We start from the raw sequence: 93,789 nt of genomic DNA, 5'->3' as shown, positions 1-93,789 counted from the left end.
TCCTGCGCTCTCTTGCCTGGAACTGAGCAATTTTGGACTGAAACGGGTGGGCGACAATGAATGTCAACACGACCTAGCCTCTGGGCAGTTTGAGGGCCTTCGCCCGGCCGCCCACGTTCAGCACCAGCTGGTCCCCTCCGATCGCGGCAACAGTGCCGCCTGCGACCTTGTCGCCGATGCCTACACGGGCGATCCGGCCATTGCGCGTGCGGACCAGCGCACCGGGCGCGGCCTCGCTGCCGAAAATGCCGATCAGGGCTGTACGGTCCAGACGGGCCGCCGAGGTGGCCAGGTCGGCCACATTGCGGGGGGTGGGTTGTTGCGGTTCCGTGTCGCTCATTTAACGCCTCTTCGCGCCTTGCGCGTGTTGCCGATTCGTAGGTGAACGGTCAGCTAACAAGGCTGCAGGACAAGGAGAAGGGGGCGCGGTCCGATCAGCCAAGCCCTGCCGAGCGCTGCGCGGGCTTCAGCCGACGGTGCGGGTGAGACGGCGCGACAGATGGTAGCAGAAGGTCATTTGCGCCAGATGGGCGATGGCCTGTTCGGGCAGCGGGCCCTCCAGATCCAGGGCAATCCGCCGCCGCCCGTCGTTTTCCCCGACATCGGGGTAGATGTCGCGCATCCTGGCGGCCAGATCTGTCTTGCAATCGACAAAGAGCATCAGCTGCTGCGGCTGGCCTGCCGACCAGCCCATGCGCAGGGTGCTGCCGGTGCGGGGCGCGCGGGGCCGCCATGCGGGCTGGCCCCATTTCAGGCTTTCGTCCAGCGGCCCGATTTCCGCCTGCTCCGCCGTGTCATGAAACAGGTTCCGGCAGGCCCAAAGCGCGTCGCGCGCGGGTTCCGACCAGGAGGTCATCAGATGCAAAAGCGGGGCAGGGGCGTGGTCCATCCCGCCATCATGGCAGGACCTCATGACAGAAAACGGCAGCAGGTTACTCTGCCGCCGTCTTCATCTTGAAACCTTCCTTGACCTTGTCCGCCGGGGTCACCGGGTATTCCCCCGAAAAACAGGCATCGCAATACTGCGGGCATTTGGCATTGCGCCCCTCCGCCTCGCCCACGGCCCGGTACAGACCGTCTAGCGAGATGAAGCGCAGGGAATCCACCGCCAGATGTTCGCACATTTCGTCTTCGGACATGGTCGCGGCCAGCAGTTTTTCACGCTGCGGCGTGTCGACGCCATAGAAACAGGGCCAGGCCGTGGGCGGGCTGGCGATGCGGAAATGCACCTCGGCAGCGCCGGCATCCAGGATCATTTCCTTGATCTTGCGGCTGGTGGTGCCGCGCACCACGCTGTCATCCACCAGGATCACGCGCTTGCCCTTGATCAGGGCGCGGTTCACGTTCAGCTTCAGACGCACACCCATGTTGCGGATCTGCTCTGTCGGTTCGATGAAGGTGCGGCCCATGTACTGGTTGCGGATGATCCCCATGGCATAGGGAATGCCGGATTCGAGGCTGTAGCCGATGGCGGCGGGTGTGCCACTGTCGGGCACCGGGCAGACCAGATCGGCCTCCACCGGGCTTTCCTTGGCCAGTTCGCGGCCAATCGCCTCGCGGGTTTCATAGACGCTGCGGCCGCCCAGGATGCTGTCGGGGCGGCTGAAATAGACATGTTCGAAGATGCAGAAGCGGGAGGGCTGGCGGCGGAAGGGGAAATGGCTTTCCACGCCATTGGCGGTGATCACGACCATCTCGCCGGGCTCGATCTCGCGCACGAAATCCGCGCCGATGATGTCCAGCGCACAGGTTTCCGAGCTGAGCGCCCAGCCGTCGCCGACGCGGCCCAGCACCAGCGGGCGCACCCCCAGCGGGTCGCGCACGCCGATCAGCTTGGTCCGGGTCATGGCCACGATGGAAAACGCACCTTCGACCCGGCGCAGGGCGTCTTCCATCCGTTCGGGGATGTTGCGCTGCAGGGACCGCGCCATCAGATGGATGATGCATTCGCTGTCAGAGGAGGACTGAAAGATCGAGCCGCGCTCGATCAGCTCGCGGCGCAGGGCATTGGCATTGGTGATGTTGCCGTTGTGGGCGATCGCCGCCCCGCCCATGGCAAATTCGCCAAAGAAGGGCTGCACGTCGCGAATCGCGGTCTGCCCTTTCGATCCGGTGGTCGAATAACGCACATGGCCGATGGCCAGTTCGCCCGGCAGGGTTTCCATCACGGCCTGGCTGGTGAAATTGTCGCGCACATAACCAAACCGCCGCGCCGATTGAAATCCGGCTTCCGGCTGGTAGGAGACGATACCGCCTGCTTCCTGGCCGCGGTGTTGCAGGGCATGCAGCCCCAGAGCAACGAAATTGGAGGCGTCAGCCACGCCGACCACGCCGAAGATGCCGCATTCCTCCTTCAGTTTGTCTTCGTCATCGCCATCGCGAAGGTACGACGTGTCGAAAGGATGGGCAGGTGGCATGATTTTGGTGGTGGGATTGGTCACGGGGGGCAGCTCCGAATCCGGGTGGATGTGCCGCCTATGTAGGGCTCTTGGGGCGCAGTGTCACCCCGCAGCCCGCAGTAGCATGCGGTTTGTTTCGATCATGTGACGTGGATCGGATATATTTGGCGGCAAAGCGGTTCAGGCTCAGGCCCCATTGGGCCTTGATGATGAACATCACACGAAAACGACCTGATCGTCAGGTTTGTGACCCAGGTGCATCATTTTGGCGATATGGCTGTCCGGGTGATGAACGTTAGAAGGCTTTGGCCTTCACGTCATAAGCTGACCGAAAATTGGAAACCGGATCTACACGCAGATCGCAGCGAAGGACCGGAAAGAGTCCAAAGAGACTTAACCACACAGGGCAGCGCCTGACCGCGGGTGGGCAGCGGAACGTCCGTGGGTGCCACTTTATTTCTAATCTTTGGCGTGGGGATGATGAACCGCAATACGGTGAGAAAGCGCCCGCCCATGGGGCGGTCGGGCGCTGCCCGGCGGTGCTGCGCACCTTGACTCCGGGCTTTGGTTGCCAATGATTAACGGCAGCAAAGTCCGCATAGCGGCCCTTGCCCCACACCGCGCCCAACGCACCGTTTGGGGCAGAAATGCTAGGTTCAGGCCCCATTGTGCCAAAGCTGCGCGACGTTCCACACTAGACCGGCTGCTGTTGCGGCGATGGATGCGGGGGCAGTTGCGGGGGGATCGCCTGCGCCCCCATGGCCGCGATCCGCCCCGACAGGGTGAACCGGATTGTCGCACCGCCCGTCGTGGGGGAATTGCCAGCGGTGATCGTGCCGCCACGGACCCGGATCATGCGCCTGACCCCGAACAGCCCATAGCCGCTGTCGACCCGGAAACCGCCACCGTTCATCAGTTCCAGCGCGGCCGCGCTGAACCCCTTGCCATTGTCCTCCAGCGTCACGGCGATCTTGTCGTCGGGCAATTGCTCGACCGTGAGATCCATCAGCATCTGCAATCTGCCCGCATGTTTCACCGCATTCTCGATCAGATTGCGCAGGGCGATCTGCATCACCGTCTTGTCGGTCAGCAGCATAGCGGGGGTGACATTGACGCGGTGCCGCTCTTCGGGATCCAGAATATCGCAGATCAGCCGGGTCAGTTCGGTGAGGTCGAAAAGCGTTTCGGCCTCCTGCGCCTCGATCAGATGGGTGTGCATCAGGATGTCATCGATCAGCTTCATGGTCTTGTCGGCAATGCCGTCCATCATGTTGATCATGTCCAGCTTGCCGTCGCCATGGTCGACGAAACCGTCCTTGAGCACCTCGGCCAGCATGGTCACATTGCGCATCGGGGCGCGCAGATCATGGGCTGCCATTGCCACGAATTGTTCCATTTCGGATGCGGCGGTGTGAAAGGATAGCCTTGCCTCCCGCGCACGGCATTCCTCCGTGATGTCAAGTGAAGTGCCGTAAAGCCTGAAAACCCGGCCTTCCGCATCCGTTTCCGGCGAGAGCGTGGTGCGCACCTGGCGGACCGCCCCGGCCAGCGGCAATTGCAATTCGTAGGTCAGGGGTTTGCCGCTGCGGGCAACCTGGCAATGGCGCGACAATGCGCTGCGCCCGTATGCGGTGTCATAGACTTCTGCGGCCGTGCGCCCCAGGTAATCCGAAAGCGGCCGGTCGCTGATCGCACGGGCGCAGGCGTTGAAGGCGCAATAGACAGGCAGCCCGCCTGCTGCCACCTCCAGCACAAAGACGGGGGTGGCGATATGATCCAGATAGGTGAATTGCTCCGCATCGGACATGTGGCTGCTCCCTTACGGGGGCAACCTACAGTTACTTGGATAACAGAATGTTAAGTCCCGGCAGGGATCAGGCGCCGCAGCTGCCGACCAGTTCCTCGTAGCGCGTGGTGATCCAGCCCAGCGCATCCTCGGGGTTCTGTTGTTCGATCTGCCCTGTGAACCGCGCGAAAACGGTGGCCGACCGGCTTTCATCGACCATGGTGAACTGCTGGTCCGGGATGACCGTCTGATAGACGAAAAAGGCAATTGCCACCAGGATGATGCCCCGCGCGACCCCAAAGACAAAGCCAAGCCCCTGGTCCAGGCCGCCCAGGACCGAGCGCTGCACCAGCGAGGAAAACAGCGGCGTGAACAGCGAAACCACGATCAGCGCCACGGCAAAGACGATGGCAAAGGCCCCGATGATGGACAATTCGCAGCTGTCGGCCAGGAATTCGCCCACCACAGGCAGTTCGCGCACCAGCGGTTCGACCTGCGCGGCAAAGAGATAGGCCAGCACGGCGGCGGCAATCCAGCCGACGATCGCCATCAGCTCGCGCACCAGCCCGCGGCCATAGGCCAGAAGCGCGGAAAGCACGATGACCAGCGCGACCACGCCATCAATAATGGTAAACCCGTCCATCTGCTGCCTGCCTTCGTTCCAGGGCGCTAGCCAGCGCCGAAAATTTCACCGACAAAACCGGTCAGATCGCTCAGTTGATTGATCGTGATGCCCGTTGTCCCCACCGCCTTGCCCCCTGCGGGCGCGATTGCGGAGGTAAAACCAAGTTTTTGCGCTTCTTTCAACCTGTTTTCAGTCTGGCTGGCGGGCCGCAGCGCACCAGAGAGGCTTATTTCGCCGAAAACCACGGTTTCTGCAGGCAGGGCGACGTCTTCGCGCGCACTCAGCAGGGCGGCGGCAACCGCCAGATCGGCGGCAGGCTCGGTCACTTTCATGCCGCCCGCGACGTTCAGATAGACGTCAAGCCCGGCAAAGGGGATGCCGCAGCGCGCCTCAAGCACGGCGAGAATCATCGCCAGCCGCCCCGAATCCCAGCCCACCACCGTGCGGCGGGCCTGGCTGTGGGGCGAGGGGGCGACCAGCGCCTGGAACTCGACCAGCACGGGCCGCGTGCCTTCGATGCCCGCAAAGACGACCGATCCGGCAGAAGGTTCGCCGCGTTCGGACAGGAACAGGGCAGAGGGGTTGGTGACCTCGGCCAGCCCCTGGCCGGTCATTTCGAACACACCGATCTCATCCGCGGGCCCAAAGCGGTTCTTTACGCTACGCAGGATGCGGAACTGATGGCCGCGTTCGCCCTCGAAATAAAGCACCGTGTCGACCATATGTTCGACCACGCGCGGCCCCGCGATCTGGCCATCCTTGGTGACATGGCCCACCAGGATGACGGAGGTGCCGGTCCGCTTGGCAAAAGCCGTCAGCTCATGCGAGGCGGCGCGCACCTGGCTGACCGACCCGGGGGCGCTTTCGACGTTGTCGGCCCACATGGTCTGAATGGAATCGATGATCGCCAGCTGCGGGCGTTCCTGATCCAGCGTGGTCAGGATGTCGCGCAGGTTGGTCTCTGCCGCCAGTTTCACCGGGGCATCCGACAGCCCCAGCCGCTGGGCGCGCATGCGGACCTGTGCGCTGGCCTCTTCACCGCTTATGTAGATGGTTTTCAGCCCGTTGCGCGCGAATTGCGCCGCCGCCTGTAACAGCAGCGTCGATTTGCCGATGCCCGGATCGCCACCCACCAGAATGGCCGAGGCTGCGACCAGACCGCCCCCCAGTACCCGGTCAAGCTCGGCGATCATGCTCTCACTGCGGGGCGGCGGGGCCTCTTCGGTGCTCAGATCGGTCAGCGTCATCGCGGACCCGCGCCGCGCACCCAGCGATTTGCTGGGCGGGCCTGCGGAAATGCCGCGGTCCTCCTGAATGGTATTCCAGTCGCCGCAGCCATCGCAGCGCCCCGACCATTTGTTGTAGGTCGCGCCGCAGGCCGTGCAGGAGAAGGTCTTGCTTGGTTTTGCCATGCAGCCTTGTGCCCGTGGCCGGAAGAGAGGTCAAAGGAAAACGGGCTGCTCTGCGGTCCGGCCGGACATTGTCGAAACGCCCGTGGATGACATGCGCCTGCCCGGGTCTCGGCGCAGCCTTTGGCGTCTGGGCAGCGATTTTTTTGAAAAAATCGGTCCGGAGTTTTTGAAAACTCCGGCACGTGGCCACGGTCGGACACGGGGGAAGATCCGTTTTCTTTGAAGAAAACGGTCCGGACTTTTTGAAAAGTCCGCTTGCGTTTCGTCGCGTGACGGCGGGCACCCGATCCTAGGCGTTGAAGTTCAGCCGCAGGCCCGGTTCGGGCCAGCGCGCGTGGTAAAGGCAGCCGGTGCCTGACGCCGTGATCCATGCGTCGCACATGTCAGGCCCGCCAAAGCAGATATTGGTGACATAGGGATCACCCGGTCCGGCAACATAGCGCACCGGCCCGCCGTCCACCGGCACGATGCTGATGCCCCCGCGCATCAGGGTGGCGACACATATCGCCCCGTTTGCCTGCACCGCAAGACTGTCCAGCAACTGGTAATCGGGCAGGGTGGTGAGCAACCTGCCCGGCATGGTGTAGGGATGCGGCGCGATCTTGCCGGGTGCCAGCAGATCATAGCTCCAGACCCGTCCGGTGCGGGTTTCGGCCACATGCACGGTCTTGTCATCCGGCGAGAGCCCAATGCCGTTGGGCGTGATCATCGGTGCATGGACCCGCGTGATCCGGCTGCCATCCGGCATGGCGTAGTAAAAGGCCCCGTGATGCACATATTCGGGCGTGGTTTTGCCCAGATCGGTGAAATAGAAGCCACCCTCCCTGTCAAAGACGATGTCATTGGGGCCGCGCAGGGGCTGGCCGTCGCAGGCGTCATACAGCGTCTCGAACGCGCCGGTCGCCGGGTCGACCCGCTGGATCGAGCCGCTGACATAGGCATCCGGCGTGCCGATGGGGCGGGTGATCTCATCACCCTCGGTCCAGATGAAACCGCCATTGTTGCAGACATAGATCATCCCGTCCGGCGCCACCGCCGCACCATTGGGGCCACCACCCAGTTCGGCAATGACCACCTTGCGCCCATCCGGCAGAACACGGGTCAGGCGCTGACCGCGTATCTCCACCAGGATAATTGATCCGTCATCCATGGCGATCGGCCCTTCGGGAAAGTCGAGCCCCTCGCAAACCCTGGTCAGCTTCACATCCATCTCATCCTCCCGTTGGCTCGGCCCAGAACAGCATGCGGGTCCTGCCAGCGCAATGGACATGGGCGGACTTCTGTGGCTGTCTTGGCCCGAACATCGCATGAGGGAGGAAACCATGGGGACACTGACAGGAAAGACCGCCTGGGTCACAGGTGCCGGTGGCGGCATCGGGGAGGCGGCGGCCAGGGCTTTGGCGGCCAGCGGTGCCCATGTCGTGCTCTCCGGGCGGCGGCAGGCAGAGCTTGACCGCGTCGCGGCGGCGATCACCCAGGCGGGCGGCGCGGCGGAGGCGCAGAGCCTGGACGTGGTTGACGCCGATGCAACGCAAAAGATCTGCGATGATGTGATGGCCCGGCGCGGGCGGATCGACATCTTCATGGCCAATGCAGGCATCAACGTGCCCAACCGCGCGGTGAACGCCATCACCGCTGCCGATTTCGCCAGGGTGGTGGACATCAACCTGAACGGCGTCATGAACGGTGTCCTCGCCGTCCTGCCGCAGATGCGCGCCCGGGGGGCGGGCACGCTGATCCTGACCTCCTCCTGGGCGGGTCGGCACCCGTCGCGCCTGACGGGGCCTGCCTATACCGCGTCAAAACACGCGGTTGTGGCGCTGAGCCATTCGATCAACCAGGACGAGGGCGTGAACGGCATCCGCTGCACCGCCCTGATGCCCGGCGAGGTGGCGACACCGATCATGCAGCAACGCCCCAAACCGCCGTCAGAGGAAGACATGGCCCGGATGCTTCAGGCCGGGGACATTGGCGCGATGGTCCGCTACATCGCCGAAGCCCCGCCCCATGTCTGCATCAACGAGGTGCTGATCAGCCCCACTTGGAACCGCAGCTTTACCGGCGTTGCGGAAATGGGCGGGATGAAGCTGTAACGGCGCGCTGCCGCGGAACCGAACTCGCAGGCTCCCGCCCGGCCTGCGCCTCATATTGCGCCGCGCCCTTTCGGGCCGGTGCCGCACCGCGCTCAAAGGCCCAATCTTCAAAGTCAGCTCAATGAACCGTCGCGCAGCCCTTCCACGACGAAGGGCTGCGCGACGCGTTTCAGCCCGCGGTGAGCGCGGCGATGATCTGATCCGCCGCCGCTGCCGCCTTGGCGCGCATTTCTTCGTCATTCGCATCCTGGATCGGATGCGGCACCAGCACGTAACGCGCGTCATTCATGCCCAATGCGCGGCGCTGCGATTCTGCGGCCTGTCCGAATTCGCTCGATGCGACGGCGACTGCCGGGATTCCCTGGATTTCAAACCAGACGTTGTCGTGCATACTGCACGTCGTACAGGAACCTCAGTCGGCCAGAGCCTCGATCAGAAAGTCGCATTCGTCGCGGATCTCATGGCGCAGCGCATCGGGGCAGGGTTTGGCAAAGGTGGGCTTGGTATAGCGCCGCGTGGCGATGCCAGGGGCCTTTTCCGCCAGCAGACCTTCGAGCGCATCCAGAAACACGTTGCCGCGCGGCTTGCTGATGTCCAGCAGGCCGATCACCCCCGACAGGCTGTCCGGACGTTCCGCCACCTGCCGCTCTACCGGGGTGCGTTCGTCCGTGGGGTCGAGAATTGTCGTCATAGGCGTTCTCCTCTGTCCGTAGCCTAACCCAGATCAATCTTTCTGGAAACCGAGATGGAGCCGACCTCCCCCGTGGCCCAGCCGTGGAACGCGGAAGAGAATTTGCCCGCATCCGACCCGGCCACCACGATATGGATGTACTCTTTACCGGCAAATTTCGGGGCCGGACGGTCGAGCATCTCCGGCGTCATCCCGGCGGCGGCAGCGGGCAGGATCCCGGCACCGGAGCGGTCATCGGCCAGCATGTCCCGCAGGGGCCGCGACGTGACCTGTTGTATCCGGTCGCGCAGGCAGCCCTTGTCCCATGGGCCGTCCCGCATCAGCGTGTCGATATGTTCCGGGCAGATCACCAGCAGCGCATCGATGGGCAGATTGTGCATCTTGGGCAGGAATACCCCTTCCAGCCCCATGCCCAGCGACCCCGCGATCTGCTCCGGGCTGCGCGAGGTCTGGTCCACGATATGAACCGGCCCGCCGGTCATGGCAAAGACGGTCACCACCGAATCCTCCCGGTCGAACCCACGTTCCACATGCAGCGGCTCCCAGGGCGCGCGTTCTTCCCATTCCGCGAAACACATGGTGAATTTCATCGGATTGCCCAGGGTGGAGCGTTCGACGCCACCGGTCGAGGCACCCCCGACATTGCGCACCACCAGCCGCAGCGCGCGCCCGATGGTGGCATTGGCGCGGTTGCCCGCCCCCAGCGCGCCCAGCTTCATGTTCATGCCGATCTTTTCCCGGATCGGGCCGTTGACGACCATCACCGGGGCCGCACCCATCGTGGTCGCGGTGACACCGTGGATGTTGAAGGCATCGGTGCAGACCGCCTCGACCCCCGCGATGACCACGGGCAGATACTCCGGTTTGCACCCGGCCATCACCGCGTTGATCGCGATCTTCTCCACCGTGGCCTCGCCCATGTTGGGCGGCACGATGGCCACCACCTCCTGCGCGTCGCGGTGGGTGCCTGCCAGCATCCGCATCACCCTTTCGGGCGTGGGCGGCACCAGCGGCAACCCGTCAGAGAACCCCTGGTCGAACATGAACTCCGCCACATCATCGCCGCTGGCGATCTCGATGCGCCGCGCACGGATCGGGCTGCCCTCCGCCTCGGCGCGCAGCTTGTCGAACATTTCGGGGTCCAGGTGTTTGGAACCGCATCCGGGCCGCCAGGCGGGCAGGCCCTGCCAGTCGACCTGAGCGACCGGCGTGCCGGTCCGTGCTGCCAGTTCGGCGCCCAGCGCCTCCCAGTCGCTGCGCACGAACCCTTCGAAACGGGTCGTGCTGCTGCCCCCGGCATCGCAAAGGAATACCGAAGGGACGCTTTCGATGTCCCAGGCAAAGGCCGTCTTGCAGGCGCGGTCATCCAGGACCGGCATGCTCAGCCCATGGCGCCGGGCGAAAACCGTGCTGTCATCGCCCGACTGCGACACCAGCAGGACATCCAGAGCCGACCCATGGGCGCGGTAAAAGGCCTCCAGCACCGGGCCTGCCGTATTGCAGGTCTCGCAGTCTTCCTTGACGAAACAGACAAGGGCGCGGCGCCCGGTCGGAAAGCTGTGGCTATCCCCTGCCAGATCCGCCAGCGAAAAGCCGGGTGGTGAAAACTCTGCTGTCTCGTTCGGCATCCCGGCCCCTCCCTCTGGTCGGGGCTCAATGTGGCCTATCCTGCGGCGATGTCCAGTGGCGGAGGTGGATGGGAATCGAACCCACCACACGCCGTTGCGACGCGTCCATGGTTTTGAAGACCAGGGAAGCCACCAGACTCCTGTCACCTCCGTATGGCCCTGACCCTGAGCGCCAGTTTCATTGTTCCCCAAATATACCACGGGGGTCCGGGGGTGTGAAACCCCCGGTGCGCCATCCCCTCAATCCGCGCCGGGGCCGAGGTCGCGCAACCGGGCAAGATCTTCCGCCATCCCGCGCCGGTCATCCGCGCGGATGGTGACGCCAAGGGTATCGAAATGCTCCAGCAGGGGCACGATGACACGCCGGGTTGTCGCAAGTGCCGCGCGGGCTTCGCCGGTGGTGAAGGAGGCAGGCGGCGGGAAGGCCGTGCGCAGGGCCATTGCCGCCGCGCGCAGGGTCTCGCCGTGCAACACCACGGTCTGTTTCAGTGCCACATTGGGCAGGGCGGCCAGCTCATCGCGCGCGACCAGCAGATCCAGCAGATCCTGATCCTCCGATCCGCTCAGAACCTGCGACAAGGCGGGCGGCGTCAGCCCGCCACTGCGGAAGGCCTGCCCGATCCCGGCCAGCCGGTCCAGCTGCGCAGGCGTCAGCGCTGCCATCGGATCGTGCTGCGCCAGGGCCAGGCCGCGATCCGACTGGCGGCAGGTGCCATCACCGATCAGCCCCTGCCGGACATGGCGCAGCAGGTCAGGCGCGCGGGTGCGGGGGCTGAGCGCTGACAGCGGCACTGCCGGTCTTGCCGGATGGCGGGCGTGATGCGCGGCAATGGCGTCCAGCATCGCCCTGCGGCAATCGGCGATGGCATCGGCTGAGGTGATCCTGCCCGGGGCAAACGCAACCACCCCGGGGCCAAGCGCCGCGCGCAGGCTTGTGGCATCTTTCCGCGCGAGCCTTGCCACCTCCTGCAGGTCCGCGGCACCACCATGGGCGGCAATCAGGGCAAGGGCGAGTTCCGTCACATCACCCGCCAGGGCGGCGCGGAGCACCTGCTGACGCGCCCCGTCTCCGGCCCGCGCCTGGGCCGCCTGCGGGTCGAGCACAACCGCGCCCCCCAGGGTCAGGGGCGGGGACAGGCGGCGCAGGATGGCATGTTGCCCGGCACGGGCCATGACCGGATGCCGGAACCGCAACTGGGCAAAGCCCTGCGCGCCCGCCGCCAGCCGGCCCACACCAAAAAGCCGGATCTGCGCCACGGCATGGGCGGTGCCGACATGCATCCGCACCTCCTGCATATGTTTCAGCCCTGCCGCTTCCAGCAGCGTCAGCTGCACATCCATACAGGTCGATGCAGGACCCGCCGCCGCATCACAGAGGACCGCACCGCGCGGCACATCCTCAACCGCAACCCCGCGCAGGTTTGCCGCCGTGCGCCCACCCGCCGTGACTTCCTCCTGCGCCTGGTCCCGGCTGTGCAGCCCCCGGATGGTCACCGGCAGGGCACCCGGTTGCAGCAGCAACGCCGCCCCGGGCGTCGATGCGCCGCCCAGCAGCGTTCCCGTGACGACGGTGCCGCGGCCGGGCAGGGAAAAGGCCCGGTCAACCGGCAGATAGGGATCGGTCGGCAGGGGCCCGATGGGCACCCGCCGCGCCAGGGCTTCGATCGCCCCCTGCAGCGCCTCCACCCCGATGCCGGTCACCGAGGAACAGGGGAGCATCGGCGCCCCGGCAAAGGCGGTCCCGGCAAGCCCGTTGCGGATGGCGTCCAGCCTCGCGTCCAATGTGCCGGGGGGCAGCAGATCGCATTTGGTCACCGCGATGACGGCATCTGCAAGGCCAAGCAGGCCCGCAATCTCAAGGTGTTCGCGGGTCTGGGCCGCGATGCCATCGACGGCGGAAATCACCACCAGGGCGGCCCGCGCGCCCGCTGCCGCCGAAATCATCGCCTGCACGAAATCGCTGTGGCCCGGCGCATCGACAAAATCGACCGTGCCGCTGGCATAGGTGCGATGGGCATAGCCTGCCACGATGGACAGGCCGCGGGCTTTCTCCTCGGCCAGCCGGTCGGTGTCGATCCCGGTCAGCCGCTGCACCAGAGCGGTCTTGCCATGGTCCACATGGCCGATCACCACAAGGCACAGGGCCGCCATCAGCGCAGGATCGCGGCAAAGGCATCCGCGATCAGGGGCAGTTCATCGTCCTCAACGCTGCGCAGGTCCAGCAAAAGCCGGTCCTGCGCGATCCGTCCGATCACCGGCGGCCTGCCCCGGCGCAGCGCAGCACTCAGCGCCGCTGCGGTGAAACCTTCCAGACGCAGGGACAGGGCCACGCTGGGCAGGTCCTGCTCGGGCAGCGTGCCGCCGCCGACGCGGGCCGAGGTGGCCTCTGTCCCGATATCGGTGACCCCAGCGGCGGCCAGCCTTTCCGCCAGGGCGGCGGCACGGGCGGCGACCGTCTCCTGCGGCGCCGACAGCATCCGCAGCACCGGCACCTCCTGCAATGGATCATGCGGCGCGCGGTAAAGGCGCAGGGTCGCCTCAAGTGCGGCAAGCGACAGTTTGTCGATGCGCAGCGCGCGCATCAGCGGATGCGCCTTCAGCTCTGCCACGATGTCCTGCCGCCCGGCAATGATACCGGCCTGCGGCCCCCCCAGCAGCTTGTCGCCCGAGAACATGACCAGATCGACACCGGCCTTCAGCACATCGGCCACCACCGGCTCGTCGCTCAGCCCGAAGGGGGTGAGGTCAACCAGCACGCCGCTGCCAAGGTCTTCCATCAGGATCACCCGGCGCTCCCTGGCCAGTCGGGCAAGCGCCTGCCTGTCGGGTGCTGCGGTAAAGCCCACGATCCTGAAATTGCTGGTATGGCTCTTGAGCAGCACGGCGGTATTGTCGTCGATGGCATTGGCGTAATCCGCCACCCGCGTCTTGTTGGTCGTGCCGACCTCGCGCAGCTGCGCACCGCTTTGCGCGATCACGTCGGGCAGTCGGAAGGACCCGCCGATCTCGATCAGCTCCCCGCGCGAGGCCACCACATTGCGCCCGCCTGCGGTGGCCATCAGGCTCAGCAGGACGGCAGCGGCGCAATTGTTGACCACCACGGCGGCCTCTGCGCCGGTCAGCTCCCGGATCAGCCGCTCCACATGGGCATGGCGCGAGCCGCGCTTGCCGGTTTCGAGGTCGAGTTCAAGGTTGCTCGCATCCGCTCCGGCCGCCGCCAGCGCCGCAATGGCCTGTGGTGCCAGCCGGGCGCGTCCCAGGTTGGTGTGGATGATGATCCCGGTCGCATTGATCACCGGGCGCAGCGATGGCGCGCGCGCTGCCGCGATCCGCTGCGCCACCGAGGCGGCAAAATCGGCCCCGGCAAAATCGGGCAGGGCGGCGGGCGGATCCGTGCTCAGCAGGGCAGCCCGCAGATCGGCAATGACGCTACGTAACGCGGCGCGCGTTTCGGCACGGCTGAAGCCCTGCGACAGCGCAGCAATGCTCGGCTGCGACAGCAGTGCCTCGATCTGGGGCAGGTCTTTCAGGTTTGCGGTCATATCGGGCCCTTCAAAACTGGTGACATGCCCTGCATAGGCCAGGGGCGGCGGCGGGTCGAGGTGCGACAGAAACAGGCGTCCGCCGGGCCCCGTGATGTGCTCCGGACGCTGCGATGTGGTGTTGACTCCCGAAAGCCATGCTTCATATCTTGTTCCGTATGGCGGAATTGAATTTCGCACGAGGGAGAGACAAGACCAAATCAAGTTCAGAACGCTTTCTGCTGTGGGGGCGTTACGACATTCCGGGGAGGAATCTATGTACTACATCAAGACGACGATCGCGGCGCTGGGCCTGACGGCCACCATGGCGACCGCGCAGGATTTTGATCTGCCCAAGCAAATGAGCTGGACGGCCTATGACACCGGTTCGGCCGGTTACAACCAGGCCGTTGCCATCGGGGCAGCGCTTCAGGATGCGGCGGGGGTGAACCTGCGCGTGTTGCCGGGCAAGAACGACGTGTCGCGGACAGAGCCGCTGCGGCAGGGCCGGGTGGAATTCTCTGCCACCGGCGTTGGCGGCAGCTTCATGGCGCAGGAGGGCGTGTTTGACTTCGGTGCGGAGAACTGGGGCCCGCAGCCCATTCGCGTGCTGATGGCCAACAACGGCGGCGCGATCAACCTCGCTGTCGGCGTGGCAAACGACCTTGGCATCAAGGAATTTTCCGACCTCAAGGGCAAGCGCGTGGCCTATATCGTCGGCGCGCCCGCGCTGAACGTGAACACCGAAGCCTATCTCGCCTATGGCGGTCTGACATGGGATGACGTGGAGCGGGTCGATTTCGGCGGTTTCGGCGCCAGCTGGACCGGGCTGATCGAAAACCAGGTCGATGCGGCCTTCGCCTCCACCAACTCCGGCAAGGCCTATGAGGCCGAAGCGGGGCCGCGCGGGCTGTTCTGGCCGCCGATTGACCCCGACAATGCCGAAGGTCTGGCCCGGATGACCGCCATCGCGCCCTTCTTTACGCCGAACAAGGCCATGGTCGGGGCCACCATCGATGGCACCGACGGCTATCAGGGGGCGGGCTATGCCTATCCGGTTCTGACCGCGATCGAGGCCACCGATGCGGATCTCGTTTACAACATGACCAAGGCGATGGTCGAACTCTTCCCGCAGTATGACGGCAAGGCACCGGGCATCGGCGGCTGGGCCATGGACAAGCAGGACATGGAGTGGGTGGTTCCCTACCACGAGGGTGCAATCCGCTATTACACCGAAGCGGGTGTCTGGACCGATGCGGCACAGGCGCATAACGACAAGCTGATTGCCCGTCAGGCCGCCCTGGCAAAAGCCTGGGAAGAAACCAAGGCCGCCAACCCCTCTGACTGGGAAGCAGCCTGGGCCGAAGCCCGCCGCAAGGCGCTGGCAGATGGCGGTTTCGAAGTCGTCTTCTGATCCTCGCGACATGTAACTGAACCGGCCGGCGTTTTCGCCGGCCGGTTTGCCCTGCGCACTCCCCCAATTCGTGAGCCAGCCGATGACCGAGCAGAACAAGAACACCGCCACAAAAGCGGTCGAAGAAGTCGCAATCGACGGGGAGACCCCGGCAGAGCGCATCACCGGGCCCGCCCGCTGGGTCGTCATCACCGGCACGCTTTTGTCGCTGGTGCTGGTGGTCAACCAGCTGTTCAACACGCAGCTTTTCGGGCTGGTGCTGATCGAGGGGCGCTATCTGTATCTTTTGGGCGGGATTTTCCTGGCCCTGACATTCCTGATTTTCCAGATGCGCGGTGGCAAGGGCGGCAGGCCCTCCCTGCTGGACTGGGCGTTTTTCGCGGCTTCGCTTGCCTCTACCTGGTATCTGACCCAGACCGCACAGGCGAACCTGTCGCAGGGCTGGGAATATGCCGCCCCCGAGACGGCGCAATATGTCTCGGTTGTCTTCTTCTTTCTGATCCTTGAGGCGACGCGCCGCGCGGGCGGGTTGATCCTGTTCCTGATCGTGACGCTCTTTGCCTTTTACCCCACCTTTGCCGGGCATGTGCCGGACCCGTTCTCGGGTTTCCAGAGCACCTTCATGCAGACCGTGCCCTATCACATCTATTCCGCCGAAAGCTCTTTCGGCATTCCGATGAAGGCCTTCGGCGGCGTCGTCATCGGCTTCATCCTGTTCGGGGCGGTGCTGCAACGCACCGGCGGCGGGCAGTTCTTCAACGATCTGGCGCTTGGGCTGGTCGGCGGCTACCGGGGCGGTGCCGCCAAGGTCTCGATCTTTGCCAGCGGTTTCATGGGGTCCATGTCGGGCTCTGTCATCTCGAACGTGCTGACCACGGGTGCCGTGTCGATCCCGGCGATGCGCAAGACCGGCTTTTCCGCCAAGACCGCCGCCGCGACAGAGGCCTGCGCCTCCACCGGCGGGGTGCTGATGCCGCCGATCATGGGGGCCACGGCCTTTGTCATGGCGTCCTTCCTGTCGCGCCCCTATGTGGAGATCGCGCTGGCCGCCGCCATTCCCAGCATCCTGTATTACTGGAGCCTTTTTGCCCAGATCGACGCCTATTCGGCCCGGCGCGGTCTGCGTGGCCTGCCCAAGCCGGATCTGCCGCGGCTCAAGGAAGTGATGATCGAGGGCTGGCCCTATATCTTTGTCTTCGCGCTGCTGCTCTACATGATGATCGGGCTGCGCAAGGAATCCTCCGCGCCCTTTTATGCCACTGTCCTGTTGCTGATCGTGAACCAGTTCCGCGCCCGCTTCCGCCTGAACGGGCAGCGGCTGGGCAATATGATCGTGGGCGTCGGCATGGGGCTGGCAGAGCTGACCGCCATCCTGCTGGGTGTCGGCCTGATTGTCGGCTCCTTCTCGGCCACCGGGCTGGCCGGCACGCTGGTCAATGAACTGGTCTTCCTGGCCGGGGACAACACGCTTGTCCTGCTGCTGATGGGGGCGCTGACCGCCTTTATCTTCGGCATGGGGATGACGGTGACCGCCTGCTACATCTTTCTGGCCGTGGTGCTGGCCCCCGCGCTTGAGGCGGGCGGGCTGAACCAGCTCGCGGTGCACCTGTTCATCCTCTACTGGGGCATGGTCAGCTATATCACGCCGCCCGTGGCGCTGGGCGCCTTCGCGGCCTCCACCATGGCCGGGTCCAACCCCATCGCCACTGGATTCGAGGCGATGCGCCTGGGTGGGGTGATCTATATCGCGCCCTTCTTCTTTGTGCTGAACCCTGCGCTGATCGGCCAGGCCCCGGCATGGGAGGTCACGGTCGCACTGAGCTGTGCGCTGATCGGCGTGGCGATGATTGCCTCGGCACTCCAGGGCTACATCAGCCTGATCGGCCCGTTGCGCGGCAAGTTCGAACTGCCGCTGCGGGTCCTGCTGTTCTTTGGCGGTGTCCTGATTGCTGCACCGCACACCGAACTGCTGGACTGGGGCTACAGCCTGTCGTTCATCGTCGGTGCCGCGCTTTGTGCTCTGCCGATCCTGCTGGCATGGCGCGCAAGACAGACCGAACCAACAACAGCCTGACCGTCATGATACCCATCAACCCACCTGTTGGCGACACGCCCCCCACCGAAACCATCGTCGCGCGTGTCCGCGCCAATGCCGCCGCCCATCCCGACCGGATGGCGCTGGTCTGTGGCGATGAGAAACTGACCTGGGGCGCCTTTGATACCGGGATCAACCGGGTGGCCAATCTGCTGCTGGGGCGGGGGCTGCAAAAGGGGGACAACGTGGCGATCCTGTCGCCCAATTCGATCCCCTATGCCACGCTTTTCATGGGTATCCTGCGGGCGGGCGGATGCGTCACGCCGCTCTCCTCCATGGCCTCGCCCGAGGCGCTGCAGAAAATGATCGCGGATTGCGGTGCGAAGGCGATCTTTGTCGCGGAGGCCTACCGCGGCCTGCTGGACGGGTTTCTGGGCGACATGGAACTTCACCGCTTCGCGCTGGATTTCGCGGCGGCGGGCTATGATGGCTATGAGGCCGCACTGGCGGGGGCCGGGACCTCTGATCCGATGGTGCCCATCGACATGAAGGACCCCTTCAACCTGATCTATTCCTCGGGCACCACCGGCACCCCCAAGGGCATCGTGCACGACCACCTGATGCGCGCCGCCCAGATGGACCGGGTCACGCCCAACGGCTATGACGCGGAGGCCCGCACGCTGCTGTCCACGCCGCTATATTCCAACACCACAATCGTGGCCTTTGTCCCGACCCTGTTCGGCGGATCGACCGTGTACCTGATGCCGAAATTCGATGCGCGCCGCTATCTGGAAATCGTGCAGCGCGAACAGATCACCCATACCATGCTGGTGCCTGTGCAATACAAACGCATCATGGATGTGCCCGATTTCGACAGTTTCGATCTGTCCTCCATGCGGATGAAATTCTCGACCTCCGCACCGCTGCGCGCGGATGTCAAACGCGATGTGCTGGCGCGCTTTCCCGGCAAGCTGATCGAATACTACGGGCTGACCGAAGGCGGCGGCGTCACCGTTCTGGTCGCGGATGAGCACCCCGACAAGCTGCATACCGTGGGCAAAGCCGCGCCGGGCAATGAAATCCGACTGATCGACGTGCAGGGGAACGAGGTGCCGCCGGGGCAGGTCGGCGAAATCTGCGGACGTGGCCCCACCATGATGGCAGGATATTTTGGCCGCGACGACCTGACGGCGGATTACATCTGGCGTGACGCCGCAGGCCATGTGTACTTTCGTTCCGGCGATATGGGCCATCTGGACGAAGACGGCTTTCTCACCCTGTCGGATCGCAAGAAGGACATGATCATTTCGGGCGGGCTGAACATCTATGCCAATGATCTGGAGCTGGTGCTGCTGGATGACCCGGATGTGACCGATGCCGCCGTGATCGGCGTGCCGTCCGAGGCCTGGGGAGAAACCCCGCTGGGCCTTGTGGTGCGGCGCGAGGGGGCATCGCGCGGGGCCGAAGAGATCTTGACGCGGGCCAATGCCAAACTGGGCAAAAGCCAGCGCCTGTCGGCGGTCGAGCTGCGCGATGCCTTGCCGCGCAGCACCATCGGGAAAATACTGAAGAAGGACTTGCGGGCCCCCTATTGGGCTGCAGAAAAGGAAAACACGTGAAAGACGATCACATGAACGGCGCCGAGAGCCTGGTGCACAGCCTGCTGGCCAACGGGGTGGAGGTCTGTTTCACCAATCCCGGCACCTCCGAGATGCATTTTGTCGCGGCATTGGACCATATTCCGGGCATGCGTTCCATTCTGGCCCTGCAGGAGGCCGTCGCCACCGGGGCCGCTGACGGCTATTACCGCATGGCGCGCAAACCCGCCTCGACGCTGCTGCACCTGGGGCCGGGGCTGGCCAACGGGGTCTCCAACCTGCACAACGCGAAAAAGGCCGGTTCCGGCGTGGTGAACATCGTTGGCGAACATGCCTCCGGCCATATTGCGCTGGATGCGCCGCTGACCGCCGATATCGAAGGCATCGCGCGCCCGGTTTCGCATTGGGTGCGCACATCGGGTTCTGCCGCGGCCGTGGGCCGGGATGCCGCAGAAGCGGTGCAGGCCGCCATGACAGCACCAGGACAGATCGCGACCCTGATCCTGCCCAGCGACACCGCCTGGGATGCAGGCGGCAGCCCGGCGGCGGCGCTGGAGGCCCCCGCACCGGCGCCCTTTGACGAAACCATGCTGGCGCAGGCCTCTGCCGCATTGGACGGGCCGGAAACCCTGCTGCTGCTGGGCGGCACGGCGCTGACCGAAGAGAACCTTGAAACCGCAGGGCGGATCGCCGCGAAAACCGGCTGCATGCTGTTGTCGGAATGGTCCAACGCGCGGCTGGAACGCGGGGCAGGGCGGGTGGCCATTGGCCGCGTGCCATATCCCATCGACATGGCGCTGAAGGTGCTGGAGCCCTTCAAGCGGATCGTCCTGATCGGGGCGCGCGCACCCATCGGCTTTTTCGCCTATCCCGGCAAGCCCGCGATCCTGACCCGCGAGGGGGCCGAGATCGTGACTTTGGCCGACGCAGGCGCGGATCTGGGCGCGGCGCTGAGTAGCCTCTGCACGGCACTGGCGGCGTCCGACACGCCCCCCGCCCATGTGGCCCGGCATGATCTGCCCGATGCGCCCAGCGGCACCATTGATCTGGAGAAGCTGGCGGCCTGCATCGCCCGTGCGATTCCGCAGGATGGCATCGTGGTGGACGAATCCGTGACAACGGGCCGGGCGTTTTCCCCCGCGACCATGGGGACGGCGCGCCATACCTGGCTGAACAACTGCGGCGGCTCCATCGGCTATTGCCTGCCCGCCGCCATCGGCGCGGCGATTGCCTGTCCGGACCGCCGGGTGATGGCGCTGACCGGGGACGGCTCGGCGATGTACACGGTGCAGGCGCTCTGGACCATGGCGCGGGAAAACCTGGACATCACGACGCTGGTCTTTGCCAACCGCAGCTACAAGATCCTGCGGGGCGAGCTGACCAATGTGGGCGTCGGCAACCCCGGGCCCCGTGCTATCGACATGCTCAGCCTCGACCGCCCGGCGCTGGATTGGGTGCAGATGTCGCACTCCATGGGGGTGGATGCCGTCCGGGTGACCACATGTGAAGACCTGGAAGCCGCCTTGCAAGACGGGCGGACCCGCAAGGGCCCCAGCCTGATCGAAGTGGTGCTCTGACCGGGATTTCCGCCCTCAACGGGCCGCGTGTGACCTGAGGTGCAGGCCGGGGAGCGCCCGACCTGGAGGGCGTTCTGGACCAATGTGCGGTCCAGAGCCTAAACACTCAATCCGGTCGTGATTTCCGGTCGTGATTTGGCAGAGGGCACAAAATCGCCCTCCCGTCACGCCAAAGGCGTGCCGATTCCACACGGCGCAGCTTGCGCGAGAATGGCGGAAACGAAATGCGCACCATTTTCCACTGCCCCCGGATGGCTTGCGATCCGGTTCGCACCCGGCCCCGCCCCCGTCAAACCGCAGCTTTGCCTTCGGCAATACGGCGGGTGCGAAACTCTGACCTCGCAAGATGCTGCGAAGTATCAAAAAGTGAAAATGCCTCGCCAAAGGGAAGGCCGCCCTCGGGGTCGGGCGCGAACCTGCCGTTGAGCGCTGTATTCAATGAACCGAACTTTGAGTCCGGGTGACTACAGCGTTTCGGGATGAACTTGAAACATCCAACATCACTTTTCGCGTTCGAGTGCAGGGAGAGACAGCGAACAAGTGATTCAGGTATATCCCGAAGCGCTATCGGGGTCAGGCGGCCAGACCAACGCAATGCCATGGGCCGCCGCCAGATCGGCCTCGCCCTGCGACACCGGCCGGTAAGAGACAAATTCGCTGCCCGAACAGGCGGGCAGCCCCAGGGCGGCAATCAGCGGCGCGTCATACTGGCCGGAGAGCAGCAGAATGCCCTCGCGGGCCAGATGATCCCGGGTGCCCCTGCCATTGTCCGACCGGATGCGCCGCATGAAATCCTGTTGCTGGGCCACCGCCTCGACCACGTCGCGGGTGATCGGCGCGCGCTGCACCGCGCGAAACAGATTGGCCATGCGCTGATTGCCCGACGTCCCTGCAAAGATGCCTTCGATCACATCGGCGGGAACCCTGCGCCAGAAGTTCGGCGGATAGGGATGATCCAGCAGCATCCAGAAGATATTGGCGAACCCCGGCGCCGATACGCTTTTCTTGGAATCCTTGTTCTGGCCCAGGGTCAGATATTCCGGACGTGCCACGATCAGACCGAGGTAGCAGCGCGCGCGAAGCTCATCGGCGGCCACAAGGATGCAGGGATGGCCGATGGCTTCGGTCGGGATCATCCAGTTGCTGCCCATCGTGTTCTTGATGTCCACGTCATGCCCGAGAATGACAGTGTCCAGCCTGCCTTTGGGCAGTGACAGCATCGCGCGCAGCTCAATCTCGACCCGCGTGCCGATATAGGTCTTTTCGGTCTTTTCCAGCTCATCGTAAGAGCGCCGCCCCGTCTTGGGGGTCATGATCACATCATCGACGCATTGGCGCAGCATGGCCGAGAACCCGGCGGCCAGCGCCCCGGCCCCGCCCGCGCGTTTCGTGATCTCATCCGCGATTGCGCTCAGCAGGTCGTAATCGCGGTGACCCGCAAGAACGATGCTTTCTGGGATGGTCTTTTTCAAAGGCCCGCCGCTCTGACTTTCGGTTGTGTCTCAGCACGCTGTCACAGGCGGGCGGCTGTGGAAAGCCTAGCCGTTGACCACGCGCAGCACGCGCTTGCGCAGCACTTTTGCGATCTGACCCGATACCGCCTGCGCAACCGGCGGCGGAAAGGCATTGCCGACCTGGCGATAGGCATTGGTCTTGGCCCCGGTAAAGTGCCAGTCGTCCGGGAAACCCTGAATCCGCGCCACCATCGGGACCGTCAGGCGCGGCATCCCCGTGAAAAAGCGATCGGGTGCCTCGGGCGCAATGGTCCGCCCCTCGACGCCCAAAGTGGCCCAGGCCGCCCGCGCGCGTGTCGGGCCAAGGTCCGGGCCGCCATGTTTCTTGGAACCGCCCACGATGGTCGGCGCAATTTCATCGGCCTTTGCAGCCCATTCCGCCGCACCCGGCCAGCCCCGCGCCGCCATCAGGTCTTGCAATGTTTCCCCGACCGACGGCGGGTTGTGCACATTCGCTTCCGGCCAATCGAAGTATTCCGCACGGTCCTTTGCAATTGCCACAATCACCACACGCGGCCGCAGCTGCGGAACGCCATAGTCCGAGGCGTTCAGCAGCCGCCAGTCCGTCTGATACCCCAGCTTGTCCAGCTGTGTTTTCAGCCGCTCCCGATAGTCATGGAAAACCGCGCCCAGGAAACCGCGCACGTTTTCGATCATCACCGCGCGGGGGCGGGCGGCGTCAATAATGTCGATGGCATCGTTGAACAGGTTACGCTCGTCCTTTTCGCCAAGCTGTTTCCCGGCGATGGAGAATGGCGGGCAGGGCAGGCCGCCTGCCAGAAGGTCCACACCCTTGTAGGCCTCGGCACCCTCCTTGAAAAGACGCATGTCTTCTTCAAGCACGTTCCAGCCGGGCCGGTTGTGGCGCAGCGTGTTGCAGCAATGACTGTCGATCTCGACCAATGCGGTATGGGCAAATCCGGCCTTCTCAAGCCCGAGGGCCTGACCGCCGGCACCAGCGCAAAGTTCTACGGATGTCAGCACTGCTGTCGGCCCTCTTCATCGTGATGGAAACGATCTGTCATCCCCGCGTCCACGTCAATAGTTCTGTATTCGTTCCTACTCGATAGCCGCGGTCCGGGCAACCTTCAAAAGCCATCCCATGCAGGACTTTTATCCGGGGGGCGAGGGTAAGTCCAAACCGCCGGACTCTCGCTATGAACGAAGGACGAGCGGGGGGCAGGTCAAAGGCTTTGGGCCATCTTCATGGACGGCCCGGAACGGACCTTCGGCAGTACATTCTGAGTTGGGCCGGGCTCTCCGAAAGCGGACTTTGAACATTTAACGGAGTAGTTTCAAAGGCAGGAAGCAGAAAGGCTCAGACCTTCGCTTACTCCACCCCCCAACGCCTTAGCATCCAATACCACTGTTCCGGGTTTGCCATGATCCGCGCAGATAGACTGTCGTTGAACGCGCGGGTCATGGTTACGCTGTCGGAGTGGGGGATCGGAGCTTCGAAGTCCACCTGAAATGCGTTGCCGTCGTCAACGCGCGTACCATAGGCGGGAATCATGGGCAGATCATATTTCAGCGCAAGCTGAGCGGCGGCCAAGGATGTCAGCGCATCAATCCCAAGAAACGGTATTCGTACACCTTCGGCATATTTTTCATCCAACAAGATGGAGATAATGCCTCCATCTCTCAGGTGTCGAACAAGCCCCCCGGTTCCCACACGGCCGGTTGCCAGGATCGGTCTTCCCCCCGCTTCGATACCGGCAAGAATCCGTCGCGCATAATGACGGTTCTTGTGCGGCCGATACACAGCCCCGCTTTCGAGCCCATGCATCCTGATCACAGCGCGAACAGCTTCCCACTGCCCGAAATGGCCGGAAACAATGATTGCTCCCTTGCCTGCCGCGTTCGCCGCTTTCAGAGCATCAAGGCCCGGGCCTGAGCTCCTGAATTTGTGGTGTTGGGTCTGAAATTCGGCATCGTGATAGATCTCAAAGAGTGTCCGCCCCATCTGGCGGCCCATACGCTGGCCTAGCTTGGCGCGATCACTGCGCTTCATATCGGAAAAAACCCGTCTGGCTTCGCGGTCAAACCGGTGTCTTGCGGGCGGAAACCAACGCATTACCGTTCCACATGCTGTCCCCAATGCGCGAGACTGCAAATCAAAGGCGCGCCATCGATTAATGGTCAGCGCCGACCACAAAGGGAAGTATCTGGCGTGATGCAAAACTGATTTCAGGGATGTTGACAGCATGGCTCAGTATCAACGGGTTCAGCGTCAATGCCAATCGAAAAGGCTGGCACAGGTTGTCCCGGTCGCTATCTCGGCAACGATGGCGGTGTCGCGCCGCACCCTGCCGGAGTTGACTGCTGATCGGGTAAGGGCATGCACCAAAGCACCTTTGTCCGCCTTACAGCCGAGATTGAACGTTTCGAGGCCGCGTCGGATGCGGCCTTCGTCGGATACTTCCAGACGCGCTTTGACCTTCTGAGCAATTGATCGACAGCGCCATGAACCCGTCAAAGGTGGTTCTGGGGTGGATTGAACTGTAGTTCGCTCCAGAAAGCCGTTTAATTACAAGATTTTATTGGAATTAAATGGTGCCCCCACACGGACTCGAACCGCGGACCTACTGATTACAAATCAGTTGCTCTACCAGCTGAGCTATAGGGGCCGTCGCCTGAGGCGATGACGCGTTGAAGGGGATGTCCGTTCAAGCGTGGGCGTTCTTTAGTGGATCGCGATTGCGGATGCAAGCGGGTCCGTGAGGCTCGGTGAAAAATCTTTTGCCCCGCGGTGCCGTTGTGATCGACCGGTCGGGCGGGCAGGCCGGGCGGCAGGTGATCCGGCCGGTTTTCACCGGGCCGGACGGGGCGCGCATTTGCAGTTTTACACAGATGCCGCAACGGGATAAGGAAGGGCGAAATCAGGAAAGTGCGAAGCAAATACCATGCAGTTGATCTTGCATACTGGCGCCCATTACACCGAACAGGACCGGCTGATCAAATCCATGCTGCGCAATGCCGCCCAGTTCCGGGAACGTGGAATCATGATCCCCGGTCCGGGGACCTACCGCAAGCTGGTGCGCGATACGCTGAACGCGATGCACCGGGCGCCGGCCGGGCCCGATGCGCGCGCGGTGCTCCTGGATGTCATCCTTGATGATGACCCCGCCGACCGGGTGATCCTCTCCGATCCCAATTTCTTTCGCACCGCAGGCACGGCGGTGCGGCAGGGAAGGCTCTATCCCGACGCGGCAGCGCGGATGCGCAACATGTCCGAGATTTTCCCCGACGATGAGGTGGAGATCTTTCTGGCGATCCGCAATCCGGCGGCGCTGTTGCCGGTGCTGCATTCCGTTGCCCTGGAGAAATCCGATACCGCCTTCTGGGGCGGGCGCGGGCCGCTGGATGTCAAATGGTCCGAAACCCTGTTGGCGATCCGTCAGGCCGCACCTGATATCCCGATCACCGTCTGGTGCAACGAGGACATGCCGCTGATCTGGTCCCAGATCATCCGCGAGATGGCGGGTGTCGAACATCACGAGAAGATTGCAGGCGGTTTCGACCTGTTGGCGGCGATCATGAGCAAGGAAGGCATGCAGCGCTTCCGGGCCTATATCGACAGCCACCCCGGCATGTCCGAGATGCAGAAACGCCGGGTGATTTCGGCCTTCCTCGACAAGTTCGCGCTGGAGGAGGAGATCGAGGAAGAGCTCGACATGCCCGGCTGGACCGATGAGCTGGTCGAACAGATGACGGATATCTATGACGAGGATCTGCTGACCATCCAGCGCATTCCCGGTGTGACTGTCGTCGCGCCCTGAGGTCGTTCCGGCTCAGGCGGGGTGCATATCCGCCGCCAGTTCCGTGATCACGTCAAACGCCATCTCCACATCTTCGGCTGTTGCGGTAAAGGCGCCGGCCTGGAAGCGGATCACCAGCGCGCCGTCGATCCGGGTCTGTGTCAGATAGATCCGCCCGTCGTCGTTGATCCTGTTCACCAGGTCCTGGGTCAGCGCGTCCAGGTCCCCGGCACCGGGGGGCGCATAGCGGAAGGTAAAGAGCGACAGCATCGGCTGGGTCACGATCTCGAAACCCGGCACCCCGCCCAGCCGCTGTGCCAGCGCCACGGTCCAGTCCACGTGGTTGCGGATCATCTGGCGCAGCCCGTCCAGCCCATGCGCCCGGATCAGGAACCACAGCTTCAGCGCGCGGAACCGGCGGCCCAGCGGTACGGACCATTCGGAATAGTTGATGATCCCGTCTGCGCCATGGGTTTTCAGATACTCCGGCTGGATCGCCAGCGTTTTCACCAGCGTCGCAGGGTCCCGCAGGAAATGGGTGGTGCAGTCGAATTGCGCGCCAAGCCATTTGTGCGGGTTCAGCACCACCGAATCCGCGCGTTCCACCCCCGCCCAGAGGTTCTGGAATTCTGGGCAGATCATGGCGGAGCCCGCCCAGGCCGCGTCCACATGGGTGTAAAGCCCCTCGGCCTCGGCCAGATCCATCACGCGGGCGATGTCATCTGTCGCCCCCGCACTGGTGCCGCCGACACAGGCGATGATCCCGGCAGGCAGCATCCCCGCCGCCCGGTCCGCCGCGATAGCGGCGCGCAGGGCAGCCACATCCATCGCGCGGGTGGGGCCGCCTGTGGGGATGCGCACAAGATTTGCCTCGCCGATGCCGCTGATCCAGATCGCCCGGTCGATGGAGGTATGCACCTCGGCCGAGCAATAGATGCGCAGGGTGGGCTGACCGCTCAGCCCTTCGGCATTTCCCGCCCAGTCCAGCGCGCGTTCCCGCATGCTGAGCACCGCACAAAGCGTCGCGGTGCTGGCGCTGTCCTGGATCACGCCCGAGAATCCTTCGGGCAGGCCGATGGCCTGGCGCATCCAGTCGCAGACGCGGGTCTCCAGTTCCGTCGCCGCCGGCGAGGTCTGCCAGAGCATGCATTGCGCCGCGATGGCGCTGACATAATATTCCGCCAGGACCGATATGGGGGCCGCATTGGCCGGGAAATAGGCAAAGAAACGGGGGTGCTGCCAATGGGTCATCCCCGGCAGGATGGTCTGTTCCAGATCGGCAAGGATGTCATCGACGGGCTGTGCCGCATCCGGCGGGCAGAGCGGCAATTGCGCCAGCACATCGCCCGGCTTGCTGCGCGCCCTGACAGGCCGCGCGCGCAGGTCGCGGTGATAATCCGATGCCCAGTGCGCGGCATCCGCGCCGCGCTTTCGAAACTCTTCCCAGTTCACAGCCGCTCTCCCCGTTTAACTTATCATGTTAAGTAAGCGCGGCATCGGCACAGGTCAACAGGCTTGATGTCAGCCCTCTGTCAGGCGGTAGGCGGCGGTCAGCCCGGCCAGTGCCATGCGGGCCGCTTCCGCGACGGTTGCGGGAGCGCCCTGTGCCTCCAGCGCCGCCACATAAAGGCGGGTCTGTTCCGGCGCGCCGATCAGGGCCAGGTTCTGACCCAGCCAATAGGGGCGCGCCGCCGCCAGTTCCGCCCCGATCAGCAGACCGTTCAACTGTGCAAGCGCCGCGCCCTCTGCCGCAGAATCCGACAGATGCCCGGAGCGGATCGCCAGCAGACGGGCGGCCAGACGTTCGGGTCGGCTCAGGCTGTCCGACACCGCCGCGCCAAAATCGGCCATGTCGATGGTGGCTTGGGCCAGGGCAGGGCGCAGGGTCGAATGTTGCCGAAGCAGCGTGACCAGCTCGCCGCTCATGAAACTTTGAAAGCTGACCACTTCGCCCGCGCTGACCTCGGCCCAGATGCTGTGTGGCCCGGTCAGGCAGATCACCCCGTCCCAGCCGGGGTTGAGCGCCAGGAACCCGGCGATGCGGGTTTCCCCGCCCTGCATGACATCGGCGGGGGACTTCTGCCGCAATCCAGGCACCGGGTAGAGCGGCGATGCGGCGTCACTGGCGCGTGGCAGGCTTTCGCCCAGTGGCGTACAGGGCACCGCCCGCAGCGCGGCCGCACTGCCTTCAAGGGGGCCGCAGATCACCACCGGCGTCTTGCTGCCGAGCTGCCAACCCGCGGTCAGGTCCTGCAGGGCAGGGCGCAGCCCGTCAGCTGTCAGGTCACGCGCGTTTGATCCGGCCTGCTGCACCTGCGCCACCGCGCGGCCGCCCTGCATCGCCCAGGCCCACAGCCCATGCGCGCCTGCATCCACTGCAACCCAATCGGGATTTATCTGTTTGTCAGTCATGGCGCGACATTGGCCCAATCGGGCGGCAAGGGCCATCCTCAATCCGACGGAAAGGCGGGTCCGGGGGCAGGGAATGCATTTTACTTCAACCTTAAAATATTTTTGCTTGAAGTAAAAAATAAAACCGCATAGCCTTGCGGCAACTGCTTTGAAGAGGGGATGTGACCATGCGTGCAATTTGTCTGGGCGGCGGTCCCGCCGGGCTGTATTTCGCCATTTCGACCAAGTTGCGGAACCCGGATGCGGATGTGACCGTGCTGGAGCGCAACAAGCCTGACGATACATTCGGCTGGGGCGTGGTGCTGTCGGATGAGACATTGGCCAACCTCGAAGCCAATGATCCCGTCTCGGCCCGCGAAATCCGCAGCCACTTTGCCTATTGGGATGACATGGCGCTGGTCTACAAGGGTCAGAAGACGGTCAGCTCCGGCCATGGGTTCTGCGGCATCGGGCGCAAGCAATTGCTGATCATCCTGCAGGCGCGGGCCCGCGAACTGGGTGTGAACCTGCAATTCGAAACCGAAGTCGAAAGCGCATCGGCCTATATGGACGATTATGACCTTGTGGTCGCCTGCGACGGGCTGAATTCCAAGACCCGGCTGGAATTCCAGGACACTTTCCAGCCCGACATCGATGTGCGCAAATGCCAGTTCCTCTGGCTTGGCACCCATCAGAAATTCGACGATGCCTTCACCTTCATCTTCGAGAAGACCGACAAGGGCTGGCTTTGGGTGCATGCCTATCAGTTCGACAAGGACACGGCGACCTTCATCGTCGAATGTTCGCAGCAGACATTCGACAACTACGGCTTTGGCGACAAGACGCAAGCCGAGACCATCGCGATCTGCGAAGACGTGTTCAAGGACCATCTGGCTGGCCACAGCCTGATGACCAATGCCAAACACATCCGGGGGTCCGCCTGGATCAGGTTCCCCCGCGTGTTGTGTGAAACCTGGCACCACAAGAACGTCGTTCTGCTGGGGGATGCCGCCGCGACGGCGCATTTCTCCATCGGCTCGGGGACCAAGCTGGCGCTGGAATCCGCGATCTCGCTGGCGGAGCATGTACACGAGGAACGCGACATCGCGAAAGCATTCGAGAAATATGAAGACGCGCGCAGACTTGAGGTGCTGCGCCTGCAATCGGCGGCGCGCAACTCGCTCGAATGGTTCGAAGATGTCGAACGCTACCTCGATCTGGACCCGGTACAGCTGAACTATTCGATGCTGACCCGCAGCCAGCGGATCAGCCACGAGAACCTGCGCGCGCGTGATTCCAAGTGGCTGGAAGGCGCGGAAAAGTGGTTCATGGAGCAGGCGGGCGCGGGCAGCAATGGCCCGGTGCGCGCGCCGATGTTCGCACCCTTCCGCCTGCGCAAGATGGATCTTGCCAACCGCATCGTTGTCTCGCCCATGGCGCAATACAAGGCGGTCGATGGCTGCCCCACCGACTGGCACCTGATCCATTACGGTGAACGGGCCAAGGGCGGCGCCGGGCTGGTCTATACCGAGATGACCTGCGTCTCGCCCGAGGGGCGGATCACGCCCGGCTGTCCCGGCCTCTATGCCCCCGAACACGAGGCAGCGTGGAAACGCCTCACCGATTTCGTCCACGCAGAGACGGGTGCAAAGATCTGCAGCCAGATCGGCCATTCCGGGCGCAAGGGCTCCACCCGGATCGGCTGGGAAGGCATGGACATGCCGTTGAAAGAGGGCAACTGGCCGCTGATTTCGGCCTCCGCCATCCCATGGTCGGATGGCAACGCCACGCCGCAGGCGGCGACCCGCGAAGACATGGACAGGGTGCGCGATGAATTTGTCGCTGCCACCGAAATGGCGGAGCGCGCGGGCTTTGACATGATCGAACTGCATGCTGCGCACGGCTATTTCATCTCCTCCTTCATCTCGCCGCTCAGCAATGTCCGCACGGACGCATACGGCGGCAGCCTGGAGAACCGCATGCGCTACCCGCTGGAGGTTTTTGCCGCCATGCGCGCGGTCTGGCCCGAAGACAAGCCGATGTCGGTGCGCATCTCTGCCAATGACTGGGCTGGCGATGACGGGGTGACCCCGAAAGAAGCGGTTGAAATCGCAAAGATGTTCGAGGCGGCAGGCGCTGACATCATCGACGTTTCCGCTGGTCAGACCTCGGTGAACCACCCGGCAAGCTATGGCCGCATGTTCCAGACGCCCTTCTCTGACCGCATCCGCAATGAGGCCGGGATCAGGACGATGGCCGTCGGCAACATCTATGAGGCCGATCATGTCAATTCGATCCTGATGGCGGGGCGCGCCGATCTTGTCTGTCTGGCGCGGCCGCATCTGTCGGACCCCTATTGGACGCTGCATGCCGGGGCCGAGATTGGCGACCGCCACGCGAAATGGCCGCTGCCCTATGAAGCGGGCCGCGATCAGACCTGGCGGCTGGCCGACCGCGCGGCGGAAGTGGAACAGGTATGACAGGCCATGTGATCGTCACAGGGGGCGGCACCGGCGTGGGGGCGGCGATTGCCCATGCGGTGGCGCAGACCGGTGTGGCCGTCACCATCATGGGCCGCCGCGAAGCGCCGCTGAAAGCGCAGGGGCTGCCCTATCAGCTTTGCGATGTGACCGATCCGGAAGCGGTGGCCGCAGCCTTTGCCGCCGCGCGTGACGCACAGGGGCCGGTCACCGGGGTGATCGCAAATGCAGGTGCCGCCCATTCGGCACCCTTTCACAAGATTACCGCGCAGGACATGGCCGAGATGATGGCGGTCAATGTAACGGGCGTCTTCAACGTCTGGCAGGCGGCGCTGACCGGGATGAAGGAGGCGGGCAAGGGGCGGCTGATCGTCGTCGCCTCCACCGCCGGGCTCAAGGGCTATCCCTATGTCGCGGGCTATGTCGCGGCGAAACACGGCGTCGTCGGCCTGACCCGCGCGCTGGCGCTGGAGCTGGCCCGCACCGGCATCACCGTAAACGCCATCTGCCCGGGCTTCATCGACACGCCGCTGCTGGCCCGCAGCGTCGACAACATCGTGCAGGCCACCGGCAAGAGCGAAGATGAGGCGCGCGCCATCCTGGCAAAGGCCAGCCCGCAAAACCGCTTTGTCGAAACCTCCGAGGTCGCTGCCGCAGCGCTCTACCTGCTGTCTGACGGTGCTGCCGCCGTGAACGGCCACACGCTGTCCCTCTCGGGGGGCGAGATATGAGCGCCGCCAAGGACCGCTTGCGCCTCTGGCTGCGCCTGCTCAAGGTGGTGCGGGGCATGGAACAGGAAGTGCGCGAGAAACTGCGCCGCGAACACAATACGACGCTGCCGCGTTTTGACGTGATGTCAGCCCTGTCGCGCCACCCCGAAGGGCTGAAGATGAGCCAGCTGAGCGGGGTGCTGCGGGTGTCCAACGGCAATGTGACCGGCATCGCGGACCGGTTGAGCGACGAAGGTCTGGTCGAGCGGACCCCGGTGCCGGGCGACCGCCGCGCCATCATCCTGCGCCTGACAACGGCCGGTCAAAAGGAATTTGCCCGGCAGGCGCGGGCGCATGAGGAATGGATCGACAAGATGCTGGCCGGCGTCAGCCCCGCCGATGCCCGCGAGATGGCCGAACGGCTGCAAGCCTTTGCGACCGCTGCCGAATCTGAAGAAAAGGAGACTGCAAATGCGCAGTGACGTGAAGCATTTCATCTGTGACATCAAGGACGGGATCGCAACAGTGCGGCTGGACCGGCCGGACCGCAAGAACCCGCTGACCTTCGACAGCTATGCCGAGCTGCGCGACTGGTTCCGCGATCTGGTCTATGCCGATGACGTGGACGTGGTGATCTTTGGCTCCAACGGCGGCAACTTCAGCTCCGGCGGGGATGTGCATGATATCATTGGTCCTTTGACCAGGATGAACATGAAGGATCTGCTGCGGTTTACCCGGATGACCGGCGATCTGGTCAAGGCCATCGTGAACTGCGGCAAACCGGTGATCGCTGCCGTCGACGGCATCTGCGTCGGTGCCGGCGCGATCATCGCCATGGCCTCCGACCTGCGGCTGGCGACGCCCGAGGCAAAGACCGCGTTTCTTTTCACCCGCGTCGGGCTGGCGGGCTGCGACATGGGGGCCTGCGCAATCCTGCCGCGCATCATCGGCCAGACCCGGGCGGCTGAGCTGCTTTATACCGGGCGGTCGATGTCGGCGGAGGAAGGCGAGCGCTGGGGCTTTTTCAACCGTTTGACCGAAGCGGAGGTGCTGGAGGCCGATGCGCTGAAGCTGGCCCAACAGATCCAGGCGGGGCCGAACTTTGCCCATATGATGACCAAGACCATGCTGGCGCAGGAATGGTCCATGTCCATCGAACAGGCGATCGAGGCCGAGGCACAGGCCCAGGCGATCTGCATGCAGACCGGCGACTTCGAGCGCGCCTACAAGGCCTTTGTGGCCAAGGAACGCCCGGTCTTCGAAGGGAACTGAGTGGTGTGATCTGGCGCCCTTCGGGGCGCTGCCCCGGACCCCGGGATATTTTTGACCAAAAAGAGAAACAGGTGATGTGCAATGTCTGACCGCAGTTTTCTGACCTGGCCGTTCTTCGAAGACCGGCATCGCGAATTGGCGGAGGCGCTGGACCAATGGGCCGGCAAGGCGCTGGGCGAGGTGGATCACAGCGACACCGATGCGGCCTGCCGCGATCTGGTGGCGCGGCTGGGGGCGGGCGGCTGGCTGCGCCATTCCGGTGCCGAGGGCGCGGAGGTGCTGGACGTGCGCAGCCTCTGCCTGATCCGCGAGACGCTGGCGCGCCACGATGGTCTGGCCGATTTCGCCTTTGCCATGCAGGGGTTGGGCACCGGGGCAATCTCGCTGTTCGGCACGCCCGAGCAGCAGGCGACCTGGTTGCCAAAGACACGGGCCGGAGAGGCGATTTCCGCCTTTGCACTGACCGAGCCGCAGTCGGGCTCTGACGTGGCCAGCTCGACCATGACCGCCGAAACCGATGGCAACGGTTTTGTGCTGAACGGGCGCAAGACCTGGATCTCCAACGGCGGAATCGCCGATGTCTATACGGTTTTTGCCCGCACCGGCGAGGCGCCGGGGGCGCGGGGGCTGTCGGCCTTTGTCGTGCCCGCCGACACGCCCGGCCTGAAGGTGGAGGAGCGGCTGGAAACCATCGCGCCGCACCCGCTGGCAACCCTGCATTTCGACAATGTGAAAATCCCCGGCTCCGCCCTGATCGGGGAACGCGGCAAGGGGTTCGGCATTGCCATGTCGGTGCTGGATGTCTTCCGTTCCACCGTGGCGGCCGCGGCCCTTGGCTTTGCCCGCCGGGCGCTGGACGAGGCGATTGCCCGGGTGACGACCCGCAAGGTGCAGGGGGCGCCGCTGGCCGATCTGCAGATGGTGCAGGGCCATATTGCCGACATGGCGGTGGACGTGGACGCAAGTGCCTTGTTGATCTACCGCGCGGCATGGACCAAGGATTCCGGTGCGCCGCGCGTGACCCGCGAGGCCGCGATGGCCAAGCTCTTTGCCACCGACCACGCGCAACAGGTGATCGACAAGGCCGTGCAACTGCATGGGGGCGACGGTGTGCGGCACGGCCAGATGGTCGAAAGCCTCTATCGCGAGATCCGCGCGTTGCGCATTTATGAAGGGGCGTCCGATGTGCAACGCGTCGTGATCGCCCGCCAGACATTGGGAGGATACTGACATGCTTGGCGTTTCGGCTCATACAGATACATTCACCCGTGACAACCTGCCGGCCCAGGGCGACTGGCCCGATTTTCTGCTCGATGGGTTTCCCTATCCCGAGAAGTTGAACGCCGGATCGGAACTCACTGATCTTATGGTGGAAAAGGGCTTTGGAGACCACACCGCCCTGATCGGGAACGGGCGGCGGCGCACCTATAAGGAACTGACCGACTGGACCAACAAGCTGGCCCGCGCACTGGTTGAAGACCTTGGCGTAAAGCCCGGAAATCGCGTGCTTATCCGTTCTGCCAACAATCCGGCAATGGTGGCCTGCTGGCTGGCGGCGACCAAGGCGGGCGCGGTGGTGGTCAACACCATGCCGATGCTGCGCGCCCGCGAACTGGCGGCCATCGTGGACAAGGCAGAGATCAGCCATGCGCTTTGCGATACCCGGCTGATGGACGAGATGACGACCTGTGCCAAGACCTCGGATTTCCTGACCACCGTCGTGGGCTTCGACGGCACCTCCAATCATGATGCGGAACTGGACCGGCTGGCGCTGGAAAAGCCGGTGAAATTCGATGCGGTGCAGACCTCGGCGGATGACGTGGCGCTGCTGGGCTTCACATCCGGCACCACCGGCAGCCCCAAGGCCACGATGCATTTTCACCGCGACCTGATGATCATCGCGGATGGCTATGCCCGCGAGGTGCTGGGGGTCACGCCGGAAGATGTCTTTGTCGGCTCGCCGCCGCTGGCCTTCACCTTCGGCCTGGGCGGCCTGGCGGTATTCCCGCTGCGCTTTGGCGCGGCCGCGACACTGCTGGAGACGGCAAGCCCGCCGAATATGATTGAAATCATTGAGAAATTCAAGGCAACTGTCTGTTTCACCGCGCCCACGGCCTATCGCGCCATGTTGCAGGCGATGGAAGAGGGCGCCGACCTCAGCTCGCTCCGCGCGGCGGTCAGCGCAGGTGAAACCCTGCCAGCGCCCGTCTATCACGACTGGAAGGAAAAGACCGGCAAGCCGATGCTCGACGGGATCGGCGCGACGGAGATGTTGCATATCTTCATTTCCAACCGCTTCGACGATCACCGGGCCGCCTGTACCGGCAAACCGGTGACAGGCTATGAGGCCAAGGTGATCGACGAGGCAGGCGCGGAAGTGCCGCGCGGCGAAGTGGGGCGGCTGGCCGTGCGGGGGCCGACCGGCTGCCGCTACCTGTCCGACGACCGGCAGCGGGTCTATGTGAAAGACGGCTGGAACATCACCGGCGACAGTTTCACCATGGATGAGGACGGCTATCTGCATTTCGCGGCACGCAACGATGACATGATCATCTCTGCCGGGTACAACATCGCCGGGCCGGAGGTGGAGGCGGCCCTGCTGAGCCACCCGATGGTCAGCGAATGTGCGGTCGTCGCCGCCCCGGATGAGGCGCGCGGCTCCATCGTGCAGGCGCATGTGGTCCTGGTGGATGGTGCGCCGAAAGATAGCAGCACAATCAAACTGTTGCAGGATCATGTTAAGGCAGAGATTGCGCCCTATAAATACCCCCGCGACGTCCGTTTCGTGGATGCGCTGCCCAAGACGGCAACCGGGAAGATCCAGCGTTTTGCACTGCGGGAGAAAACATGAGCGATTTCGACAGCGCCTCCGAAGGGGCAAAGATGGATTTCGCCAGGGACATGTCCTATGGCGATTACCTGGGCCTGGATGCCATCCTGACGGCCCAGCATCCGCAAAGCACGGCCCATGACGAGATGTTGTTCATCGTGCAGCACCAGACCTCGGAGCTGTGGATGCGGCTGGCGATCCACGAATTGCAGGCGGCGCGGGCGTCGATGCAGCAAGGCAGGCTGCAACCGGCCTTCAAGATGCTGACCCGCGTGGCACGGATATTCGAGCAGTTGAATTCGGCCTGGGACGTGCTGCGCACCATGACCCCCAGCGAATACACGGCTTTCCGGCCAAGCCTCGGAAATTCCAGCGGATTCCAGTCACATCAATACCGGTTGATCGAATATCTGCTGGGCAACCGCATCGGCGCGCTGATGAAGCTGCACCAGCACAAGGCGGATGCCTATGAGGCGCTGAAATCGGAACTGGCCCAGCCCAGCCTCTATCAGGTTGCGATTGAGACGCTCTGCGCGCGGCTGGAAGTGCCGTCATTGGCAGGTGCGCCGGGCGAGGGTGACTGGCAGGCCGACCAGGCGTTGCAGGACCTGTGGCAAAAAATCTATGAAGACCCGGAAACCCATTGGGAACTCTATGAACTTGCCGAAAAGCTGGTCGATCTTGAGGATTACTTCCGCCGCTGGCGGTTCAACCATGTCACCACGGTGGAACGCATCATCGGCTTCAAGCGCGGCACCGGCGGCACCAGCGGCGTGGCCTATCTGCGCAAGATGCTGGAAGTGGAGCTGTTTCCCGAATTGTGGCACGTGAGAGGAGCGCTGTAAGTGGCTGATGTATTGAGAAAAGAACGGTTCATCCTGCCCGAGGGCGTGATCTATCTGGATGGCAATTCGCTCGGGCCGATGCCTGTGGATGTTCCGGCACGGGTCTCCGGGGTGATGAACGTTGAATGGGCGCAGATGCTGATCCGCGGCTGGAACAAGGCCGGGTGGATGGCGATGCCCTCCGACGTGGGCAATGCGGTGGGCCGGTTGGTCGGCGCGCCGGAAGGTTCCGTGGTGATGGGCGACACCCTGTCGATCAAGGTCTATCAGGCGCTGGCCTCGGCGGTGAAGATGCGCCCGGATCGCCGCGTGATCCTCAGCGATACCGGCAACTTCCCCAGTGACCTCTATATTGCCGAAGGGCTGGTGGGCCTGCTGGAACAGGGCTACGCGCTGAAAACGGTCGAGCCGGAGGCGGTGGCAGCGGCGATCGACGATACCATTGCCGTGGTGATGCTGACGGAGGTCGATTACCGCACCGGCCGCAAGCACGAGATGAAGCCGATGACCGAGCTTGCCCATGCGGCGGGGGCGGTCATGGTCTGGGATCTGGCGCATTCGGCAGGGGCCTTGCCGGTGGATCTGGCGGGCTCAAACTGCGAATTCGCGGTGGGCTGCACCTACAAGTACCTCAATGGCGGGCCGGGCGCGCCCGGGTTCATCTATGTGCGCCCCGATCTTGCGGATGCGGCAGAGCCGGCCCTCAGCGGCTGGCTGGGTCACCGCGCACCCTTTGACTTCGATCTCAACTACACGCCCGGCCGGGGCATTGAACGGATGCGCGTCGGCACGCCGCCGATCCTGCAGATGGCCGCGCTGCAAGAGGCGATGAAAGTCTGGGAGGGCGTGGACATGCAGGACGTGCGCGCAGCCTCCATCGCCTTGCAGGAGCAGTTCATCGAAGAGGTGGAGCGTGATGTGCCGCAGCTGACACTGGCCAGCCCGCGCGATTCCGCGCAGCGCGGCAGCCAGGTGTCCTTCCGCTTCGAACAGGGCTATGCCGCGATGCAGGCGCTGATCGACCGGGGCGTGATCGGCGATTTCCGCGCGCCGGATATCATGCGTTTCGGCTTTACGCCGCTTTATCTGGATGCAGGCGATGTGAGTGCTGCGGTTGCGGTGATCCGGGACGTCATGGCGAACAAGTTGTGGGACGATGAAGCCTACAAGGTGCGCAACCGCGTCACCTGATCCGCAGCCCTGCGGAGAAAGCTGCAGTCGATCACTGGCACCCGGGCCGGGGGACGGCCCGTCATGTCGCAGAGATGCTTCCGGCATGAAGCGCGGCGGCCTGCGGCCCTGATTCCGCGCGAAGATCTGCTGTGGCACAGACCGCATATCAAACCCGGCTATATCCCTCACTTGCCCTCAATCGTCAGCAGGCTGGAGAACTGGACGCGGGACCAGGCCAGACTGAGCTTATGGCTTTTGAGCGCAGATGCGGGCAGCGTCAGCTGATCCTGTCGCGCCATTTCGGACAGCTCGCGGTTCAGCCTGCGCAACTCCGTCATCATATGGCGGGCCGTATCGTCCGATATCCGGCGTGACTGGGTCAGAAAGGCGGCGGCCTCGGTATCCGGTGCCAGAAAAACCTGACGGACAAAATCGAGGTTGATCTTCATCAGGGCACGATGCAACGGCCCGTCGCGCCTGAACTGGATCGGATGCTCCAATAACAGGCGGATGCGTCCGGTTGCCTGCACTTCAGCAAGTCCAAGTCGTTCAAGTTGCTGCCCCATCCTGAGCGTATCGCCCGGCTCCAGCTTGAACTGGCGCGCGATTTCTTCGACGGGCATGCCATCGTGCAGCAGAATGAAGAAGTTGAACAGCGAGGGATCACCGGCCAGTTGCGCCTCGATACGGTCCCCGAGCATGACTGGCGTGACCGTTGTACGTCTGGCTTGTGCCACCACGTCTTCCAGCGACAGCCCCAGCGCATCGCAGATTTCGACGATCCTGCTTAGCTTGTCGTCGCGTGCGGCAAAGACGCGTTTGATCGTCGGCTCGGAGGTTTCGAGCCTGCGGGCAAGCTCCGCGTAGGTGATCTTGCGCGCCCGCAACACTGTCTTGAGTGTTTCGAAAATTCTCGCTTGCACGGCGGCCTCTGATGCTGCTTTCGACTTTCTGGTATCGAAAATTGATACCCAGAAGTTAAATATTCTCCATTTCGATCATTATCAGTAACTCAACTTAGGTCAAATGAGGATTTGGATATGATCAAGAAAACGATGTTGGCAGGGCTGGCTCTGGTCCTGAACACAGGTGCCGTACTGGCGGAAGAAAACTGGACTGCGGGTGGTTTCGACATGCCGGAATCGGCCCTGTTCGATAGGGCGCGAAACCGGATCATTCTCAGCACCATCATCGGCAATCCGGGCGTTGCCGATGGGCAGGGCAGCCTTGTGCTTCTGTCACCGGAGGGTGACGTGATCGACGCCAATTGGGCGGAGGGGCTGGACGCACCGAAAGGAATGGCGATCGTAGGTGACATGTTGCTGGTCGCCGATCTAACCCGACTGCATGAAATCGACCTTGCCACGGGAGAAATCCGCCGGTCCATTGCCATGCCGGAGGCCGTCTTTCTCAATGACGTCACTTCCGATGGAGAGGTCGCCTTTGTGAGCGATCTGATGACGGACAGCCTGTGGCGCTACGCCGATGGGGCGTTCACGCTCTGGCTCAGCGACCCGCAGCTTGCCTACCCCAACGGCGTTTTCCTTGATGAAGGACGGCTGCTTGTCGGGTCATGGGGCGCCGGCCTGCGCGACGATTTCACAACCGAAACGCCCGGGTCGCTGCTGTCCGTCTCATTGGACACAAGGGAGATCAGCGTCGTCGCGCCGGGCATCGGCAATATCGACGGCATCACCCGGATCGACGACGCAATCCTCGTGAGCGATTGGGTGACGGGCGGGCTGTTCGAGATCGGCCGTGACGGTGTGGCAGCGCAGACGGCCCAATTTGCACCGGGGCTTGCCGATATTTCATCTGACGGAAGCACGCTGTACCTGCCGATGATGCTTGATGGCACGTTGATTTCTCAGGACTATCCCTGATCGGGGTTACTGGCCCCCAGGGCACAGAGGCAAAAACCCAGGATCGGGAAAACCTGTTGTGAACGCTGCGTAACGTCAAGCCGCGCGGAACGATGGGTTGCTGGTCTGGCCGGCCCCCGATCTGACACAAAGCCGGTTGCGCAAGGCACCCAACAGAAAGGGGCCCCGCAAGCAGGGCCCCTTCGTCAATGCCAGCGATTTCAGACCGCGATCTTGCCGCCGCCCTTTTTGGTGACCACCACCACAGAGGGGCGCGGTGGCATGGCCGGGTCGAAGTCCGGCCAGCGGGTTGCCGGGTCTTCGAAGGTCGAGTCGCGCTCAAAACCCGCGAGGTCCTTGGTCCCGTCGGTGCCGGGGTGCTGCACGGCCAGGAACAGCGTCTCGCCATTGTCGGTGAAGTAGGGGCCGCACATCTCGCCGCCGACGGGGCAGCGGAAGAACAGCTTTGACGTGCCGCGCGCCTCGCCTTCGGTCTCCAGCGCATAAAGCCCGTCCGACTTGCCCGTCTTGCCCCAGTTCGACCCCTGATCGGTAGAGATCCACAGCCGCCCGTCCGCGTCGATGACGCAGTTGTCGGGAGATCCGAACCAGCCGTTTTCCGAGGTTTCGGGGTTCCACTGTGCGCCCACCTCGGCAATTGCCGGATCGCCGCATTTCACCAGGATCGACCATGTGCCGCGGGTGGCCGAATGGTTGCCGCCGTCTTCCTTGATCTCGATGATGTGGCCAAAGTTGTTCTCGGGGCGCGGGTTGGCGGCATTGGCCTCCTCGCGGCGCGAGTTGTTGGTCAGCATGATATAGGCGGTGCCGTCGCCGCGCGGCTGCGCGTCTTCGGGGCGGTCCATCGGGGTGGCACCGACCAGATCGGCAGCGATGCGCGTGTCGATCATCACATCGCCCTGGTCGTTGAAGCCGTTTTCAGCCGTCAGCGGCCCTTCGCCATGCACCAGCGGCAGCCATGTGACCGTATCGTCCTCGTCAAAGCGCGCGACATAAAGCGTGCCTTCTTCCAGCAGCTTGGTATTGGCGGCGCGGTCGTCCGACACGGTGCCGTCAGAGACATATTTGTACTGATAATCAAAGCGGTTGTCGTCGCCCATGTAGATCACCAGCTTGCCATCCGAAGCGACAGTGGTTTCCGCGCCCTCGTGGCGGAACCGGCCCAATGCGGTGTGTTTGACCGGGGTGGAGGTCGGGTCCATCGGGTCCACTTCGACCACCCAGCCGAACTTGTTCGGCATGTTGGGCTCACGGTCGACGTTCCAGCGGTCGTGGGTCTTGCCCCAGGCATACCAGGCCCCCGGCACGCCGTAGCGCTTGTAAGAGACCGCCTCGGGGTTGGCGCTGTCGATCACCGGTTTGCCCTCGGCATCGACATTGTCGGTCCAGAAATAGCCGTGGAAGTTCTCTTCGGCCATCAGCCAGGTGCCCCAGGGGGTCAGGCCGCCCGCGCAATTGTTGATGGTGCCGATCACCCTGGTGCCGGTGGGGTCGTCATTGGTCATCAGCCGCGCGTGGCCCGCGGCGGGGCCGCTCAGGGTCATTTCGGTGTCCAGCGGGGTGATGCGGCGGTTCATCTTGCCGTCGCGCACCACAGACCATTGGCCGTCTTCACCTTGCGTGATCTCGACAACGGAGCCGCCGTGGGCGGCCATCTCGATGTCGATCAGCTCGGGCGTCATGCCAGAGAAACCGTCCCGGTCCTGGCGGCCCAGACCGGGGAACATGACTTCTTCATTGGTGTATTCGTGGTTGACGCAAAGCAGCCCGCGCGTGCCTTCGTCGTTCAGCGGGACAAAGCCCACATAGTCGTTGTTGTAGCCGAACTGCTTGAGCTGAGCCGCCGCCGTCTGGTTCATCACGTCGAATTCCGGCGCGTCGGCCATGATCGGATCGCCCCAGCGCAGCAGGATCTGCGCGTCATAGCCTTCGGCCACATGGTGGGTCTCGTCATTGCCCGCCGTCACCTCGTCAAAGACATAGCGGCTGCCGGCATCTGCCGCCTGCGCCTGTTTCGGCGCGATCAGCGCCGAGGTGCCGAACAGCGCCGTCGTGGCCGAGACACCCAGCATCCCGCGCAGCATGTCGCGGCGCCCGTAGCGGGCGTTGATCACATCGCCGATGGTCCGGCCCAGGTTGGGGTTTGTCGGGATGTCATCGAAGGCTTCAAAGGCTTCGGCCTTGTTGCCGATGCTGGGGTCGTTGACGATGTCGCTGCGCTTCATTGCGGGAATCCTATGGCTGTGTTTCGCTGCGCCGTCTTTGACGTCGAAGTGTTGTCGTTTCATGACAAAACTGACCTAAAATCCCGGCGATGTCCCGTGTCTTTGGTCATTCTCCGCAGGCAGCGGCGCCGGGCCTTGCGACAAGGGGGGCAAGCGGGCAAGCTGGCACCGGTCGCCCATCAGGGGCGACAATACAGGGAACGGTCGAAAATGATAACGCGTCGCGAGGTCTTGGGGCGGATGATTGCCGCCGGTGCCGGGCTTGGGCTGTCGGCGCGGCAGGGGATGGCACAGGACCGCTATGATCAGGCGGCGCTGCTGGATTTCTACCCCCTAGGCGACATCACCCTGCTGCATTTCAGCGATCTGCGTGGCATGGTCCTGCCGCATCATCTGCGCCCTGCAGCGGTGCGTTATGGCCCTGACCGGGTGCCGAACCTGACGGGCGAGGCGCTGCGCATCCGCTACGGGATCGGCGGGCGCACCCCGATGGATGCCGCGATGACCGCCGAAGGCTTTGACGCGCTGGGTGCCATCTATGGGCCGATGGGCGGGCTGGCGCATTTGGCCGCTGTCATCGGCGCGGTCCGCAGCGCGCGGCCCGGTGCCATCCTGCTGGACGGGGGCGGCAGCGGTACGGATCTGGCGGGGCCTCTGCTCAAACCGGATGCACAAAGTTTTGACCGCGCGGTGCCGCAGCCACCCCCCGGCGCGCTGGCCGCCAATGCGGAAGGTCAGCCGGATCACGCGGTTTTCACGCGGGGCGGGGCGCAGGTTGCCGTGATCGGCCTGGCCGATCCGCACCGTCCGGAGACCGGATTTTCGCTGGAGGGGCTGCAACAGGCCGTCGCCTTGCGCCGTGCCGCCGGGGCGGCTGTTGTCATCCTGCTGTCGCAGATGGGGTTCGAAGCGGACCGCGCCCTTGCCTCGGGGCTGGAAGGGGTCGATCTGATCTTTTCGGGGCGCTCGGGCCATGCGCTGCCAGAGCCGGAGGTGCTGGGCGGCACGCATATCGTCGCTTCCGGGGCACAGGGCCAGTTCGTGACCCGCGTCGATATCGCGGTGAAGGACGGGCAGATGGCTGATCTGCGCCATGGCCTGATCCCGGTTTTCAGCGAGTTGATCAGGCCGGATGCCACGGCCCTGCAGGCCCTGGGCACGGAGGCGGATGCAGCGGTCGGCAGCGCCGCCGACATGCTGCACCATCGCGACAGTTTCAGCGGCACCTGGGAGGCGCTGATCGGGGATGCGATGGTGGCAGAGACGGGGGCCGACCTGGCGCTGGTGCCGCCCCTGCGCGCGGCAGAGACGATATTGCCTGGCCAGCCGATCCTGACGCGGCATCTGGCGCAGGTGGCGCAGGGGCGGCATCTGGTCAAGCGCCGCCTGACCGGAGCGGCCGTTGCGGTGCTGCTGGAAGCGGCGGCCCATGCGGCCTTTGCCGAAGACCCCTTTGCCCGGCAGGACAGCCGGATGTGGCGGGCGGCGGGCCTGTCCTTTGCCATCGCGCCGGGGGCCCCCGAGGGCGCGCGCATTTCCGATCTGACCCTGCTTGCGGGCGGGCGCGCGCTGGACCCGGCGGAGGAGATCACGGTCGCCTTGCTGCAAGCGGGGGGCGGCACCGCGCTGGAACCGGCGCTGGTGCGCTACATCACCCGGCGCGGGCAGGTCACGGCCACCCCGGCACCGGTTGTCGTAAAGGGGTGAACCCTGCATCTGCCGCCGCCATGTCGGCATTTCGCTGGTCCGGCGGGGCGGGCTGCCGGAACGGGCATTTCGCGGCTTTTAATCAATTGCGTCAGTCAGATCGCCCAAGCGGCGGACCAAGGCGGACCGGCCCCCCTTGAACCCCCTCTGCGCCGCGACTAATCTCTGGGTAAGAGTTTGCGGGTATGGTCCAGCGAACGATAACGACAGGCAGAGACGATGAACGATCCATATGATACCTACATGAACACGCTGGTCCCCATGGTGGTCGAGCAGACCAGCCGGGGCGAACGCGCCTATGACATCTTCTCGCGCCTGCTGAAGGAGCGGATCATCTTTGTGAACGGTCCGATTCACAGCGGCATGAGCCACCTTGTCGTGGCACAGCTGCTGCACCTTGAGGCGGAAAATCCGTCCAAGGAAATCAGCATGTATATCAACTCCCCCGGGGGGGAGGTGACGGCGGGTCTGTCGATCTACGATACAATGCAATACATCAAGCCCAAGGTCTCGACCCTGATCTGCGGCATGGCGGCCTCCATGGGGTCGGTGATTGCGATCGGCGGCGAAAAGGGGCTGCGGTTCTCGCTGCCCAATGGCGAAGTGATGATCCACCAGCCCTCCGGCGGTTCGCAGGGCAAGGCAGAAGACATCCTGATTTCCGCGCGCCACATCGAACGCACCCGTGAACGGATGTACGAACTTTATGTCAAACACTCCGGCCAGACGTTGAAGGCCGTCCAGAAGGCGCTGGACCGCGACCTGTGGATGACCCCGGAAGAGGCCAAGGAATGGGGCCATATCGACGAGATCGTGGAAAGCCGCGGCAAGGCGGATGATCCCGACGCGCAGAAGAAAAAATAACACAGGTCCACACGCCCTCGCGACTGTGACGATTTTGCGATTGTGGCTGGGGGGGGCGTGGCCTAGGGTTGACCATACGAGTGGCGCGCATGCGCGTCGATTGAGCGAAAAAGCAGACCTGAAAGGGCTGACATGGCGAATAATTCCGGCGGTGACAGCAAGAACACCCTCTATTGCAGCTTTTGCGGTAAAAGCCAGCACGAGGTGCGCAAGCTGATTGCAGGCCCCACTGTGTTCATTTGTGATGAATGCGTCGAGCTTTGCATGGACATCATCCGTGAAGAGACCAAGGCGAGCGGGCTGAAGGCGACGGACGGTGTGCCGACGCCCAAGGACATCTGCGACGTGCTGGACGATTACGTGATTGGCCAGCAGAACGCGAAAAAGGTGCTCTCGGTTGCGGTTCACAACCACTACAAACGTCTGAATCACGCCCAGAAGGGCGGTGACATCGAGCTGGCGAAATCCAACATCCTGCTGATCGGCCCCACCGGCTGCGGCAAGACGCTGCTGGCGCAGACGCTGGCGCGGATTCTGGATGTGCCTTTCACCATGGCGGATGCAACCACCCTGACCGAAGCCGGTTACGTGGGCGAGGATGTGGAGAACATCATCCTCAAGCTGCTTCAGTCCTCTGAATACAACGTGGAACGGGCGCAGCGCGGCATCGTCTATATCGACGAGGTCGACAAGATCACCCGCAAGTCGGAAAACCCCTCGATCACCCGCGACGTCTCGGGCGAGGGGGTGCAGCAGGCGCTGCTGAAGCTGATGGAAGGCACCGTGGCCTCGGTGCCGCCGCAGGGCGGGCGCAAGCATCCGCAGCAGGAATTCCTGCAGGTGGACACGACCAACATCCTGTTCATCTGCGGCGGCGCCTTCGCCGGACTTGACCGGATCATCGCGGCACGGGGCAAGGGCTCTGCCATGGGCTTTGGCGCCGACGTGCGCGACAAGGATGCGCGCGGCATTGGCGAGATCTTTACCGATCTGGAGCCTGAGGACCTGCTGAAATTCGGCCTGATCCCGGAATTTGTCGGCCGTCTGCCGGTTCTGGCAACGCTTGAGGACCTGGATGAGGACGCGCTTGTCACCATCCTGACCCAGCCCAAGAACGCGCTGGTCAAGCAATACCAGCGCCTGTTCGAACTGGAAGACACCGCGCTGACCTTTACCGACGATGCGCTGAAAGCGATTGCCAAACGCGCCATCGAACGCAAGACCGGCGCGCGGGGCCTGCGCTCCATCCTGGAGGACATCCTGCTGGACACGATGTTCGAACTGCCGGGGCTGGATTCAGTGAATGAGGTTGTGGTCAACGAAGAGGCGGTGATGTCCGACGCCGCGCCGCTCATGATCCACAGCGACGCCGAGAAGGAATCGGCCACCGCCGGGTGATCCGTGAGGCGGAGCACCAGAATGCGATTTGACGTGAAACAGGGCGTGCCGGGTGGCGCGCCCTTTTTCATGCCATGAAACGAAGGCAACCCCGATGACAGCGCGGCTGACGCCATCCGGCTGATCGACAACAGGAGCAATGACAGAATGCAGCGTATTTTCTCAGGCGGCGCTTTTGAGCCGAAGATCGGCTATTGCCGCGCCGTGGTCGCGGGCGGCTTTGTGCATGTGGCCGGCACCGTGGGGCAGGGCGATGATGTGGTGGAACAATGCCGGTCCGCGCTTGACATCATCGGGCAGGCGCTGACCGAGGCCGGCGTGGGTTTTGCCGATGTGGTGCGGGTCACTTACATGTTGCCGGACCGGGCAGAGTTCGAACCCTGCTGGCCGCTGTTGCAGGCCACCTTCGGGGCGCATCCGCCCGCGGCAACGATGATCGAATGCGGGTTGATCGACCCGAAGTACCGGATCGAGATCGAGGTGACGGCGCTGGCCAGAGCCTGAGTTGTGTCTCAAGGTAGACGCGATTGCCCCGGGTCCTTTTTCGCCGCTCACCTCCTTCCCGCCCAACAGTTCCTGTTGGGCTGCGCCGTTCCGCCCCCACGGGGCGGCGCGAAGCGCGGCAGGGTATCGGCGTTTCAGGTTTAAGGCGGGGCGCTTTAGAGGTTCAGGCAACTTCCTCGAACTGGCCGCCAAGGCGTTCCTGCACCTCTTTCGGGTCCAGGGGCGCCCATGTGCCTGATTTGGAAGAGATAAACCCGCCCTCGGCCAGTGCCGACTGCAGGGCGGGCATGTCCAGCTCGCCCATCCAGAGCCGCGGTTTGGCGGCACCCAGGGGTTTCCACGACCGGGCCAACTGGACGATTGTCAGCGGGGTGATCCCGGCGAAGGACATCAGATGCTGCTCAAGGTTGCGCGTGGCACCGGAGGGGCGGCGCACGACAATCGCCACCTGCGCCGACGGATCAGCCACCATTGCCAGCAGATGCAGCGCCGATCCTTCGGCGGCAATGATCTGGCGGGCCGCCTTGTAGGTGGCGATCTGGCTGCGCAGATCGTGCTTTTCGGGGTGATAGATCACATAGCCCTCGGCGGACAGCTTCGCCTCCAGCTCGGTTTCGCCCACCAGATTGCCCCGGCCCGAGGGCAGGCCGCTGCGGCTGATATAGAGCTTTTCCGGCCCTTCGGCGGGCACGTCGCGGCCAAACCGCGCGGCGATCGCGTCGCGGAACGGCTGGGTGCCGGTGATCATGGTGCCAAGGCCAAAGCCCTGACCCGGCACGATCAGCCGCTCGACCCGCGTGGGCGCGGTCAGGCTGACCACCGGGAGGTCACTGCCCATCAGTTCAACGAAATCCTTCTGGAACGGCTGGACTTCCTCGCCGGACTTGGGCCGCTTGGGGACAAAGAGGATGCCGTCGATATCGGAGCCCAGGGTTTCCAGGGCCCAAAGCCGCGCGGTGCTTTCCACCAGGAAATGACCGAAATGCGCCCAAAGCACGCCACCCCAAAGCCAGGTGCCCTCGCGCAGGGGCAAATCGCCTTGCGGCATCGGCGGTGCCACCGTCAACGCGCGCCCGTTGCGCCACAGCGCCCCGGCGCCGTGATAGCTGCCGTTGCTTTCCAGCACCCCGACGGGCTGGACAAAGCCGCTGTCGGCGGGTGGCACGACAATGGCCCCTTCAAGGGTTTGCTGATCGCAGGACCATCCCATGTCCGGCACCGGCGGGCGCAGGCTGGCGTCGAATGTGCAGGTCCAGACCTGGCGCGTGCAATGTTCCGGCACCTTGGCAAAACCGGCGCGTTCCAGGATGGATTTGCATTCGCGCATCCCTTCCTTGCCATAGGCCGCGGGGTGGAATTCAAGAACGATGGCGCGGATGCCCTCAAGCGAGGCATGGCGCAGGAAATCCAGCTCTCCGCCTTCGATGTCCATCAGCAGGACCGTCGGGGCAAAGTCGCGGCGCACCTCGTCATAGCGCGCGGTCGGCACCTCGACCCGCGTTGTGGCGCGTTTGTCCGTGTCGATGAGCGAGGAACCAAGGTAGGAATTGCGGATGTGAAAGGCCACGGTTTCCGGCGGATTGGGTGCGCTGATCAGCACCTCGTTGCGAACCTCGATCCGGTCCTGCAGGTCGTTCAGCCGGTAGAGCGTGTTGATATGCTGGATCAGCCCGGGATTTGCCTCAAAGGACAGAACCTTTTCCGGCTTGCCGTTCCTTGCGGCAATCGCGCCGACCAGCCCGATGCCCGCACCCATTTCCAGAACCCGGTCGCCGGGTCGGATGACCTCAAGCGCGCCGGCAATCTCCTGGCCCTCATAGCGCGCCGCATTGATCCGCTCGGCCCGTTCCAGGGTCATCATCGGGCTGTCGGGCACCTTGACGCCGTGACATTCAGCGACATGCTTGCGGGTCTTGCTCTTGGTGGCCATGGGTGTCTCCGTTTTCGAAACAATAAGGAGCATCGCCTGACAGGCCAATACGCGATGCAGGAGGGGCCACATGTCGCGCAGGAGGGAGTCTTTGCTGCAACACCCGCTGGACCCTGCGGCAGCGATGGTGCATAACAGCCCCAACAAGAGCGGAGAGTTTCATGGGCATTCTCAACACGATATTCCGGGCGCTGACATGGTGGGACGGGCAGACGCTGAACACCCAGCTCTTCACCTGGCGCAAGGGCACCCGCGTGGGTGAGGATGACCAGGGCAACATCTATTACCGCAATGCCGACGATTCCAAGCGCTGGGTGATCTACAACGGCGACATGGAAGCCTCCCGCGTCAGCCCCGACTGGCACGGTTGGCTGCACCGCACCTGGGACGAGCCGCCCAGCGACAAGCCGCTGGTGCACAAGGCCTGGGAAAAACCCCATGTGGAGAACCTGACCGGCACCGCGCTGGCCTATGCGCCTGCGGGCTCGATCCGGCAGGCACATCCAAAGGACCGGTCCGACTACGAGGCCTGGAGCCCGGAGTGATCCCGGCACCTCCGAAAGCGGTCAACATGATCAGATGTCTCGTTCTTGGTGCATGTCTTGCCCTGCCTGCCGCCGCGCAGGACGTGACCAGCGCCTCCGGCGCCGTGCTGCGTGCATTGGACAAGACCTCTGGCCACACCAGCGACATAGAGCTGCGCGCGGGCCAGTCGGCACGGCTGGGAAATCTTGATATCGTGTTGAACGAATGCCGCTATCCGGCGGGCAACCCATCCGGCGACGCCTTTGCAGAGCTTGAAATTTCGGAAACCGGCAAGACCGGCACGGTGTTTTCCGGCTGGATGATCGCATCCTCCCCGGCGCTGTCAGCGCTGGAGCATCGGCGCTATGACGTCTGGGTCATGCGCTGCACCACCTCCTGAAGCGGCAGAACCGGCGGTGCTGCAAAATCCGCATGGGCTGCCAGCGCCTTCTCCAGTCTCAGGTGATATTGCGCCCGCGTGATCTCTACCGCGCCGAGCGAGGCGAGATGATCGGTCAGGAACTGCGCGTCGAACAGTGAAAACCCCGCATCGCGCAGCCGCACCACCGTTGCCGCAAGGGCCATTTTCGACGCATTGGTGCGGCGTGAGAACATGCTTTCGCCAAAGAACGCGGCCCCCAGGGTCACGCCGTAGACCCCGCCAACCAGCGTGCCCGCTTCGCGGATTTCAAGCGAATGCGCATTGCCCCTGGCGTGCAGCGCACTGTAAAGGCTTGATATTTCGGCGTTGATCCAGGTGTCGGTGCGGTCGGCACATGCGGCAACCACACCGGCAAAATCCTGATTGACGGTCACGTCAAAACCCGTCCGCCGCATCGCCTTGGCCAGGGACCGCGAAAGGTGGAACCCGTCCAGCGGGAGTATGCCCCGCCGCCGCGGATCGACCCAGAAAATCTCCGGGTCGTCGCGGTGTTCGGCCATCGGGAAAATGCCGATCCCGTAGCCGCGCAGCACCAGTTCCGGCGTCAGTTCCGTCATCGGCGTCAGCCGTCGCCGAGATTGGTTTCCAGCCAGTGTTCGAGCCAGTGAATGTTGTAGTTGCCGGTCTGAATGTCCTCTTCACCCAGCAGCGCGTGGAACAGCGGCACGGTTGTGTCCACGCCATCCACGATCAGCTCGCCCAGGGCGCGGCCCAGCCGTGCCAGCGCTTCGGGCCGGTCGCGGCCATGTACGATCAGCTTGCCGATCAGGCTGTCGTAATAGGGCGGGATCGAATAGCCGTCATAAAGTGCGGAATCCATCCGCACCCCCAGGCCACCCGGCGCATGATACTGGGTGATCCGGCCCGGACAGGGACGGAAATTGGGCAATTTCTCCGCATTGATGCGGACTTCGATCGCGTGGCCGTTGATCTTCAGGTCTTCCTGCTGGAACGACATGGGCAGGCCGCTGGCCACCCGGATCTGCTCGCGTACCAGATCAACCCCGAAGATGCCTTCGGTCACCGGATGTTCGACCTGAAGGCGGGTGTTCATCTCGATGAAGTAGAATTCCCCGTTCTCGTAAAGGAATTCGATGGTGCCCGCGCCGATATAATTGATATCGGCCATGGCATCGGCGCAGGTCTTGCCGATGCGCGCGCGTTCCTCCGCGCTGATGGCGGGGCCGGGGGCTTCCTCGAATACCTTCTGGTGGCGGCGCTGCAGCGAACAATCGCGTTCGCCCAGATGCACCGCGCGCCCCTTGCCGTCGCCAAAGACCTGAATCTCGATATGGCGCGGGGTGGTGAGGTATTTCTCGATATAGACTTCGTCGTTGCCGAAGTTGGATTTGCCTTCCGCACGGGCGGTCTGAAAGGCGCGTTCCATCTCGGCGGCAGAACCTGCCACCTTCATGCCCTTGCCGCCACCGCCTGCGGTGGCCTTGATGATGACGGGGTATCCGATTTCCTCGCCCAGGCGCCTGGCCTCTTCCAGTGTCGCCACGCCGCCTTCAGAGCCCGGCACACAGGGAACGCCCAGCTTGCGCATGGTTTCCTTGGCGGTGATCTTGTCGCCCATGATGCGGATATGTTCGGCAGTGGGGCCGATGAAGGTCAGCCCGTGATCCTCGATCACCTGCACGAATCCCGCGTTTTCCGACAGGAAGCCATAGCCGGGGTGGATCGCCTCTGCCCCGGTGATCTCGCAGGCGGCGATGATCGAGGGGATCGACAGATAGGATTGCGCAGAGGAGGGCGGGCCGATGCAGACGGATTCGTCGGCCATCCGCACATGCATGGCGTCGCTGTCGGCGGTCGAATGCACCGCGACGGACTGGATGCCCATTTCGCGCGCGGCACGGATCACGCGCAGCGCGATTTCACCCCGGTTTGCGACAAGAATTTTATTAAACATTGTCAGTGCCTTATTCGATAATCACCAGGGGCGCACCGAATTCGACGGCATCGCCGTCACCCACCAGGATGCGCTTGACGGTTCCGGAGCGCGGGGCGGGGATGTGGTTCATGGTTTTCATCGCCTCGACGATCAGCAGGGTTTCACCCTCTGACACGGATTTGCCGACCGTGACAAAGGCGGGCGCACCCGGTTCCGCCTGCATATAGACGGTGCCGACCATGGGCGACACGACCGCGCCGGGGTGGCTTGCCGGATCGTCCTCTGCCCCGGATGCGGATGCTGCTGCGGGGGCATTCATCGGTGCGGGCGCGGGCGATGCCATCGGGGGCGGGGCTGCCTGAATTTGCTGGGGCGCCATGATCTGCTGCGGCGGTTTGCGGCTGACGCGCACATTCAGGCTGTCGTCCTCGGCATAGTCTCGCTTGACCTGAAGCTCCGTCAGGTCATTTTCGTTCAGCAGTTCCGCCAATGCCCGGATAAAGGCGACATCTGCGTCATGGGTGTTTTTGGTCATATATTCCTCGACGTTTCCCTCTTGTCCGGCGCTGCGCGGGCCGTGACGTTTTGCCCGGTTATAAGACATGGGTCCCGGCATTGAAAGCCGCCAGTTGTGGCGGGCGGCGACTGTCGGCATGTCGCAGGCAGCAAGTGATGACGAACCTGGCACATTGGCTGATCCGGGCGGCAGCTTGCGTACCGGATGCCTCTGACCGCGCCCCCCGGGATCGCCGGACGATCCGGGGACGAAGTCAATGTCGTGTCAGGAAGCGGGTTCCAGGACCCCGCAGGCCAGCCTTGCTCCGGTATTGCCGCCGGGTTGGGTGAAATGGTCATCCCCTTCGGCATGGATCATCACGCTGGCGCCATCTGAATCGAGCAAGCCGCCAGGTGTCTCTTCCAGCGAAACCGCGCTGGTGATCGCCTGCATCTCGCCGGTGCCATCCGCGCCGACATAGAGGTTCGGCAGATCGCCGGCATGTGGCCCGTCGGGGTGCAGCAGGCCGTGCGCGTTGTCGGCGTCTCCGATATGCGGCCCGGCAGATTTGAACTCGGTTGCGGGGTCGCAGTCACCAACCTGGTGCAGATGCACACCTTTCGGCCCCGGCGCTGCGCCTTCGACCTTCAGGTGGATCAGGATGCCATTGGTGCCGGGGGTCACCGTGGCGGTGCCCAGAACGGTGCCGTCCAATGTCTTGATGTCGGCGCTGGCCACAGGTTCGGGGGCGCTGGCATGGCTGTCGGCCAGGGCGACACCGGCGATGAGCGACAAAGTGGAGGCGAGGGCGGGGAGGGTGTGTTTCATGAATTTGCTCCTTGCGATTGCTCGGGCCTGTTGGACCGTCTGAGGTCCAACGCATCAAGGCTCCATAGGGTTCATCGCAGGGGCAATTTCTCACCGGCGCTGGCATGGCAGCTGTCGCAGAAATACCGAGCCAAACCGGTCCTTAACGGCAGTGCGGCGGCCTGCGGCCCCGGTTCCGCGCGGGGGAATGGCCTGAAACCGAACTTTCGCTACAAGGCGCAAGCCGCATCACAGGCACCCCGCCCGGCCTGCGCCTCATGTCACAATGGGCGTGAAAGCCGGTGTGGCCGGACGCCCGACCACAGCACCCGGCGGGCGATCAGATCGCGAGGTATTCGGCGCGCAATTGTTCGTTTTCCAGCACTTCCTGCGCCGTGCCGTCAAAGACGATTCCCCCGGTATCGAGGATCACCGCACGGTCGGCCAGTTTCAGCGCGCGGATCGCGTTCTGCTCCACAAGGATCGTGGTGATGCCCTGCTCCTTGATGATGGCCAGTGTCTTTTCGATCTCGTCCACGATGACGGGGGCCAGCCCCTCATAGGGTTCATCCAGCAGCAAGACCTTGATGTCGCGGGCCAGGGCGCGGGCGATGGCCAGCATCTGCTGCTCGCCTCCCGACAGGGTGGTGCCTTCCTGATTCTTGCGTTCGCCCAGACGCGGGAACAGCTCGTAAAGCCGGTCCAGCGACCAGCCGATGGGCGGTGCGATCTGCGCCAGCTTCAGGTTTTCCTCAACCGTCAGGCCGGGAATGATACGGCGGTCCTCGGGCACCAGACCCAGCCCCCATTGCGAGGCCTCATGCGCCTTCATCTTGTGCAGGGGCTTGTGGTCGAGCCATATTTCCCCTTTGCGCACCTCGGGGGAGGCCAGCCGCGCGATGGCGCGCAGGGTCGATGTCTTGCCCGCGCCGTTGCGGCCCAGCAGCGCCAGGATTTCGCCCTCGTGCACGTTAAAGCTGATGCCCTGCACGATGTAGCTTTCGCCGTAATAGGCCTCAAGATCCCAGACCGACAGAAAGGCGGGGGCGGTGGCGGCGTGGTTGGCGTTCTTTTCGAGGGTTTGGGTGTTCATGAAACCTGTCCTTTGGCGGTCGGGTGGGGCAAGCCCGGTCTATGCGGCATCCTGGGATTCACCCAGATAGGCTTCGCGGACCTTGGGATGTCCCTTGATCTTTTCAGGCGTGTCTTCGACCAGCGGGGTGCCCTGCGCCAGCACGGTGATCCGCTCGGCCAGGGAGAACACCACATGCATGTCGTGTTCGATGATCGCGATGGTGATGTCGCGCTCGTCCTTGATGCGTTTCAGCAGGTCGATGGTGTTGTTGGTGTCGGCCCGCGCCATGCCCGCCGTGGGTTCATCCAGCAGCAGCAGGCGGGGGTCCTGTGCCAGGCACATGGCAATCTCAAGCCTGCGCTTGTCGCCCCGCGACATGGCGGCGGCATGCATCCCGCGCTTGTCGATCAGGTTCATGTCCTCCAGCATATGCTCCGCCTTTTCGACGATGTCGCGCTGGCTGGTCACCGATGTGATGGCGTTCAGCTCGAACGCGCCGTCGCGCTTGGCGAAACAGGGGATCATCATGTTTTCCATCACCGTCAGGTCGCCAAAGATTTCCGGCGTCTGGAACACGCGGCTGATGCCCATCTGGTTGATCTCATAGGGTTTTCGCCCCAGCACCGATTGCCCATCGAACATGACGGATCCGGTATCCGGGATCAGCTTGCCCACCAGGCAGTTCAGCAGGGTGGATTTGCCCGCACCGTTGGGCCCGATGATCGCATGGCAGGAGTTTTCCGCCACGCTCAGGTTCACGTTGCTCAGGGCCTGCAGACCGCCAAAGCGTTTGCCCACGTTCTTGACTTCGAGAATTGCCATTGTGTCGGTCCTTATTCCGCGGGTGTCTTGGAGCCGTCAGGCGCGTCGTTCCTGGCACTTTTGCGGCGGAACAGCCGCGCGATGCGCTGGCCGCCCTCCACAAGGCCGCCGGGCAGGAAGATCACGACGATCATGAACATCAGGCCCAGGGTCAGGTTCCAGCCCTTGCCCACAAAGGGATGCACGATGACCACCAGAAAATCCTCGATCCCGTCCGGCAGGAAGGCAAACCAGCTGTGCAGCACGTTGTCGTTGATCTTGGAGAAGATGTTCTCGAAGTACTTGATGAAACCGGCGCCCAGCACCGGGCCGATCAGCGTGCCCGTGCCGCCCAGGATGGTCATCAGCACAACCTCGCCCGAGGCGGTCCATTGCATCCGTTCGGCCCCGGCAAGCGGGTCCATCGCGGCCATCAGCCCACCGGCCAGCCCGGCGTACATGCCCGAGATCACGAAGGCGGCCAGCGCATAGGGACGGGTGTTCAGGCCGGTATAGTTCATCCTTTGCTGGTTCGATTTCACCGCCCGCAGCATCATGCCAAAAGGCGAGCGGAAGATGCGGATGGCAAGGTAGAAGGTCAGCAGCATGATCACCGCACAGAAATAGTAGCCGGCGTTGAAGTCGAAGGACCAGTCGCCCAGGCGCATGGTATAGGTGCTGCGCATCTCGACCAGGCCCAGCAGGTGCGGCACGCTTTCCCAGCTGTCGATCAGGACCTGCGGGTCCGAACGGTAGACCTGCAAGCCGGTTTCGCCATTGGTGATGGTGGTGCCAAAGAAGCGGCCCAGAAGGTCAGAGTAGCTGATCGCGAACATCATCTGGGCAAAGGCCAGCGTCAGGATCGAAAAGTAGATCCCGGAGCGCCGCAGCGAGATGAAGCCGATCATCAGGGCAAAGACGCCCGAAATCACGATCGCCAGCGGCAGACCCCAGATGATGTTGTAATCCAGCAGCTTGTACATCCAGACCACGGCATAGGAACCGACCCCGAGAAAGGCCGCATGGCCAAAGCTGAGATAGCCGGTCAGGCCGAACAGGATGTTGAACCCGATGGCGAAGATGCCGAAGATCACAAAGCGCTGCATTAGGTCGGGATAACCCGCGTTGAATTGCGCCATGGCCGATCCCGCCGGGAAGGGGTTGAGCAGGAAGGGTGCGAAAAGCGTCAGGATGGCGACGATGATCAACAGGGCGGTGTCTCTTTTTGCGGTGCCGAACATGTCTTATTCCTCCATCACGCCCTTGCGGCCCATCAGGCCTCGGGGACGTGTCAGCAAGATGATGATTGCCACCACATAGATGATGATCTGGTCGATGCCGGGCAGGATCGCCTTGATCTCGTTCATCGAGGCAAAGGATTCCAGGATGCCCAGCATGAAGCCGGCCAGCACCGCGCCGGGCAGGGAGCCCATGCCCCCCACGACCACCACGACGAAGCTGAGCACGAGGAAATCCATGCCCATGTGGTAATTGGGTGAGTTGATCGGCGCATACATGACGCCCGCGAGGCCCGCGACGGCGGCGGCGATGCCGAACATGATGGTAAAGCGGCGGTCGATGTCGATGCCCAGCAGGCCCACGGTTTCGCGGTCCGCCATGCCGGCGCGGACGACCATGCCGAAGGTGGTGAATTGCAGAAAGGCAAAGACGGCCCCGATGATCACCGCCGAGAAGGCAAAGTAGACCAGCCGCCAATAGGGATAGGCAAGTGCCGTATCCAGCCCCAGCAGGGCGCCGAAGTCGAAACTGCCGCGGAAGGCGTCGGGCGCAGGCGTGGGGATCGGGTTGGCACCGTAGAAATACTTGATGACCTCCTGCAGCACGATGGCAAGGCCAAAGGTCACCAGGATCTGGTCGGCATGGGGGCGTTTGTAGAAATGCTTGATCAGCCCGCGTTCCATCACATAGCCGATCACCAGCATCACCGGGATGGCAAAGAGGATCGCCAGGGGCACCGACCAGTCGATGATCAGCCCGCCGATCTCGGGGCCGAACCAGTTCTCCACGATCGGGGTTTTCACCTCCAGCGGACGGCCGAGGAAATCCTTCTGCGTCTCGTCGATGCTGATGGTGCTGATTGTCAGGATCTTTTGCAGCGTCACCGAACAGAAGGCACCGATCATGAACAGGGCGCCATGGGCAAAGTTGACCACGCCCAATGTGCCAAAGATCAGTGTCAGCCCCAGGGCGATCAGCGCATAGGCCGACCCCTTGTCGAGACCATTAAGAATTTGAAGAAGGATAGCGTCCATGATCCCCACCCGAGGTATGCGCGCAGCCGCCGGTCGAAACCGGGGCTGGCGGGTCGTTTAAGAGGGAAGGGCGGGGTCTGTCCCGCCCTCCTGGTAGGTCCGGCTCAGGCGCCCGGGTTGCATTCGCCCAGGTCGCCACCGGCGAACATCGGGTGGTCGGGTTCGTATTCGACCTGTGCGCGCGGCGTGACTTCGACGATTTCCAGCGTGTCGTACTCATTGGACGGGTTCTCTGTCCCCTTCATGACAAGCACGTCCTTGAAACACTGGTGGTCGGCACCGCGATAGGTGGTCGGACCGTTGCCCATGCCGTCGAAGTCGAAATCTTCGAGCGCTTCGGCAACCGCGCAGGGGTTGAACGACCCGGCACGTTCGACCGCATCCGCATAAAGCAGCGTCTGCACGTAGCAGGTATGCGCGGAGTTCGAGGGCGGACGGCCATATTTTTCGCCAAAGGACTTGGTAAAGGCCTTGGAGCCTTCATCCTGAAGCTGCCAGTTCCAGTTCATCGACCCGATCACGCCCTGCACGTTCTTGCCCGCACCTGCGGCCATCAGTTCAGAGTAGAGCGGCACGACGATTTCGAACTTCTTGCCGTTCACTTCCTTGTTCAGCAGGTCGAACTGCACCGCGTTGGTCAGCGAGTTCACCATGTTCCCGCCGTAGTGGTTCAGAACCAGCACATCGGCACCCGAGTTCAGCACCGGCGCGATGTAGGACGAGAAGTCGGTGCTGGCCAGCGGCGTCAGCACGTTGTTGACGGTTTCCCAGCCCATCGCCTCGGTGGCGGCGGCCATGGATTCCTGCTGCGTCCAGCCCCAGGTGTAATCGGCTGTCAGGTGATAGGCCCGGCGGTCCTTGCCGTATTCCTTCGCCAGCACGGGCGCCAGGGCGGCACCGGACATATAGGCGTTGAAGAAGTGACGGAAACCGTTGGCTTTCTTGTCCTTGCCTGTGGTGTCGTTGGAGTGGGTAAGACCGGCCATGAAGATCACGCCCGCTTCCTGGCAGAGACCCTGAACCGCAACAGCCACGCCCGAGGACGAGCCGCCGTTGATCATGATGGCGCCGTCTTTTTCAATCATCGCCTTGGCGGATGCGCGGGCGGCGTCCGATTTGGTCTGGGTGTCGCCGGTCACGAAAGTGACCTTCTTGCCCAGAATGCCGTTCCCCTTCAGCGCCTTGGAGCTGAAAGTGTTCATCATCCCGCCGTCGCCTTCGCCGTTCAGGTGCTGGACAGCCAGTTCCTGGGCGCGCAGCTCGTCAAGGCCCTCTTCGGCATAGGGACCGGTCTGCGGCACGTTGAAGCCGAATGTGACGGTGTCGCCGGTGGGCGCATTGGTAAACCCGGAATGGGCGTCAGCACGCAGATAGGTGGGCAGCGCAAGACCTGCACCGGCCACGGCGCTGGTTTTGATCAGACCACGACGTGTCAGTTTCGAAAATGACATGAATTCCTCCCGATTTGTAAACGCATGCCGGCTTCCTCCGTCCGACACACGCGGCACTATTGTGCAAATACTTTATCACCCGGCTTGTGAAACCCATCAATAAGTCCTTTTAAATTCTGCATAATCCTGTAAATATATTCGCAATGAGTTTATCGAGATTGTAAATATCATGATATTGCAGCGCAGAAACACGTTGAAATTGCACAGTTTTACCGGATGTTTTTGCCATGGCGCGTGAGGCGCTGACCGGCAGCCGGATCCGCGAAAGGCGGATCATGGCATCGCTCAAGCAGGCCGACCTGGCGCGCGCCATCGGGATCTCCGCCAGCTACCTGAACCTGATCGAACACAACAAGCGCAGAATCGGCGGCAAGCTGCTGCTGGACATCGCCGCCGCCCTGGAGGTGGAGCCGCAAACCCTGACCGAAGGGGCCGAAGCGACGCTGGTCGCTGCCCTGCGCGAGGCGGCCCATGAGGCGGGGTTGAGCGGGGCGGAAGCGGACCGGGCCGACGAATTCGCCGGGCGGTTTCCGGGCTGGGCCGATGTGCTGGCAGGCACCCGCCGCCGCCTCGATGCGCTGGAGACCACGGTGGAGGCGCTGACCGACAGGCTGGGCCATGACCCGCATCTGGCGGCCTCCATCCACGAGCTTCTGACGACGGCTGCCGCGATCCGCTCCACCGCCTCGATCCTGGCAGAGACCAAGACGCTGCAACCGGAATGGCGCGACCGGTTTCATGCCAACCTGAACGAAGACAGCGACCGGTTGTCTGCCAGCGCGCAGAATCTGGTGGCCTATCTTGATGCGGAACCCGGGGCGGAGGATGCCGCCAGTTCCCCGCAGGAAGAGGTGGAGGCTTTCCTCTCTGCGCGCGATTTCAGTTTCGAGATGCTTGAAGGCGCCGCCGACACCGATGCGCTGATCAGTGGGATGCTGGCGGAGGATCCTGTCCTGCGCACGCCTGCCGCACTTTTCATCGCCCGCATCGTCCTGCGCCAGATCGCGCGGGATGCCGCACAGCTGCCCCTTGCCCGTCTGCGCGCCGCCCTTGCGGTCTCGGGGGTGGATCCGGTTGCGCTTGCGCGCGCGCTGGAACAGCCGGTCGGGCGGGTGCTGCGCAGGCTTGCCGCGCTGCCGGAGCTTGAGGCCGGGATGATCGTCTGCGACCGTTCCGGCACGGTCACCTTTCGCAAGACGGTGGATGGTTTTTCGGTGCCGCGCCACGGTGCCTGCTGCCCGCTTTGGCCCCTGTTTGCGGCGCTTGGGCAACCGGGCACGATCATCGCGCAACGGGTCAGCCAGCTGGGCCGGGCGCAGGCGCAGTTCCAGTGTTATGCGGTCAGCGAACCGGTGACGCCGCAGGGCTACAACGCCCCGCCGCTGGTACATGCCATGATGTTGCTGCTGCCGGTGCCGGAAGGCGGCACATTCGGGCTTCCGGTGGGGGCAACCTGCCGGGTCTGCCCGCATGAGAACTGCAGCGCCCGGCGCGAACCGTCGATCCTCAGCGCCGGGGCCTGAGCCTGGCACAACCGTGGCACGCGCCCCTGGCCCTTTCGCTCAAACCTTTGCGGTCGCAGGCAAATTCGGAGCTTTGACAGGTCGCATCTTCCGGTGCATGTTGAAGCGCGGCCGCAACAGGCCGCATGGGGAGGGAAAACCGCGCATGAGCAAACATGTCGTTTTGGTGGAGGACGAGCTGAACATCGCCGAAGCGATCCGCTTTGTCCTGTCGAATGACGGATGGCGGGTGGAGACATTGGCAAACGGGCTGAACGCGGTGGAGGTGATCCGCAAGGCCCGCCCGGATCTGGTTTTGCTGGATGTGATGTTGCCGGGCCGCAGCGGGTTCGAGATCTTGCATGATCTGCGGGCCGATCCGGCCTTTGCCGATCTGCCGGTGATGATGCTGACCGCCCGCGGCCAGAGCCGCGACCGCGAAATGGCCCGCAAGGCCGGGGTGAGCAAATTCATGACCAAACCCTTTTCCAATGCCGAGATGCTGGAGGCCGTGCGCGAACTGACGGCCTCTGCCTGAGGGCCGGGATGCCGGCGCGACGCCTGTTTCTTGAACGGCGCAGCTACCGGATGCGCCGGGCGATGGATGCCGTGCGCCTGTTGCCTTTCGTGGGGCTGGCCCTGTGGATGGTGCCGCTGCTCTGGGCGGTGCCCGGCGACGGGCAGGGCGCGCCGATCCCGATGTCCTCCGCCCTGCGCTATCTCTTCGGGGTCTGGGTGGTGCTGATCCTCGGGGCGCTGGCCCTGTGGTGGCGCACCGGGCGCGGTGCCGCAGAGGATGGCGCGGACGATCCGCCCCGGCCGCGCTGATGGTGGCACTGAACGAACTTGTCATTGTCTGCCTGGCCTATGTGGCCGGCTTGTTCCTTGTCGCCTTCCTGGCAGAGCGCGCGGCGCTGCGGGGCAAGGGGGGCGCGCTGCTGCGTTCTCCGCTGGTCTATACGCTGTCGCTGTCGATCTACTGCACCGCCTGGACGTTTTACGGTGCCGTCGGCTATGCGGCGCGCTCGGGGCTGGAATATGTCACCATCTATCTTGGCCCCAGTCTGGTGATGATCGGCTGGTGGTGGGGCCTGCGCCGGCTGGTGCGGATCGGGCGCAGCCAGCGGGTCACCTCCATCGCCGACCTGATCTCAAGCCGCTATGGCAAGTCCAACAGCCTGGCGATCATCGTGACCCTGATGGCGGTGATCGGTGTCACCCCTTACATTGCGCTGCAATTGCAGTCGGTGGTCCTGTCGCTGTCGATCTTCGCGGCAAACGGGGAGGGCGGCAGCTACAACCCGGTCAGCGCGGCCCTGTGGGTGGCGGCAGGGCTGGCGCTCTTCACCGTGCTTTTCGGCACAAGGAACCTCAACGTCAACGAACGCCACCACGGCGTGGTGATCGCCGTGGCGGTGGAGGCCATCGTGAAACTTGTCGCCTCGCTGGCCGTGGGCATTTTCGTGGTCTGGAGCCTTGGCGGCGGGGTGGAACAGACGCTGGCACGGGTCGATGCCTCGGCCATCGGGGAATGGCAGGTGCAGGGCGGACGCTGGGCCACGCTGACGCTCCTGTCAGCGGCGGCCTTTGTCTGCCTGCCGCGCATGTTTCAGGTCATGGTGGTCGAGAATGACGAGGAACGGCATCTGCAGATCGCCTCCTGGGCCTTTCCGCTTTACCTGATGCTGATGAGCCTCTTTGTGGTGCCCATCGCGGTGGTGGGGCTGGACCTGATGCCGCCCGGGTCAAACCCTGATCTCTTTGTGCTCAGCCTGCCGCTGAGCCAGGGGCAGAACGGGCTGGCGATGCTGTCTTTCCTCGGCGGATTTTCATCGGCCACCTCGATGGTGATCGTGGCCACGCTGGCCCTCTCCACCATGGTGTCGAACCATATCGTCATGCCGATCTGGCTCAGCACCCGGCATGGCAGCGCGGTGCAATCGGGCGATGTCAGGCAGGTGGTCCTGCTGGCGCGGCGGCTGTCGATCCTGCTGATCATCGCGCTTGGCGTGCTTTATTACCGCATCTCCGGCGGCAGCGCCGCGCTTGCCGCCATCGGCACGATCTCTTTCGGCGGGGTGGCGCAATTCCTGCCGGCGCTTCTGGGGGGTATTTTCTGGCGCGGTGCCACGCGGTCGGGCGCGCTTTGCGGTCTCGGGATCGGCTTTGCCATCTGGGTGTTTACCATGCTCCTGCCCAGTTTCGGCGTCGGGGCCGCGCTGTCGGCAGAGATCTTCAACCAGGGTCTCTGGGGGCAAAGCTGGCTGCGGCCGCAGGCGCTGTTCGGGATCTCGGGGCTGGACCCGACGGTGCATGCGGTGGTCTGGTCGCTGTCGCTGAACGCGCTGGCCTTCGTCGCGGTCTCCATTGTCAGCTTTCCCGACCCGATCGAACGTCTTCAGGGCGCGCAGTTCGTGAACGTGCTGGAACATTCCGGTCCGGCGCGCAACTGGACCGCCTCCGTGGCGGGCAGCGAGGACCTGATGATCATGGCGCAGCGTATCCTCGGCGCGCCCGAGGCGCAGGCCTTCTTCCGGGCCGAGGCCGAGGCCCAGGGCATCACCGGCGGCCTGCCGGAACCGACACCCGCCTTTGTGCAGGCGCTGGAGCGGGAGCTGGCAGGTTCCGTCGGGGCCGCGACGGCCCATGCCATGGTCAGCCAGATCGTCGGCGGCACCTCTGTTTCGGTGCAGGACCTGCTGGCGGTGGCGGACGAATCCGCCCAGATGCTGGAATATTCCAACCAGCTTGAGCAGAAATCCCGCGAATTGACCGAAACCGCGGCCAAACTGCGCAGCGCCAATGAAAAGCTGACCCAGCTTTCCCTGCAAAAGGATGGGTTCCTCAGCCAGATCAGCCATGAGCTGCGCACGCCGATGACCTCGATCCGGTCGTTTTCCGAAATCCTGCGCGATGCGGGCAAACTCTCGGAGGCCGACAAGACGCGCTATGCCTCCATCATCCATTCGGAGACCCTGCGCCTGACCCGTCTGCTGGACGAACTTCTGGACCTTTCGGTGCTGGAAAACGGGCAGGTGACCCTGCGCATGGGGCAGGACAGGCTGAGCGACATCATGGACCGCGCGGTGACAACGGCGCTGGCCGGGGCAGGGCCTGCGCTGGCGGTGCGGCGTGAAACCGAAGCGCCCGATATCGTGCTGCACACCGATATCGACCGTCTGGTGCAGGTCTTCATCAACCTTGTCTCCAACGCGCGCAAATATTGCGATGCGGCAGAACCTGCGCTGACCATCCGCACCAGCCGCCATGCCGGGGGCCTGTGGATCGACTTTGTCGACAACGGCAGCGGGATCGACGCGGACGTGCAATCGGTCATCTTCGAAAAGTTCTTTCGGATCAGCGGGGAAGAGGCCGAGGGCGTGGGCCTTGGCCTTGCCATCTGCCAGGAGATCATGTCGCGGCTCGGCGGGCAGGTGATCTATCTGCCGATCGAAAGCGGAACCGCCTTCAGGGTCAGCCTGCCGCAGAGCGTTCTGGTGCAGGAAACCGGAAATCCGGGCAAGACGGCGGTGTCTTAAAGGGCTTGGTAACCGGTTTGGCGTTAAGGCTGTGGCAATGATGCGCGCATGAAGGGTGGCCATGGGGCAAGCTCGACAAAATTCAGACCCTGGGGAAGGCTCCGTTCTGCGGCGCAAGACCGACCGGGGGCGCGCCAGCCATCAGGCCCGCGCGATGACTTTGGCCAAATCCCTGCGCCTTGGCCTGGCGAAGGTGGCGGATGAGCTGTTTGATCTGGCGCTGGCCGCCCTTGCCATCCGGGTGGCAGAGGTGGCGGGCGATGAGGTGCAGGACCAGTTTGATGCGCAGCACCTGTTGTTCCTGCTTGATGGTCCCGATGGGCGGCCCGCGGCGGCGGCGCTGGACCCATTGCTCGTCGGCGCGCTGATCCAGCAGCAGACCATGGCGCAGGTACTGCCCGATGCCGGGGGCGATCCGCGCCCGATGACGGATACCGATGCGGCCATCACCGCCCCTTTCGTGAATGCGCTGATCAGCCGGGCGGCGGCGCTGCCCGACGCGCCCACGGACAAGCGGCTGCTGGCGGGATATGCCTTTGGCAGCCGGGTCGATACGCCGCGCCTGCTGTCTCTGGCGCTTGAGGCACAGGCGTATCGCCTGATCACCCTGACCGTGGATATTGCGGGCGGCCTGCGGCAGGGCCAGATCCTGTTCTGCATGCCGGAACCGGATGATGCCACGGCACAGCACCCCACGGCGCAGGAGGGGCAGGAGGCTGCCAGCAGGGCTGAACAGCGCCCCGCCACATTGTCGGAATCGGTGCTGGCGCTGGATGTTGCACTGGACATTGCGCTGGCGCGGCTGCGCATGCCGCTGGCAAAGCTGGGCCGGTTGCAGGTGGGCGATCTGCTTGACCTGAACGGGGCGCGCTTTGACCGGGCAGAGGTGCTCAGGCCCGGCGGCGGCACGCTGGCGCGCGGTATGCTGGGGCAGCTGGACGGATGCCGTGCGCTGCGGATCGTGCCGGCCAAACCGGCGGCGCAGACCCCCCGCCGCCGCGCCAGCGACCGGGCGGAGCTGGATCAGCGCGAGCCTGAACCGCTGCCGCAGGCGGGCATGCCAGCGTCGGAGCCGCCGGAGATGCAGGCTTTAGATGTGAGCCCCGCAGGTGCCGATGCCATGCCCGACCTGCCGGATTTGTCCGACCTGCCGGAACTGGATCTGTCAGACATGAGTGACCTGCCCGAACTTGACGATCTGCCCGGGTTTGACGACCTGCCTGACCTGGACGACCTGCCAGAGCTGGACGATCTGCCCGACCTGTCAGAGCGCAAGGCAGGCTGAACGATCAGGTGAAAGGGGCGTCCAGCGCCGGCCGGATGTTGGAGATGTCATAGCCACCCGCGCGGGCGGCGGCGACGATCTCCTCCGCCGGCATCTGCCCGGCCTGACCCAGCGCCCAGGCGATGGTGGACCGTGTGCCGGAGGCGCAATAGGCCAGCACCACATCATCCGTGTCTGCCCCCAGCGCGCGGTTTTGCCCGATCACTTCCGGCACCATGGTCTGATGGGTCAGCGGTTGCAGCGCAAAGCCGATGCCGGCCGCTTCGGCGGCGGCCCGGATGGCGGCGGCCTGGTGGCTGGGTGGCACCTCGGCATCCGGGCGGTTGCACAGGATGCGGGTGATGCCCGCAGCGCGAATGGCCTCCATGTCCGACGGATCGATCTGGGGGGCCACGAAATAGCGGGGGGTGAGTTGTCGAATGTCCATGGGATGATTTACGCAGACCGTTGCCTTCTGTCCAGCGATGCGATGCGTTTCGGGTCCGGAACTAGCCCAGAAAGATGCCGACGATCACCATCATCAGGCCGATCACGGAGAGAAACAGCGCACCCAGGTTCAGCGGGATCGCGGATTTCAGCACCTGGCGCATTGCCTCATCGTCCAGCCTGGCACGTTTGGCGCGTGACACGCTGATGATGCACCAGATCAGCCCGACCAGCCCCAGCAGCGAAATCGCCGCCCCGGTCCAGATCACGATGTCCAGTATGTTGGTCGCACTTGTTTCCATGGCGCCTCCGCTACGCCAAAGAGGGGACCGGATCAAGTGCGTCTTGCAGGGCGCGCGGCGCGCTTGTAGTCAGTGCCGACCAACACCAAGCGCAGGAGAACGCAATGAGCGATACAGGCACCAACCCCGAAGTTGTCGATACAGTGGGCGATGCGACCTACCGCGTGACCGCCAATGAACTGCGCCAGTTCATCGAACGGATCGAACGGCTGGACGCCGAGAAAAAGGACCTGGCCGAGCAGCAGAAGGAAGTCATGGCCGAGGCCAAGGCGCGCGGCTATGACACCAAGGTGATGCGCAAGGTGATTGCCCTGCGCAAGCGCGACAAGGACGACATTGCCGAAGAGGAAGCGGTGCTGGAAATGTACAAGGAAGCGCTGGGCATGTGAGCCGGCGGGGCGGCCATTCAGGAACTTTTTACGCCGGCGTGATTAATTCGGGCCGAGCAAGTTCATCAGGATGGCCGCATGACGTACATTATATCAGCAGTGTCGCGGTCATTTTTGACCGTGGCGCTGGTCTTGGCGGGATTATGCGGTGCGGGTTATGGCCAGCAAGCCTGGGCCGAGGTGGATGCCGCGCAAAATGCCCGCAACAGGATCAGCCTGGCCGCGCGACAGCGCATGTTAAGCCAGCGGATGGCCAAAAGCGCCTGTCTGTCGATGGTGTCGGTCGACGCGGAGGTCGAAGCGCGCCGCGCGCATGATGCCGCAACCAGTTTTGACGAGATGCTTGTCAGTCTTGCCGAGGGCAATGCCGAACAGGGCTTGCTGAAAGAAACCTATCCTGACGTCCGTGCCGGGCTGGCGCGCACTGCGGCTCTTTCTTCGGGGCTGACCGCATCGGTAAGGCAAATCGCGGCGGGTGACCTGCACACAGTTGTTGTCTGGTTGATGGTCAGCCGCAATGTTCCGGCCTTGACTGAAATGAATGCAACCATGGAATTGATGGAGGCGCATTACGGCACCGCGCAGATTGATCCCGGGATCGCTGCGGCAATTGTGCTTGCGGGCCGGCAGGGCATGCTGAGCCAGAAAATGGTCAAGGAGCTTTGTTTCCTGTCGATCGGCATCGGGGGCGCGGATGTACGCGAAGCTCTGGCAGATACAGTCGATGTCTTTGACACGGCGCTACACCGGCTGTTCAGGGGCGGCAAGGACGGCGCGTTGGGCGGCAAGCCGAAGCCTAAGCAGCGCGGTCAGCTACGTGCCGTGAAAAAAAGTTGGAAGCCGATGAAACAGATGCTGGAGGAGGTTGTGGGCGGTGGTGAGATCACCGAAGAAATCCTGCGTGACGCCGCCCGGCAAAGTGAAGTTGTGCTACAAGAAGCCGATGCGCTTGTCCTGCTTTATACCCAGGACTAGACTCAGCGCCCCAAATCCCCTTGCACCCCAGCGCCCTGCTCAATAGAAGGGCAGAAATTTTCGCCCGCGCCCCATTCGGCGCGGCCTTATTCTATGGAGCACACATGCAGGTCAACGAGACGCTGAACGACGGTCTGAAACGCGGCTATGCCATCACGCTGACGGCGGCTGAACTGGACGCCAAGGTGAACGAGAAACTGGCCGAGGCGCAGCCTGACGTTGAGATGAAGGGTTTTCGCAAGGGCAAGGTGCCGATGGCGCTGCTGAAAAAGCAGTTTGGCCAGCGCGTGATGGGCGAAGCGATGCAGGAAAGCATCGACGGCGCGATGAACGAGCATTTTGAGAAATCCGGCGACCGCCCCGCGATGCAGCCCGAAGTCAAGATGACCAACGAAGACTGGAAAGAAGGCGACGACGTCGAGGTCACCATGACCTATGAGGCGCTGCCCGAGATCCCCGAGATCGACATGTCCCAGATCGAGCTGGAAAAGCTGGTGGTCAAGGCCGACGACGCCGCCATCGACGAGGCGCTGAAGAACCTGGCCGAAACCGCGCAGGATTTCAAAGCCCGCAAGAAAGGCTCCAAGGCCAAGGACGGCGACCAGGTTGTCATGGACTTCGTCGGCAAGGTCGACGGTGAAGCCTTTGAAGGCGGCTCTGCCGAGGATTATCCGCTGGTGCTGGGCTCCAACTCCTTCATCCCCGGCTTTGAAGACCAGCTGGTGGGCGTGAAGGCCGGCGAGGAAAAGGCGGTCACCGTCAATTTCCCCGACGACTACCAGGCCGAGCATCTCAAGGGCAAGGAAGCGACCTTTGACTGCACCATCAAGGAGGTCAAGGAACCCGTCGCCGCAGAGATCAACGACGAACTGGCGACCAAGTTCGGCTCCGAGGATCTGGAAGGTCTGAAAAAGCAGATCGCGGAACGCCTGGAAGCGGAATATGCCGGTGCCTCCCGTGCCGTCATGAAGCGCGGCCTGCTCGATGCGCTGGACAAACTGGTGAGCTTCGATCTGCCGCCCTCGCTGGTGGAGGCCGAAGCGGGCCAGATCGCGCATCAGCTGTGGCACGAGGACAATCCGGACGTGCAGGGCCACGACCACCCCGAGATCGAAACCACGGATGAGCACAAGACGCTGGCGGAACGCCGGGTGCGTCTGGGCCTGCTGCTGGCAGAGATCGGTCAGAAGGCCGAGGTCGAAGTCTCGGACGCCGAGATGACCCAGTCGATCATGAACCAGGCACGCCAGTATCCGGGCCAGGAGCGTCAGTTCTTTGAATTCGTGCAGCAGAACCAGCAGATGCAGCAGCAGCTGCGCGCGCCGCTGTTCGAGGACAAGGTGATCGATCACATCGCCGAACAGGCGAAAGTGACAGAAAAAGAAGTGTCCAAAGAGGACCTTCAGAAGGCTGTCGAGGCGCTGGAAGACGAATAAACCGCGTCTCTGCCGAGGCTTGCAGGGCCGTGTCCGTTGGGCACGGCCTTTTGCGTTTGGGGCGATCTTTTCGAAAAAATCGGCCCGGAGTTTTTGAAAACTCCGGCGGGTGGCAAGGGTTGCATGCCGGGTGAAAGCGCCGTTTTCTTCGAAGAAAACGGTCCGGAGTTTTTGAAAACTCCGGTGGGCGGCCGCGGTAACATGCAGGCCGGCCGTTTTGCGTTTCGGCCCCTGTGCCGCCACGTTACCGCCAGCGCCGATTGTCCCCGCAGCAGCCTTGGTGCATCCTGGCGCGGAGGCGCAGGAGGGACATCGCGATGGAACTGGATCAGGCCATGCTGGAACGGCGCAGCATCCGGGGGTTCACCAATGACCCCGTGCCGCGCGCCCTTCTGGAAGAGATCATTGCCCTGGCAATGCGCGCGCCCTCCTCGATGAACACCCAGCCCTGGCATCTGCATGTGCTGACCGGCGATCCGCTGGAGAAGGTGCGGGAGGGCAATTCCAGCCGCATGCTGGGCGGCGTCCCGCCCCAGCGCGAGATCAATGACCATGGCGCCTATGAAGGCGTCCACCGCGACCGTCAGGTGGAGATTGCCAAACAGCTTTTCGGGGCCATGGGGATCGAGCGCGACGACAAGGCAAGGCGGCAGGACTGGGTCATGCGCGGCTTTCGCCAGTTCGACGCGCCGGTGTCGATTGTGGTCTGCTTTGACAAGAGCCTGACCGAGAAAGGCACAATCGCCCATTTCGATCTGGGGGCGGTGACCTATGGTCTGGTGCTGGCGGCATGGAGCAGGGGCCTTGGCACCGTGATCAACGGTCAGGGCATCATGCAATCGCCCGTGGTGCGCGAACATGCGCAGATCCCGGAGGATCAGGTGATCCTGACCTGTGTCGCCTTGGGCTGGCCCGATGACAGTTTTTCCGCCAATGCGGTGCGCTCCCGGCGGCGCGGGGTGGATGAGGTTGCCCGGTTTGTCGGGTTTGACTGACCGTCAGCCAAAGATGAGAAACCCGGTATAGGCGGTGTAACCCGCAAGCAGCGCCGCCCCTTCGCCCCGGCTGATCCGTCGGCCCGTTGCCCCCATGACCAGAACCGCCAGTGCGGCCGCTGTCATCACCCAGATGTCCAGTGTGACGAATTGCGCAGGCACCTGCATCGGGCGCACAAGTGCGGTGACGCCGAGAATTCCCAGCACGTTGAAGATATTGCTGCCGATGATATTGCCAAAGGCCATCTCGGCCTGACCCTTGCGTGCGGCGACAATCGAGGTCACCAGTTCCGGCAGGGAGGTGCCGACCGCCACGATGGTCACCCCGATCAAGGCCTCTGACACCCCCCAGGAGGCGGTCACGGCAACCGCGCCACTCACCAGGGCGCGTGCCGCGAGGATCGTCACGATCAGACCGCCCAGTACCCCGAGCGACGCGCGCCAGAGCGGCGCAGCGGGCGTGTCACTGATGCAGTCCAGGTTATCCTCACCGCGCCGCAGGGCGCTGACAAGGTAAAGCGCGAGACCGGCCACCAGCAGCAGCCCCATGGACCGGGTGATGCTGCCCCAGAGCACCAGCACAAGTGCGGCACCTGTGGCCCCCAGCATGACCAGCCCGTCGCGCTGCAGCGTTGCCCTGGCCACCACCATCGGGCTGAGCGCGCAGGTCAGCCCCAGGATCAGCAGGATATTGGCGATATTGCTGCCCACAACATTGCCGATCGCAATGCCGGGAGAGCCTGCAAGGGCGGCCTGCACCGATGTCACCAGTTCCGGCATCGAGGTGCCGAAACCCACCAGCGTCAGCCCGATCACCAGCGGGGATACACCCCAGCGCGTGGCAAGGCCCACGGCCCCGTCCACCAGCCAGTTGCCACCGACCAGCAGACCGGCAAAGCCGATCACGATAAGCGCAAGATCAATCATTTGGGTGTCCCGGAAAGACCGGAACAGACACGATGCCGATCACTGCGCCACCCGGTAACGCCTAGATCATGGCGGCTGGTGCCGGCTTCAAGAGGTGGATGATAATATCATCCGGCGCGGGCAGGGATCAGCCGCTGCGCAGCCCGGTCTCGACCAGCATGCCGCGGCGCTTGGCCTCGTAGTAATAGCCGCGCGCGTACCATTTGATGGCTGAGCTCTGGTCGCCGTCCGAGAGCAGCCAGGCCCCGCGCAGGTATTTCAGCGCATATTCAAGATTGGTATCGGCATCCAGCAGCTCGGAGGGCGCGCCCTGGAAGCCCATCGATCGTGCGGTGGCGGGCAGGATCTGCAACAACCCGTAATAGGGGCCATTGCGCGCCTTGGGATTGTGGGTGCTTTCGCGGATCGCCAGCTTGTGCACCAGCGGGCGCGGCAGTTCGTAATGATCGGCCCAATAGTTGATCTTTTGCCGCAGCTCCGGAGTCTCGTTGGGATGCAGCGGAATGGCAAGCCGCGGGGCGGGTTTGACCTCTGGCGCGGCGGCACAGGCAGAGACGGCAGCGGCGCAAAGCAGGGCCAGCGCGGCGCGACGGGTGTGATGAAACATTGTACGGATTCGCGATTGTGGCAACTGCGCAGAAACTACCGGCAGCGGGCTTTCTGGCAAGGGTGCAGCGCCGCGATGCGCGGGAAGTCGCAGGGGGATGCGCGGGAATCGGCCCAATGGGCCTGTAATGCAGGGGGATCAGGCCGGATGTGCCCATGCCTGCGGGAGGCCGGGCCGGTCAGCAGGCTGGCCCGAACACCCCCGAAACTTGCACTTCGGATCCGGATTTTCTAGACTTCCGGCATCGGTCAACACGCACAAGGGGAGGGCACAAGCTGAACATGCGTATCATCCGCCGACTTCAGCATGGTCCCCGCTACGCCCTGTAAATCCGTTTGCAGGGCTGGTCAGAGACGACACGTCGAACTGCCTGCCCATGGCCGCGTTGCGGCACCCCTTTGTTTGACCAGAGAATCCCATGACCATCATCAATATCAACGCTTTGGGCGTCACCCTTGGCGCATCGCTGTTTTCTGACCTGAGCCTGAACATCACCAGGGGCGACCGCATCGGTCTGGTGGCCGCCAACGGGCGCGGCAAGACCACCCTGTTGCAATGCCTGGCCGGTGAGCTGGACCCCACGACCGGCGAGATCACCCGCGCGCGCGGCCTGCGCATTGGCTATGTCGCGCAGAACCTGCCGGAGGCGGCACTTGGCCAGACGCTCTATGACCGGGTGCTTGCAGCACTTCCGGCGGAACAAGCCGAATACGAGGGCTGGCGGGTCGATGTGGTGCTGGACGATCTCAAGGTGCCATATGACATTCAGCACAAGGAGCTGGGCGCGCTCAGCGGCGGCTGGCAACGCACCGCGATGCTGGCTTCGGTCTGGATCACCGAACCGGATGTGCTGTTGCTGGACGAGCCGACCAACCATCTGGACCTGCAGCGGATCGGGCTGTTGCAGGGCTGGCTGGCAGCTTTGCCCCGTGATGTCGCGGTCGTGACCACATCCCATGACCGGGCGTTTCTGGACGAGACCACCAACCGCACCCTGTTCCTGCGTGCAGAACGCTCCCGGGTGTTCCAGCTGCCCTATAGCGCCGCACGGGGCGCGCTGGACGAGGCCGATGCGGCTGACGAGCGGCGCTTTGCAAATGACCTCAACAAGGCGCAGCAATTGCGCAGGCAGGCGGCCAAGCTCAAGAACATCGGGATCAACTCCGGTTCCGACCTGCTGGTGGTCAAGACCCGGCAGCTGAACGAAAGGGCCGCACAGATGGAGGCGGCGGCCAGGCCCGCGCATCAGGAGCGCAGCGCGGGAGAGATCAGGCTCACCAACAGCGGAACCCATGCCAAGGCGCTGATAACACTGGATGATGTGCCGGTTGAAACGCCGGGCGGAGATCTGTTGTACCGGACCGGGCAGAAGTGGATCCTGCCCGGTGACCGGGTTGTGCTGCTGGGGGGCAATGGCACCGGCAAGACCCGTCTGGTCATGCTGATCGCGCAGGCGCTGACAGATGCCGCGGGCCCGGTGAAATGCGCGCCCTCGGTTGTGCCGGCCATTTCGGACCAGCATCTGAGCCAGCTTTCGGACCATGACACCCCGATGACGGCCATCACCGGGGCTTTCGACATCGGCGACCAGCGCGCCCGCGGGGTGCTGGCCGGGGCCGGGGTGGAGATCGGCATGCAGGACAGGAAGATCGGCGCGCTTTCGGGCGGGCAGAAGGCACGGCTGGCGATGCTGGTGCTGCGGCTGAAGAACCCGAATTTCTACCTGCTGGATGAGCCGACGAACCATCTGGACATCGAAGGGCAGGAGGCGCTGGAGCAGGAGCTGATTGCCCATGGCGCCTCCTGCCTGCTGGTCAGCCATGACCGCAGCTTTCTGCGTCAGGTGGGGACCCGGTTCTGGTGGATTCGCGGCGGCAAGCTGGAAGAGGTCGCCAGCCCCGAGCCCTTCCTGGCCGGAGAGATGGGGGCCGCGCCGGGGTGAGGACCAGCTGTTGCGTGGTTTCGGAAGGTGCTTGTGCGGCGTTTTCTGCTGCCACGATTTTGCAGTGACTGGTACACAATACACCCGCCCGGCCTCCGCCGCGCACGCGGCTTGTTGAGCTGGGCCTGCAATGTGACAGAAAAGTCGGTTCTACCCGACACCGGATGCCCGAAACAGAAACGCCGCGCGGACCCTTCCGCGCGGCGTTTCAATGTCAGTCAGGAAAGGGTCAGCCGCGGCCTGCGGTGTCTTCCTGATCGCCTGATGCGGCTTCGTCGCCGGCATCATTGCCTGTGTCGATGTCCATGTCGTCCAGCTGCGCTGCGCCGATATCGTCGAACAGCTCCTGGATTTCGAACTCGGCGGCCGCTTCTTCTTCGGCTGCCAGTTCCTGGATGGATTTGCCGGATGCCTGAAGCTCGGCTTCTTCGACCGAACGGGCCACGTTCAGTTGAATGGTCGCTTCGACTTCGGGGTGCAGGACGATCAGCACGTCGTGCAGGCCCAGTTCCTTGATCGGGGCGCTCAGCACGACCTGCTTGCGGTCGATGGTGAACCCGCCTTCGGTCGCGGCATCGGCTGCGTCACGGGTGGTGACGGAACCGTAAAGCGCGCCCGCGTCGGAAGCGGAGCGAATCACGACGAACTGCTGACCGTTCAGCTTGTCCGCCATCTTGTCGGCTTCTTTCTTGGTTTCCAGGTTCTCGGCTTCAAGCTGCGACTTGCGCGCCTCGAAGGCTTCGACGTTGGCCTTGGAGGCCGACAGCGCCTTGCCCTGCGGCAGCAGGTAGTTGCGTGCAAAGCCGGGCTTTACGTCCACGACTTCGCCCATCTGACCCAGTTTGGCGACACGTTCCAGAAGGATAACTTGCATGTGCTTTCTCCTTACTTGACGGCGTAGGGCAGCAGGGCGAGGAAGCGGGCACGTTTGATGGCACGGGCCAGTTCACGCTGCTTTTTCGCAGAAACTGCGGTGATGCGGGAGGGGACGATCTTGCCACGCTCAGAGATGTAGCGTTGCAGCAGACGTGTGTCCTTGTAGTCGATCGCAGGTGCGTTGTCGCCCGAGAAGGGGCAGACCTTGCGACGGCGGAAAAATGGTTTTGCAGCCATGGTTTATGTCCTTTTCTTCAAGCTGATGATCAACGGCGCTCACGGCGCTCGGGGCGCTCGTCGCGTTTCTGCATCTGCACGGAGGGCAGCTCGGCGTGGGTGTCGACCTTGATGGTCAGGACGCGCATCACGTCGTCGTGCAGGCGCATCAGGCGTTCCATTTCCTGAACGGCCGGTGCAGGTGCATCCGAACGCAGGAAGGCGTAGTGGCCCTTGCGGTTCTTGTTGATCTTGTAGGCCATCGTCTTGACGCCCCAGTACTCGCTATCCACGAGTTTCCCGCCGTTGTCGGACAGGACGGTGCCAAAATGTTCGATAAGGCCTTCGGCTTGCGTGTTGGACAGATCCTGACGCGCAATCATGACATGCTCATATAGCGGCATGCGGTCTCCTATTTATATCAAGGCGCATTTCATAGGCGGGGCGGTATCCCTTGCGGCCCCACCACGAGAGACTGCGCGGTTCAACAGATGTGCAAAGGAAAGGCCGATATACACGGTTTGCGGCGCAGGGCAAGCGCCCCGCGCCGTTTTTCACGTCAGCCGGGCTGAGGGCCGCGCCCCGCCGCGAACAGCCCCCGGCGCAGGCCAAGCGCCGAAACACTCTGCTGCAGCACCGCAAGGGTCAGCAGCGCCATCATGCATTCCGCCAATGGCCCGGCCAGCCAGATCCCCGGCTCCCCCAGGATCAGCGGCAGGCAGAATGTCAGCGGCAGGCCGAAAGCATAGCTTTTGGTCAGCCCCAGAAGGGCGGCGCGGCTGGCATTGCCGATGGCCTGGAAATAGGAGGCAATGACGATCAGCGGCCCGGCCAGCCAGAACATCGCGGTGTTCACCGGCAGGATGCGCGCGAATTCGGCGATGACCCCCGGCTCGGTGACAAAAAGGCCCGCGATGCTCTGCGGCATGGTGACAAAGACCGCCTGCATTGCCGCGCAATAGACAAATGCGGTGCCAAGCCCGATCCGCAGCCCGGTGTCGGAACGTGCCCATGCCCGCGCGCCATAGTTGTTGCCGACGATGGTTTGCAGCGCATGGGTCAGCCCGAGCAGCGGCAGAAAGGCAAAGGTCATGACACGGGTCAGGATGCCGAAGGCCGCGACAGTTGTTTCATAAAGCGGCGTGTTCACCAGTTGCAGCACCACGATCACCGCGGCGGAGCTGAGCGAGAGGCCGATGAAATTCAGGCTTTGCGGTGCCCCCAGCGCCAGAATGCGCCCCCAGCAGGCGTTGAGCGGGATGCGCAGCAGCAGACCGGGGCGCAGCTCGGTACGCCCGAAGCTGCGGAAGGCGATGATGATGACCAGCGCCAGCATCTGCGCCAGTGCCGTGCCAAGGGCGGAGCCGGCCACGCCCAAGCCCAGAAGGGCGATCAGGATGTAGTTGAACCCGATGTTCGACAGCGACACCAGCAGGCTCATCGCAGCCATGAAGCCGACGCGCCCCTCGTTGCGCAGGGCGTCGGAATTGACCGCAAGAACAAAGAACAGCGGCGACATGAACACCGTGATGCCAAGATAGGTCTGCCCCATGGCCGCCAGCACCCCGGACCCGGAGGCCAGCGCCAGGGTCACGACCCCGCCGAACAGCAGATAAAGCAGCATCAGCACGCCGCTCATCAGCAGGGCGAGCCCATGGGCGCCGGTAAAGACACGCGCCGCCCCGGCCCGGTCTCCGGCGCCCAGGTTGCGGGCAAGGATGCTGGACATGCCGTTGGAGACCAGCGTCGCCAGCGCGACGATCACCATATAAAGCGGAAACACCAGGGTCACGGCGCTCAGCGCGTCAGCGCCGACGTAGCGGCCGAGGAAAATGGCGTCCACGACGGCCAGCAAACCGTTCATCCCCATGACAAAGATGATGGGCAGGGCGGTTCGGGCAAAGATCGGGCCAAGGGCACCGTGGACAAATGGATTTGGAGCAGGGTTCGACATTGTGGTCCTCGCAAGCTGCTTCACATGGGGGAGGGTGCTCGCCTTGCCGACCTGCGAAGTGCATGTGAGGTCAGAGATGTTACACGACCTTCACCGTGACTTGCGTCTGCGAGCAGCAGGTGGCCGGACCTGCGGCAGGATTAGCGCAGGAAATCCTCTGTCGCAATGGCAAATCGGGGAGTGTCGCGCGCATTGGTATCCGCGTTGCGGTCCGCTCGGCGCGTGGCGAAAGGCATCCTTGTCGCGCCCGCCATGCAAGCGGTGACTTCCGGGATGATCGGTGCCGCGCGTGACAGCAGGATCATCACCGGGCCGCTTTCCTGAAAGATCGCGGTCAGGGAGGCACGCTCGTCTGCGTCCTTGACCAACAGGGCAACGCCCTTTTGCCCCCAGACCCGGCTGATCCAATACCCGGTTCCTGCGGCCAGGGACATGCCAGTGATCGCCGCCGCGGCCCCCGCGGGAAAGCCGATCAAAACGCCCGCCAATATGGTGATGGTGAGTGTCGGCACCGCAACAAACAGGTCTGCGAACAGCAACAGCACAACCAGGCCGAACACAATCGCCGGGTCCACGCGCTGTGCCCATTCCAATAGTGCCTGAACGTTTTCGACCGTGAGGACCCCCAGCAGCCGTCCTGCAACGAAGGTCAGTGCAAACAGACCTCCAAGGATCAGCATGACTTTGAGGAGTGATTTCATCGCTCAGGCCCCCTTCATGATGCGCGCAGCGGCCATGGGCGACAGGCGTTGAATGAGCCGGAGCAGTTTTACCTTGCCAACGTCGATGTTGGGGCGGCCGGCAGACAGGCCCGCGACGATCTCTGCCACGGCCTGTTCAGGTGTGATTTTCCCGCCACCGCGCCCGTCGGTCATCTTGGTGTCGACCATCGGCAGAAACACCTGTTTGACGGAGACGCTTGTCCCCTCCAACTGATAGCCGAGGGATTGCGAAAAGATATTCAACGCCCCCTTGGTGGCGCAATAAATGGCGGACCCTGCCTTGGGGGCCAAGGCCAAACCGGAGTTGATGTTCACGATCATCGCCGATTGCGCCTGCATCAGTTGCGGCAAGAGCAGATGGATCAGGGCACAAACTGAGGTGAAATTGACATCAATCTCCCGGCGTATCGTTTCGTACCGGAAGTCAGGGTCAGTAAAGCGTGGCGTGAATTGAACGGCGGCATTGTTGAACAGCACATCAATGGCATCGCCCCGCTTCACCAACGCGTCCGCCGCGCGCTCAACCGCAGCAATATCAGCCAGATCGGCCTCTTGGATCGAAATTTTGGGAAATTCCGCGCGTAGTGCATCCAACCCGCCTGATGGCCGCGCAATGACAGAGATGCGGTTGTTCGGTTCAAGCCGTCGCAAAATTGCAAGGCCCAGGCCCGACGCAGCTCCCGTGATTACAATGTGTTTGTTTTGAAGTTCCATGTCATACACCCGTTGCGCTTTCATGATTTGCGGGCACGTTAGGCAAACCCCAAGACGCTGGAATTAACCCGGGTTAAAACGCATGAAATTATCTGACTACGTCGCTGCGCACGGGTGGCCGCGCACATACGAAGCAGGAGAATATCTGTTCCGCCAGGGTGAACAGGACGGATCAATCTACAGTCTTCAAAGCGGCTTGTTAAAGGCATACTATCTGTCGGAAGACGGAAAGGAGCACATCAAGTCCTTCATCCTTCCCGGCGGCAAGATCGGCAGTCTCGCATCGTGCTACCAAGGCGAAGCGTGTACGTTCAGTTTGGTCTGCCTGAAGCCATCCGCGCTTGTTGGTGTGAACTTTTCTGATCTCAATGAAGCGAGCCGATCTGATCCGGAACTGTCCGGCGAGATTGTCGATTTTCTGCTGAGCTTTGGCATTCGCAAGGAAATGCGCGAATATGAACTTCTGTGTCTGTCGGCAGAAGACCGGTACAAAAGGCTGTTGGAACACACGCCAGACCTGTTTGACCTGGTGACCCAGAACGAGATCGCGCGATATCTGGGTGTGACCCCGGTGGGATTGAGCCGGATCAAGAACCGAATTTCGTAGAGCGCGCTATTTGGAAACCAAAATACCAGCGGCAGCCTCCGCCCGGATTGGGCCTGCGGTTTCAACGGGCGGTCGCAACGCTTTTTTGCGAAGGCTGACAAGATCCGCCTCACCGGACCCTTCCACCCTGCGCTGAATGGCTTGTCCTGCCCGGAAAAGGGCGACGGCAATGCCGGTTCTGCCCCCGGTCTCAACAAGGTCCGATCCGTGCCGCGGCTTCGCCCAGCTTTGGTCCAATTCCTTTTGCAGCATCACATCAACCAAACAAAGGCCAACCAAATAAAGGATTGGGCAGATGACGGCAGCAGCGGATTTTACCAAAGGCGGCGCAATCACGCGTGAACCGGTATCCATGGTGGACGGGGGCCGGATGCTGGCCCGCACATTGCAGCGGATCTGTGGTGCGGGGCTGTTTCTGGCAGCTTTCGTGATCTGGCTTGCACCCGGCACCGCCGAGGCGGAAGTGATGTTGTTCCGGCTGCTGCTTTCGGTGGCGGCGGCACTGGCGGGACTGGGCATGATGCTGGCCAGCAGCAAGCCCGGGGCGCCCGAAATCGAAATCGACACGATCCGCCGCACCGTCAGCCTGGTCCGGCCCGACGGTTATGGCGCGCGGGAGGTGCTGACGCGCAGCAGCTTTGCCGAACTTGGCGCGGCCGAGGTCAGCGGTCCGGTTGTCCGTTTGTGGGATGCGCAGGGCGTCCTGCTGGCCGTCGCGACGCTGACGGATTCATCCCTGCGCAACAGCCTGATCAACGGCCTGCGCGACGCGGGCAAACTCGCCTGATGCGCTGACAGCAGATGCGCAGCCCGGAAGGGTTCGCAGAAGGCAATTGTTTGCTGGCGCGCAGTCGCTGTGAGGACATGTTGAATTGATTCCGTCGTGGCAAGCCGCACATCTGCTGCCACGACGATCAACCAACATCCTCCCAGGAGTACCACATGAAGCATATGATTTTTGCCGCGGCTCTGGCCCTTGGCGCGACCGGTGCAATGGCGGCCGACACGACGACCAAGGCGGAAAAATACACGCTGGACCCCAGCCATTCGCAGGTCGTGTTCAGCTATGAACACCTCGGCTTTTCGACAACCTACGGCATCTTCTCGGGCTTCGAGGGTGAGATCATGTTCGATCAGGAAGACCCCGCCGCGTCTTCCGTCACCGTGTCCATGCCGGTCATGTCGATGTTCACCGGTTGGGAACAGCGCAAGAACCATTTCATGGCCGATGACTTTTTCGGTGCGGAAGAGGGCGACATGATCACCTTTACCTCGACCGGGATCGAGGTCACCGGCGAGGATACAGCCCTGATCACCGGCGATCTGACCATGAACGACGTGACCAAATCCGTGGTGCTGGATGCGAAGCTGAACCAGCTTGGCGACCACCCGCAAGAGGGCAAGCCCTGGGCCGGTTTCGATGCGACCACCACCATCGTGCGGTCCGACTTCGATCTTGGTGCCTTTGCACCCTATGTCAGCGACGAGGTTCAGGTGAACATCTCGGTCGAGGCGATGAAAGCCGACTGATCGTCCTGAGCGGAACAAGCGAAAGGCCGGGGATTGTTCCCGGCCTTTTTGCATCTGGAAGGCTGCGATTGGAAGGCTGCTATTCGGTGCCGGCCTGCGCGCGGGTTGCGGTCAGCCGGATCGCGACATCGACCGCGAAGGCCAGGCTGTCCTCATTGGGCATGTTGTCACCGATGCCAAAATCGCGCCGGTCCAGGGTCACATCCGCCCGCATCTCGGCGGTGTCGCCCCGGATCGACAGCAGGAAGGGCAGGGTCAGCGGCACTGACCTGTCCTTGATGGTCAGGGTGCCCAGGGCTTCGTACCCGCCGCTGGCATGACGGATATCGCCGCTGAAGGTGGCGGTGGGAAAGCTCTCGGCGGCAAAGAAATCCGCGCCCAATGCCTGTTTGGTGACCGACCCCAGCGTCAGCGAGGGGATGGAAATGGTGGCGGTGACATCGCCCACAACGCCGGTCGGCTGCGCATCGTCAAAGGAAATCGCGGCGGTCCAGTCGTCGAAACGGCCTTCGACCTCGGATCCGAACTGGGTCACGCGCAGCGCGATCGTGCCCTCCTGCACCTGCCATTCAGAGGAGACTTCGCTCAGGGCCGTACCATTGGGGAGCGCCCCATCCGCGCCCTGCGCTGTGCTCAGGGCCAGACCAAGCGATGCGCACCAGATCGCAAGGGCGGCCACCACCGGTAGGGCGCTGTGGCTGGCCTGCGGCAGGGGACCAATCGGCGCGTCGCCCGGCAACATGCGGCGCAGGGTGCTGTCGCGGTCGATGAAGTGATGTTTCAGTGCGCCGATGAAATGCAGCAGGATTGCCCCGATCAGCACACGGCCCGAGATAAAGTGTACCGCACCGGCGAGATGTTCCAGGCTGGTGGATTTGGGCACCAGCGGCAGGTTTTGCCCCAGCGGCCACCAGATCGGCGCAAAGCCGGAGGCAGCGGCATGGCCAATCCAGCCCGACAGCGGCACGATCACCAGCGCGCCATAGAGCAGCCAGTGCACCAGCTCGGCCAGAAAACTCTCTGCCCTCTTGTCGGCGTTCAGCAGGCCCGGCCTGGGCTGGCTGACTGCCCAGAGGATACGGGCGAGGGCGACGAAAAAGACCAGCACGCCAAGGGTCTTGTGCAGCGAGAAGAGCCAGGCCTTGCGTGCAAGTTCGGCATCTGTGGCAAAGGGCAGATCCTCGGCCACGAGGCCCAGGACAATCAGGGTCAGGATCAGCAGCGCGGTCAGCCAGTGAAAGGTTTTCGCGACACCGCCATAGCGGATCTGTGTGTTGGTCAGGGGCATCTGGGTCTCCGGTCGGGTTTGGCGCATAGATACCGGCTGTTTCCGCCGGGGCAATGCCAATAGACGCAGGCCCGCTGTGCAGCCATGCGCGATGCGCTGCGGGCTTGTTCCGGCTGGCCGTGCAGGCTAGACCCGGTGCCAACAAAGAGGAGGCCAAGATGAGCATCGCATTCGTATTTCCAGGGCAGGGCGCACAGACCATCGGGATGGGCAAGGCGCTGGCCGACAGTTACCCGGAGGCGCGGGCGGTGTTCGACGCGGTGGACGACGCGCTGGGTGAGAAACTCTCGGCGTTGATCTGGGAGGGCGAGGCAGAGGCGCTGACCCTGACCGAAAACGCCCAGCCTGCGCTGATGGCAACCTCGATGGCCGCCCTTGCCGCGATGCGCGCCGAAGGTTTCGACCTGGACCGCGCGGCCTTTGTCGCGGGGCATTCGCTGGGGGAATATTCCGCGCTTTGTGCAGCAGGCACCCTGTCGCTGGCTGATACGGCGCGGCTGCTGCGCATCCGGGGCCGCGCGATGCAGGCGGCGGTGCCGGTGGGTCAGGGCGCCATGGCGGCGGTTCTGGGGCTGGATGCCGAGGCCGCCGAGAAAGTGGCGGCAGAGGCCGCACAGGGCGATGTCTGCCAGCTGGCCAATGAAAACGATCCCAGCCAGAACGTGTTGTCGGGCAGCAAGGCGGCGATTGATCGCGCCGTGGTGCTGGCCAAGGAGGCCGGTGCCAAGCGCGCGCTGCAGCTGCCGGTCTCTGCGCCTTTCCATTGCGCGCTGATGCAGCCCGCCGCAGAGGAGATGGCCCGCGCCCTGGGCGAGGTCGGGATGAAGGACCCGGCCGTGCCGCTGGTGGCCAATGTGCTGGCGACCAGCGTGACGGATGCGGGGCGCATCCGCGAACTGCTGGTCGAGCAGGTGACAGGCCGGGTGCGCTGGCGCTCTTCGGTGGAATGGATGGCCGCCCAGGGCGTGACCGAGTTCTGGGAGATCGGCGCAGGCAAGGCCCTGTCCGGCATGATCCGCCGCATCGCCAAGGACAGCACCTGCCGCGCGGTCGGCACGCCAGAGGACGTGGCCGCGCTGAAAGACGCCTGATGTTCCGGCGCCTTGCCCTGATCCTGTTGCTGGCGCTGGCCGCCTGCGCGACGATCGAGAATGCGAGCGATGGCACGACCCTGCGCGTCGAGGGCGACAGGCTGTATCTTGCGGGGACAATCACCAGCCGCACACCTGCCAATTTCGAGCGGCTTCTGGCGCAGAATCCGCAGGTCAGGACGCTGGTGCCGACGCAGGTGAGCGGCTCTGTCGATGGGGCGGCGACGGTGCGCATGGGCTATCTGCTGCGCGCGCGCGGCATCGACACCCATCTGACGCCGGACAGCGTGGTCGACTCGGGCGGGGTGGATCTTTTCCTGGCAGGCAACCGCCGCACGATGGCGCGCGGCGCGTCCCTGGGGGTACACAGCTGGCGCAATGGCTACCGCGAGGGCAGCAGCTATCCGCGCAGCGCGCCGGAACACGATATGACCCGCAGCTATGTCACCGATATGCTGGGCAGCGATGCGTTTTACTGGTTTACTTTGGCTGCCGCCCCCTCGGACGGGATACATGAAATGACACCGGGCGAGATCGCCCGCTATGGCCTGCTGACAGAGCCGGTCGGGAATTGACCACGAAAAGGAAGATATATGTTTGATCTGACAGGGAAAAATGCGCTGATCACCGGCGCGTCCGGGGGCATCGGCGCAGAGATCGCGCGGCAATTGCACGCGCAGGGGGCGGTTGTCGGCCTGTCCGGCACGCGGACCGAGCCGCTGGAGGCGCTGAAGGCGGAACTGGGCGAGCGGGCGCATGTGCTGCCCTGCAACCTGAGCGACTTGGCGGCGGTGGATGCCCTGCCGAAACAGGCGGCTGAGGCGATGGGATCGGTCGATATTCTGGTCAATAACGCGGGCATCACCCGCGACAACCTGTTCATGCGGATGTCGGATGAAGAATGGCAGTCGGTGCTGGATGTGAACCTGACGGCAACCTTCAAGCTGTGCAAAGGCGTCATGCGCGGCATGATGAAGGCGCGCTGGGGCCGGATCGTGAATATTTCGAGCGTGGTGGGGGCCACCGGCAACCCCGGCCAGGCGAATTACGCTGCGTCCAAGGCGGGCATGGTGGGCATGTCCAAATCGCTCGCCTATGAGGTCGCAAGCCGTGGCATCACCGTGAACGCGGTGGCACCGGGCTTTATCGCCACGGCAATGACCGACAAGCTGACCGACGACCAGAAGTCTGGAATCATGGGGCAAATCCCTGCGGGCCGGATGGGCACCGCGGCGGAAATCGCGGGCGCGGTTGTCTATCTCAGCAGCGCGGAGGCCGCTTATCTGACCGGCACCACCTTGCACGTCAACGGCGGCATGGCCATGTTGTGACCCTGTGCCTGTGGCGTCAGGCCATGACCTTGAATCGCCAATACCCTGCCGCGCCAAGCGCTCTGGGGACATTGGCGATGTGACCTGTCTTGGGGTAATGGCCGGAGGCTGTAATAACATTTGCGTGTCATGCGTCATGTGCTAAAGGGGGCGCAGAATCGTAAAAGGGGGTGCTTGCGTGCCCTATGGGCCTTGTGCGAACAAGGGTCAGAGCCGCTTCGGAAACGGGGCATCCGCCAACCGCTGAACATCAGCATGAGGCTAGTATAAACGGGGGTCATACCGGCCACCGGAAGACATGAGGACTTATTATGAGCGACGTCGCAGACCGCGTAAAAAAGATCGTTGTGGAACACCTTGGTGTTGAAGAGGACAAAGTCACCGAGAATGCGTCGTTCATCGACGATCTGGGTGCCGACAGCCTCGACACCGTTGAACTGGTGATGGCATTCGAAGAAGAGTTCGGCATCGAGATTCCCGATGACGCAGCCGAGAACATCCAGACATTCGGCGACGCGGTGAAGTTCATCAAGGAAGCTTCCTAAGTCCATGGGCCGGCGGCATGGCCGCGGCTGAAAACCATCGAACGGCGTCATCCTCTGCGGATTGACGCCGTTTTTCGTTTCTGCGGTGCGGCGGGGGTTGCGAAGCAGCACGGGCATTTGCCAATGTGCGTTCAGGCAGTTCCCAAGAGTGAAAGTCATTCACCGCATGTCCCGCAATGTTCCGACGATCAATACCCACCGGCTGACGCTGCGCGCGATGCGGCGCGAGGATTTTCCGCGTTTCGCGGAGATCTGGGCAACCCCGGCGGTGGTGACCCATATTTCCGGCAAACCCTGGCCCAAGACACGGTCCTGGGATGCGTTTCTGCGCAATGCCGGGCATTGGCAGATCGCGGGCTTCGGGCAATGGGCGATCCAGATACATCGCCAGCCCGAAATGTCCGGGCAAACGGGATTTTTCTTTGGTTCCAGGGGGCTGGGTGATGATTTTGATCCCTTTCCCGAGGCCGGATGGGTGCTTGAACCCGGGGCCCAGGGGCGCGGCCTGGGGCTTGAGGCGGCGCAGGCGGCGCATGATTGGTTCGACAGGGTGGTGGCGGGCCGGACGGTTTGCCTGATCACGCCCGACAACGAAGGGTCGTTGCGGATTGCCGAAGCTCTGGGCTATACCCCGATGCGCGAGACCGAGATGGATGGTGATCCGGTGGTCCTGCTGACCCGGAAGGGCCCGCCGGTATGAGCCGCGCCGGGGCTACGGGACACCACAGGGGGTAAGGTTTGCCTGACTTGCTGCACGGCAGTGGTGCTGGCAGATTTTCAGCAATCGGAAACCAAGGTATTTTCACTCATGCTCTCATTTTCGGAATTTCTGCGGCAAAAGCAGCATCTGCTTATCTCGGCCTGCGCCCTGTACCTGACATTGGTGATGGTGCCGCAAATGCCGCTGGCCGGTCCGCATATCTGGCTGATTGCGGCCGCTTTTTCCATTTTCGTCAATCTGACCTATCTGGCCAAGACCCATGGCCGCCGCGCGCCGCTGGGGCCGGAGACGCTAATCGCTTCGGTCCTGATCTGCGGCGGTGTGCTGGGGCTTGTCACTTCGCCCGCGCTGATTGTCGTGACGATCTTTGCGCAGGGCATCTGGCATCTGATCCGGCGCCTGCAGCACGGCGTGCCGCTGAAGTCGCTGAACACGCTGGGCTGCTTTGTGGTTGAAACAAGCTATGGCCTTGTCCTGCTGGTGCTTTTCCTGCGCTGAGCCGTCTGCCGCCCGATTTGCCTGATCCAGCCGAGCCGAGCCTCGGCTCTTGAACACGGGGCCTTGGCCAAGGTATAGCCCTGTAAAAGACATGAGGGGGCATATGATGCGCAGAGTGGTGGTGACAGGATTGGGGCTGGTGACGCCCTTGGCCGATGGGGTCGAGGCAAGCTGGTCGCGGATTCTGGCGGGGCAATCCGGGGCAGGTCCGATCACCTGTTTCGACGCGAGCAATGTGATCACGCAATATGCCTGCGAAGTTCCCCTTGGCGACGGGTCCGACGGGACCTTTGACGCGGGCAAGTACATGGAGCCCAAGGAACAGCGCAAGGTCGATACCTTTATCCTGTTCGGCATGGCGGCGGCGCAGCAGGCGGTGGAGGATTCCGGCTGGATGCCCGAAGACCGCGAGAGCCTTGAGCGGACGGGTGTTCTGATCGGCTCCGGCATCGGCGGGCTGAATTCCATCGCCAATACCGCCATCATGATGAAGGAAAAGGGGCCGCGCCGCGTGAGCCCGTTCTTTGTGCCGGGCGCGCTGATCAACCTGATTTCCGGTCAGGTGAGCATTCGCTACGGGTTCCGGGGCCCGAACCATTCGGTTGTGACCGCCTGTTCCACCGGGGCGCATGCCATTGGCGACGCCTCGCGGCTGATCCAGCATGGTGATGCGGATGTGATGATCGCGGGCGGGGCCGAGGCCGCGATCTGCGAAATCGGGATTGCCGGGTTCAACGCCTGCAAGGCGCTGAGCACCAAGCGTGCCGATGACCCCACCAAGGCCAGCCGCCCCTATGACGCGGACCGCGACGGCTTTGTGATGGGTGAGGGGGCCGGCATCGTGGTGCTGGAGGAATATGAACACGCCAAGGCGCGCGGTGCCAAGATCTATGCCGAGGTGCTGGGATACGGGCTTTCGGGCGATGCCTATCACATCACCGCACCGGCGGAGGATGGCGACGGGGCCGAACGCTCGATGCGCAGCGCGTTGCGTGGTGCCGGGCTGGAGCCGGGCGATATCGACTATATCAACGCGCATGGCACCTCGACCATGGCCGATACCATCGAGCTGGGCGCGGTCGAGCGGATGCTGGGCGATGCGGCGGGCAAGGTGACGATGTCATCGACCAAATCCGCCACCGGGCACCTGCTGGGCGCGGCCGGCGCGATCGAGGCAATCTTCTCGATCCTTGCGATCCGCGATCAGGTGGCACCGCCCACCATCAACCTGGACAACCCGGCGGTGGAAACCGCCATCGACCTTGCGCCCAACAAGAAGGTCGAGCGCGAGATCAAGGTGGCGCTGAGCAACTCGTTCGGGTTCGGCGGGACAAATGCCTCTGTCCTGTTCGGAAAGGTCTGATTCATGTGGCGACATATTGCGTCCAACGCAGTGACGTTCCTGATTGTGGGACTGTTCCTGCTGGGCGGTGTCATTCTTTGGGGAAAGTCACAATATCAGGCTGAGGGGCCGCTGGATCAGGCGATTTGCCTGCAGGTCGAGCGTGGGTCCAACATGCGCAGGGTCAGTCAGAGCCTGGTCGATCAGGGTGCGATTTCCTCTGCCGCGATCTTTCGCATCGGGGCGGATTACGAGGAGAAGACGGGCCAGTTGAAGGCCGGCAGTTTCCTGGTGCAGCCCGGCACCTCGATGTCGCAGATCGTCGATGTGGTGACCAAGGGCGGGGCCAGCACCTGTGGCACCGAGGTGGTCTACCGGATCGGGGTGAACCGCGTGTCGGTTCAGGTGCGTGAGCTGGACCCGGCCACCAATCGTTTCGTGGAACGTGCGGAGTTCACGCCCGGCGACGGCGATGTGCCGGAGGTTTTCACCACGCTCAGGGCAAAGCCTGACACCCGGTTCCGGGTGGCCATGGCCGAAGGGGTGACAAGCTGGCAGGTGGTCGAGGCGCTCAAGGGCATCGACCTGCTGGAAGGCGAGATTGCGGATGTGCCGCCCGAGGGCGCGCTGGCCCCCGACAGCTATGAGGTGCGCCCCGGCGACGACCGCGCGGCAATCCTGGCGCAGATGGAGGCCGCACAGGAGGTGCTGGTTGCCGCTGCCTGGGAAGCGCGTGATCCCGATCTGCCCATCGGCAGCCCCGAAGACCTGCTGATCCTGGCCTCCATCGTCGAGAAGGAGACCGGTGTGCCGGAGGAACGGGGGCAGGTGGCTTCGGTCTTTGTGAACCGGTTGAACCAGAACATGCGGCTGCAGACCGATCCGACGGTGATCTATGGGATCACCAAGGGGGAAGGCGTGCTGGGCCGGGGCCTGCGGCGGTCGGAGCTGCGTGCGGAGACGCCCTGGAACACCTATGTGATCACCGGGTTGCCGCCCACGCCGATTGCCAATCCGGGCCGTGCCAGCCTGATGGCGGCGGCGCAGCCGGATGAGACCGATTATGTGTTCTTTGTCGCCGATGGCACCGGTGGACATGCCTTTGCCACCACGCTGGAGGCGCATAACGAGAATGTCGCACGCTGGCGCCAGATCGAGGCGGAACGCGGTGCGGCGGCTGCGGGCAATGCTTCTACCGGGGGCAACTGAGGCTGCGCGCGGTCGTATAAGGTGTTGTTAACACTTAAAAACTTGACTTTGCGAACGGTCTGACGTATAGATTCAGGCATGCTAGGACAGATGGCAGGCGGCCCCGGGGTGACCCGGGTGCCGCCTTTTTCATGTCTGTTCGGTCAGGGCCCCCTAATGCGCCCCGCCTTAAACTTGAACCGCCCATACCCTGCCGCGCTACGCGCTCTGGGGACATTGGCGATTTGATCTGTCTCAGGTCCAGGGCGGGACGCTGTAGCAAAAGGTTTGACTCTGAATGACGATCAAGACCCAGGAGCAAGACGTGGCATATAGCGCAGAGGTCTTTGAGGCCCTGCAAAATGCGGTCCGGGATCTGCGGCGGCGGATCGAGGACCTGACGACACAAGCGCAGTCCATAGAGGACATCGACGGAAAGGCGGTGATGCAGGCCCTGAAGGAAATTCAGGGGCTGATCCCGCAATGTGCAAAGGCGGAGAACAATCTTCATGAAAACAGAAACAGACAAGCTGGCATCGCAAGGGGAGCCTATGCCCTCGATCTGGACAAAGCCCGGTTTGAGATCGGGTGCAAGCTGGATCGCCTGCGCCGGTGCAGACCTCCAAAAACAGTTTCTTGATGACCTTGACGAGGGGGAGCTGCTGGCATTGCCGTTTCTGTTCGAGTTCTGGGCGATGGACCATCAGCTGCCGCCCGAAGGCGCCTGGCGGACCTGGGTGGTGATGGGCGGGCGGGGGGCGGGCAAGACCCGTGCCGGTGCCGAATGGGTCCGTTCGATGGTGGAGGGGCCGATGCCGCTGGACCCGGGGCAATGCCGCAGGGTGGCGCTGGTGGGCGAGACCATCGAGCAGGTGCGCGAGGTCATGATCTTTGGCGACAGCGGCATCCTGGCCTGTTCGCCCGAGGACCGCAGGCCGGTGTGGGAGGCCGGCCGCAAGCGGCTGGTCTGGCCCAACGGGGCCGAGGCCTGTGTGCATACGGCGCATGACCCCGAAGGTCTGCGGGGGCCGCAGTTCGATGCGGCCTGGGTGGATGAGCTGGCCAAGTGGAAAAAGGCGCAGGCGACCTGGGACCAGTTGCAGTTTGCGCTGCGGCTGGGCGAGGACCCGCGGGTCTGTGTCACCACCACGCCGCGCAATGTGGGGGTGTTGAAGGCGCTGCTGGCCTCGCCCTCGACGGTGACGACCCATGCGCCGACACAGGCCAATGCCGCGCATCTGGCGCAGTCTTTCCTTGACGAGGTGATGGCGCGCTATGCGGGCACGCGCATGGGGCGGCAGGAGCTGGAGGGCGTTCTGCTGGCGGAGCCTGAGGGGGCGTTGTGGACAACCGCGACGCTGGAGGCGGCGCAGGTGGCGCGGCTGCCGGAACTGGACCGGATTGTCGTGGGGCTGGACCCGGCGACGACATCGGGCAGTGCCTCGGACGAATGCGGGATCGTGGTGGTGGGCGCGCAGACGCGCGGGCCGGTGCAGGACTGGCGGGCCTATGTCCTGGCGGATGCGACGGTGCAGGGGGCGACGCCGACGGGCTGGGCGCGGGCGGCGATTACCGCGATGGAACGCTTTGGCGCGGACCGGCTGGTGGCGGAGGTCAACCAGGGCGGTCAGATGGTGGGCGAGGTGCTGCGCGGGGTCGACCCGCTGGTGCCGCTCAAATCGGTACATGCCAGCCGGGGCAAGGTGGCACGGGCAGAGCCGGTTGCAGCGCTTTATGAGCAGGGCCGGGTGCGCCATGTCAGGGGGCTGGACAGGCTGGAGGACCAGATGTGCCGGATGACCGCGCAGGGGTTCGAGGGTGGCGGTTCGCCCGACCGGGTCGATGCGCTGGTCTGGGCGCTGCATGAGCTGATGATCGAGCCTGCGGCGAAGTGGCGGTCACCCGGTGTGCGGAGTCTGTAGCGGCCGGGCGATTGCGTATTTCCGGCAGGAAGAATCGGGTGTTGCGCACCCCACCGGGCGGTGGGGTTTCAGGACCTTAATCAGTTTGAGGCAAAGTGTTCCTGCGTCGGATGAGACGGGTTCCGGCAGCAAGAGACATGAGGAGCGACGGTATGGTGTTTGATTTTCTGCGGCGCGGGACGGCGGCGGCGGGCGTGCCGGAGCAGAAGGTTTCGGCGACCGGGCCGGTGGTGGCCTATCAGACCTCTGGCCGCGTGGCCTGGAGCCCGCGCGACACGGTGAGCCTGACGCGCACCGGGTTCTGTGCCAACCCGGTCGGGTTCCGCTCCGTCAAGCTGATTGCGGAGGCGGCGGCGGCCTTGCCGCTGGTGGTGCAGGATGCCGAGCGGCGCTATGAGGCGCATCCGCTGGCGGCGTTGCTGGCGCGGCCCAACGGGGCGCAGGGCCGGGCGGAGCTGCTGGAGGCGCTTTATGCGCAGCTGCTGCTGAGCGGCAATGGCTATGTCGAGGCGGTGGGCGGTGCCGGGGGCCTGCCGGTGGAGCTGCATGTCTTGCGCTCTGACCGGATGTCGGTGGTGCCGGGGGCCGATGGCTGGCCGGTGGCCTATGAATATGCCGTTGGCGGGGCCAGGCACCGGTTCGAGGTGGCGGAAGGGGCAAGGCCCATATGTCATATCCGGAACTTCCATCCCCAGGACGATCATTACGGCTTTGCCCCGATGCAGGCCGCCGCGATGGCGATGGATGTGCATAACGCGGCTTCGCGCTGGTCCAAGGCGCTGCTGGACAATGCGGCGCGCCCCTCGGGGGCCATCGTCTACAAGGGGATCGAGGGGCAGGGCAAGCTGAGCGAGGACCAGTATGAGCGGCTGGTGAGCGAGATGGAGAGCCATCATCAGGGCGCGCGCAATGCGGGGCGTCCGATGCTGCTGGAAGGCGGGCTGGACTGGAAGCCGATGGGGTTCTCGCCCAGCGACATGGAGTTCCAGAAGACCAAGGAGGCCGCAGCGCGGGAGATTGCACTGGCCTATGGGGTGCCGCCGATGCTGCTGGGCATCCAGGGGGATGCGACCTATGCCAATTACCAGGAGGCGCACCGGGCGTTCTATCGCCTGACGGTGTTGCCGCTGGCCACGCGGGTCACGGCGGCGCTGGCGGGTTGGATGGCCGGGTTCAGCGGCGAGGTGCTGGAGCTGAAGCCCGATCTGGACCAGGTGCCCGCGCTGGCCGGAGAGCGTGACGCGCAATGGGCGCGGGTGGCGCAGGCGGATTTCCTGAGCCAGGCGGAAAAGCGCAGCCTGCTGGGGCTGCCTGCGGTGGCTGACGATGCATGAGCCGGGGTTCGAGCGGTTCGATTGCGCGCCGGGGTTGCGCTTGCAGGCCCATGAGGAAGTCAGCCGAATCCATCGGGAGAACCTGATGCGCCGGCTGGATCAGCTTGAGGGGGTGATGGCGCGGATGGAACGAAGATTGTGGCTGACCGTCTATGGGGTGGTTGCGGTGATACTGGCGCAGGCGGTGCAGTCGTTCCTGGCGGTAACCCCCTGAACATCTGAAATTCACAGGAGTTGTCATGGATCATGATCAAGGCGACCTCGGGGCGGTTCCGGGGAACGGGAAAGATTTGTCTGGCGGGCTGCCGGGGCTGGAGCGCAAGTTTGCCCGCTTCGGGCGGGCGGTCGAAGTCGAGGGCGGCACCGAGATCAGCGGCTATGCCAGCCTGTTCGGCGATGCCGATCAGGGCGGCGACGTGGTGGAGGTCGGGGCCTATGCCGCCAGTCTGAAGGCGGTCGCGGCGGCGGGGCGCAGCATCAAGATGCTGTGGCAGCATGATCCGGCCCAGCCCATCGGGGTCTGGGACGAGGTCCGCGAAGATGCGCGGGGCCTCTGGGTCAGGGGGCGCATCCTGTCGAGCGTGGCGAAGGGCCGCGAGGCGGCGGCGCTGATCGCGGCGGGGGCGATTGACGGGTTGTCGATCGGCTATCGCACGCTGCGGGCGAGCAAGAACACGAAGGGCCAGCGGCTCTTGTCGGAACTGGAGCTTTGGGAGGTGTCCCTGGTGACCTTCCCGATGCTGCCCAGTGCGCGGGTCGGCGCCAAGGGGGACAGTGCGCCCCTGGGTGACGTGCTGCGGGAGATGGCGGCGGCCTTTGACGGGGCGCGCGCTGAACTGGCGCGCGGGACCTCCCGCGGCTGAACCAAGTGAGGACAATTGATGAGCAAGACCGAAACGGGGGGCACAGAGCTGTCTCCGGCGGAGGAGGTTCGCCAGGCGGTGACGGGTTTTGTCACCGACTTCAAGGGCTTCCGGGGCGAAATTGAGATGAAACTTCAACAAACAGAAGAGCGAGTGACAATGTTGGACCGCAAGATGACTGTACGGACCCCGCTGGCCGGTGGCGTGGAGGCGGCTGCGCCGCATCAGAAGGCTTTCAACGCCTATCTGCGCAATGGCGATGACGATGGGCTGCGCGGGCTGGAGCTGGAGGGCAAATCGCTGTCCACGGCTGTCAATTCGGATGGCGGCTATCTGGTCGATCCGCAGACCTCGGAGACCGTGCAATCGGTGCTGAACGCAACAGCGTCGATCCGCGCGATTGCCAGTGTCGTCCGGGTCGAGGCGACCTCTTTCGATGTGCTGGTGGATCATACCGATGTGGGCGCGGGCTGGGCCACCGAAGCGGGGCCGCAGGCGGAGACCGACACGCCGCAGATCGACCGGATCACCATCCCGCTGCATGAGCTGTCGGCCCTGCCCAAGGCATCGCAGCGGCTGCTGGATGACAGTGCCTTTGACATCGAGGGCTGGCTGGCCGGGCGCATTGCCAACAAGTTCGCGCGGGCCGAAGCGCAGGCCTTCATCAACGGGGACGGCGTGGACAAGCCCAGGGGGTTCCTGACCCATGCCACTGTCGACAATGATCTGTGGTCCTGGGGCAACCTTGGCTATGTCCCAAGCGGCGTGGATGGCAGCGTGACCGCCGATGCGATCATCGAGCTGGTCTATGCGCTGGGGGCGCAGTACCGCGCCAACGGGTCCTTCGTGATGAATTCCAAGACCACGGCGCTGGTGCGCAAGCTGAAGGACGCGGATGGCCGGTTCCTGTGGTCTGATGGTCTGGCGGCGGGCGAGCCTGCGCAGCTGATGGGCTATCCGGTGCTGGTGGCAGAGGACATGCCCGATCCGGGGTCGGATTCCATCTCCATCGCCTTTGGCGATTTTGCGGCCGGCTACACGGTGGCGGAGCGCCCCGATCTGCGCATCCTGCGCGATCCGTTCAGCGCCAAGCCGCATGTGCTGTTCTACGCCACCAAGCGTGTGGGCGGCGATGTGAGCGATTTTGCCGCGATCAAGCTGCTGAAATTCGGCACGGCCTAACAGCCCGTGGCGGATGCCGGGGCCGGGGAGACCTGACCTCGGCTCGGGTGCGCGCCTGAAGATATCTTCGCATCGCCTAGCTGCTCCCCTCTGACCGAGCGGTGCGGGTGGGTGCGCGCCCGGAATGATGACGACCACCGCCCGAGGGGGCGATTTTTGGAGATGATCCATGATGTTGATCGAAGTAACACCCGCCCCGGACAATGCCTTGCCCGTGGATGCGTTCAAGGCACATCTGCGGTTGGGCAGCGGCTTTGGTCTGGAGGATGTACAGGACGCGGTGCTCGTGTCGTTCCTGCGGGCTGCCGCGGCCGCGATCGAGGCGCGCACCGGCAAGGCGATATTGCGGCGCGCGTTCAGCCTGGAGCTGTCAGCATGGCGTGATGCCGGTGGTCAGGAGCTGCCGCTGGCCCCGGTGCAGGCGGTCAGCCAGGTCATATTGGTGGCGCAGGGCGGCGCGGAGACCGAAGTGCCGGCGACAGACTATTGGCTGGAGCGGGACATGCAGGCACCGCGGCTGCGGCCGGCGGGATCGGTGCTGCCGCGGGTGCCTGGGCAGGGCAGTGTGAAGATCGTCTTTGAGGCCGGGTTTGCAGCGGAGTGGGAGGGGGTGCCCTCTGATCTGCGGCAGGCGGTGCTGATGCTGGCGGCGCATTACTATGAATACCGCAATGACACCGGGCTGAGCGGGGGCTGCATGCCCTTTGGGGTCAGCAGCCTGATCGAGCGCTATCGCGCAGTGCGCATGGGGCTGGGGGCATGAATGTGCCGCGCCTGAACCACGCGATGGTGCTGGAGACGCCGGAGCAATTGCCGGACGGTGCCGGGGGCTTTGTCGAGGGCTGGTTGCCGCTGGGCACGCTTTGGGCGGAGATCACGGCGCGGACCGGGCGCGAGACTGGTGCCGCAGGGGCCTTTGTCAGCCGCGCGGGGTTCCGGATTGTTGTGCGGGGCGCGCCCTTTGGCAGCCCGGAACGGCCACGCCCGCAACAGCGGCTGCGCGACGGGCAGCGGGTTTTCAAGATCACGGCAGTGACAGAGCGCGACCCGGATGGGCGTTACCTGATCTGTCATGCGCAAGAGGAGCAGGTGGCATGAGTTTTGCAGGGTCAGCGCCGTTGCAGGCAGCGGTATTCGAGGCGCTTGGCAATGATGCGGCACTGGGGGCCATCGTGGGGACGGCGATCTATGACGCGGTGCCATCGGGCAACCTGCCTGCGATCTATGTGCGGCTGGGCAGTGAGACAGCGAGAGATGCCTCCGACGGGACCGGGGCGGGTGCGCTGCATCGGTTCACGGTGTCGGTGATCACGACGCAACCGGGGTTTGCCAGCGCCAAACAGGCGGGATCGGCGATCAGCGACGTGTTGCATGACGCGGATCTGACCCTGAGCCGGGGGCGGCTGGTGTCACTGCGGTTCGAGCGGGCGCGTGCCGCGCGCATCGACAGCGGTGCGGCGCGCCAGATCGACCTGCGCTTTGCCGCGCGGGTGCAGGACGACTGAGACGA

Annotated in this window: 90 protein-coding genes and 2 tRNA genes; 51 read left to right on the top strand and 41 right to left on the bottom strand. The window is 63.7% G+C overall.

Annotation, left to right across the window (positions count from 1 at the left end; all coding sequences use genetic code 11):
- Window positions 1–73: 73 nt before the first annotated feature.
- From O4H53_RS13620 to O4H53_RS13590, 7 genes are all read right to left on the bottom strand, one after another.
- On the bottom strand, window positions 74–340 hold the full coding sequence (locus tag O4H53_RS13620) for a pilus assembly protein PilZ (protein WP_269364477.1): 267 nt from the start codon (window positions 338–340) through the stop codon (window positions 74–76).
- 126 nt (window positions 341–466) lie between these two features.
- Entirely contained in the window at window positions 467–856 is a 390-nt protein-coding gene (locus tag O4H53_RS13615) for a hypothetical protein (RefSeq protein ID WP_269364476.1), read from the bottom strand.
- Between the two features lie 76 nt (window positions 857–932).
- Complete coding sequence (gene purF, locus O4H53_RS13610) at window positions 933–2,417, bottom strand: amidophosphoribosyltransferase (protein ID WP_269364481.1); 1,485 nt, start codon at window positions 2,415–2,417, stop codon at window positions 933–935.
- A 676-nt stretch (window positions 2,418–3,093) separates the two neighbouring features.
- Entirely contained in the window at window positions 3,094–4,206 is a 1,113-nt protein-coding gene (locus tag O4H53_RS13605) for a sensor histidine kinase (RefSeq protein WP_269364475.1), read from the bottom strand.
- A 67-nt stretch (window positions 4,207–4,273) separates the two neighbouring features.
- On the bottom strand, window positions 4,274–4,828 hold the full coding sequence (locus O4H53_RS13600; RefSeq protein WP_269364474.1) for a CvpA family protein: 555 nt from the start codon (window positions 4,826–4,828) through the stop codon (window positions 4,274–4,276).
- Window positions 4,829–4,854: 26 nt separating this feature from the next.
- The gene (radA, locus tag O4H53_RS13595) at window positions 4,855–6,222 is read right to left on the bottom strand and encodes a DNA repair protein RadA (RefSeq protein ID WP_269364472.1); all 1,368 of its coding nucleotides are present in this window, start codon (window positions 6,220–6,222) and stop codon (window positions 4,855–4,857) included.
- Window positions 6,223–6,511: 289 nt separating this feature from the next.
- On the bottom strand, window positions 6,512–7,432 hold the full coding sequence (locus O4H53_RS13590; RefSeq protein ID WP_269364470.1) for an SMP-30/gluconolactonase/LRE family protein: 921 nt from the start codon (window positions 7,430–7,432) through the stop codon (window positions 6,512–6,514).
- Between the two features lie 112 nt (window positions 7,433–7,544).
- Here O4H53_RS13590 and O4H53_RS13585 point away from each other — a divergent pair, with 112 nt between their 5' ends.
- Window positions 7,545–8,315, top strand: a complete 771-nt coding sequence (locus tag O4H53_RS13585) for an SDR family oxidoreductase (protein WP_269364468.1) — start codon at window positions 7,545–7,547, stop codon at window positions 8,313–8,315.
- Between the two features lie 169 nt (window positions 8,316–8,484).
- Here the strand turns inward: O4H53_RS13585 and O4H53_RS13580 are convergent, their stop codons facing one another.
- The 5 genes from O4H53_RS13580 to selA form a co-directional block, all read right to left on the bottom strand.
- Window positions 8,485–9,006, bottom strand: coding sequence for a UGSC family (seleno)protein (locus tag O4H53_RS13580; RefSeq protein WP_269364467.1), 522 nt, complete (start codon window positions 9,004–9,006; stop codon window positions 8,485–8,487).
- 23 nt (window positions 9,007–9,029) lie between these two features.
- On the bottom strand, window positions 9,030–10,634 hold the full coding sequence (locus O4H53_RS13575) for a TlpA family protein disulfide reductase (RefSeq protein WP_269364465.1): 1,605 nt from the start codon (window positions 10,632–10,634) through the stop codon (window positions 9,030–9,032).
- Between the two features lie 56 nt (window positions 10,635–10,690).
- A tRNA-Sec gene (locus O4H53_RS13570) sits at window positions 10,691–10,785 on the bottom strand.
- A gap of 89 nt (window positions 10,786–10,874) precedes the next feature.
- The gene (gene selB, locus O4H53_RS13565) at window positions 10,875–12,785 is read right to left on the bottom strand and encodes a selenocysteine-specific translation elongation factor (protein ID WP_269364463.1); all 1,911 of its coding nucleotides are present in this window, start codon (window positions 12,783–12,785) and stop codon (window positions 10,875–10,877) included.
- Complete coding sequence (gene selA, locus O4H53_RS13560; protein WP_269364462.1) at window positions 12,785–14,176, bottom strand: L-seryl-tRNA(Sec) selenium transferase; 1,392 nt, start codon at window positions 14,174–14,176, stop codon at window positions 12,785–12,787. The genes selB and selA overlap by 1 nt, the downstream gene beginning before the upstream one ends.
- A 256-nt stretch (window positions 14,177–14,432) precedes the next feature.
- Between selA and O4H53_RS13555 the strand changes: the two genes are divergently transcribed.
- From O4H53_RS13555 to O4H53_RS13540, 4 genes are all read left to right on the top strand, one after another.
- Window positions 14,433–15,569: a TAXI family TRAP transporter solute-binding subunit gene (locus tag O4H53_RS13555; protein WP_269364460.1), complete on the top strand. Its 1,137-nt coding sequence runs from the start codon at window positions 14,433–14,435 to the stop codon at window positions 15,567–15,569.
- An 82-nt stretch (window positions 15,570–15,651) separates the two neighbouring features.
- Window positions 15,652–17,643, top strand: a complete 1,992-nt coding sequence (locus O4H53_RS13550) for a TRAP transporter permease (protein WP_269364458.1) — start codon at window positions 15,652–15,654, stop codon at window positions 17,641–17,643.
- Window positions 17,607–19,223, top strand: a complete 1,617-nt coding sequence (locus tag O4H53_RS13545) for a class I adenylate-forming enzyme family protein (RefSeq protein ID WP_269364456.1) — start codon at window positions 17,607–17,609, stop codon at window positions 19,221–19,223. The genes O4H53_RS13550 and O4H53_RS13545 overlap by 37 nt, the downstream gene beginning before the upstream one ends.
- A gap of 11 nt (window positions 19,224–19,234) precedes the next feature.
- On the top strand, window positions 19,235–20,779 hold the full coding sequence (locus tag O4H53_RS13540) for an acetolactate synthase large subunit (protein WP_443069604.1): 1,545 nt from the start codon (window positions 19,235–19,237) through the stop codon (window positions 20,777–20,779).
- A 545-nt stretch (window positions 20,780–21,324) separates the two neighbouring features.
- Here O4H53_RS13540 and O4H53_RS13535 read toward each other — a convergent pair.
- The 4 genes from O4H53_RS13535 to O4H53_RS13520 form a co-directional block, all read right to left on the bottom strand.
- Window positions 21,325–22,251: a NaeI family type II restriction endonuclease gene (locus tag O4H53_RS13535; RefSeq protein WP_269364452.1), complete on the bottom strand. Its 927-nt coding sequence runs from the start codon at window positions 22,249–22,251 to the stop codon at window positions 21,325–21,327.
- 66 nt (window positions 22,252–22,317) lie between these two features.
- Window positions 22,318–23,277, bottom strand: coding sequence for a DNA cytosine methyltransferase (locus O4H53_RS13530; RefSeq protein ID WP_114273333.1), 960 nt, complete (start codon window positions 23,275–23,277; stop codon window positions 22,318–22,320).
- Window positions 23,278–23,623: 346 nt separating this feature from the next.
- Window positions 23,624–24,499 carry a lysophospholipid acyltransferase family protein gene (locus O4H53_RS13525; protein WP_269364450.1) on the bottom strand — a complete coding sequence of 292 codons (876 nt, stop codon included), beginning with the start codon at window positions 24,497–24,499 and terminating at the stop codon, window positions 23,624–23,626.
- Window positions 24,500–24,844: 345 nt separating this feature from the next.
- Window positions 24,845–24,920 (bottom strand) — tRNA-Thr (locus O4H53_RS13520).
- 276 nt (window positions 24,921–25,196) lie between these two features.
- Between O4H53_RS13520 and O4H53_RS13515 the strand changes: the two genes are divergently transcribed.
- The gene (locus tag O4H53_RS13515; RefSeq protein WP_269364448.1) at window positions 25,197–26,072 is read left to right on the top strand and encodes a hypothetical protein; all 876 of its coding nucleotides are present in this window, start codon (window positions 25,197–25,199) and stop codon (window positions 26,070–26,072) included.
- A 12-nt stretch (window positions 26,073–26,084) separates the two neighbouring features.
- On the opposite strand, the gene O4H53_RS13510 is transcribed toward O4H53_RS13515, so the two are convergent.
- Window positions 26,085–27,503 (bottom strand): pyridoxal phosphate-dependent decarboxylase family protein, encoded by a 1,419-nt coding sequence (locus tag O4H53_RS13510; RefSeq protein WP_269364446.1) that lies wholly within the window; start codon window positions 27,501–27,503, stop codon window positions 26,085–26,087.
- Between the two features lie 69 nt (window positions 27,504–27,572).
- Entirely contained in the window at window positions 27,573–28,463 is an 891-nt protein-coding gene (locus tag O4H53_RS13505) for a 2-dehydro-3-deoxygalactonokinase (protein WP_269364444.1), read from the bottom strand.
- A gap of 167 nt (window positions 28,464–28,630) precedes the next feature.
- Between O4H53_RS13505 and O4H53_RS13500 the strand changes: the two genes are divergently transcribed.
- From O4H53_RS13500 to kynU, 8 genes are all read left to right on the top strand, one after another.
- Window positions 28,631–30,922: a bifunctional salicylyl-CoA 5-hydroxylase/oxidoreductase gene (locus O4H53_RS13500; RefSeq protein ID WP_269364442.1), complete on the top strand. Its 2,292-nt coding sequence runs from the start codon at window positions 28,631–28,633 to the stop codon at window positions 30,920–30,922.
- Entirely contained in the window at window positions 30,919–31,653 is a 735-nt protein-coding gene (locus O4H53_RS13495) for an SDR family NAD(P)-dependent oxidoreductase (RefSeq protein ID WP_269364441.1), read from the top strand. Before O4H53_RS13500 ends, O4H53_RS13495 begins: the two co-directional genes overlap by 4 nt.
- Entirely contained in the window at window positions 31,650–32,114 is a 465-nt protein-coding gene (locus O4H53_RS13490) for a MarR family winged helix-turn-helix transcriptional regulator (RefSeq protein WP_269364439.1), read from the top strand. Before O4H53_RS13495 ends, O4H53_RS13490 begins: the two co-directional genes overlap by 4 nt.
- Complete coding sequence (locus tag O4H53_RS13485) at window positions 32,104–32,904, top strand: enoyl-CoA hydratase family protein (RefSeq protein ID WP_269364437.1); 801 nt, start codon at window positions 32,104–32,106, stop codon at window positions 32,902–32,904. Before O4H53_RS13490 ends, O4H53_RS13485 begins: the two co-directional genes overlap by 11 nt.
- A gap of 81 nt (window positions 32,905–32,985) precedes the next feature.
- Window positions 32,986–34,134: an acyl-CoA dehydrogenase family protein gene (locus O4H53_RS13480; protein WP_269364436.1), complete on the top strand. Its 1,149-nt coding sequence runs from the start codon at window positions 32,986–32,988 to the stop codon at window positions 34,132–34,134.
- A 1-nt stretch (window position 34,135) separates the two neighbouring features.
- Complete coding sequence (locus O4H53_RS13475; protein ID WP_269364435.1) at window positions 34,136–35,755, top strand: AMP-binding protein; 1,620 nt, start codon at window positions 34,136–34,138, stop codon at window positions 35,753–35,755.
- Window positions 35,752–36,579 carry a tryptophan 2,3-dioxygenase gene (locus tag O4H53_RS13470; protein ID WP_269364432.1) on the top strand — a complete coding sequence of 276 codons (828 nt, stop codon included), beginning with the start codon at window positions 35,752–35,754 and terminating at the stop codon, window positions 36,577–36,579. The genes O4H53_RS13475 and O4H53_RS13470 overlap by 4 nt, the downstream gene beginning before the upstream one ends.
- Complete coding sequence (kynU, locus tag O4H53_RS13465; protein WP_269364430.1) at window positions 36,580–37,770, top strand: kynureninase; 1,191 nt, start codon at window positions 36,580–36,582, stop codon at window positions 37,768–37,770.
- Between the two features lie 167 nt (window positions 37,771–37,937).
- Here the strand turns inward: kynU and O4H53_RS13460 are convergent, their stop codons facing one another.
- Window positions 37,938–38,675, bottom strand: a complete 738-nt coding sequence (locus O4H53_RS13460; protein WP_269364429.1) for a helix-turn-helix domain-containing protein — start codon at window positions 38,673–38,675, stop codon at window positions 37,938–37,940.
- A gap of 117 nt (window positions 38,676–38,792) precedes the next feature.
- Here O4H53_RS13460 and O4H53_RS13455 point away from each other — a divergent pair, with 117 nt between their 5' ends.
- Window positions 38,793–39,635: an SMP-30/gluconolactonase/LRE family protein gene (locus O4H53_RS13455; RefSeq protein ID WP_269364428.1), complete on the top strand. Its 843-nt coding sequence runs from the start codon at window positions 38,793–38,795 to the stop codon at window positions 39,633–39,635.
- Window positions 39,636–39,835: 200 nt separating this feature from the next.
- Here O4H53_RS13455 and O4H53_RS13450 read toward each other — a convergent pair whose 3' ends face one another.
- On the bottom strand, window positions 39,836–41,860 hold the full coding sequence (locus tag O4H53_RS13450; protein WP_269364426.1) for a PhoX family protein: 2,025 nt from the start codon (window positions 41,858–41,860) through the stop codon (window positions 39,836–39,838).
- A 210-nt stretch (window positions 41,861–42,070) separates the two neighbouring features.
- Here O4H53_RS13450 and O4H53_RS13445 point away from each other — a divergent pair, with 210 nt between their 5' ends.
- The 4 genes from O4H53_RS13445 to O4H53_RS13430 all read left to right on the top strand — a co-directional run bounded on the left by O4H53_RS13445 (window position 42,071) and on the right by O4H53_RS13430 (window position 46,333).
- A complete protein-coding gene (locus O4H53_RS13445) occupies window positions 42,071–43,567 on the top strand; it encodes a 5'-nucleotidase C-terminal domain-containing protein (protein WP_269364424.1) in 1,497 nt (498 codons plus the stop codon).
- A gap of 219 nt (window positions 43,568–43,786) precedes the next feature.
- Window positions 43,787–44,431 (top strand): ATP-dependent Clp protease proteolytic subunit, encoded by a 645-nt coding sequence (locus O4H53_RS13440; protein WP_269364423.1) that lies wholly within the window; start codon window positions 43,787–43,789, stop codon window positions 44,429–44,431.
- Between the two features lie 132 nt (window positions 44,432–44,563).
- Window positions 44,564–45,829, top strand: a complete 1,266-nt coding sequence (clpX, locus tag O4H53_RS13435; RefSeq protein ID WP_269364422.1) for an ATP-dependent Clp protease ATP-binding subunit ClpX — start codon at window positions 44,564–44,566, stop codon at window positions 45,827–45,829.
- 147 nt (window positions 45,830–45,976) lie between these two features.
- Window positions 45,977–46,333 (top strand): RidA family protein, encoded by a 357-nt coding sequence (locus O4H53_RS13430; RefSeq protein ID WP_114273319.1) that lies wholly within the window; start codon window positions 45,977–45,979, stop codon window positions 46,331–46,333.
- Between the two features lie 163 nt (window positions 46,334–46,496).
- Here the strand turns inward: O4H53_RS13430 and O4H53_RS13425 are convergent, their stop codons facing one another.
- A complete protein-coding gene (locus O4H53_RS13425; protein ID WP_269364420.1) occupies window positions 46,497–48,263 on the bottom strand; it encodes an FkbM family methyltransferase in 1,767 nt (588 codons plus the stop codon).
- A 161-nt stretch (window positions 48,264–48,424) separates the two neighbouring features.
- Between O4H53_RS13425 and O4H53_RS13420 the strand changes: the two genes are divergently transcribed.
- Window positions 48,425–48,808: an NADH:ubiquinone oxidoreductase subunit NDUFA12 gene (locus tag O4H53_RS13420; RefSeq protein ID WP_114273317.1), complete on the top strand. Its 384-nt coding sequence runs from the start codon at window positions 48,425–48,427 to the stop codon at window positions 48,806–48,808.
- Window positions 48,809–48,834: 26 nt separating this feature from the next.
- A complete protein-coding gene (locus tag O4H53_RS13415) occupies window positions 48,835–49,188 on the top strand; it encodes a DUF2155 domain-containing protein (RefSeq protein WP_269364417.1) in 354 nt (117 codons plus the stop codon).
- Here the strand turns inward: O4H53_RS13415 and aat are convergent.
- The 9 genes from aat to O4H53_RS13370 form a co-directional block, all read right to left on the bottom strand.
- Window positions 49,152–49,787, bottom strand: a complete 636-nt coding sequence (aat, locus tag O4H53_RS13410; protein ID WP_269364414.1) for a leucyl/phenylalanyl-tRNA--protein transferase — start codon at window positions 49,785–49,787, stop codon at window positions 49,152–49,154. The genes O4H53_RS13415 and aat overlap by 37 nt on opposite strands.
- 5 nt (window positions 49,788–49,792) lie before the next feature.
- Complete coding sequence (gene accC, locus O4H53_RS13405; RefSeq protein ID WP_269364413.1) at window positions 49,793–51,145, bottom strand: acetyl-CoA carboxylase biotin carboxylase subunit; 1,353 nt, start codon at window positions 51,143–51,145, stop codon at window positions 49,793–49,795.
- A 10-nt stretch (window positions 51,146–51,155) separates the two neighbouring features.
- Window positions 51,156–51,662 (bottom strand): acetyl-CoA carboxylase biotin carboxyl carrier protein, encoded by a 507-nt coding sequence (gene accB, locus O4H53_RS13400; RefSeq protein WP_269364411.1) that lies wholly within the window; start codon window positions 51,660–51,662, stop codon window positions 51,156–51,158.
- Window positions 51,663–51,908: 246 nt separating this feature from the next.
- Window positions 51,909–52,451 carry a superoxide dismutase family protein gene (locus tag O4H53_RS13395; RefSeq protein ID WP_269364409.1) on the bottom strand — a complete coding sequence of 181 codons (543 nt, stop codon included), beginning with the start codon at window positions 52,449–52,451 and terminating at the stop codon, window positions 51,909–51,911.
- 319 nt (window positions 52,452–52,770) lie between these two features.
- Entirely contained in the window at window positions 52,771–53,523 is a 753-nt protein-coding gene (locus O4H53_RS13390; RefSeq protein ID WP_269364407.1) for an ABC transporter ATP-binding protein, read from the bottom strand.
- A 39-nt stretch (window positions 53,524–53,562) separates the two neighbouring features.
- Window positions 53,563–54,327, bottom strand: a complete 765-nt coding sequence (locus O4H53_RS13385; protein WP_269364405.1) for an ABC transporter ATP-binding protein — start codon at window positions 54,325–54,327, stop codon at window positions 53,563–53,565.
- A gap of 11 nt (window positions 54,328–54,338) precedes the next feature.
- Window positions 54,339–55,547: a branched-chain amino acid ABC transporter permease gene (locus O4H53_RS13380; RefSeq protein ID WP_269364403.1), complete on the bottom strand. Its 1,209-nt coding sequence runs from the start codon at window positions 55,545–55,547 to the stop codon at window positions 54,339–54,341.
- A gap of 3 nt (window positions 55,548–55,550) precedes the next feature.
- The gene (locus O4H53_RS13375) at window positions 55,551–56,579 is read right to left on the bottom strand and encodes a branched-chain amino acid ABC transporter permease (RefSeq protein ID WP_269364401.1); all 1,029 of its coding nucleotides are present in this window, start codon (window positions 56,577–56,579) and stop codon (window positions 55,551–55,553) included.
- Window positions 56,580–56,683: 104 nt separating this feature from the next.
- A complete protein-coding gene (locus tag O4H53_RS13370; protein WP_269364399.1) occupies window positions 56,684–58,030 on the bottom strand; it encodes a substrate-binding protein in 1,347 nt (448 codons plus the stop codon).
- A gap of 227 nt (window positions 58,031–58,257) precedes the next feature.
- Here O4H53_RS13370 and O4H53_RS13365 point away from each other — a divergent pair, with 227 nt between their 5' ends.
- The 5 genes from O4H53_RS13365 (at window position 58,258) to O4H53_RS13345 (ending at window position 64,356) form a co-directional block, all read left to right on the top strand.
- The gene (locus tag O4H53_RS13365) at window positions 58,258–59,553 is read left to right on the top strand and encodes a helix-turn-helix transcriptional regulator (RefSeq protein WP_269364398.1); all 1,296 of its coding nucleotides are present in this window, start codon (window positions 58,258–58,260) and stop codon (window positions 59,551–59,553) included.
- Between the two features lie 145 nt (window positions 59,554–59,698).
- Window positions 59,699–60,070, top strand: coding sequence for a response regulator transcription factor (locus O4H53_RS13360; RefSeq protein ID WP_114273307.1), 372 nt, complete (start codon window positions 59,699–59,701; stop codon window positions 60,068–60,070).
- A gap of 8 nt (window positions 60,071–60,078) precedes the next feature.
- Window positions 60,079–60,360, top strand: coding sequence for a hypothetical protein (locus O4H53_RS13355; RefSeq protein WP_269364395.1), 282 nt, complete (start codon window positions 60,079–60,081; stop codon window positions 60,358–60,360).
- Complete coding sequence (locus O4H53_RS13350; RefSeq protein WP_269364393.1) at window positions 60,360–63,071, top strand: ATP-binding protein; 2,712 nt, start codon at window positions 60,360–60,362, stop codon at window positions 63,069–63,071. The genes O4H53_RS13355 and O4H53_RS13350 overlap by 1 nt, the downstream gene beginning before the upstream one ends.
- Window positions 63,072–63,225: 154 nt before the next feature.
- The gene (locus O4H53_RS13345) at window positions 63,226–64,356 is read left to right on the top strand and encodes a FliM/FliN family flagellar motor C-terminal domain-containing protein (RefSeq protein ID WP_269364391.1); all 1,131 of its coding nucleotides are present in this window, start codon (window positions 63,226–63,228) and stop codon (window positions 64,354–64,356) included.
- Between the two features lie 4 nt (window positions 64,357–64,360).
- On the opposite strand, the gene O4H53_RS13340 is transcribed toward O4H53_RS13345, so the two are convergent.
- Both O4H53_RS13340 and O4H53_RS13335 read right to left on the bottom strand, forming a co-directional pair.
- A complete protein-coding gene (locus O4H53_RS13340; RefSeq protein WP_269364389.1) occupies window positions 64,361–64,783 on the bottom strand; it encodes a TIGR01244 family sulfur transferase in 423 nt (140 codons plus the stop codon).
- Between the two features lie 61 nt (window positions 64,784–64,844).
- Window positions 64,845–65,084 carry a hypothetical protein gene (locus O4H53_RS13335; protein ID WP_269364387.1) on the bottom strand — a complete coding sequence of 80 codons (240 nt, stop codon included), beginning with the start codon at window positions 65,082–65,084 and terminating at the stop codon, window positions 64,845–64,847.
- Window positions 65,085–65,188: 104 nt separating this feature from the next.
- On the opposite strand from O4H53_RS13335, the gene O4H53_RS13330 reads away from it, so the two are divergent.
- The 4 genes from O4H53_RS13330 (at window position 65,189) to O4H53_RS13315 (ending at window position 68,879) form a co-directional block, all read left to right on the top strand.
- Window positions 65,189–65,473, top strand: coding sequence for a DUF2312 domain-containing protein (locus tag O4H53_RS13330; protein ID WP_067288826.1), 285 nt, complete (start codon window positions 65,189–65,191; stop codon window positions 65,471–65,473).
- A gap of 78 nt (window positions 65,474–65,551) precedes the next feature.
- Entirely contained in the window at window positions 65,552–66,448 is an 897-nt protein-coding gene (locus O4H53_RS13325; RefSeq protein ID WP_269364384.1) for a type IV pili methyl-accepting chemotaxis transducer N-terminal domain-containing protein, read from the top strand.
- Window positions 66,449–66,552: 104 nt separating this feature from the next.
- Window positions 66,553–67,884, top strand: a complete 1,332-nt coding sequence (gene tig / locus O4H53_RS13320; protein ID WP_269364382.1) for a trigger factor — start codon at window positions 66,553–66,555, stop codon at window positions 67,882–67,884.
- Window positions 67,885–68,201: 317 nt separating this feature from the next.
- Window positions 68,202–68,879: a nitroreductase gene (locus O4H53_RS13315; protein ID WP_269364381.1), complete on the top strand. Its 678-nt coding sequence runs from the start codon at window positions 68,202–68,204 to the stop codon at window positions 68,877–68,879.
- 3 nt (window positions 68,880–68,882) lie between these two features.
- On the opposite strand, the gene O4H53_RS13310 is transcribed toward O4H53_RS13315, so the two are convergent.
- Entirely contained in the window at window positions 68,883–69,806 is a 924-nt protein-coding gene (locus O4H53_RS13310; protein ID WP_269364379.1) for a calcium/sodium antiporter, read from the bottom strand.
- Window positions 69,807–69,933: 127 nt separating this feature from the next.
- Window positions 69,934–70,413, bottom strand: coding sequence for a lytic transglycosylase domain-containing protein (locus O4H53_RS13305; protein ID WP_269364377.1), 480 nt, complete (start codon window positions 70,411–70,413; stop codon window positions 69,934–69,936).
- A 418-nt stretch (window positions 70,414–70,831) separates the two neighbouring features.
- On the opposite strand from O4H53_RS13305, the gene O4H53_RS13300 reads away from it, so the two are divergent.
- Complete coding sequence (locus O4H53_RS13300; RefSeq protein WP_269364374.1) at window positions 70,832–72,355, top strand: ABC-F family ATP-binding cassette domain-containing protein; 1,524 nt, start codon at window positions 70,832–70,834, stop codon at window positions 72,353–72,355.
- A 229-nt stretch (window positions 72,356–72,584) separates the two neighbouring features.
- Here the strand turns inward: O4H53_RS13300 and rplI are convergent, their stop codons facing one another.
- The 6 genes from rplI to O4H53_RS13270 all read right to left on the bottom strand — a co-directional run bounded on the left by rplI (window position 72,585) and on the right by O4H53_RS13270 (window position 76,861).
- Complete coding sequence (rplI, locus tag O4H53_RS13295; protein ID WP_269364372.1) at window positions 72,585–73,229, bottom strand: 50S ribosomal protein L9; 645 nt, start codon at window positions 73,227–73,229, stop codon at window positions 72,585–72,587.
- Window positions 73,230–73,240: 11 nt separating this feature from the next.
- Window positions 73,241–73,468, bottom strand: coding sequence for a 30S ribosomal protein S18 (rpsR, locus tag O4H53_RS13290; RefSeq protein WP_005852865.1), 228 nt, complete (start codon window positions 73,466–73,468; stop codon window positions 73,241–73,243).
- A 29-nt stretch (window positions 73,469–73,497) separates the two neighbouring features.
- Complete coding sequence (gene rpsF / locus O4H53_RS13285) at window positions 73,498–73,851, bottom strand: 30S ribosomal protein S6 (protein WP_067288809.1); 354 nt, start codon at window positions 73,849–73,851, stop codon at window positions 73,498–73,500.
- Window positions 73,852–74,006: 155 nt separating this feature from the next.
- Window positions 74,007–75,401 (bottom strand): MATE family efflux transporter, encoded by a 1,395-nt coding sequence (locus tag O4H53_RS13280; protein ID WP_269364370.1) that lies wholly within the window; start codon window positions 75,399–75,401, stop codon window positions 74,007–74,009.
- Between the two features lie 140 nt (window positions 75,402–75,541).
- Window positions 75,542–76,102: a VTT domain-containing protein gene (locus tag O4H53_RS13275; protein ID WP_269364369.1), complete on the bottom strand. Its 561-nt coding sequence runs from the start codon at window positions 76,100–76,102 to the stop codon at window positions 75,542–75,544.
- 3 nt (window positions 76,103–76,105) lie between these two features.
- The gene (locus tag O4H53_RS13270) at window positions 76,106–76,861 is read right to left on the bottom strand and encodes an SDR family oxidoreductase (protein WP_269364367.1); all 756 of its coding nucleotides are present in this window, start codon (window positions 76,859–76,861) and stop codon (window positions 76,106–76,108) included.
- 58 nt (window positions 76,862–76,919) lie between these two features.
- Between O4H53_RS13270 and O4H53_RS13265 the strand changes: the two genes are divergently transcribed.
- From O4H53_RS13265 to O4H53_RS13255, 3 genes are all read left to right on the top strand, one after another.
- Window positions 76,920–77,444: a Crp/Fnr family transcriptional regulator gene (locus tag O4H53_RS13265; protein ID WP_269364365.1), complete on the top strand. Its 525-nt coding sequence runs from the start codon at window positions 76,920–76,922 to the stop codon at window positions 77,442–77,444.
- 295 nt (window positions 77,445–77,739) lie between these two features.
- Entirely contained in the window at window positions 77,740–78,231 is a 492-nt protein-coding gene (locus O4H53_RS13260) for a hypothetical protein (RefSeq protein WP_269364363.1), read from the top strand.
- A gap of 155 nt (window positions 78,232–78,386) precedes the next feature.
- A complete protein-coding gene (locus O4H53_RS13255; protein WP_269364361.1) occupies window positions 78,387–78,974 on the top strand; it encodes a YceI family protein in 588 nt (195 codons plus the stop codon).
- Between the two features lie 79 nt (window positions 78,975–79,053).
- On the opposite strand, the gene O4H53_RS13250 is transcribed toward O4H53_RS13255, so the two are convergent.
- Window positions 79,054–80,262: a cytochrome b/b6 domain-containing protein gene (locus tag O4H53_RS13250; protein ID WP_269364359.1), complete on the bottom strand. Its 1,209-nt coding sequence runs from the start codon at window positions 80,260–80,262 to the stop codon at window positions 79,054–79,056.
- A 158-nt stretch (window positions 80,263–80,420) separates the two neighbouring features.
- On the opposite strand from O4H53_RS13250, the gene fabD reads away from it, so the two are divergent.
- The 17 genes from fabD (at window position 80,421) to O4H53_RS13165 (ending at window position 93,784) form a co-directional block, all read left to right on the top strand.
- The gene (fabD, locus tag O4H53_RS13245) at window positions 80,421–81,353 is read left to right on the top strand and encodes an ACP S-malonyltransferase (protein ID WP_269364357.1); all 933 of its coding nucleotides are present in this window, start codon (window positions 80,421–80,423) and stop codon (window positions 81,351–81,353) included.
- Complete coding sequence (locus O4H53_RS13240; RefSeq protein ID WP_269364355.1) at window positions 81,353–81,928, top strand: alpha/beta hydrolase; 576 nt, start codon at window positions 81,353–81,355, stop codon at window positions 81,926–81,928. The genes fabD and O4H53_RS13240 overlap by 1 nt, the downstream gene beginning before the upstream one ends.
- A gap of 18 nt (window positions 81,929–81,946) precedes the next feature.
- Window positions 81,947–82,684 carry a 3-oxoacyl-[acyl-carrier-protein] reductase gene (gene fabG / locus O4H53_RS13235; protein ID WP_269364353.1) on the top strand — a complete coding sequence of 246 codons (738 nt, stop codon included), beginning with the start codon at window positions 81,947–81,949 and terminating at the stop codon, window positions 82,682–82,684.
- A 311-nt stretch (window positions 82,685–82,995) separates the two neighbouring features.
- Entirely contained in the window at window positions 82,996–83,229 is a 234-nt protein-coding gene (locus O4H53_RS13230; protein ID WP_025048350.1) for an acyl carrier protein, read from the top strand.
- A gap of 166 nt (window positions 83,230–83,395) precedes the next feature.
- Complete coding sequence (locus tag O4H53_RS13225; RefSeq protein WP_269364479.1) at window positions 83,396–83,929, top strand: GNAT family N-acetyltransferase; 534 nt, start codon at window positions 83,396–83,398, stop codon at window positions 83,927–83,929.
- Between the two features lie 108 nt (window positions 83,930–84,037).
- The gene (locus tag O4H53_RS13220; RefSeq protein WP_269364349.1) at window positions 84,038–84,448 is read left to right on the top strand and encodes a hypothetical protein; all 411 of its coding nucleotides are present in this window, start codon (window positions 84,038–84,040) and stop codon (window positions 84,446–84,448) included.
- Between the two features lie 106 nt (window positions 84,449–84,554).
- The gene (fabF, locus tag O4H53_RS13215; protein ID WP_269364347.1) at window positions 84,555–85,811 is read left to right on the top strand and encodes a beta-ketoacyl-ACP synthase II; all 1,257 of its coding nucleotides are present in this window, start codon (window positions 84,555–84,557) and stop codon (window positions 85,809–85,811) included.
- 3 nt (window positions 85,812–85,814) lie between these two features.
- Complete coding sequence (gene mltG, locus O4H53_RS13210) at window positions 85,815–86,999, top strand: endolytic transglycosylase MltG (protein ID WP_269364344.1); 1,185 nt, start codon at window positions 85,815–85,817, stop codon at window positions 86,997–86,999.
- A gap of 277 nt (window positions 87,000–87,276) precedes the next feature.
- Window positions 87,277–87,618 carry a hypothetical protein gene (locus O4H53_RS13205; RefSeq protein WP_269364343.1) on the top strand — a complete coding sequence of 114 codons (342 nt, stop codon included), beginning with the start codon at window positions 87,277–87,279 and terminating at the stop codon, window positions 87,616–87,618.
- Window positions 87,530–88,900, top strand: coding sequence for a DNA-packaging protein (locus O4H53_RS13200; protein WP_443069603.1), 1,371 nt, complete (start codon window positions 87,530–87,532; stop codon window positions 88,898–88,900). Before O4H53_RS13205 ends, O4H53_RS13200 begins: the two co-directional genes overlap by 89 nt.
- 152 nt (window positions 88,901–89,052) lie before the next feature.
- On the top strand, window positions 89,053–90,234 hold the full coding sequence (locus tag O4H53_RS13195; RefSeq protein ID WP_269364342.1) for a phage portal protein: 1,182 nt from the start codon (window positions 89,053–89,055) through the stop codon (window positions 90,232–90,234).
- Window positions 90,227–90,448 carry a GTA head formation protein, RCAP_rcc01685 family gene (locus O4H53_RS13190; RefSeq protein WP_114273281.1) on the top strand — a complete coding sequence of 74 codons (222 nt, stop codon included), beginning with the start codon at window positions 90,227–90,229 and terminating at the stop codon, window positions 90,446–90,448. The genes O4H53_RS13195 and O4H53_RS13190 overlap by 8 nt, the downstream gene beginning before the upstream one ends.
- Before the next feature lie 25 nt (window positions 90,449–90,473).
- Window positions 90,474–91,097 carry an HK97 family phage prohead protease gene (locus O4H53_RS13185; RefSeq protein WP_269364341.1) on the top strand — a complete coding sequence of 208 codons (624 nt, stop codon included), beginning with the start codon at window positions 90,474–90,476 and terminating at the stop codon, window positions 91,095–91,097.
- A gap of 18 nt (window positions 91,098–91,115) precedes the next feature.
- The gene (locus tag O4H53_RS13180) at window positions 91,116–92,279 is read left to right on the top strand and encodes a phage major capsid protein (protein WP_269364340.1); all 1,164 of its coding nucleotides are present in this window, start codon (window positions 91,116–91,118) and stop codon (window positions 92,277–92,279) included.
- A 169-nt stretch (window positions 92,280–92,448) separates the two neighbouring features.
- On the top strand, window positions 92,449–93,042 hold the full coding sequence (locus O4H53_RS13175; RefSeq protein WP_269364338.1) for a head-tail connector protein: 594 nt from the start codon (window positions 92,449–92,451) through the stop codon (window positions 93,040–93,042).
- On the top strand, window positions 93,039–93,377 hold the full coding sequence (locus O4H53_RS13170) for a head-tail adaptor protein (protein WP_269364337.1): 339 nt from the start codon (window positions 93,039–93,041) through the stop codon (window positions 93,375–93,377). Before O4H53_RS13175 ends, O4H53_RS13170 begins: the two co-directional genes overlap by 4 nt.
- Window positions 93,374–93,784 carry a DUF3168 domain-containing protein gene (locus O4H53_RS13165; RefSeq protein ID WP_269364335.1) on the top strand — a complete coding sequence of 137 codons (411 nt, stop codon included), beginning with the start codon at window positions 93,374–93,376 and terminating at the stop codon, window positions 93,782–93,784. The genes O4H53_RS13170 and O4H53_RS13165 overlap by 4 nt, the downstream gene beginning before the upstream one ends.
- Window positions 93,785–93,789: the final 5 nt, after the last annotated feature.

It is taken from the genome of Sulfitobacter sp. G21635-S1 (genome assembly GCF_027213915.1).
Classification (GTDB): domain Bacteria; phylum Pseudomonadota; class Alphaproteobacteria; order Rhodobacterales; family Rhodobacteraceae; genus Sulfitobacter.
Note: the sequence above shows the minus strand (reverse complement) of the source record. Positions and strands in the feature narration are given on the sequence as shown.

Excerpts from the sequence above, each read along its gene's own strand:
- O4H53_RS13165 (WP_269364335.1), top strand. The coding sequence starts at position 93,374 with ATGAGTTTTGCAGGGTCAGCGCCGTTGCAGGCAGCGGTATTCGAGGCG.
- O4H53_RS13525 (WP_269364450.1), bottom strand. The coding sequence starts at position 24,499 with ATGCTGTCAACATCCCTGAAATCAGTTTTGCATCACGCCAGATACTTC.
- accB (WP_269364411.1), bottom strand. The coding sequence starts at position 51,662 with ATGACCAAAAACACCCATGACGCAGATGTCGCCTTTATCCGGGCATTG.
- O4H53_RS13265 (WP_269364365.1), top strand. The coding sequence starts at position 76,920 with ATGAAATTATCTGACTACGTCGCTGCGCACGGGTGGCCGCGCACATAC.
- O4H53_RS13440 (WP_269364423.1), top strand. The coding sequence starts at position 43,787 with ATGAACGATCCATATGATACCTACATGAACACGCTGGTCCCCATGGTG.
- tig (WP_269364382.1), top strand. The coding sequence starts at position 66,553 with ATGCAGGTCAACGAGACGCTGAACGACGGTCTGAAACGCGGCTATGCC.
- O4H53_RS13555 (WP_269364460.1), top strand. The coding sequence starts at position 14,433 with ATGTACTACATCAAGACGACGATCGCGGCGCTGGGCCTGACGGCCACC.
- rplI (WP_269364372.1), bottom strand. The coding sequence starts at position 73,229 with ATGCAAGTTATCCTTCTGGAACGTGTCGCCAAACTGGGTCAGATGGGC.
- O4H53_RS13325 (WP_269364384.1), top strand. The coding sequence starts at position 65,552 with ATGACGTACATTATATCAGCAGTGTCGCGGTCATTTTTGACCGTGGCG.
- O4H53_RS13615 (WP_269364476.1), bottom strand. The coding sequence starts at position 856 with ATGACCTCCTGGTCGGAACCCGCGCGCGACGCGCTTTGGGCCTGCCGG.
- clpX (WP_269364422.1), top strand. The coding sequence starts at position 44,564 with ATGGCGAATAATTCCGGCGGTGACAGCAAGAACACCCTCTATTGCAGC.
- O4H53_RS13380 (WP_269364403.1), bottom strand. The coding sequence starts at position 55,547 with ATGTTCGGCACCGCAAAAAGAGACACCGCCCTGTTGATCATCGTCGCC.
- O4H53_RS13375 (WP_269364401.1), bottom strand. The coding sequence starts at position 56,579 with ATGGACGCTATCCTTCTTCAAATTCTTAATGGTCTCGACAAGGGGTCG.
- O4H53_RS13340 (WP_269364389.1), bottom strand. The coding sequence starts at position 64,783 with ATGGACATTCGACAACTCACCCCCCGCTATTTCGTGGCCCCCCAGATC.
- radA (WP_269364472.1), bottom strand. The coding sequence starts at position 6,222 with ATGGCAAAACCAAGCAAGACCTTCTCCTGCACGGCCTGCGGCGCGACC.
- O4H53_RS13395 (WP_269364409.1), bottom strand. The coding sequence starts at position 52,451 with ATGAAACACACCCTCCCCGCCCTCGCCTCCACTTTGTCGCTCATCGCC.
- fabG (WP_269364353.1), top strand. The coding sequence starts at position 81,947 with ATGTTTGATCTGACAGGGAAAAATGCGCTGATCACCGGCGCGTCCGGG.
- O4H53_RS13255 (WP_269364361.1), top strand. The coding sequence starts at position 78,387 with ATGAAGCATATGATTTTTGCCGCGGCTCTGGCCCTTGGCGCGACCGGT.
- O4H53_RS13220 (WP_269364349.1), top strand. The coding sequence starts at position 84,038 with ATGCTCTCATTTTCGGAATTTCTGCGGCAAAAGCAGCATCTGCTTATC.
- O4H53_RS13350 (WP_269364393.1), top strand. The coding sequence starts at position 60,360 with ATGGTGGCACTGAACGAACTTGTCATTGTCTGCCTGGCCTATGTGGCC.
- fabD (WP_269364357.1), top strand. The coding sequence starts at position 80,421 with ATGAGCATCGCATTCGTATTTCCAGGGCAGGGCGCACAGACCATCGGG.
- O4H53_RS13365 (WP_269364398.1), top strand. The coding sequence starts at position 58,258 with ATGGCGCGTGAGGCGCTGACCGGCAGCCGGATCCGCGAAAGGCGGATC.
- O4H53_RS13420 (WP_114273317.1), top strand. The coding sequence starts at position 48,425 with ATGGGCATTCTCAACACGATATTCCGGGCGCTGACATGGTGGGACGGG.
- O4H53_RS13200 (WP_443069603.1), top strand. The coding sequence starts at position 87,530 with ATGCCCTCGATCTGGACAAAGCCCGGTTTGAGATCGGGTGCAAGCTGG.
- O4H53_RS13385 (WP_269364405.1), bottom strand. The coding sequence starts at position 54,327 with ATGGCAATTCTCGAAGTCAAGAACGTGGGCAAACGCTTTGGCGGTCTG.
- O4H53_RS13585 (WP_269364468.1), top strand. The coding sequence starts at position 7,545 with ATGGGGACACTGACAGGAAAGACCGCCTGGGTCACAGGTGCCGGTGGC.
- O4H53_RS13230 (WP_025048350.1), top strand. The coding sequence starts at position 82,996 with ATGAGCGACGTCGCAGACCGCGTAAAAAAGATCGTTGTGGAACACCTT.
- O4H53_RS13170 (WP_269364337.1), top strand. The coding sequence starts at position 93,039 with ATGAATGTGCCGCGCCTGAACCACGCGATGGTGCTGGAGACGCCGGAG.
- O4H53_RS13450 (WP_269364426.1), bottom strand. The coding sequence starts at position 41,860 with ATGAAGCGCAGCGACATCGTCAACGACCCCAGCATCGGCAACAAGGCC.
- O4H53_RS13495 (WP_269364441.1), top strand. The coding sequence starts at position 30,919 with ATGACAGGCCATGTGATCGTCACAGGGGGCGGCACCGGCGTGGGGGCG.
- O4H53_RS13590 (WP_269364470.1), bottom strand. The coding sequence starts at position 7,432 with ATGGATGTGAAGCTGACCAGGGTTTGCGAGGGGCTCGACTTTCCCGAA.
- mltG (WP_269364344.1), top strand. The coding sequence starts at position 85,815 with ATGTGGCGACATATTGCGTCCAACGCAGTGACGTTCCTGATTGTGGGA.
- O4H53_RS13605 (WP_269364475.1), bottom strand. The coding sequence starts at position 4,206 with ATGTCCGATGCGGAGCAATTCACCTATCTGGATCATATCGCCACCCCC.
- O4H53_RS13475 (WP_269364435.1), top strand. The coding sequence starts at position 34,136 with ATGCTTGGCGTTTCGGCTCATACAGATACATTCACCCGTGACAACCTG.
- O4H53_RS13225 (WP_269364479.1), top strand. The coding sequence starts at position 83,396 with ATGTCCCGCAATGTTCCGACGATCAATACCCACCGGCTGACGCTGCGC.
- O4H53_RS13575 (WP_269364465.1), bottom strand. The coding sequence starts at position 10,634 with ATGCCGAACGAGACAGCAGAGTTTTCACCACCCGGCTTTTCGCTGGCG.
- O4H53_RS13355 (WP_269364395.1), top strand. The coding sequence starts at position 60,079 with ATGCCGGCGCGACGCCTGTTTCTTGAACGGCGCAGCTACCGGATGCGC.
- O4H53_RS13280 (WP_269364370.1), bottom strand. The coding sequence starts at position 75,401 with ATGTCGAACCCTGCTCCAAATCCATTTGTCCACGGTGCCCTTGGCCCG.
- selB (WP_269364463.1), bottom strand. The coding sequence starts at position 12,785 with ATGGCGGCCCTGTGCCTTGTGGTGATCGGCCATGTGGACCATGGCAAG.
- O4H53_RS13500 (WP_269364442.1), top strand. The coding sequence starts at position 28,631 with ATGCGTGCAATTTGTCTGGGCGGCGGTCCCGCCGGGCTGTATTTCGCC.
- O4H53_RS13335 (WP_269364387.1), bottom strand. The coding sequence starts at position 65,084 with ATGGAAACAAGTGCGACCAACATACTGGACATCGTGATCTGGACCGGG.
- O4H53_RS13345 (WP_269364391.1), top strand. The coding sequence starts at position 63,226 with ATGACTTTGGCCAAATCCCTGCGCCTTGGCCTGGCGAAGGTGGCGGAT.
- O4H53_RS13550 (WP_269364458.1), top strand. The coding sequence starts at position 15,652 with ATGACCGAGCAGAACAAGAACACCGCCACAAAAGCGGTCGAAGAAGTC.
- O4H53_RS13505 (WP_269364444.1), bottom strand. The coding sequence starts at position 28,463 with ATGACTGACAAACAGATAAATCCCGATTGGGTTGCAGTGGATGCAGGC.
- O4H53_RS13425 (WP_269364420.1), bottom strand. The coding sequence starts at position 48,263 with ATGGCCACCAAGAGCAAGACCCGCAAGCATGTCGCTGAATGTCACGGC.
- rpsR (WP_005852865.1), bottom strand. The coding sequence starts at position 73,468 with ATGGCTGCAAAACCATTTTTCCGCCGTCGCAAGGTCTGCCCCTTCTCG.
- selA (WP_269364462.1), bottom strand. The coding sequence starts at position 14,176 with ATGACCGCAAACCTGAAAGACCTGCCCCAGATCGAGGCACTGCTGTCG.
- O4H53_RS13415 (WP_269364417.1), top strand. The coding sequence starts at position 48,835 with ATGATCAGATGTCTCGTTCTTGGTGCATGTCTTGCCCTGCCTGCCGCC.
- O4H53_RS13310 (WP_269364379.1), bottom strand. The coding sequence starts at position 69,806 with ATGATTGATCTTGCGCTTATCGTGATCGGCTTTGCCGGTCTGCTGGTC.
- O4H53_RS13360 (WP_114273307.1), top strand. The coding sequence starts at position 59,699 with ATGAGCAAACATGTCGTTTTGGTGGAGGACGAGCTGAACATCGCCGAA.
- O4H53_RS13250 (WP_269364359.1), bottom strand. The coding sequence starts at position 80,262 with ATGCCCCTGACCAACACACAGATCCGCTATGGCGGTGTCGCGAAAACC.
- O4H53_RS13545 (WP_269364456.1), top strand. The coding sequence starts at position 17,607 with ATGGCGCGCAAGACAGACCGAACCAACAACAGCCTGACCGTCATGATA.
- O4H53_RS13470 (WP_269364432.1), top strand. The coding sequence starts at position 35,752 with ATGAGCGATTTCGACAGCGCCTCCGAAGGGGCAAAGATGGATTTCGCC.
- O4H53_RS13430 (WP_114273319.1), top strand. The coding sequence starts at position 45,977 with ATGCAGCGTATTTTCTCAGGCGGCGCTTTTGAGCCGAAGATCGGCTAT.
- O4H53_RS13455 (WP_269364428.1), top strand. The coding sequence starts at position 38,793 with ATGATCAAGAAAACGATGTTGGCAGGGCTGGCTCTGGTCCTGAACACA.
- O4H53_RS13600 (WP_269364474.1), bottom strand. The coding sequence starts at position 4,828 with ATGGACGGGTTTACCATTATTGATGGCGTGGTCGCGCTGGTCATCGTG.
- O4H53_RS13540 (WP_443069604.1), top strand. The coding sequence starts at position 19,235 with ATGAACGGCGCCGAGAGCCTGGTGCACAGCCTGCTGGCCAACGGGGTG.
- O4H53_RS13480 (WP_269364436.1), top strand. The coding sequence starts at position 32,986 with ATGTCTGACCGCAGTTTTCTGACCTGGCCGTTCTTCGAAGACCGGCAT.
- O4H53_RS13270 (WP_269364367.1), bottom strand. The coding sequence starts at position 76,861 with ATGAAAGCGCAACGGGTGTATGACATGGAACTTCAAAACAAACACATT.
- O4H53_RS13205 (WP_269364343.1), top strand. The coding sequence starts at position 87,277 with ATGACGATCAAGACCCAGGAGCAAGACGTGGCATATAGCGCAGAGGTC.
- O4H53_RS13180 (WP_269364340.1), top strand. The coding sequence starts at position 91,116 with ATGAGCAAGACCGAAACGGGGGGCACAGAGCTGTCTCCGGCGGAGGAG.
- fabF (WP_269364347.1), top strand. The coding sequence starts at position 84,555 with ATGCGCAGAGTGGTGGTGACAGGATTGGGGCTGGTGACGCCCTTGGCC.
- accC (WP_269364413.1), bottom strand. The coding sequence starts at position 51,145 with ATGTTTAATAAAATTCTTGTCGCAAACCGGGGTGAAATCGCGCTGCGC.
- O4H53_RS13445 (WP_269364424.1), top strand. The coding sequence starts at position 42,071 with ATGATAACGCGTCGCGAGGTCTTGGGGCGGATGATTGCCGCCGGTGCC.
- O4H53_RS13195 (WP_269364342.1), top strand. The coding sequence starts at position 89,053 with ATGGTGTTTGATTTTCTGCGGCGCGGGACGGCGGCGGCGGGCGTGCCG.
- O4H53_RS13620 (WP_269364477.1), bottom strand. The coding sequence starts at position 340 with ATGAGCGACACGGAACCGCAACAACCCACCCCCCGCAATGTGGCCGAC.
- O4H53_RS13515 (WP_269364448.1), top strand. The coding sequence starts at position 25,197 with ATGCAGTTGATCTTGCATACTGGCGCCCATTACACCGAACAGGACCGG.
- O4H53_RS13315 (WP_269364381.1), top strand. The coding sequence starts at position 68,202 with ATGGAACTGGATCAGGCCATGCTGGAACGGCGCAGCATCCGGGGGTTC.
- O4H53_RS13390 (WP_269364407.1), bottom strand. The coding sequence starts at position 53,523 with ATGAACACCCAAACCCTCGAAAAGAACGCCAACCACGCCGCCACCGCC.
- O4H53_RS13275 (WP_269364369.1), bottom strand. The coding sequence starts at position 76,102 with ATGAAATCACTCCTCAAAGTCATGCTGATCCTTGGAGGTCTGTTTGCA.
- O4H53_RS13330 (WP_067288826.1), top strand. The coding sequence starts at position 65,189 with ATGAGCGATACAGGCACCAACCCCGAAGTTGTCGATACAGTGGGCGAT.
- rpsF (WP_067288809.1), bottom strand. The coding sequence starts at position 73,851 with ATGCCGCTATATGAGCATGTCATGATTGCGCGTCAGGATCTGTCCAAC.
- O4H53_RS13485 (WP_269364437.1), top strand. The coding sequence starts at position 32,104 with ATGCGCAGTGACGTGAAGCATTTCATCTGTGACATCAAGGACGGGATC.
- O4H53_RS13175 (WP_269364338.1), top strand. The coding sequence starts at position 92,449 with ATGATGTTGATCGAAGTAACACCCGCCCCGGACAATGCCTTGCCCGTG.
- O4H53_RS13190 (WP_114273281.1), top strand. The coding sequence starts at position 90,227 with ATGCATGAGCCGGGGTTCGAGCGGTTCGATTGCGCGCCGGGGTTGCGC.
- O4H53_RS13305 (WP_269364377.1), bottom strand. The coding sequence starts at position 70,413 with ATGTTTCATCACACCCGTCGCGCCGCGCTGGCCCTGCTTTGCGCCGCT.
- purF (WP_269364481.1), bottom strand. The coding sequence starts at position 2,417 with ATGCCACCTGCCCATCCTTTCGACACGTCGTACCTTCGCGATGGCGAT.
- O4H53_RS13490 (WP_269364439.1), top strand. The coding sequence starts at position 31,650 with ATGAGCGCCGCCAAGGACCGCTTGCGCCTCTGGCTGCGCCTGCTCAAG.
- O4H53_RS13240 (WP_269364355.1), top strand. The coding sequence starts at position 81,353 with ATGTTCCGGCGCCTTGCCCTGATCCTGTTGCTGGCGCTGGCCGCCTGC.
- O4H53_RS13185 (WP_269364341.1), top strand. The coding sequence starts at position 90,474 with ATGGATCATGATCAAGGCGACCTCGGGGCGGTTCCGGGGAACGGGAAA.
- O4H53_RS13300 (WP_269364374.1), top strand. The coding sequence starts at position 70,832 with ATGACCATCATCAATATCAACGCTTTGGGCGTCACCCTTGGCGCATCG.
- O4H53_RS13370 (WP_269364399.1), bottom strand. The coding sequence starts at position 58,030 with ATGTCATTTTCGAAACTGACACGTCGTGGTCTGATCAAAACCAGCGCC.
- aat (WP_269364414.1), bottom strand. The coding sequence starts at position 49,787 with ATGACGGAACTGACGCCGGAACTGGTGCTGCGCGGCTACGGGATCGGC.
- O4H53_RS13260 (WP_269364363.1), top strand. The coding sequence starts at position 77,740 with ATGACGGCAGCAGCGGATTTTACCAAAGGCGGCGCAATCACGCGTGAA.